Below are 115,343 nucleotides of genomic sequence, written 5' to 3'. Positions count from 1 at the left end.
CAGTCGTGCCAACCAAATCAACAAGGAGTGGATAGAAAAATACCTGAACGAAGCGCATTCGTTCGGACTGTCATCTATCCGTGCGCACTTCAACATTATGGCGTGGTCGGAAGACCCTGCGGAACTGAAGCAGCTAAAGAATGATTGCGGTAGTGCATTGGCACTGATGGAGTGCAAACCACGCCACAACACTACGGACGTTGCCACTTTGTATTGGGCGGGAATGCCGGGCAATGCGGGAGATTTTCCGAGTGAGGAAAGTTTTTACACTTTTATCGAGCCTGCCCTCTGCTTCTTTACCGAAGAAACCAACTACCACAATTCGCCCTCGCCGTTCGGTATCAAGATGGCTGACCGCCTGACCGGAAAGCCTATCCATTTGGACATATCGGATTTGCCGATGAAGCGTGGTATCATCACGAACCGGAACAAGTTCATCCTTGGTCCGTCAGGTTCGGGTAAATCGTTCTTCACAAACCATATGGTAAGGCAGTATTATGAGCAGGGCGCACATGTACTGCTTGTAGATACAGGTAACTCGTATCAGGGCTTATGCGAACTCATCAAAGGAAAGACCAAAGGCGAAGACGGTGTTTACTTCACTTATACCGAAGATAACCCGATTGCCTTTAATCCATTTTACACCGATGATGGTGTCTTCGACATTGAAAAGCGTGAGAGTATCAAGACTTTGATACTCACGCTTTGGAAACGTGACGATGAACCGCCTACAAGGTCAGAGGAAGTTGCTCTTTCCAATGCGGTTTCAGGTTATATCGACCGTATAAAAAACGAGAGCATTTTCCCATCGTTCAATGGCTTTTACGAATATGTAAAAGGAGATTACCGTAAGGTACTCGAAGAAAAACAGGTTCGTGAAAAAGACTTTGATATTGCCAATTTCCTCAACGTTTTGGAGCCGTATTACAAAGGTGGCGAGTATGATTATCTGCTGAACTCGGACAAGCAGTTAGACCTGTTGTCCAAACGCTTTATCGTGTTTGAAATTGATGCGATTAAAGACCACAAAATCCTCTTTCCGATAGTTACCATCATCATTATGGAGGTATTCATCAACAAGATGCGAAGACTGAAAGGTATTCGCAAACTAATACTGATTGAGGAGGCTTGGAAAGCAATCGCTAAGGAAGGAATGGCGGAATACATAAAGTACCTCTTTAAAACGGTTAGAAAGTTTTTCGGGGAAGCCATCGTAGTAACACAGGAGGTCGATGATATTATCCAATCTCCGATTGTGAAAGAGAGTATCATCAATAATTCCGATTGTAAAATCCTGCTCGACCAGCGTAAGTATATGAACAAGTTTGATGATATACAAGCAATGCTGGGGCTTACGGATAAAGAAAAAGCACAAGTACTTTCCATCAATATGAATAACGATGCCAGTCGCTTGTACAAGGAAGTTTGGATTGGATTGGGCGGAACACACTCGGCAGTGTACGCAACGGAAGTAAGCCTTGAGGAATATTTGGCTTACACGACAGAAGAAACCGAAAAAATGGAAGTGATGCAGCTCGCTTCCGAATTGGACGGTAATGTGGAACTCGCCATTAAGCATATCGCTATGCAAAGGCGTGACAACTTAAATCAATAGTAATTAACAATCAAAAATTTCAAGACAATGAAAAAAATATTTTTAATGATGCTTACGGCAATAATGTTTGCCGTAGCACCGTCCGCAAAAGCCCAATGGGTTGTAACTGACCCAGCAAATCTGGCTTCAGGTATTCTCAACTCTGCGAACGAAATCGTACAGACCTCATCCACTGTAAGCAATGTAGTAAAGAACTTCAAAGAGGTTGAAAAAGTGTACAAACAAGGCAAGGAATACTACGATAAACTGCAAGCTATCAATAACCTTGTGAAAGATGCTCGTAAGGTACAGCAAACAGTTTTATTAGTAGGCGATGTATCAGAAATGTATGTGACCAATTTCGGTAAGATGATGAACGATCCAAATTTCAAACCAAATGAATTAGTAGCTATTGGTAACGGGTATTCGGCACTACTGAATGAAAGTACTGAACTGTTAAAGGAATTGAAGCAGATCATCAGTGCATCAAGTCTTTCACTGAATGACAAGGAGCGTATGGATATTATTGACCGTGTGTACAAAGAAGTAAAAGAATACCACAGCCTTGTACGCTATTACACCAATAAGAACATATCGGTAAGCTACCTGAGAGCAAAGAAGAAAAACGATGCTAAAAGAGTGCTAGATCTGTACGGAACTTCTAACCAAAAATACTGGTAAATTATGGAATGGGATAATCTTCACGAACTTCTGCGTTCGCTTTACGATGATATGATGCCTCTTGCAGGCGATATGGCTGCGGTTGCGAAAGGTTTGGCAGGATTGGGAGCTTTGTTCTATGTAGCATTAAAGGTTTGGCAGGCTTTAAGCCGTGCCGAACCTATTGATGTGTTCCCCTTACTTCGCCCATTTGCATTAGGACTTTGCATTATGTTTTTCCCAACTATCGTGTTGGGAACCATTAATGCGGTATTAAGTCCTGTTGTAACCGGAACCCATCAAATACTCGAAGACCAGGTACTGGATCTGAACAAGCTACAACAGCAGAAAGACCAATTGGAATATGAAGCAATGGTTAGAAATCCCGAAACAGCCTATATGGTATCGGACGATGAGTTTGATAAAAAGCTGGAGGAACTGGGCTGGTCGCCATCGGATATTGGAACAATGGCCGGAATGTATATGGACAGGCAAGCCTACAAGATAGAAAAAGCCATCAAAGATTGGTTTCGTAACCTACTTGAAATACTATTCCAAGCTGCGGCTTTAGTCATTGATACTATCCGAACGTTCTTCCTGATTGTTTTAAGCATTCTCGGTCCAATTGCTTTTGCCATCTCCGTGTGGGACGGTTTTCAGTCAACACTCACACAATGGATTACCAGATATGTCAGTGTATATCTCTGGCTACCTGTTTCGGATCTGTTCAGTTCTATGTTGGCAAGAATACAATCTCTCATATTGGAAAGGGATATTGCTATGCTAGCAGACCCAACTTATATACCCGATACCAGCAATACGGTATACATCATTTTTATGATTATCGGCATTATCGGATACTTCACTATACCAACAGTAACAGGTTGGGTAATCCAAGCCGGAGGTGCTGGAAACTTTACCCGAAACGTAAACCAAGCGGCTATGAAAACTGGAAATATAGCAGGTGCTGGAGCAGGTTCGGCAGCAGGGAATATCGGTGGTAAACTAATGGGAAAATAAAATAATTAAATCAGTTAAAAATGGAATTTAAAACTTTAAGAAATATAGAAAACAGTTTTAGGCAGATACGTTTGTATGCCATAGTATTTGCAGTTCTCTGTATTGGTGTTGTAGGATATGCCGTATGGAAATCGTACAGTTTTGCTAATGAGCAACGCCAAAAAATCTACGTGCTGGATAACGGCAAATCCTTAATGCTTGCCTTGTCGCAAGATGCCAATATTAACCGACCTGTTGAAGCTCGGGAACACGTAAGGCGTTTTCATGAGCTGTTCTTTACGCTGGCTCCCGATAAGAATGCTATCGAGAGCAATATGAGCAGGGCTTTCAATCTTGCCGATAAATCAGCCTTTGATTACTACAAAGACCTTTCGGAAAAAGGTTATTACAGCCGTATCATTTCTGGTAATGTACAGCAACGTATAGAGGTAGATAGTGTGGTGTGCAGCTTTGACAATTATCCCTATGCGGTGCGTACCTACGCAAAGCAGTTCATCATCAGGTCAAGTAATGTAACACGTCGTAACCTGGTTACTTCCTGCTATCTAGTAAACTCCGTTCGTTCCGACAACAATCCCCAAGGGTTCAACATCGAAAAATTTGCGGTGATAGAGAACAAGGATATAGAGGTCATCGAACGCTAAAACAGGATATATGAAAAAATTCAGGGAAAATATGGACAGGTTTTTTGATAAGCTAGACGACCGTTGGAGGGCTTTACCATTGAGGAAGCAGCACCTATACACGTTGTACTTCTTTATTGGTTATCTGCTGCTGACCGTGGGAGTTGTTGCCAAAGTATGGTATGACACAAGCAAGTCAAAAAATGATATGCAGATAGAGCATATTGAAAACCCTGTCCTTAAAAAGAACGAAAGTCCTGCAAGGTTGCAAGACACATTATCAACAATTTTAAAAAATCAGATTTATGAAAGAAAATGAGAACAAAAAGTCGGTTGTTCGGGTGACGGAGGGGAATCCGAAAGAAACCGCTGATGTACTGCAAAACGGTACGGAGAATAAAATGGAAAAACTCAAGAAGCCTTTGATTTTTGGTTTGATGGGTATTGTTTTCTTGGGATGCATGTATTTAATTTTCAAACCGTCGGAAGACAAAAAGGAAATCGAAAACATCGGGCTGAACGATGCCGTTCCACAAGCTACCGGAGCAGGAATGCCTAGCGATAAAGGCAAGGCGTATGAACTTGAAATGCTGGAACGCAAAGAACAAGAGAAACGTAATGCTTTGGCAACGCTTTCAGATTATTGGAACACCGATGAAAAGAAAGAACCTGCCAGTGAATTTACCGAAGAAGATGAAAGCCCTGGTTACGGAGGTGGTAATAGAAGCTCCGGACGTTATGGAGGTAATTCGGGATTTAATAGTTACCGCAATATGCAAAGTACATTAGGTAATTTTTACCAAGATGACAATTCGGAAACAATGGAACTTCGCAAGCAATTGGACGAGTTGAAAGAACAACTAGCCGATAGAGATCTGCCAAAGCCTACAACCGTAGATGACCAGATTGCATTGATGGAAAAATCCTATCAGATGGCGGCAAAATATCTGCCGACCAGTACGAATACCAGCACCGCAGAACAACCTGTACCTGCAACAAATAGTACCACTTCAGTGGCTTCGGGTGCGAATAAAAAAGAGCATTTTGTATCATTTACTGCGGCAAGGAAAAATACCGTATCTGCTTTATATCGGGAGCCCACAGATAGTGAGTTTTTGGAAAATTGGAGCGAAACCCGAAACAGAGGATTTTATACCGCAGGTACTACTGAACAAGTAGTACACCCCAAAAACAGTATCAAAGCCTGTGTACACGACGCACAGACAGTGGTTGGCGAAACAGGTGTTCGGTTACGATTATTAGAACCTGCAAAAACAACAAGCCGTACTATACCGCAGGGAACGATTGTAACGGCTAATGCCAAGTTTCAGGGTGGACGTTTACAGCTTAAAATTACCTCGGTTGAATTGGAGGGCAATATCATTCCGGTTGATATAACCATCTATGATCTGGACGGACAGCAAGGACTGTATGTTCCTTATTCTCCTGAAATGAATGCTCTTACCGAAATGGCGGGTAATATGAGCCAACAATCAGGAACAAGCCTGATGCTTACCCAGAATGCAGGACAACAGGTGGCTGCCGATTTAAGCCGTGGCGTGGTGCAGGGAATTTCGGGCTATTTCGCCAAGAAAGTACGTACTCCAAAAGTTTCGCTAAAAGCAGGACATCAGGTCTTTCTTGTATCAAAACAATAATGTTAAACTCAAATATTAAAAAAATGAAAAATATTTTTAAAACCTTTTGGGTAGTTGCCCTGACCATTGGCTCTGCCGTAACCTCCTTTGCACAGGATAGTGTACCTGTAAAAACACCCCTTGAATTGGGTAGAATTGAGCCATATCGTATGGAAGTAACCTACGATAAAACCTCGCACCTGATTTTCCCGACTGCCATTCGTTATGTGGATTTGGGAAGCGAATACCTGATTGCCGGAAAAGCAGAAGACGCAGAAAACGTTTTGCGTGTAAAAGCATCGGTTAGGAATTTTGAAGCCGAAACCAACTTTTCCGTCATTACCAATGATGGTCGTTTTTACTCTTTCAATGTGTATTACAGTTCTTATCCCGAAGCGTTGAGTTATGATCTGCTGACTATGCAAAAAGCAGTAGATAAAGCCAACGGTAACGATGTACTGTTTGAAGAATTAGGAAACAATTCTCCGTCTTTGGCAGGTTTGTTATTGGAAACCATTTACAAGAAAGACAAGCGTATTGTAAAGCATATCGGGGCAAAGAGCTTCGGTATTCAGTTTATTCTGAAAGGTATCTATATACACAATGGCAAATACTATTTCCATACGGAAATACGAAACAAAAGTAACGTACCGTTTAACATTGATTTTATCAATTTCAAAGTAGTAGATAAAAAGGTAGCCAAACGTACCGTAGTACAAGAACGACCAATGATACCGCTTCGTACTTACAAGCCATTGGAGGACGGCATAAACGGGCAATCTTCCGAGCAAAATGTTTTTCTGTTAGACCAGTTTACCATTGCGGATGACAAGGTACTGCTGATCGAAATATTTGAGAAAAACGGAGGACGACACCAAACACTTCAGGTAGAAAATTCGGACTTAATCAAAGCCCGTGTAATCAATGATATGCACCTGAAATTTTAATAACCTTTTAAAGTAATTACAATGAAAAAATATATCTACACCGTGATGTTGCTCTTTATGGCCATCACGGTAACACAGGCACAAAGAATGTTACCCAAACAAAAAGGTTTGGAGATAAGTACAGGTATTTTATCTGATGATAAAATCGGTAACGATTATTACATCAGTCTGGGTATGACCGTGAACGGTAAAAACGGAAATTATCAGATATGGGCTTTGGAATACACACACCAATACCACGATTATAAATCGCTCCAAATACCGCAGGAAACTTATACAGCTGAAGGAGGTTACAGTTTCTTTTTATTAGGTGATGCCCGTAAGAATATCACGCTGAATGCTGGGATAACAGGTGTTGTTGGTTACGAAAACATCAACCGTGGCGAAACGATGCTGTATGATGGTGCAAAAATAATGAATGAGGATAATTTCATTTACGGTGCCGGTGGTCGGCTAACCTTTGAAACGTACCTCTCCGACAAATTTGTTTTGATTCTGCAAGGGCGTACAAAAGTGTTGTGGGGTACAGATTTGCGACAGTTCCGACCGTCCGCAGGTGTGGGATTAAGATTTAACTTTTAAAATGTGAAATTATGATAGCAATATTTAATAAATTCAGAATAGGATTACTGCCTATATATGTAATTATAGCGATCCTGACAGCTTCGGTCACTTTGGTATCTTGTAGCAAAGATGATGAAATCGAAATACAGAATGATTTTCCTTTTGAGGTCAATGTAATGCCAGTGCCTAAAGACGTTGCAAATGGGCAGACGGTAGAAATAAGGATAACAATACAACGAAGTGGTAACTACCAAAATACGCAATACTATCTCCGCTACTTCCAATTTGACGGACTAGGCTCTTTGAGGTATTACGATGAACCGCCTTATCTTCCGAATGATTTGTATCCTTTGGCATCGGAACAATTTCGTTTGTACTATACTTCAACTTCAGCGGTCTCACAATCCTTTGACATTTGGATTTCGGACAGTTTTGGTAACGAAAAGCAGGTGAGTTTTCAGTTTAACAGTAGTAATTAGATTTAGCATCTGTGTTCAGAGAAAACGGCTTATCGGGAGGTAAGCCGTTTTAAATTTACAGCGTATTTATATAGTTCTTACTTTAAGAGGTCGTCAATATTTTTTAAATTTATACTTAGTAAAATTAAATGTTATGGTTGCATCATTAGTAATAGGGATAATATTTTTGGTTGCAGGCTTGGGACTTCGTTACTGGATTAATAGAAGGAAGTTTTACAGGCGCAGCCCTATGGGAGCTGAGTCTTTTTCCTCTTATGAAAGTTCAGTTTTTATTAAATTTATTGAGAGGATAGGTAAATGGCTAGCCTATGCATTAATTATTTTTGGACTGTTGTCGTTGTGGGTTTATTCTCGTGAGAAAAAAGATAAAGAAAAAACAGAGCAATCAAATCAAAAATAATTTCTAATTATATTTTTAGGAGAATCGGATATCTAAAAGGTAATCCGATTTTTTGTTTTTTAAAAGAGATAATGATTGATAAAGGATTACAATTATAGAGAGTATGGTAATCAATTAAAACGACTTTAGTATATTTGCTTAGTAAAATATAGAAAATCTTAAAGTGTTTTTGCTTTAAGTCTTGGTACTGAAAACTGGTAATTTTTAAGACAACAAGACGATAAGGAAGAACGCTCACGCTATAGGCGTGGGCGCTCGCTTATTCGTTGTCGGGTATACCAGTGCCTCAGTATCGGTAAGTTGTAGTTGCCTACGCTTCTTTTTTGTGCAGGCAATCCATTAATTTGATACGAGAATAAATATGGAAACTGGTACATCACAACAAAAAATCACCTTCGCTTTTATCGATGGCAAAAGCCCAATTTTGGATCTGATTTACAACGAACTCATAGCTTCAGGAATTGAAGTGTTGTTTAAGTCGGAAAATATCGAAGATGGATTAAAAAACTTATCTAATTTAAAGGTACTTCCGAAAACTTGCATTATTGACCTTGATTTTTATGACAAGAATATACTGGAACAATTACAGAAATTGAGTTCAGAATATCCTTCGATTAAGCTAATTGCTCACAGTGATATTGATGACGATAAAGTATATAAGGTACTTTTAGATATTGGTTTTTTAAGTTGTTTACTTGTTGGTAGTGATGTCGATGATTTTAAAAGAGCCATTGACAGCATTGACAACGGCTAGGGTGTTTTATTTTACGGATACAAAATGGAGGAACAGAATGCTGCAGATTTTAAAACAAAATCATTATATAATGGCTAAACACATTAATTTATTATCTCTGTAAAAGTAAGTTTAACAAAAGATTCAATAGTAGTCTCATCTGAAATCCAAACTTCGGAGTTAATATTAAACCTTATATTCTGATCCTCTATATTTACCGAAATCCCATCTTTTCCACTATTGAGATTACCTTTTTTTATTTCGACTTCATTATAGTCAGGATAAATGTTGTTTATTCGATATCCAATATTACTTATAACCTTAGCGTTCTGTTTTAAGTATTCAATATCGGGAGCAGTCCCATCAAGAGGTACTACGACTAAAGCATAGTTATCTTTTTCCTCTGTGGCTTTTTTTGCTTGCAAAGGTGTCATGGCCGCATATTCTTTTCCTGTGGCTTTTAGTTCTACTAACCAATTATTGATTTTGAAACCTTCACGTTGTCTATTTTCATTCACAAAGTCAGATGATTCCGCCATAAGTATATAATCACTACCAAAAGGTCTTCGGTCTATATTTACTGGAATACCTTTTGCCCGTAAATCATCTATATATTCTCGGAAAAGTATTTCGATTAATTTACCTATAGACTGGTTTCTGCCAATGAGTTTTCTTTCATTCAACCTTCTTTCATATTCTTTCTTTATTCCAGGATCACTAAAAATCTCTTGAACCAATTCAGGATCCGCATCACTTGTAATCATATTGGTTATGGCCTTATCCCAACTTAATCGAAGTTCATCTGAAGGAAGGGTATTTCGTATTAAATCAGATACTCCGACACCCAATTTGTTTAAAAAGTTTTGCTGCCTAGAACCACGTATAGTTTTTATTAATCCGTCATCAAGTTTTAAGAGTTCGGAGAGATTTTTTGAAGAAGGTGTTTCACTAACGAATTTTGCTTCATTGCCTTCACTTTGAGTCTTTACATTAATCCAGTTTAGGCCTCGGGCTCTGTAAACCCAAAGGCTTTTTCTTAAATAGATAGGTTTCTCTATACCTTCTATTAGAATTTCCTGATTATCATCATCAAAAAAAGCATCTTTATCCACGGCTTCTGTTAGCATAAATTTAAGTCGTTCCAGACTTGACTTCTGTGTAGTGTTACGAGCATATATGTATCCATCAGAGGTAGTTAGGTAAGCAAAATCTGAAAAGGAAACTTCAAACTTGTATTTAAGTTGACCGTCTGAGTCTCTCAATAAATTTAGATCATTTTCATGGATTAAAAGATGTTCTAACAACTTAACTGTTGCATTCTCAGTCTTTATTACTATTGGAGATAAATGTAGATAGCCGTTATTATTTAGATAAGTATAATGCTCTTTTTCTAAAAAATTATTGTATATATCATTAAGACAGTCTTTGTCCCTTACAAGGTTGGCATACAACGGAAACTCGAGCTCAAAGTAAGCTTTTGGTGTCAACAAAAGATGCTCTGTCTTTGGAAAATGTTCATATTCAAAACTTTCATCATTTTTTATTCCTTTCAAGACTTTCAGGTCTTTGATAATATCTTTATGTCCTTTTACGATAAGCCATCTCAGAAATCTTGCATTAGCTTCTTGATTTTTTACATTTGCTAATTCTGTTTCCACTAAATCATTTAATCGTGATTTCAGTTCAGATACTGCATTCTGCACTAAAAACCTTTCCACACCACTAATATTAAATTCAGTGATTTGTCTTGAAAAGAGATGCTCACCAAAATTCAATTCAATTAAATCAGATATTTCAACAAGCTCATCATCTTTTGAAATATCCCAACTCATACCTTCCGCTTTTCTAAAAAGATTCTTTTGATTGAGTGATATCTTGTCTCCCAATGGAAACGATCCTCTAATTTTAATAATTAAAGAATAAAAACTGTTTAACCATACGTGACCATCAATGTTTAATGAATCGTCTAGCTCGGAAAGATCCTTTTTTTCTTCAATTTTTTCAATCAGTTCATTAATTCCCAAAACAAAATCAAGATGATAAATATTCTCTACACCTTTCTTGATAGTTGTAATTTTTTCAGCTATTCTGATCCAATCAGAAAGTTCAGTATGTAATGGAATACGAAAATCTTTAATCTCTGAAAGACGATTCCATAATTCTAAAATGTATTCCTTTTTATCAGAAAATGGTATTTTCAGGTCATTTAAACTGCTATATTTTTCATCTGCGCCATTATAGAGTATTAATTCTTCAGAAGCTAAAATCTCTACAGCACTGTTCTTGACATCTGTGAACCATTCGTGATCCACCCATTTAAGATCCTTTGAGCGATCAAAATCAAACAATTCATAAAGACCTCTTATTTTTTTTCTTTTGAAGATATTAGCAAAGGATAGCATGCTTTCATTTAATACTTTATAAATGATTTCCTTGTTGAAAGAATCACTTCCATCTTCAGCTGTTTTTTTTAAGTATATACCATCTCTTTCAACACGCGGGTCGAAATTTGTTGAATTAATAATGAGTGGTATCCCTATTTCTTCAGTTCCAATTAATGGGAACGTATAGTATAATCTTGGATAATTGAGAGTTAGCGGGAAAATAAATTCTTTTTTTTCCTGTAATTGTGTAATGATACAGGCTTCAAATTTATCTTCTTTTTTAATATATGCCTTTAGACTAGCAGACTGTATACCATCAACGACTGTACTAATTTGCCATTCTGCAATACCTTCCTCCTTATGCGTGTCGAGTAAAACTTTTGAAAAAGTTTTTGTTGTCCCGTTTTCAATTACAGTAACAGATTCTATTTGTTCATTAAATAACTGTGTAATTGGAATGAGTTCATCAAGACATAAAAGACCTATTCTTGCAGTTTCCTTGCCTTTGGAATCTAATTCATAGCTGAATAATGTTTGAAATTCATCTGCGTTGAGATAGCTTTCTTCCTGAATCGAATCGTCAAACTGCTTATTAGATTCTATTTGCAGGTTATAGAAATGATCGTTATCTGTAGCATCACGATTTAATAGAAAACTAAAACAACCCTGATTTTCGGTAAGTTTTCCAGTGATATGAACCTTCTTTGAAAGAAGATAGGTAGTCATAAAACCTGTTCCAAACCTACCAGTCTTACCTTCTTTATTATTTTTGGATGATCCTTGTATTATTAGACTTAGGATATCGTCAAGTTCGAATGGATTTCCTGTATGAGAAAAAGAAATATTATTATCAGTTATCTCGATTTTGACCTTAATATTTTGATTTTCATCAATAGAGTCTTTTGCATTTTGGAGTAATTCCCAGAACCAGCGTTTTTCATACTCTTCTCTTTCTTCTTCTCGTGCTTGAATATCTCTATAGACACTATCCGCATGTCTAATTTCTGCTATTTCTTTACGTCTTTGTTGTACAAATTCTTTTTCAATCATTTTTAATATATGTTAATTTTGATCGGTTATCAAATTTAATAAAATAAAGCCTTGCTTTAACAGATATAAAAACGGTCATCAACCAAGTGGCGTTCTTTTGCTTCTCCTATGTTTGTATAATATAATCTAAGTGAGGAAAAGTGAGATAGATTTTGCTTTAAAGAGCTTAATAGTATTTTCAAGCGAAGAAACTGCCTCTTCTTCTTTTACCTCCTATGTTTGTATAATATAATCTAAGTGAGGAAGAGTGAGAGCAGATTTTGCTTTAAATAGCTTAATAGTATATTCAAGAAAAGAAACTGCCTCCTCTTCTTTTACCTTTTAGAATCTGAACAGAATGTAAGGAATTCACCCATAAACATTGGGTTGTATAGCCAGTATATCCATTCAGGAGAAAAGATGTAGAAAGGTTATCACTTACCTAAACCAGATAAGATGAAGGTATTATTAAAACAGACAGTAGGAATTGATGTCGCACAAAATGAATTAGTTGTATCGCTTGGTCGAATGGATCAACAGATAAGCATAGAAGTTTATGCCTATAAAGTATTTCCCAACACACAAAAAGGATTTTCCAGTCTTGTATCATGGGTAAATAAGCAAACATTAACTAATGTAGAGGTACGGTATGTGATGGAAGCTACCGGAGTTTACCATGAATCCTTAGCTTATTACCTTTGCACTAATCAAAAACAAGTTAGTATCGTTTTACCAAACAAAATCAGTAATTATGTAAGGACACTTGACATAAAAACTATTACCGACAAGAGTGCTTCACAAGCCATTGCAAGATTTGGCTTGGAAAGGCAATTAGAAGTATGGCAACCTCCATTAAAAATATTCAATGATTTGAGACAGCTTTGTCGAGAACGAGAACAACTGGTACAGGAACGGACTATGTTAAAAAATCAGCTACATGCTGAGCGTACTTCTGCAACATCTAGCGAAAAATCAATAAAACGTACCGAGAAAAGAATTGCCATGATTGATAAGCAGGAAAAGGAAATAATGGAGGAAATTGCTGCACTTATCAAAGGAGATGAAGCTATAGCTAAAAAGATGAAAGTAATAACTTCTATACCAGGAATAGGAAATCTGACTGCTGTCACCATTATCGCTGAAACCAACGGATTTGAATTAATAAAAAATAAAAGACAGTTGGTAAGCTATGCTGGATTGGATGTAAGGGAAAAAACATCTGGAACTTCTGTGAAATCTAAACCCCGAATATCCAAGCGGGGTAATCGGAATTTAAGGAAAGTAATGCACTTCCCCGCATTGGCTGCAATCAGAACCGATGAAAACTTCAAATGTATTTTCTTAAGATTGGCTTCAAGGCATGGCATTAAAATGAAAGCAATTGTTGCCATTCAAAGAAAGCTTCTGGAGCTAACGTATATCCTATGGAAATCAAATACGTCTTATTGCCCAAATTATCACAATCAGAGTACTACAACAGAAACAATAACCATGTAATAAAATGAAAAAAGGGTAGCTGTTTTATATGCTACCCAATAATAAATATGCAAAACAAGATGAATTCTCAGTAAGAAATTCATCCGCAGTGTTATGCTTTCTCACGAACAATTCTGTTAACCTTCATTATTATTTTGCAAGTTTTAGAATGCGATACGCACCTTTTGCCACAATTAGGAATACAAGCGCTCCAATAATAAGATCGGGATAACTTGAATTGAGCCAATTAACTAAAAGACCAGCAACAATAACTCCCGAATTGATAATGACATCATTTGATGTGAATATCATCGAAGCCTGCATATGCGCTTCTTTACTTTTGTTCTTTTGTAAGAGATAAAGGCAAAATACGTTTGCAATCAATGCTAAAACTGAAACGACAATCATTGTTTTGAAATCGGGCATAGCTTCAATTCCCATAAAACGTCTGATCACTTCAACGAAACCTACAATAGCAAGTAAGACTTGGAAGTATCCTGCAAATCTGGCGATGTTGTTTTTTAGGGCGATTGTTCCACCAACAGCGATTAATGCCAATGCGTAAACGACACTGTCTGCAAGCATATCCAAGCTATCGGCTATCAATCCCATTGAACCTGAAAAAATACCGAACAACATTTCCAGTCCAAAAAACAGGAAATTGATAATCAACACGATCCAAAGTAATTTCCGTTGCTTGTTGCTTGTATCTGTTTCAACAACAAAATTGCTTTTTTCAGTTGAAACCAATGTCGTATTTAGGTTCAGTGTTCCCAAAGCCAAAAAAATTGGCTCTGGGTTTCCATTGTGATAAACGTCCAATTTTCTATTGGCTATATCAAATTCCAATCCTTTTACCGTATCAAAGTCTTGCAGTTTCATACGGATTAATTGCTCCTCGCTTGGGCAATCCATTTTAGTTATATTGAATATGGTTTTTTCCATTTGTTTTAAAGCTTGAATTTTATTCCTCCGTTAATCACAAATCCGTCCAAAGGTGCATAAATGTCTTTAAAAACCGGATTGGTTATTGTTCCTGTATAAATGCTACCAAAGCGTGTTTGTCGGGTGTCAAGGAAGTTTTCAAAGTTGATGTACAGAGAAAATCTTTCCCAAATCTTTTCAGCCATAAACCCGGTAATAAAGTAACCTTTGCCCGTAGTTCCATTATTCAGTTTTTGAGGACTGAAATAATAGGCTTCCAGACCAACTTTCCATTTGTCTTCTATTTCATACATCAGGATGGAATTAATGCGGTGCTTTGGCGTTAACGGGCTTTCTACAGTCATTCCATTTTGGTTTAATCGAGCATCTGTATAAGTGTATCCCAAAAATAATTTCAGGTCATCGTAACCAATTTTAATATTGGTTTCTGTTCCTTTAGTATGAATATAACCTGGGGAATTAACGAACTGATACAGATTTGCAGAGGGGTTTTCAAGTAACAAGGGATTATCCAGATAGGTGTAAAAGAACAATTGGTTTATGCTAAATGACCAATCTTCCCCAATGTAGGTGCGGTAATTGATGTCTGCATTTGCTCCATAACTTTTTTCCAATTTATTGATTTTGTTGTCAATAGGCATTACATTTTGATATTGTAGGCGTTCGCTTTCTTCTGTAAAAATGGTTGGTGTTTTATACCCAAATCCACCTCCAATACGTGAAGTCAATCCGTTTGCAATCTTAAACAATGCAGATACTCTTGGCAAAAATACAGCTCCGTAATCTATCACGTAATCCGTTCTTAAACCCGCTTCTAATTGAAGCCAATCAGTAGCCTTAAAAGAATTTTGAACGAAAGCTCCGAATGTGTTTTGGCTGTAATCCCTCAACGGAAATGCAGTAATCTGCTTTTCTTTAAAATTGTCTGTCCAAATATTGACCCCTGCTACCCATTCCGATTTTTCTGTACTGTTGGTATAATTTGCTTCTGTAAAAGTTGCGGTTTGTGTTCCCTCAAACTGATAGTTGGGAATTGTTGTATTTCGGTTAAAATAACTCACGCTATTTTTAATTTGAAAAGAACTTTTTTCATCAATTAAGTGGTCGAAAACAAATTGTGTGGAATAGCGTTGTGTTTTATTTTTCTCGAAATATTGATGTGTGTTATCTCCTTTACCTTTGATGTAAAGCATATCACCTCCCAAACGGTTTTCGATAGTTGTATTGACACCGAAATTCATTTTTGTTTTATCATTGAAATAAACAAACAATTTAGGGTTCAGTACAAAACGTTCAAATTTTGGAATGGCAGAAAAACCAATTTTTGCAGGGTCGTAAGCTCCGTTTCTATTATGCGAAGCAAATATGGTTGTTCCGATTTTCTTATACTTCTGTCCGTAAAAACCGTTGATGTCTAAACCTCCACCTGATGTTCCGTTTAAATGAAAACGCAAATCCCTTTCTTCCGTTGGTGTCTTGGAAATCAGGTTTACCAAACCTGCTATTGCTCCACCACCATACAGCGTAGATGTAGAACCTTTGATAACTTCAACCTGCTTAAGTCAAGCGGTGGAATTTGCAACAAACCTAATCCGCTTGAAGCACCCGAAAAAATAGGAAAGCCGTCTTTCAAGATTTGCGTATATCTTCCGTCAAGTCCTTGAATACGGATACTTGCATTGGCACTTGTGGGCGAAGTGGTTTGTACGTGAATACCTGTACTTTCCGCCAAGAGCATACGAATATCCCCAGGTTTCATATTGCCTTTTTCGCCCAATTCTTCACTTCCGATAAATTCAATGCGGGTAGGAATATTTTGTATGCTCCTTGTACTTCTTGTAGAAGATATAACCACTTCCTCTAACTCCTCTGAACTTTCTTTGAGTAAGATTTCAATAACGCTGGTGTCCTTTAATGGAAATTCCAATGTATCAATACGTTCATTAAAGCCTACGTAACTAAAATGTATTTCCTGTACACCGTCAGGAACATTTACTATTATGATTTGACCATTTTCGTTGGATGTCGCTGCAAGCGAGGTTCCTTTTATAGATGCCGTCACACCAATCAAAGGATCTTTGTTTTCACTGTTTCTAATAACAGCATTTAAATTGTTTTGTGCAAATACACAGAGATTTAGTGTCATAAAAAATGACATAAAGAGTATTTTTTTCATTATATGAAAAATTATTAATGTTTGAAAAATAAGAATTGACGGTTTGTAGCACCGCAATTTGTTATTGTGCCGAAGACACTAAAAACATTAATTAATCTTAGGCGGTTGCCAAATGGAAGAGAAGAAGTCTGAAACAGCTGACGCAGTTATTACACCTAATTTCTTTTTAGGTTGTTGGACATAATTGGATGTTAAAGCATAAAAAGAAGTAATTACAAATCCAGTACAGGTATTGCATTTAGAAAAAGGCGAGCAACATTCCATACCGCAACCGTCGCTATCTTCTTCCTGACTATTTGTTGTTTGATGTATGACGTCAAAGCATTTATCTTCCATAAAGCCTGGCAAGATCGATAAGACCAAGACCATTAATGCTAATATGAATGATAAATTTTTCATTTGGCAAATGTATAAATTTATGCTCAATTTCACACAGTAATAAAGAATTAGAACATCAACTGTTATTTTTAAATAATATATAGCGAGAATTAGAGAAGAGATAGTATTAAATTTCTATCATTTTTAAAAAATATATTTGGTTTATAACACAGAATCTTTTCTTTGGTCGCAGATGTGGAAAGAAAAGAAGTTTCCAAAAACAACGAAAGGGATACTGAATATCCCTGCAAAACAGATCGCAACCTGTTTGATGAAATGTGAAGTGAGGACGGTGCGTAGCCTTACATTTTGGCAAAGTGGTTGTACCGCTTAAATGCAAAAAGACAGCCCCGACCATCGGGAGGGTGTGTCTTTTTGCCGCCCGATTTTAGCTATGGGGCGACTGGAATAGGTTGTGAACGAAAATCTTTCAGATTGATAAAAAAGCCTCTGTATTCGGTCAATCCATTACGAAATAGACCCCATAACAAAGAACTTCCCATTTGTGCGAGTGACGAATTGATATATAAATCCTGTTTTTCCAATGCTTCAGCTAAACTGCAACTTGGTGTATCGGACTGCTGTTCGGACTGCTTCAGCAAATCCCCAAATTCATCTGTAACCATTGGCAGATTAGCTACTGTTTCGTACTTATCGGAATTAGGCTGTTTTATCTCTCCAATGGTTGACAACAATACTTGTCCTGTATATTGGCTGTTTCCATAATCCAACCAATATTTTGGCTTATGATGGTAATATTTGCCGTTGTCCAATGCTTTCAATATTTCAGCAATACCAAATCTTGCTTTTACACTATCTACACAGGTAATAAAAATCGTAGCCTGTGCATTTTCGGGAGTTTTACCCAAACTATCTTTTTCAAACTTCTGCGTTTCGGCTTTCCAGTTTGTACCCGAAAAGCGGTTTGCTCGATTAATAAGAGCAATGGATTTATACAGTCCTACCTCACATTCAGCGAAACGCTGTCTGCCTAAATTTGCTTCGGTAATAACATCATCATCCCAAAGACGAACGGACAATCCTGCGTGTCCTAACGCAATTAAACTGTGGTTCATTTCCATTAAGGCGGTCAAAACCTTTGAGCCTGTGCCACCTGCACCGATAAGGTTTATGGATATGGGATTGGTAGCGTTTATCAGACTATTATCCGTAAAATGGACTGTTGTTTTTTCGTTGTTCATCGCAATATGTCTTTTAAGGTTAGATTATTTTTTTTCAATACTTCCATTGGAAAGGCTTCGCCTGTGGCAATTAAATTTTCCCAAAGGCTTACACAATTTCCATTTATCGGGTTATGACCGTGCATTAAATGACTAAAATAGCTGTTAAAGAAAAAACCTTCCCATTTGTTTATAAATTCTTCCAATGAAGCGGTTTTCTTTATGCGTACATCAACTGTACCCATACATACATTACCGTCCTCATACACGTTAAAAAAGGGAGCATTGTACAGTTTTGTTTTTATTGTAGGTCTTCTGCTATTCGGTAAGGCGAAAACAGCTAAACCGTTTCGGTTCGCTACCCACAGCATAGGCGGTACATTAGCTTTGCCTTTAGGTATGCCCAAACTTTCCACAAAATATAGTTCCCTTTGTGTGGCTTTAGTAAACCAAACCACTTTGTTTCCATTAGGCTCAAAGTATAAAACCTGATTGCTCAATACTCCCTGCGGTTTCAATAGCGGTTCTTTTTGCTCTTTGGCGGTCTTCAAAGCCTTAGCCAGTTGGTTCGCTTCTTTTACGGTCAAAGGGTGAGCATTAATGGGCGTACCGTTTTTATCCATATCAAAATGCTCTACATAAGTATCGTTACCCTTTCCAGTAGTCTGATAAAATACCAATGCTGATTTTGGGTAGTATAGCGTTCCGAAATCCTGTGTTATATCGTTCATAGCTTTGTTTTAAAAATTATTCAAAATGTAGGTCAATTCGTTTATCATCGGTAACAAACGGTTTTCAAACTCCAAAGTGTTGGCGGTGATGTCGCTTCCGTCAAACCGTTTGATAATAATGGGTTCTTCCATCTGTCCGTATTCCTGCAATTGGTTATTTACGGATTCTACTATATTATCCATTAGCCAACCTGTACCATCTGCACAGAAGGAAACATACTTCTCCATTGAAATGATATTTTCCATGTCTTCTTCGTTGGCTTCGCCATTGGGCCGGGCGTTGTGGAAGATGGTTGCATTGGGGTACTGCTCATAAATGGCATAGGCTTCCTGTGCTACTTTATAGCAATCAGCATCAATCTTATCTTTCGATTTAAAACGGTTTAAACGTTCGTTAAAGAGCCTTAAATTAGCTTCGTTGTATATCTTCTGTTCCATACGGTCACCAATCCATTCCGCTTGTGCAAATTCACTAAGATAGGTTTCTGTTTCTTCTTCGTAATCGTCCTCCGTTACCCAATCTTTGTGCATTTCATACATCCAGTACAGGTAACTGCTTTGTTGTCTGTAATATGGTATATCAGCAATATGGTACAGATAACTACAAACCGACAAAAGCAGTTGAGCCGTATGTTTCCGTTTCGGGTCTTTCAACCAACGAAATAAGGGTATTACAGGAATGTAATACAGGGTTGCACCAGTATTATATCTTTCCTCACTTGTAAAAAACACTTTCCTGCTATCCTGTATCAGTCTGATTTCTTCCCAATCCGTTATTTTAAGTTTTAGCTGTTCTTCGGTGTCTTTTAAAGCCAATGCGATATTGTACGGATACCCTAAAGACTGCGTTGGTTTCGGAATGATACCGTAATGCTCTGCCAATTGAGAAAGGGAACTATAAAAATCCCTTTCCATATTAGCATTATCCCTGCAAGCCTGTACGGTTTCTGTTTCGTTCAGTCTTGGGAGAAACGAAGTCCTTAAAAAACCATTGGCAACATGGCTACTGGTACGGACTGCTGTTTGTCCTTTTGGATTTCGTTTGCGTCTTTCGGTCGTTGCATCCAGTTTGCGAACTCGCTCAACTGACGGTGCAATTGCTTTTGCTTGGGTTCTTGGGGCATTTGGAATGTTCCCGATACGGTATGTCGTTGCATAAGTCATTGTTTTACTGTTTTAGTTTAACCTTTTGTTCCCATTGCACTTTCAAAACGGTACTGTACGGTATCGTCCTTGATTTGTGGTGCTGATACTTTTGCGGTAGTCAGAATGGGGTATGTATTGGAATAAAAATTCATTACTGCCTGTACACTCCATTGCGGTTCGGGGTCGTTGAGTTTGATTTCCTGCCCCTTATCATTCAATATAAAAACTCGTTGTAATTGCGTTGCTAATAACATAACATTTGATTTTAGGGTTAACACTTCTATTCTTTTTCTCCTGCTTCATCAATGGGGTAATCGTCTGTAACTTCTGCCGATTGTATCGGTTCGGGTGTTGCTTCTTCTGTTGCACCGAAAAGGCTCGGTGTGGCAAACTTGTCCGATAGTGAAGTTTTGCGTTTGCGGATGGCTTCTGCATAGTCGGGAAAATCGGCAGGGTTCGGCACTTTCATCCACGCTTCACGGAATTTGCCCTCTTTTTCTAGTTCGTCAGCCTTTGTCATTACTTCTTTATACTTCTTGTCCCTGGCTTCCTTTTCTTTCTTCTCCTTATCGGCTCTTTCCTTTTCCATTGCCGATTGTTTTTTGACTTCTTCCATTTGCTTTAAGAACTTTTCCATGTCCACCATCAAACCCGAAACGGTTTGTACTGGTGCGGTTATCTGCTCAAAAAATCCCTCGTCAAATTCCTGTGCAGTAGCGTTGAATGTAAGGGGCGGAATAAGGTTTTTGGCATTATCTCCGCATTGTTCGTTATTGAGCATAACCGATACGATTAACTTGGTTTCTGTTCCCTTTGAAATGTTCAGTTGCAATACTCCTGTAAAGTCCAACTGCTGTATCTGATTGAAAAAATTTATGTTCATCGTTCTAATTTTTTTTGTTTGTCCTCTAATCGTTTTTTCTTAGCTGTCAGTTTATTGTACATATCTGTCCAATAAGCGTTCTGTCTTTTGTTGAACTCGGAGAAACTTTCGTCCTCGTGCCTGTAACCAGTGTACAGTTTGCTAATCTTTATGGCTTCATCAAGGTCAGTGACTTCGATAGAGCATCCGTTCAAATCCGTTACTTTCATAGCAATGATAGTTTACGTTCCAAAAGCGTTTCCAGTATTTCCCAATCGCTGTCATAGGTTTTCCCCTCAAAATGGTAAGTGTCTGTATCTTCATCAAAATCATACGCTTCTATGTCTTCATCGCTCAAACATACATCGTCCAGTATGCCGTTTTGATAGGTTGCCCTGCCATATATCCCGTTTCCCGTTTCCTCATAATCCTGTACAAAATCAACTTGGTATCGGTCTGCTATGCTCCGCAGTATCTCGGAGTTTGGCGACCATTTTGTTTCATACTGAAAATTTCCTTCATCGCCCTCATTCCAGTAGATATTGAAGAAATACCCACCGTTTGTACTGTCTGAAAAGTCGGGCAATTGCCCTTCTTCGGCTTGTTCTTCCTTTTCCTTTAGGGTTTGGAAAAGTTGTTGTATCTGTGTGATTGCTTCGGGTTTTCCCTCGAACACAACCGTATTACTGCACCAATTCGCCATAATATTTAGTTTTTAAGGCTACCACCGTTTGTAAGGCAGTAGCCTGTTTTTTAATCAATTGAGTTGAAAAACGTCTGCACCGACTTTCTGAAAAGAGGTACATAATTCAAATGCTTTCTGTGATTTGAGTTGAGCTGTACCGCCCATTACAATACTCTGTAATTTGGCTTCGTCGTCTTTGTAATTTCTTACGTTCTGATAGTAGCCTGTCACCGCATTGTATGCTCCGAACAATGTACCTTTGGTGGTGTCCATCTGTTGGGTATCGCTTACCATTGCATATGCAAAAGCATCTTCAACCACGTTTTTGAATACTGTGGAAACTTCATCTTCCGCACCTTTTTTTAGCAGTTCCAATGTTTCCTTATTTGGGCAAAGTGCCAGTTGGATTAGCTTTTTAACTTCTTGGTCTGAAACTTTTACTTTCGTCCACTCATTGAAAATCCCTTCTAATTGGTGACTGAACTGGTTAGCAATTCCCATAACTTTATGTGCGTTGTCCAAACGTTGTTTTGCTCCTGCGGTGTGCTTAATGCGTACAACATTGCTCATATTACGCAAAGAAGCATTTAAGGTATTTTGGCAAACGATACGGATAGGTGTAAAAGCGGCTGTAATACTACCGCTACCGTCATGCGAAGTCGTAAGGAAGATGTATTTTTCTGTCACATCATCGCCATTGCCCACACGGATATAACTCGGTAATTTGGCGGTAATAAAAATGCGTTCCCCATTACCCAAAGCTCCTGCGGTTTCGTATAAAATGCCGTCCGTACCGCCTACAATACTGTCAAAGAATGAAAAAGCATCCCTGTTTTGTACGATATGATAGTCTTTACCGACCACACCCAAAACTGCATTGTTATCGGTGCGTATGTTGGCGAAATAACTAGGTACTTCCAGTTCGCTATTTCCAATCTCGATACCGTTAGCAGTTTCTATAATGCCTGAGCTTTTTGTAAAGAGTGGAGATTTTACCACTTCATAATCTAACCCTGCGTGTCTGATTGCTTGTTCGCTTGTTGGGTAATCCTGTACGATTTGCCCCAAACCGTGCCACGCTTTTTCCTTTACACTAAAAAATGAGTAACGTCCTGTTCTGCTGTTGAAATTGATATTATGTGCCATGTTGTTGAAATTTTAAAAGTTTGAAAAATGAATATTTGATAGCTGTTAAAATGGTAGGTCATCTTCGGTTTGCTCCGCTTTAGCCTTGCCTTTGTTGTTATTGTCAGTAGCCTGCGCGGTTTCTGTTTTCCTGCTACCTCCGTGCAGTTTGATTTGCGAGGTATGAAAATTCAGTCCTGCTTTTGGCTCTCCGTCATTTCCTGTCCACGCTCTTGTACTTACCCTGCCTGTCAGTTCTACCAATGTGCCTTTTGTGAGTAGTCTGGCTACGTTGGGAGTTATCCAGTACGAGCAGTCGAAATAGGTTGTTTGTTCTATGCGTTCGCCCTGCTTGTTTTTGTAGCTGTCGTTTGTTGCTACTGAAAAGTTTACTACTTGTTTGTCCTGTGACGTTGTGCGTACTTCCGCATCTCTTGTCAGTCTTCCTGTGATGTTCATGATTTTAGATTTTTACGTTGTTAAATTCCTGTTTGATTTATTTTGATTTGATTTATTCGGCAATGAGAGGAGGTGCTTGTTTTCGTTTCACTTTTTCCATTACTAATGCTGATAATTTTCAATTCTGACATTTTTTTTATTCGTGTAAAGAGCCGGAGTATGCTTTGTATCGTTTCACGAGCATAAAAGGTTAGTGTTTAGCAACAGCAAGGTTTTGCAAAAAAATACTACCCTTGGGTGGAGATTATTTTGCAAACCCGGAGGGCATGACCTTGCTGTTGCGTTAAGAACACTGAAATACCTTTGCTCTTGAAATGGAACAAAAACAGCATACCGGTTCTTGGATAAAAAACTATGTGGAAGGCGGTGAAAATGGCATTGGGTAATGGCCTGATGTGGTTACAAAACATGTAGCCATCTAGACTGAATTTTAAATACTTTTTAATAATACGACTATGCAACCTAGTCTGTAGCTAAAATAATTGTGGTTGCATTTAGTCAAATACTGCCTCTAGGCGACAAACAGAACATTGTTAAACCTTCATCTTACAAACATTGATAATTTCAGATTCCATTAATGTTCTAAATGGATTTGATATGAAAGAAAATTTGCAGAAAACTAGAATGACAGCAGAGAAATTGAGAAAAATTATGAAAGGTGATAAAACTGAAATGTCAAACGAAGATGCCTCCAAAATGCTTGACTTTTTAAAAAAGCTGGCACGCATCACTGTAAAAAAATATCTGGAAAAATGAAAGCAGGAAGAGACCCCATTGCAGATCTATATGTACGTGTAAGCACAGATGAGCAAGCTGATAAAGGTTATTCGCAGCGCAATCAGGAAGAAATGTTACGCAAATATTGTGAGAATTATTCTATATCAATTCGTAATGTTATATACGAAGATCATTCTGCAAAGACCTTCAATAGGCCAGAATGGAAAAAGTTAATCACGAACCTCAAAAAGAAAAAGAACAGCGTTGATTTTATCCTTTTCACAAAATGGGACCGTTTTAGCCGAAATGCCGGTGATGCTTACCAAATGATAAATCAACTCCGAGATCTAAATGTAGAACCACAGGCAATTGAGCAACCATTGGATCTATCAATACCAGAAAACAAAATGATGCTGGCATTTTACCTTGCAGCTCCAGAAGTTGAAAATGACAGGCGGGCATTAAACGTATTTTATGGTATGCGACGGGCGAAGAAAGAAGGAAGGTATATGGGGTTGGCTCCGGTTGGTTATAAGAACAAGATTGATGAGGCCGGAAATAAATACATTACACCAAAGGAACCAGATGCTTCCACCTTGCGGTGGTCGTTTGAGCAATTAGCAAAAGGAACATACAACACCGAGCAAATTTGGAAGAAAGCAAAGGAAAAAGGTCTGAAATGCAGCAAGAACGCTTTTTGGCAAGTAATAAGAAATCCACTTTATTGCGGAAAAATATTTATACCGACATTTAAAGATGAAGAGAGCTATTTTGTACAAGGGCAACATGAAGCGATATTAAGTGAAGAGCTATTTGAACAAGTGCAAGACGTTTTGGATGGCAGAGGCAGAAAATACCGCTTAAAGATTGAAACTCGTGATGAATTTCCACTACGAGGATTTCTGATCTGTCCAGAATGTGGAAAATTATTAACAGCAAGTCGTTCCAAAGGAAGAAACAAATATTACAATTATTATCATTGCTATAAAGGATGTTCTTTGCGAATCGGTGCAGAACAGTTAACTGAATTATTTAAAAATGAGCTAAGACGCTATGCACCTTCAAAAGAAGTAATCGAAGTCTATAAAGATATTTTATTAGAGAGCTATTTAGAACAGACCAAGGATATTCAAACTTCAAAAAAACAGATTTCTGTACAACTTAAGGATTTAGAAAACAAGATATCGCATATTAGGGATTTGTTGGCCACTGACAAGATAGACGCTTCGGAATATCATGAGATAAAGAACCAATACAGTACGTCAATTGACCAGCTAAATAAAAAGTTTCAGGAAGTTTGTGGGCGAATACCAGATATAGACGAACTATTGAAAAATGACATCGCAGAATTTCTCAAGCTCGATAAGGTTTTGCAACAAAGCAACAGTGAAGACTTCAGGGGATTTTTAAACCTGATCTTTCCAGAAAAGTTGCTATTCGATGGGATATCGTTTTCAAAATCAAAATTCTGCACCGCTGTTAAACTAGGTTATAGTTATATCTGATTATCCCAACTATAAAAATTACTGTAGAAAAAACACTTATCAAAAATGCCCAAATTGGACATTTTTTTGGCTTATTCCGTACAGGATTGCAGGAGATTTATCGCTGACAATCCTGAAAATCATTTTTAAATAAAACGACTATTTTACACCAATATTCCTGAAAAATAAGGGATTAGATGCTATTGATTTAGTAAATTAGTGCCAATAAAAGCCAAAGAGTGCTACTATATACGAAAGATACTGTTTAATGCTTTGCAACGCAGTTTTTTATCGGGTAACTCCTAGGTCATATTTTGTGTAATTTTATATTTAAAGAAATGGGTTATATAGCAGACATATACATACGAGTTAGTACAGACGAACAGGCTGATAAAGGTTATTCCCAAAGAAATCAGGAAGAGATGCTACGTAAATATTGTCTTAATCAGTCAATTGAGATAAGGGATGTTATTTATGAAGATCACTCAGCAAAAACATTCAACAGACCGCAATGGAAAAGCCTTATCACAACATTGAAAAAGAAAAAGAATAATGTAAACCTTATCCTTTTCACGAAATGGGACCGTTTCAGCAGAAATGCTGGTGATGCCTATCAAATGATTAACATTCTTCGTGGGTTGGGCGTAGAACCGCAGGCGATAGAGCAACCACTTGACCTGTCTATCCCTGAAAATAAAATGATGCTGGCATTTTATCTTGCGGCTCCAGAAGTAGAAAATGACCGTCGTGCATTGAATGTATTTTACGGCATGCGCCGAGCGAAGAAAGAGGGTCGCTATATGGGATTAGCCCCCGTAGCATATGAAAATAAAACTTCCGAAAATGGAAAGAAATTTATTGCACCGAAAGAGCCTGACGCTTCCGTTTTAAGGTACGCATTTAAAGAAATTGCGAAAGGTATTTTCAATACTGAGCAGGTGTTTAAGCAAGCGAAAGAAAAGGGATTGAAATGTAGCAAGAATGCTTTTTGGCAGGTTATACGAAATCCGTTGTATTGTGGTAAAATATTCGTTCCCCAGTTCAAAGACGAAGAAAGCCGTTTCGTTGATGGGCAACACGAGGGAATCATATCTGAATCGCTCTACTATGAAGTACAGGACGTATTAGATGGACGCGGACGAAACTATCGCCCCAAGATAAAAACCATTGACGAGTTTCCGGTTAGAGGATATTTGGTTTGCCCTGAATGCAGTAAGTTATTGACTGGAAGTAAATCAAAAGGTAGAAGCCGTTACTATGCATATTACCATTGTATCGCAGGATGTACGCATCGTGTGAATGCTGAAAAAGTCAACGCGGCTATTGTAGAAGACTTAATTGAATTTCTTCCTAAAATCCAAAATGTATCTTTCTATGAAGAAACCATTTCGAAAGACTACCTAGGTGGAACACTAGAAGTAAAATCAGAAAAAAAGGAGATTTTGGCAGAAATTAAAGATTATGAAGATCGATTATCTCACACGCGAGACCTGCTTGCTACTCGTCAGATTGAAGCTGAAGACTATAGAGAAATGAAATCAGTCTATAGTTCAAAGATTTCTGCTCTGGAAGTAAAGCTAAATAGAGTTAATTATGATTCAGATAACATTCAAGGCCTTATAAAACAAGGAATTAACAAGATAATTGAGATAGAGAAAAATGTAATAAAAGGAGAACTTGCAGAGATATCAAAAGATATTGGTTCAATTTACCCTGAAAAAATCATTTTTTCAGAAAGCCAAGTTCGAACCGCTCGGCGCAACGATTTTATACAACATATCAACTTGATAAACAAAAAGTTATATGCAAAAAAAAACGGGACAAAAGTAGATTTTTCTACTTTGTCCCGTGAAGTCGGGGCGGCAGGATTCGAACCTGCGACCTCCTGGTCCCAAACCAGGCGCGATGACCGGACTACGCTACGCCCCGATTGAGGTCATCTTTTAACAAGAATTACCTTGTTTTTTGTGGGTGCAAAGATAGCAGATTTTTTTATAAAACAAAATAAAATTCAAAATAATTTTTTGTGAATATTTATTGATTGGTTCTCTGCAATTTTTACTGTATTAATAATCATTGGATTATCCGGAGCTAGCATGAGAAAAGAATTTTTATATTTTTAAAATTGAAACTTGATAATCTTCAATTTTAAAGATATCCATTTATTCTAAAAATCTAAAGGAACCTAATTTTTCAATTTTAAGGTTAACAAAAATGACGTAGAATATTATAGGCAGAAAGCTATATTGTAATGATAAACAAAAAACCTCACAACGAAAGTTATGAGGTTTCAGTGAGCGCGAAAGGATTCGAACCTTTGACCGTCCCGATTAAAAATCGGGATGTTCTATCCGTGTGAGCTCCCGATTAGCTTTAATATTTTAGACTTGCTTTTCCAGGCTTTTATTTCAAGCTCTCTTTTGTATGCATCAGATTTGAAATCATACTTTTCAGAATATACGATAATCCAATCTTTGGCTTTAGCAGTAAAGTCTGTATGGTTTGAAAGATGCTTTCTTAGTCTTTCCTGTAAATCTTCACAGGAGTGCCCAATATAATATTTGTCTAAAGATTTTGAATAAAGAATATAGCAATAACACATATAAGCTAGTAAAACAAAAAACCTCACAACGAAAGTTATGAGGTTTCAGTGAGCGCGAAAGGATTCGAATCTTTGACCGTCCCGATTAAAAATCGGGATGCTCTATCCGTGTGAGCTCCCGATTAGCTTTAATATTTTAGACTTGCTTTTCCAGGCTTTTATTTCAAGCTCTCTTTTGTATGCATCAGATTTGAAATCATAGTTTTCAGAATATACGATAATCCAATCTTTGGCTTTAGCAGTAAAACCTGTATGGTTTGAAAGATGCTTTCTTAGTCTTTCCTGTAAATCTTCACAAGAATGTCCAATATAGTATTTGTCTAAAGATTTTGAATAAAGAATATAGCAATAACACATATAAGCTAGTATAACAAAAAACCTCACAACGAAAGTTATGAGGTTTCAGTGAGCGCGAAAGGATTCGAACCTTTGACCGTCTGCTTAGAAGGCAGATGCTCTATCCAGCTGAGCTACGCACCCATTTTGCAATTTTTAAGAAATTACTGAAAACTTTTTAAGTGGTAGTATCTGAATTTGACCGTTCCGAGAATCGGAATGCTCTATCCAGCTGAGCTACGCACCCATTTTGCAATTTTTAAGAAATTACTGAAAACTTTTTAAGTGGTAGTATCTAAATTTCACCGTTCCGAGAATCGGAATGCTCTATCCAGGTGAGCTACGCACCCATTTGTAATTTTGAGAAAATTACCGAAAACTGTCGGGGCGGCAGGATTCGAACCTGCGACCTCCTGGTCCCAAACCAGGCGCGATGACCGGACTACGCTACGCCCCGAAAGAAATAAATGCGGAGGGTAAGGGATTCGAACCCTTGCGACACTTTCGCGTCGACAGTTTAGCAAACTGCTCCGTTAACCACTCCGGCAACCCTCCTTTTTATTTATATTTTAAAGATCTTTGTTCTGTTATTGCGAGTGCAAATATAGAATAGATTTCTTTATTTACCAAATAAAATTCAAGAAAAAATTACGTATTTTTACGCTAATAAACGATTAAAAAAGTAAACTAATGCGTAAGACATTATATATCATCGGCTTAAGCACGTTGGTTTTTTCGTGTACCTCACAAAAAAATATTAAAAAAACTACGTACCGACCTAAAACAGTGACTTCACAGCCAAAATCTGTAACAAAAACCGACTCTGTAGAAAAACCTAAACCTAAAATTACAAATGAGCACGGCGTAGAATTTTTCACAACAAATATTGCTGATGCTACAAAGAATGACAATACGATTAGCTACGGTTCAATTGTATCAGCAAAACCAGCAGGTTACAAAGTAGTGAAAACGCATTTTCCTGCGATTGCTCAAAATTTTAGACAGAAATATCTGATCTTACATTATACCGTTTTACCTGATGATAAATCTGTTGAAGTTCTTACGCAGCAATCGGTAAGCGCACATTATCTTGTAAATAATCTTGGAGATAACGAAATCTATCAATTGGTGGATGAAAACAAACGATCTTATCATGCAGGAGTAAGTGCATGGCGTTCAGACAAAAATCTTAACGACACTTCCATAGGAATTGAAATTGTAAATATGGGATACACTGCAGATGCAACTGGTGCGAAAATTTTCCAGCCTTTCAGTGATGAGCAGGTCAAAAAGGTGGCAGCTTTAGCAAAAGATATTGTTACAAGATACCAAATTCCTGCAACGAATGTTTTGGCGCATTCGGATATTGCCCCGACAAGAAAACAGGATCCAGGCCCGCTTTTTCCATGGAAAAAATTATATGATGAATATCAAATAGGAATGTGGTATGATGAAGCAGCAAAACAAATTCTTCTTACCACTGCACAAACCGATATTTCTACAAGATATAATGAGCCGGCATTTATATTTTTAGCTCAGACTGCTTTGCAGAAGTTTGGTTATGACATTCAGCCGAGTGGAAAATGGGATGATGTTACCAAAAAAACTATTGAAGCACTGCAGTATCATTTCCGACCACAAAATTATGACGGGATTATGGATGCCGAAACTTGGGCAATTCTTCAGGCTTTAAATCAAAAATATTCTAAGTAAGGTTAATATTGAGGGTGAAAATTTAAATATTGTACGTAATTTTCAATCTCAATCTTAGCCTAATACTCAACCTCATTTTATGGAAAATTTCAGAAAAGAAAGTGATCTTCTCGGAGAATTAAACGTTCCGATCAATGCTTATTACGGAGTTCAGACGCAAAGAGCGATTGATAATTTCAAAATTTCAGGACAGCTTTTGTCGTCATATCCGGAATTTATCAAAGGTTTGGCTTTCGTGAAAAAAGCGGCGGCAAAAACGAATTATGAGCTGGGACTTTTAGATGAAGATTTATATTTTAAAATTGCAGAAGCCTGCGATGAAATATTATTAGGAAAACTGCACGAACAGTTTCCTGTAGATATGATTCAGGGAGGGGCAGGAACTTCTATTAACATGAATGCCAATGAAGTGATTGCCAACCGTGTTTTAGAAAAATTAGGAAAAAATAAAGGTGAATATGAATTTTGTTCACCAAATGATCATATCAATCTTTCACAGTCTACCAATGACGCTTATCCAACAGCAATAAAGATGGGGCTGTTGCAAATGAACGCTACTCTTGTTCAAAAGCTTGAAAGTATTGTTGCCGCTTTTCGTGAGAAAGGAAAACAGTTTCATGATGTAATCAAAATGGGGCGAACTCAGCTTCAGGATGCAGTTCCGATGACAATGGGACAGGAGTTTGAGGCATTTGCCGCAACCTTAGAAGAAGATATTTCAAAATTAAATAATAACGCCAATCTTTTTGTCGAGGTTAATATGGGTGCAACGGCGATCGGAACAGGAATTAATGCTCCGGTTGGTTATGCAACGCTTTGTGCTAAAAATTTAGCCGAAATTACCGGTTATCCTGTTGTATCCGCACCGGATTTGGTCGAGGCAACGCCAGATACGGGGTCTTATGTGATTTATTCATCAGCAATGAAACGTCTTGCCGTGAAACTTTCAAAAATCTGTAACGATTTAAGATTGCTTTCTTCAGGTCCAAGAGCGGGATTGTCTGAAATCAATCTTCCGCCAATGCAGCCGGGTTCTTCGATAATGCCTGGAAAAGTAAATCCTGTAATTCCGGAAGTTGTAAATCAGGTTTGTTTTAAAGTAATCGGAAATGATCTTACCGTAACTTTCGCCGCAGAAGCAGGCCAATTGCAGCTGAATGTAATGGAACCTGTGCTTTCTCATGCCATTATGGAAAACATTCATTTCCTTTGCAATGCATTAGATACCCTTCGTGACAAATGTGTTGTAGGAATTACCGCCAATAAAGAGGTTTGTCTGAATATGGTAAAACACAGCATCGGAATTGTAACCGCTCTGAACCCTTACATCGGATATAAGCAGTCTACAAAAATTGCGAAAGAGGCTTTAGAGACGGGGAAAAGTGTTTATAATTTAGTTCTTGAACAAAGTTTGCTTTCACAGGAAAAATTAGACGAAATTTTAGATCCTGTAAACATGCTTAAACCGCATAATAAATAATATTAATGGATATTCATAAGCGATAATTGACGTACTTTTGCAGTTGTCAATTATCGCTATATATTTTTAAACTGATTCAGCTTGAAATTTCTCATCATTATTCCTGCGCACAACGAAGAAAATAATCTTCCATTTACTTTAGATTCTTTACAGCAGCAAAGTTTTAAGGATTTTAAAGTTATCGTTGTAAACGATGGCTCGACTGATGGAACTTCTGAAGTGATCAAAAAATATACTGAAAGCGATTCCAGATTTGAAACTATTAATTTGCAAAAATCAGCTCATCAACCGGGCTCAAAAGTTGTTGCAGCATTCAAAAAAGGATTACAAACGCAGGATATTAATGAGTTTGATATTATCTGTAAATTCGATTCGGATATTATTTTAAATGAAAACTATCTTCAGATCGTTGCGAATGCTTTTGTAGAAAATCCGGATTACGGTTTGGTTGGCGGACTTCTATATGTTGAAAAAAATGGCGAATGGGTCTATGAAGGGAATTCCAATAAACATCATGTTCGCGGCCCGATGAAAGCATACAGAAAAGAATGTTTTTTACAAATGGGCGGTTTGCGTGAAACTTTGGGTTGGGATAATATCGATGCAATTTTACTGCAAAATTTAGGCTGGAACGAAGTAGTTCTGCCAGAACTTCATGTAAAATTAATTAAAGTAAAAGGGGTAGATTATACGATAAAACCAGCAGATTATTACGGAAGATATTTTTATTTTTTAGGTTTAAACCGATTCTTAACCTATGTTGCATCTGCAAAAGAAGCCATGAAAATAAAATCGCCTTCATTTCTGTTTCAGATTATCAGTTCGTATGAAAAATGCAAATCTCAAAATCTTGAGCTGAAAATTTCAAAAGACGAACAAAAAGTAATTAATCAGCAACGTTGGAATCAGTTTAAAAAGAAGTGGTTTAAAATGTGATTCTTTTGATTCAATAGAAATGGGCTTTAGCCTATTTACAAAAACAAGAATTTTCCATTGGCTTTAGCCAAAATATAAGATCTAAAATTTCAATGAAAAAAATAGCCTACATAGAAATCGATACGCATGCGGAAATTGCTGCAGATTTTTTGGATTTAATGAAAGATTCAAAAGCGTTTTCTGTAGATTATTATTTTTCTGAAAAGATTAAAAAACAAATTCAAGGGAGTTCTGAAAACATTTTTTTGTCAGATAGCTCAATGATTTTGGATCAGTTGCAGGCAAAGAACTATGATTTAATCATTATCGGAACCGTACATCGTTATTTCAATACTTTTCTGAATGTCACTCAGAAATACAAAACGGCGGTGATTGTTCATAATCTTAATTTTTCGAAAGCTTCGCGATTAGACTTAATTAAAAATATTTTCAAGGAAGATATTATTTATCGACTGAAATTGTGGTGGAAAGAAGGATTGTTTAATGCTTCAAAAGTTTATAAAAAAGCTAATCAATTATTGGTTTTGGATCAAACTTTTTCATCTTCAGAATATCAGTTTTTACCACTTTTTTATACTAAAGATTTTTACCAGAATAAAAATGAATTTTTAACGATAGTCATTCCGGGTGGAGTTTCTCAAAAAAGACGTGATTATCAACATGTTTTAAATGTTATTCAGAATTCCGAAAAATCAAAAGAAATAGAATTTGTACTTCTTGGAAAAGCAAAAGGAGAGGAGCTTGAAAGCATAGAAAAAGTTGCAGAGAAATTTAATGTTACATATTTTACTGAGAGAGTTTCTCAGAAAGATTTTGAAATCTGGATGAAAAAAGCTGATGTTCTTTGGTGTCCGATTCAGCAGAAAACACGGTTTTTCAGTCAGGAAGAAATCTATGGTAAAACAAAAATGACAGGAAATATCGGTGATGCCATTAAGTTTGGTAAAATGGCTGTTTTTCCGAAAAATTATTCTTCAAATCTTGGCTTTATTATTCAGGAAAAAGAAAATATCATTCAGCAATTTGATGAATTAAAAAACTTGAAATATGATTTTCAGCAGGATTATAATAAAGAAATTGTTCTCAGAAATTTAGAAAATCTTCTGTTTAGACTTATTTAAATTTTAGGATGCTTTTGATAAAATTTCTATTGATATACTGCTCAATCGGGAATATTTTGGTGAAATGATTTCCAATAAAAATCAATAATAAAACAACTGCTGGTTTGTAAACCAAATTGATGAAATTATTCTCGAAAACCGGCAGCACAATCGCAACCGTAATCGCCAAAGTACAGATGATCGATACAAAAATCATTTCGATCGAAAAAGGTGAAACTTTAAACATAAAATAATTGAAGATCACTTTTATCAAATTATAAGTTGTCACAGAAATTGCCGTTGATAAGGCAATTCCAATCAATGAAAGGTCGGTATAATGAATGAAATACCAGTTTAGCCCAATCGTTAATCCTGCCAACAAAAGCATCACAATAATATTGAATCGGTAGTATTTTGAAAGTGAAATAATGTTTCCGTTAAATCCTGTAGCCAGATCCATCAAAACTGCAGAACCCCAAATCCAGATGACTGGTTCATACATTCTCAGCATATCACCTTTATTAGGCATAAAATGAGTTAAGTATGGGAATCCTACCATGATACAGCCAAACAAGACAGCACCAAGAAAATAAATGGTTAATGACGTTTTTTTATGAAATCTGTCGAGTTCCAGCATGTCTCCGTCGGCTAAATTTTTTCTGATGATCGGTGCGGAAATATTAAATAAACCCAGTTGCGGAATAGAAATCAAAGAAATAAGAGCCAATAAAATACTGTAAATCGCAATCTCCTCCTCACCAATAAATTCACCGATCATATAGTTGTTGATCGCCATGTGATTTCCAAAAGTTCCCAGAAATCCGAAGAAGCTGTAAGCTGCAAATTCTTTATAAAAATCATCTTTTTTAAAATAATCTCTACTAAAATCAAAGCTTATTTTTTCAAGTTTGTTGGTATAATAAATATATCCAGAAAGCATCAAGGCAAACATTCCAAAGAAAAAAGCGAGTGCAATCTGTTCCGAAAGCTGAAAGTAAAAGAAAAGGCAAAACGAACCTAAATTAGCCAGTTTCGGTAAAAGGTTATCAAAAATATTAGAAACAACAATTCTTTTGTAATTTGAAATGTATTTATTGAAAATGGCACACAATGAAAGTGTGAGAACAAGAGGGAGAATATATTTTTTGCTCTCCCAGATTTTCATTTTTGTAAAGTCGGGAAAGAAAGTAGGAATTAGAAAAAAAATGAGCAGGAAAACAATAAAATTAAAAAAAACCAAAGCTAACGAAAGCGACAGCATATTCTGATGTTTGTCCTCGTCATGGGCTCTCCCAAAAAACTTCACGTTGGAATAAGAAATTCCTAAAACAACGAAAGGAACCAGCATTTCTGCAGCAGACATAATGTATCGCAGTGTTCCGTAAAAAAATAGATCATTTGTAAAAATGAAAATGGAGAACATCCCGATCAGGGTTGCCGTATAACCAATAAGCGAATACTTAAAACCCTGCCTTGCAACTACACTCATACTTAGATTTTAGAAATTTTTAGGAATGAAAATAATATTGTTGATGTAGTCGGTTTTGTTTTTTTCGTCGCTGATATTTCTGACTAATATTTCTTCAGTAAGTTTTTCAAGTATAAATGTTTTCCGGTTTAAATAGTGGGCTTCAAAACCCCAGTTTTCCACTTCGGAAATTTCGTTCCAGATGGGTTGTTCGTGGTGTCTTTGTTCCATTTCAACCATCAAAGTCGGTCTGAACTGCTGTATTGTGCTTTTTCCACCAAAAAGGGTTTTCATTTCGTTTCCTTCCACGTCAATTTTAATGAAATCAATTTTTTGGATGTTTTTTGATTTCGTCCAATCATCCAGTTTTACGACTTCTACAGTCTCGGTGTAACTTCTTTCTTCTCCTTTTTCTTTATATTCCGTATTTAGTGTTCCTCTTGAAGCAACCATTTTTCCTTTGATGATCGGAACTTTAAATTGTGCCGTTGTATTTTCGTCGGAAAGTGCCACAGAAGAAATGTTCATCAACGGAAAAAGTCTTTTCAGTCTGATGTTTAATTTTTTATTAGGCTCAAAAGCATAAATGTTCTTGTGATTCAGCTTGTTTTCAAACTGATACAGGAAAGTTCCTACATTGGCGCCAATATCGAAAATGACAGCGTCATTTTGTAAATATTCTTTAATCCAAACCAGCTCCGGTTCAACATTTCGTCCTGAAAAGTTTTCTTTTGTAAGGTTTTTTAAATTTTTAAAATACCTCTGTTTATAAAAACCCGGACTAATGTACTGTAGTTTTTCGGCTAATTGCTGGTATAAAGACATGGTGTGAATATTTGAAGGCCAACAAAGGTAGTGAAAAATGTTAAATTGATGTTAAAAAATATAAATTGTAATGATTTGATTTTCAGTTAATATTTGTCTATTGTCTAATTTTGAGTATTTAAAATTGGGGTATCCAGAAAATCATTTAAAGGTTTTGCTGCTTCAAAGATTTTTGCAACATTTTTTACTGCATTTTTATCAGAAAGTTCTTTATTGGTGATGTTATGAACACCAATGTAACTTTTCAGCTTTAAATATTCTGCCATCGGATCTTCTTTTTCAAAACCTTGCGGAACATTTTTTAGTTTATTCTCGTCGTCGAGTTCTCCGTAATATTTTTTGAAATCTTTATCTTCAATGGTCTTCAGGAAATCATCTTTAAATAAAGAAATTTCTTTTCTGATTTGTTTTAAAATAGGGGAGTCGGGTAAATAAATTCCGCTTGCTAAAAAAGATTTTCCGGATTCAACGTGTAAGTAAAATCCTGATTTTGAATTCATTTTGCCCATTCCCAAAGAAGCCCCGAAATAGGTTTTGTAAGGTGTTTTGTCTTTTGAAAATCGGGTGTCACGGTAAATTCTGAGTAATGATTTTTTGGCATCCAGTTTTAATAGATCATCATCAAATTTTCCCATTTCGGAAATAAGTTCTTCTATAAAATCCTGAAAATCTGTCTGTGCTTCAGTGAAAATATTTTTGTTTTCATTAAACCATTCACGGTTGTTGTTTTTTTCAATAAGATTAAGAAAATCAAAAACTTTTGCAGAAAGATGAGATGCCATAATTTATATTTTTATCAAATGTAAATAATTATATTGAAAAGAAAATAGTAGAAATTTTTCAATGATCCATAATGATAAGTATTAAAATTATATAATTCTATAATGACAATTATTGTTGAAAAATTTTTAAATTAAAAATAAAAAAGATGTAGTTTTTTTGATTAAATATAAAAATGATTAGGGTTTTCTAAAATAAAATTATCAATTCGTTAATATTATATAATTTAATATTCAAATAAAAATTGTATCTTTGCAAAAATTTTATAATATTTAATGAATTTATTTACGGAAACCAATTTAAGTCCTGACATTCTTAAGGCAATTGGCGAACTGGGTTACGAAAGCCCGACAGAAATCCAAAAACAGACTATCCCTTTTATTCTTTCAGATATTCGCGATCTAATCGCACTTGCGCAGACAGGGACAGGCAAAACAGCAGCGTTTTCGCTTCCGATTTTGGATATGATTGACGATACGAGTCGCAAAATCCAACTTTTGGTGCTTTGTCCGACACGAGAATTATGTCTTCAGATTACAAAAGACATCAAAAATTATTCAAAATACATGCAGAACATTAAGACTACAGCAGTTTATGGTGGAAGCAGTATTATGGATCAGATGCGTTCTTTAAAGGAAAAACCGCAGATTATTGTAGGAACTCCGGGAAGAGTGATCGATTTGATCAACAGAAAAGCATTAGACTTTTCAGCAATTCACTGGTTGGTTTTAGACGAAGCAGATGAAATGCTTTCAATGGGTTTCAAAGACGAGTTGGAAACAATTATGAGTACTACTCCTGAAACCAAGCAAACTTTCCTTTTCTCTGCTACAATGAGCAAAGAAGTAGAAAGAATTTCTAAAAATTATCTTACAAAACCTCACCGTATTTCTGTTGGTTCTATTAACGAAGTTAAAAAGAACATCAAACATGAATATTATGTGGCAGGTTACCGTCAGAAAAAAGAGGCTTTGAAGAGATTGATCGATTCGAATCCTAATCAATATTCAATTATTTTCTGCCGTACAAGAATGGAAACTCAGGAAGTTGCTGATTTCCTGATGCAGAATGGTTATGCAGCAGATGCACTTCATGGTGATCTTTCTCAGGCGCAGAGAGATACGGTAATGAAGAAGTTCAGACTGAAAAACATCGATATTTTGGTGGCAACAGACGTTGCGGCGAGAGGTTTGGATGTAAATTCACTGACTCACGTTGTACATTATTCTTTACCGGATGATCCTGAAGTATTCGTTCACAGAAGTGGTAGAACAGGTAGAGCTGGAAAAGATGGTATTTCTATTTCTTTGATTAAACCTGAAGAAAGCAGAAAGCTGAAGCAGATAAAATCGACAACTAAAATTGAGATTAATGAAGCTAGAATTCCTACCGGAGAAGATATTATTAAAGCTCAGGTTGGAGGTGTTTTCGAAAGTCTTTTTGAAGTTCATGAAGATTTCTTTGAATTTGATGATTCTTTGATTCCTGATTTATCAGAATTTACCAAAGAAGAATTGGTGCACAAATTACTTCAGTTCCAATTGAAGGATCTTGCTTTGTATTATAAAGACAGACATGATCTTCTGGAGCAGAAAATGAGCAGCAGAGATGATGACAGAGGAGGAAGAGGAGACAGAAGAGATCGAGACAGAGGTAGAGACCGTGACCGTGACAGAGGGCCAAGAGGCGATCGTGACGGTAGAGGCGAGAGAGGCAGAAGCGATCGTGGTGGTAAGCCAAGACAAAGAGATGAAAATATGACGAGATTCTTCTTTAATCTTGGTAAAAAAGACCAATTGAAGAAACTTGACGTTTTAGAAATCATCAACAAAGCAACTTCTAGCAAAGGAAACAAGAGAGCGGAAATCGGTAACATTGAAATCCTTGAAAAATTCTCATTCTTTGAGGTTGAAAAATCGTACAAAAACGAACTTTTAGGAAATATTTCTTCAATGAAATTCAAAGGAAAAGATATGAGAGCTGAAGAAGCTAACTAATCTTCTCTTTATATCATACAACGAGCCGGCAATAATGTCGGCTTTTTTGTTTAAATGTGAACAAAAATTCCTTCAATGTGAACAAAAATTAACGCGGGAAGCTTTTTGATAAGATGCTTTTTTAGGAAATTTGCACACGAATTTATAAATACTATAAAATGGGAATTGGTAATATTTTCCACGCTTTTCAACCGAAAGATAAAATCTTCTTTGTACTTTTCGAAAAAGTTACAGATAATCTGGTTGCTATGTCTAACGATTTTAACCACGGAATCAAGGATTTTGATCTGAATGACGATTCTATGTTGAAACTGATGAGCGACTATGAGCATAAAAATGATGAACTTACTCACGAGATTTTCGTTGAATTGGGGAAAAACTTCATTACTCCTTTTGATCGTGAAGATATTCACACTTTAGCAACAGGTTTAGATGACATCGCAGATTACATCTATGCTTCTGCAAAATATATTTTCCTTTATAAGTCTCCTTTGATGAGAGCTTATGCAGATTTTTCTCTATTGATTCACAAAGCTTGTCTTGAGATTCAGAATGCGATGAAAAATCTTAAAGGGTTTAAAAACATGGAACAGGTGAAAGAAGCTTGTATCAAAGTGAATTCTATCGAAAACATTGCAGATGACCTTCTTTCAAATTCTATGGTAGAATTGTTTGAAACCAATGATGCAATCAATATCATCAAAGTTTCATCCGTATTAAATTATCTTGAAGTAGTAACCGATAAAGCAGAAGATGTTGCCAACACGATTGAGAACATCATGATTAAATACGCATAAAACAATATAACAGAAATGGAATTTCCTATTTTACTTACGGTTATTATTGCTTTAGCTTTAATCTTCGATTACATCAACGGTTTTCATGATGCGGCAAACTCTATTGCAACAATTGTTTCGACTAAAGTTCTTACGCCATTTCAGGCCGTACTTTGGGCAGCATTGTGGAATTTTGCAGCATTCTTTATCGCCGTTTATATTATCGGGGAATTCAAAATCGGTAATACGATTGCCAAAACCGTAAACGAAAACTTTATTACGCTCGAAGTAATATTTTCAGGTCTTATTGCAGCGATTGCATGGAACCTTTTGACTTGGTGGTTTGGTATTCCTTCATCATCATCTCACACTTTGATCGGGGGATTTTTAGGAGCAGCTTTAATGCATGCATTTATGATGGATTATCACGAAGTTGTTGCAGCACAACCTGATCTCGGAAGGTTTGCAACCATAAAGGAAGCTATCATGAAAGTGACTACGCAAAGCGTTGTGAAATTTGATAAAGTAATCCCTATTTTCTTATTCATTTTCCTTGCTCCGATTATTGGGATGATCATTTCGATCATTATTACTCTTATTATTGTTCATCTTTATAAAAAATCAAACCCACACAAGGCAGATAAAGCGTTTAAGAGACTTCAGTTGGCTTCTTCAGCTTTATTCAGTTTAGGTCACGGTTTAAATGATGCACAGAAAGTTATGGGTATTATTGGTGCGGCTTTAATTTACTATCACGTGAATATGCTTGCAGATCCTCAGTATCTGAATATTCCTACAGCAGAACGTTTTAATTATTTTTCTGAACATTATATCTGGGTTCCTTTGGTTTCGTTTATCGCAATTGCATTAGGAACAATGAGTGGTGGTTGGAAGATTATTAAAACGATGGGGACAAAGATTACAAAAGTAACACCACTGGAAGGAGTAAGTGCAGAGACTGCGGGAGCAATCACGCTTTTCATTACCGATCACTTTGGTATTCCGGTTTCTACAACCCATACAATTACCGGTTCGATTATCGGGGTAGGTCTTACAAAAAGGATCTCAGCAGTACGTTGGGGTATTACAGTAAGCTTGCTTTGGGCTTGGGTCTTAACGATTCCAATCTCAGCAATTGTTGCGGGAATTACTTATTTAGTGGTAACGTTTTTAACTTAAACTGAATTTTTCTTAACAATATAAAACTTTGTCTATCCGGGCAAAGTTTTTTGTTTATTCTTATTTATTGACCAATTGTAATATTAAATTGTTTTGTATTTCTACCAAATGATTGATCTGCTCTTGGTTTTTAAAAATGTTTTTCAGAATAGTATCAAATTCAAGATTGTTTTCGGGGATACCGTCATTTTTTTTACCGTAAAAATAAAGAACGTTCTTATTGAAGAAAGTAGAAATTTTTTGAATTAACTTGAAATCTATTTTTTCGACAAAGCCGTTCTCTATTTTACTGAGGTAACTCTGTGAAATTTCTAAGTGGTGAGCCATTTCTGCCTGAGAAATATTTTCAGCTTCTCTTAATTTTTTTATCTTAAAGCCAGTGTCTTTATTCATTATTTGGTGATGTATTGCAAATATATATGTTTTGATGAATTATTCCAAATAAAATGAATTATATTCTTTTTGGAATTGTATAAGGAAAATTTCTTGCTCATCTTTGATAAAAGTATTCGCGAAAAACTTTTAAAAATATTAATTTAAAATTTCAAATTATTATGAAAAAAATGATCTTAATTTTAGCTCTTGGAATGGCGGGAGTAATGAGTGCAAAAGATGTGGTAAAAGAAACCTCTGTTCAAAAATCAGAATCTGAGAACGTTGAAAAAGTACAAAATACTGAAAGTGCAGAAAACCTGACATCGAATAAATCAAAAAAATTATTTAGCAATATTCCTGTAAGAACTTCATGCGGATTGGTTACTTATATAACCTGGGATAGTGATTGGGGACAAGAATGCCTTATAAGTGATATGGAAGCAGCAGATTATATAATGTGTGCCCCTTAATCAGACTAAATGCCCATCATTGATTGATGGGTAATTTATTTATACCAAAATTATGAAAAGACAGATCTTATTATTATTCATTTTTATAGCTAATTTTTCCAATGCACAGAAAATTAGTTTTAATACAGCCTACTTCTACGAATATACTTATCACAATGATTCTACAGATGTAAACAAAGTTAATACAGAAACAACAGTTTTATTGTCAAACCAGAAAGAATCATTCTTTTGCAGCTATGTGAAAATGAAAAATGATTCAATATTGCTGAGCAATGTAAAGAAAGGCAATATGGCCGATTTTAGTACTTTACCAAAGAGCAGGGTCAATCAAAAAGTTTATTCGGACAAATCTCAAAACACTATTTTAATTTATGATAAAGTAGTGAATGCTACTTTTGCTTATACTGAAAATCCTGTAAAATGGAGTTTAGGAAATAGCAGGAAAAAGATTGGAGACTTCGAATGCCAGAATGCATATTGCATAATAAATAACAGAAAATTTGAAGCATGGTTTACAATCTCAATACCGGTAAATGACGGGCCGTACCGATTCAAGGGACTTCCTGGGCTTGTAGTAGAGGTTTATGATGAAAAAAAACTGTTCCATTTTGTTTTAAGTGAAATTAAGAAAGAAGAAATTTCCACAGAATTGCCTAAAAATACGATCTCTACCACTTCTGCTGATTTTAAAAATAAAAGACAGGAGTTTTTTAATAACCCTGCGGAAGTCTCTAAGGTTTATCTTGGAGATCGTGTAAAATTTGATTCAAAAACAGTAAATAGCAATTTTAAAAATTTCAACGTTTTTTTAGATTGATTTATTGCAGAATCGGTGATCATTTTTCCTTTAAAGAAAGCTCAGAAAATTGTATTTTTGTTCAAACTATTAAATTTTATGGAATTTTTAGACAGATACCAAGATATTGTTGCTGATGCGATTAGCAAATATACTTTCAAAGACAAGCCTACGGAACTTTATGAACCAATGAATTATATCATTTCGCATGGTGGAAAACGACTTCGTCCCATCATGGTTTTAATGGCTTGCGATCTGTTTGGAGGCGATCAGAAAATGGCGATAAAGCCGGCTTTGGCAATAGAATTTTTCCATAATTTTACTTTGATCCATGATGATATTATGGATGAAGCACCGTTGAGACGAAACAAACCGACTATTCATACCATTCACGGGATCAATACCGGGATTCTTTCCGGAGACGGATTAATGCTGAAAGCGTACAAATTTTTCGAAGATCTTGAACCTGAAATTTTTAAAGCATGTGTAAGAATCTTCACTCACACAGGTTTGCTTTTATGTGAAGGTCAGCAATATGATATCAATTTTGAAACCCAGGAAAATGTAACGTTCGATGATTATATCAGAATGATTACGTATAAAACAGGAGTTTTGAGTGCTTCTTCATTTGAGATCGGAGCAATGATTGCTAAAGCTCAGTTTAAAGACGCAAAAGCGATTTTCAATTTCGGAAAACATATTGGTATCGCTTTCCAGATTATGGATGATTATCTGGATGTTTTCGGAGATCAGGCTCAGTTTGGTAAGAAACATGCGGGCGATATTTACGAGAATAAAAAAACAGTTCTTTATCTTTTGGCAAGAGAGCACGGAACGGAGGAAGAGCGTAAAGAATTAGATTACTGGTATTCTAAAAAAACCGATAATATTGATAAAGTTTACGGTGTAGAAAAGATTTTCAGAAGAACAAGAGTGGATGAAAAAGCACTTCGTTTAATCGAAAAGCATAATGAAATCGGCCAAAGTTACTTATCAAAAATTAATGTTCCGGAGGAAAAGAAAAAACCGTTCACAGAATTAGCAAATTACCTTTTGAGAAGAGAATCCTAATTTTCAAATTGGCCCATTCTCAAATTTTCAAATTATATTAATGAAATTCCGTACCGAAGTTGACATAAAACCATCGCCGAAGAAGATTGAAATTGAAGATAAAATATTTTCAATAGGCTCTTGCTTTGCTTCGGAAATGTCGGATTTGTTCGACAAAGGACAACTTCAGACGGTTAATAATCCTTTCGGGACGATTTTTAATCCGTTTTCGATTAATAATTCGGTTAAAAGGCTTCACGATTCAGCATTTTATAATGAAGATGAACTTATTGCATATCACGATGAGTTTATTTCTTTGGATCATCATACGAGTTTTGATACGAGATATATTCATCAGACTTTAGATAAAATCAATGCTAAAATAGAAGAAGGAAACCGTTTTTTACAGGAAACAAACTGGGTGATTATCACTTACGGAACCTCATTTATCTATGAATTTGAACCTAAGAAAAAGCTTGTGGCCAATTGTCATAAAATTCCACAAAAATTCTTCGAGAAAAGACTTTTGACGAATCAGGAATTGACAGATTCTATATATGATACCATTATTAATCTGGAAGATATTTGTAAAGATGATGTACAGATTCTTTTCACCGTTTCACCAGTTCGTCATACGAAAGACGGTATGACTGAAAATCAATTAAGTAAATCTAAATTGATAACAACGGTTCATGAAGTAATTTCACAGTTTGAAAATTGCCATTATCTTCCGATTTATGAAATTTTAATGGATGATTTACGGGATTACAGATTTTATAAAGAAGATTTAATTCATCCCAATTCTCAGGCAGTTAATTATATCTTTGAAAAATTTGGAGAAGCTTATTTTTCAGATGAAGCTAAAGATTTTATTAAAGAGAATTTTAAAATCAATAAAGCTTTAGAACATCGAACGGATGATGAAAAAGATCCGAAATTTATTGAGTTTAAAGAAAAATTAAACCAAAGAATTGAAGTTCAAAAACAGAAGGTGAAGCATTCGATATTCAAGGTATAAGGTTCAAAGATTAATGTTATTAAAATGATTGATTTTACAAAGCTTAATTATCTGAAAATCGGAAATGAAAAGCAGAGAATAATTTATGAGGTTCTTACAAAATATAAAATCTTTGATATATTAAAAAAATATTCTCCAATCTTAGCAGGAACTATTCCGATCGAAATTGATATTGAAGAAAGTGATTTGGATATTATTTGCGAGGTCAAGGATAAAGTTGAGTTTGAGAAATTTTTAATTCAAGCATTTAAGGATTTTGATTTAAAGATTGAAATTTTAAAAATTAATAATGAAAAATCATTAGTTTGTAATTTTAAATTAGAAGAATTTCCTATCGAAATTTTCGGACAAAACAAACCGACAACACAGCAGAATGCTTATCTCCACATGATTGCCGAATACAAAATTTTACAGGAAAAAGGAGAGGAGTTTAAACAAAAAATAATAGATCTTAAGAAACAAGGAATGAAAACCGAACACGCTTTCGGAATGCTTTTACATTTAGAAAATCCTTACGAAGATCTTTTGAAATTTTAAAATAATGATTGATACGCATACCCATTTATATTCTGAAGAATTTGATGAAGACAGAAAAGAAGCAATTCAAAGAGCTTTAGATAAAGGAATTACAAAGTTTTATCTTCCGGCAATCGATTCTGAATCGCATGAAAAAATGCTTCAACTGGAAAGTGAATATCCGAATCAGATTTTCTCAATGATGGGATTACATCCTTGTTATGTAAAGCCAGAATCCTGGGAAAAAGAACTGGAAATCGTAAAAAATTACCTCGACCAAAGACATTTTCCGGCAATCGGAGAAATCGGAATAGATCTGTATTGGGATAAATCGACTTTAGATATTCAGGTAAAAGCTTTTGAACAACAAATCGACTGGGCAATTGAAAAAGATTTGCCAATTGTAATTCATACCCGAGAAAGCTTTGATGAAACTTTTGAGGTTTTAGAAAGGAAAAAACATCCGAAACTTCGCGGGATTTTTCACTGTTTTTCAGGGAATTTGGAGCAGGCAAAACATGCTTTAGATCTGAATTTTATTTTAGGAATCGGTGGAGTAGTAACCTTTAAAAATGGTAAAATAGATCAGTTTTTACATGAAATTCCTTTAGATAAAATCGTTCTGGAAACAGATTCCCCATATTTGGCTCCTGTTCCGCATCGTGGAAAAAGAAATGAAAGCTCATATCTTGATCTCATTGTCGGAAAACTGGTGAACATTTACAATAAAGATTTTGCTGAGATTGGGAGAATTACGAGTGAGAATGCAGAAATGATGTTTAAAAGAATTATGTAATGGAAAATATTTTTTCTAAAAAAAACGATTGGAAATTGTCAGTTTTATATTGGCTTTATGTATTAATTAATTTAATGTTTTTAGTCAAATACGGAATTAGACAATCTGTCATTTCCATCTATATTTTAGTATTTATTTTTATATTATTTCATGTTTTTATTTATAAATGGGGAATTATACTGATATCGAAGATTGCAGATAAACCTTATGTTTTAACTGTACTGATTGTCTTTTTTACAATAATTTACATAATATCATGTAATCTCATTAAAAATCCGTATGAGCTAAATATAGATCGATGGCAGACAATAGAATTTGTAATGGATTATTGGCTAAAAGGGAAATATATTTATGATACCCGAAACTTTATGGGGAATTTTCCGTCTTATCTTCCTGGCCAGCTTTTAATAATTTTACCTTTTTACCTAATTGGAAATGTAGGATATATTCAGGTAGCCGCATTTTTAGCTTTTTGTGTAGCTGTAATTAGAAATTTTGAAAATAATACCTATAAATTTTTAGTAATTCTGCTTTTTGGTATCTCTTTGTCTTATATTTATGAAGCAGTATGCAAAAGTGATTTAATCTCATCATTTATTATTGTTTCTGTATTTATACTTTTTTGGCACAGAAATTTTAAAGAAGATTATTTTCAAAAATCATTTTTTTTAGGAATATTATTAGGAATAATTTGTTTGACAAGAAGTGTTGTTATAATACCATTGATTCTTTTTTTATTTAAGCCTTTTATTGAAACAAGTTCGAATAAAAAAATTAAAACAATATTAGGATTTATAATTTCTTTTTCAGTTTTAATGACAACTGTACTTCTTTCTGCTCCCAATTTTGACTATGTACTAAAGTACAATCCACTGGCATTGCAAGGCCAAACTAATAAATACATTACACTTTTTTTTATAGTGCTGATCTTTATATTATCTTTCTTTTATGTAAAAAATTTAAAGCAGGTTTTTTTCTTATCAGCACTGATAACTTTTGCGGTAACAACAACTTTTGTATTTGAACAAATAAGTTGGGGATATGATTTAAGATATTTAGGATTTTCGTACAGTGCTATAGCATTACCATTTTGCTTAATAGGGTATTGTTTACAATTGGAAGAATTAGATAATTCAAAATAGCAAGCCTTCCAATCGGAAGGCTTGCTATTTATTATTTCTTTCTCGAAAAATTACTCTTATTCTTCGGTTTTTTAAAACCAATGTCTTTTCTCTGTTGAGACGGATCTTTTGGTTTAGGTCTCGGAGTAAAGGGTTTATTATTAGAATCTCTTTTTTCAACAACCAAATTGTCTGTGTGAAATGGGTGATCTTTTACCACAGGAATTTTCATTCCGATCAGTTTTTCGGTGTCTTTCAGATTCAATAAATCTAAACCGTCCACAAATGAGATTGAGCTCCCTTCAGAACCTGCTCTTCCGGTTCTCCCGATTCTGTGAACATACGTTTCTGCAACATCGGAAAGTTCGAAATTCACAACATATTTCAGTTCATCGATATCAATTCCTCTTGCAGCAATGTCTGTGGCGATCAAAACACGCGTTTTTCCGGATTTAAAATTGTTCAGCGCATTTTGTCTTGCATTCTGAGACTTATTTCCGTGAATCGCTTCTGTGGTGATATGGCTTTGCTGAAGTTTTTTTGAAATTTTATCGGCACCGTGTTTTGTTCGTGCAAAAACCAACACTGAACCAGAGATATCATTTTTTAAAATATGGGTTAAAAGAGCAATTTTATCATCTTTTTCAACAAAATAGATAGATTGCTTAATCGTTTCTGCTGTAGAGGAAATTGGGGTCACAGAAACTTTTATCGGAGTATTCAGAATAGAATCTGCCAGTTTCTGAATTTCCGTCGGCATTGTTGCAGAGAAAAATAAAGTTTGTCTTTTTTGAGGTATAAGCTTGATGATTCTTTTCACATCGTGTACAAAACCCATATCCAGCATTCTGTCGGCTTCGTCCAGAACAAATATTTCAAGATTCTTAAGTGAAATAATTCCCTGTGCAACAAAATCCAGCAATCTTCCCGGAGTTGCTACCAAAATATCTACACCTTTTCTCAAGGCTGCTTCCTGGTTTCCCTGTTTTACACCACCAAAAATTACCAATTTTCTGAGGGGTAAGTTTTTACCATAAGCATTAAAGCTTTCTTCAATCTGAATGGCCAATTCTCTTGTAGGAGTAAGAATCAAAGCTTTTATATGATTATTTTTCGGTGCTTTTCTTTCGGTAAGATTTTGTAAAATAGGAATGGCGAAAGCGGCAGTTTTTCCTGTTCCTGTTTGTGCTGTTCCTAAAACATCTCTGTGTTCTAATATGGAAGGAATTGCCTGTTCCTGAATAGGAGTAGGCTTTTCGTAGCCTTCATTTTGAAGCGCATCAAGAATGGGCTTAATTAATTTTAAGTCTGTGAATAACAAAATATATATTGTGTATTAAAATAATGCGGTTGAAGCAGTATACTTCATCATTTTTAGCAGATCTGCTAAATGTATTTTAACAGAATTTTTAAGTAAAATCATTTACTATTTGGCTGAGAATGCCGCGAAATATACTGCAAAGATACTCTAAATTAATTTAAGAATATTACTGAACCTTTTCCCACTGCTGATTATGCTTTAAATCTTCGAAAAATTTGTAAACAGTCATTAGTTTTTCCGTTCCTTTTTTTCCGTAGTCTTCAATGTTTTTTTCTGAACCGTCAGCAAATTTAATTCTTAGAAAAGAAGTAGATAAATCGGTAATATTACGTTTTCCGTATTTGTCATTTAAGCTTTTAGCGTTCAAATCGTCAAGAAGAGTTGTGAGTTTTTTGTAATCAGCTTCTTTAATGATTGTTTTAAATGTACCTTCTCTGGGTTTATCGAATTCACCTTTAGAAAACCCTTTAGAAAAATTGAAATGTTCTGCTTCTAAAACTGCTGTTCTGTCTCCATTAATCGTCATTTTGTAGATCGGACAAGAACCGAAGCAAGGTCCTGCTTCATATTCTATCGTTGAATATTTTGAGGTTATTTTTTGTGAATTGCAAGAAAATACAAATGCAAATGCCAAAAGGCTGAATAAATACTTCATTTTTGTTTTTTTAATTTAAAAACCTCTGTCAATAATTGTTCCAAATTTTTATTTTATGAGCTTCCAATCTTGATTAAATCGTAGATCGAATAGCTTTTTATAAAGAAGTTTTAAACCATAAGTTCCTGATAAGCCATAATCTTCAATGGTTTTTACTTTACCATTATCATAAAAGATTTTTAGCTTTGAAGATTGATCATCTGTCCAGTGAACCGCATAATTATCAAGAAGATTCTGAAAATCAATATAGTTTAAAATATTTTCAAGTTCTCTGAAATTATTTTGTTTTACTACAACTTCAAATGTTTTTCTATCCGGATCCGAAATCTCTTTTACGAACTCTGCATTTTTAAAATCAATGAAATTATAGGAATCTGCATAAAATGTGGAAGTTCCGTTTTTATTTATTTCTAATTTGAAAATCGGACAATATCCATAACACATTTCAGTTTCATATACGATTTTGTCTACAGATAATTTTCCCGGCTGAGGATTGTATTCAATGATATTTCCAAATTTATACTCTACAATTCTGGATTCAATATGATGATTGAAGATAAGTTCTTTGGCATTAATATCTTCAACAGCGACATCATAGAAAACTTTCAAAAAGTCTTGACTATTAATTTGAATAACTAGAGGAATAACAAATGTATGGAAATTTGGGCCTAAATTTTTTATTTCATAAGAACCATCGATATCTAAAATTATGATCACAACAGAGCTGCAGGAAGTGTTTTTTTTCGTTTCAGAGTCATATCCACCACATGTCTTATCATCACCAATTATAAGCAAATCTGTTTTGCCATTATGATCAAAATCTCCTTTGTAGAAGCTTTTTGTAATTCCTAATTTTTTTGCAGTATTTCGCAATAATTCAGTTACAGAATGATAATTTTCGCCAAAACTCTCAATTGTTTTTAATTCAAATTCAGATAAGTGGTCTTTTTCACTTTTAGAACATGATCTTACAAAAGACTCAACCTCGAGTTCTGTCTCGAGGCTGTCTATTTTTGATAAAACCTTACTTTGTGAAAAGTAAAATTGATTGATTAAGATAATTAAAAAAAATACTATTTTTCTATCCATGAAGTTTTTTCCAGATTGCATCTTTCAGTTCCATCAAACCTTCTCCGGTTACTCCTGAGAAAAATAAAGGTTTTCTGTTCTCAGGGAATTCTGCTAAAACTTCTTTTTTTAGTTCATCATCCAAAAGATCTGCTTTTGAAACGGAAATAATGAAATCTTTATCTAATAATTCAGGATTGTATTCTTTCAACTCATTTTCCAAAATTTTAAATTCCTGAAAATGATCTTCAGAATCGGCAGGAATTAAAAATAATAAGATTGAATTTCGTTCAATATGTCTTAAAAATCGGTGTCCTAATCCTTTTCCTTCCGCTGCACCTTCAATAATTCCGGGAATATCTGCCATTACAAAAGATTTGTAATTTCTGTAATCAACAATTCCTAAATTGGGTGTCAAAGTAGTAAATGCATAATTGGCGATCTTCGGTTTTGCTGCAGAAACAGACGATAATAAAGTAGATTTTCCTGCGTTAGGGAAACCAACTAAACCTACATCTGCTAAAATTTTAAGCTCGAAAACAACGTAACCTTCCTGACCATCCATTCCCGGTTGTGCAAATCTAGGAGTCTGGTTGGTAGAAGATTTGAAGTGTTCGTTTCCTTTTCCTCCCATTCCGCCTTCCATCAGGATGATTTCCTGACCATCTTCCATAATTTCACCGATGATTTCGCCTTCTTCGTTTTTAGCGATAGTCCCAATCGGAACTTCGATGTAAACGTCTGCTCCGTAAGCCCCGGTCAGCTGGTTTTTTCCTCCGTTTTCACCACGTTCCGCTTTTACGTGACGGGTGTAACGAAGGGGTAGTAAAGTCCATTCATTGGCATTTCCTTTCATAATGATGTGTCCACCGCGACCTCCATCACCTCCATCGGGACCACCTTTCGGGATATATTTTTCGCGACGAAGATGGGCAGAACCTGCGCCACCATGACCGCTTTTACAATGAATCTTTACGTAATCTACAAAATTTGACATAATTTTAATTCAAGGTTTTATATTTAAAATTCAAAGTTCCAAACCTTGAATTTTGAACTTTGAATATTGAATCAAAAATTTATGAAAATTTTTGAACTTCAGCGAAAAGTTTTTCAGAGATTTCGTTGATGTCTCCGACACCGTTGATCTCTACATATTTGCCTTGTTGTTTGTACAACTCGGCAACTTCTGCTGTTTTTGTGTAGTATTCTTTTATTCTGTTTTCGATGATCTCAACATTGCTGTCGTCTGATCTTCCGCTGATTTCTCCTCTTTTCAAAAGTCTTTCAACCAAAATAGAATCTTCAACGACCAAAGAAAGGCAAACGTCGATCTCATCATTTAATTCTTCTTTTACTATTTTTTCCAAAGCTTCTGTCTGAACGGCGGTTCTTGGATATCCGTCGAAAATAAATCCTGCAGCATCACTTGGTTTTCTGATCTCATCAATCAGCATATCTGTCGTTACCTGATCCGGAACCAATTCTCCTTTATCGATGTAAGATTTAGCCAGTTTCCCAAGTTCGGTATCGTTTTTCATGTTGAACCTGAAAAGGTCACCTGTTGAGATTTGTTTTAAATTGAATTTTTCGATTAGGTTTTGCGCTTGAGTTCCTTTTCCACTTCCTGGAGGACCGAACAGAACAATGTTTATCATAATGTGGTTTCGCTATTGGCAATTGGCGAATGGCTTCTTGCTCTTAGCATTTTTAAATTAATAATTACTTTTTACTTAGATATAATTTTTAAAAGCTAATAGCCAAAAGCTAGAAGCTGATCGCATTTTAGTGATTGATTTGTCCGTCTTCCAACTGATATAAATTCGGTAGGTTTCTCCCTAACTCATCATAATCCAGTCCGTAACCCAATACAAATTTGTTTGGAATTTCTTTTCCAATATAATCAAGTTTAAAATCTTTTTTATAAACTTCAGGTTTCAATAGGAATGAAGCAATTTTTACAGATTTCGGACGTTGGGTTTCATTAAAATATTTGAAAAGACTTTCAACAGTATTTCCGGTATCTACGATATCTTCTACAAGAATAATGTGACGGTCTTTTACGTCTTTCGTTAATTCCATTTTCTGATAAACAATTCCTGTAGATTCTGTCCCGGCATAAGAACTCATCTGGATAAAAGCGATTTCGCAAGAGCCCGGATAATGTTTAAGAAGGTCTGAAAAAAACATGATAACACCATTTAAAACACCAATAAAAACAGGAACTTCATTTTTATAGTCTTCGTGAATTTTTAGAGCAGTTGCTTTTACAATTTCCTGAATTTCGGCATCCTTTAAATAGGGAACAAAAGTTTTGTCGTGAACTTGAATACTTTCCATAAAATTTTTCGTAGGCGGCAAAGTTACGGATTTTTGATTGAAATATTTTTAGGAAGGGTAGGGTTATTTGCATAAATGTTTTTGAAGTGATCTAACTTTAAATTTGTATCACTGTTGTTTATTATTTTTGCAGATAATTAAGTCTGTGAAATTGATATGATAAATGATATATTTTCTGAAAATAATCAGGTTGAAGTGGTTTCTTCTTTTTCTGAATTGGTAAATACCAAGTTTCAAGGGGAAGTAAATGCTCTGTGTTGGGAAAGAAGTTTAACCGGAGATTTTGAAGAAATTGTTTCGAAGCTTGAGTTAAAAGAAAATATTACAGAAATTTCTATTGAGGAGCTTTTGGTTTTAAACTTATCTGAAAAGGGGAGTGTTGCAAGAGAAATTATGCTAAGTGATTTGCAATTATTATCAGATTTCGGAGCTTCTCCTTCTCTTAATTTACTTAAAAATTATGATCGTGATGATGAGCTTGATTTTATTTCAACCGATGTATATTCTTATCATGTAGACCGCTCACCAATTGGAACAGATACCTTTTTGTGTACTTATTATGGTGCAGCAAGTGATATAATTCCAAATAATCAAGTTGTACAAAAAATATTGATTCCTGAAGTTCGTGAAAAACTTAGTCAATTATATGACGGTTCAGAAGGTGATTTTGAATCTTTTCTTAAAGAAAATTTCTTCGATTTGCATTACGAACCAAAGCCCGATGCACAACCCACCAATTTGGGAAATGGTCATCTTTGGCGATTGGCGGTAGATCATCCTGAGCAAAACGTTTTACCCTGTGTTCATCGAGCTCCTGTGGAAAATAAGGGAGAGTGCCGACTTTTGCTGATCTGTTAATTGTCTGAAAAACAGTGTGCTTTATTTTACAATACAAAGAGACTCGGCAGAGTTTTTTTGATTTTTAATTTCCTGTTATCTTATCAAAATACATTCTTATTCGAATGATTATACTTTTTGGATAAGATTACTCTTTTGAAGAATAATTTTCAATAATTAATGATAAATGTCATAAATGATGATTCAGACGCTGTTTGGAGGTGTTGTTTTGATGTGTAAACTGTTGATTATTAATAAATAATGATGATGAATTCCCAATAAGGTATAAAAAATATTTTACAAAATGTAAACGATTATGTTACGAATTATTCAATCCATATTAAAATATGGTTAAAAAATCAGGTAGGGATGTGCTATTTAAATGATTTTGTGTATTTTTGCTGCTCAAACTGAAACTGAATGAAAATGTTTAACACCTTCTTTCAGCACCTTGTTCAACAGGTGTTGATTTTCCCTTGTGATTTTTCCCCACACGCAACATCTTTTGAATTTGCTTCCATGGCAAATTTCTTGTCAGTCAAGAGGCATATTCAATTCTTATCAATCCGAGAAATAAGGCTCTAAACCCTTAATTTTCTTCAAAATATAAACATTTTGCTCAGAGATTATTTCTTTGGGTTAAAATCATATTATCAAAACTCATGATACCCTCATCCATGAAAAAAATATATCAACTAAAAACAAATGTCAGTTTAAAATTATTTTTGACATTATTTATCACTCTTTTGTGCAACAGCTTTTTATTTGCTGATGGTTCAAAAGATTTATACCCGAACGGAAAAGCAGGATACCGTGCTTACCTTAGATCCAGCTTAACGCCGGATACAGAACGATGGCCGTTTCCTACAAACGGAACGCATTATGTGTATGCAAAAGAAGGAGAGAGAATTACTTTAGCATCCAGTGCGCAACTTGCCGGTAATGCAAAAATCATGATGTACAATCCATCAGGTACCCTTATTGTAGATAATAATAACGCCGGTCAAATCGCAAGTAGAGATCAGGAAAAAAACGGCCCTAAGCTTTTTAATGAAAGTTCAAGTACTAAATATACACCTATATATTATCTGGTTCCAAGCGGAGGGACAGGTATCTATCGGGTAGAATTTCTTGCAAGAGGTACTACAATTCCTAGCACCACTATTCTTGCAAACTCAAACTGGACGCAGGATAACACGGCCGGTATTTATGCATGGGATATTTCCGTTATCAACACAGCAAACACCGGATTTATCAATGGTCGTGTTTATGCAAATTTGCTTAATATGAGTAACGGAAACCAAAATTCGAGCTCCAACGGATTCTATGGAATTGTATACGGATTGACGGACGATGGTTTTATTTATAGAATTAATAATAATGGTAATAATGGGTTGTACTTCTCGTTTTTTATCAACAACAACGGTTTTACAAATGCCAGTGGAGTATCGGTTTATAAGAGTTTAAATATTACAAACCTATCTAGTACTGATGTACAAAATCCTACGTCTGCAGATATTTCAAACTCAACAACACAGCAGATTACCCACAAAATCTTCTACACCCTGCCTTCTTCAGATCTGCCTGAAACCAGCGTTGGTGCAGTACCGGGAAACAGTACCTGGTTGAGAAAAACTCCTATTGTACCTGTTGTAACTTCATTGAATACACAGGGAGTTGAAGGTACAAATGGGCAGGTAAGCTCGAAGGGAGGATATATTAAATTTAATTCCAACAGACCCGCAAAGTATACGATCATCATTAAGAGCAGCGCCACTCCTGCTACTTTTACGGAAAGAGTTTTGCTGGGTTTTGCCAATGCCAATGCCAACAGCATATTATGGGATGGAAAAGATGGAGCAGGTCAGCCTCTTCCAGTGGGAATTCATCAGGCGGATGTTTCAGTTCAGCTTCAGGGAACAGAGGTGCACTTTCCGTATATTGATATGGAATACAACAGGTTCGGAACGATCATTGAGTTGCTGAACAAAGATGATCTTTCTCAGGTTGCGTCAAGTACAGTTTACTGGAACGATACTGATATTCCAAATGTTAATAACGGTAGTAATTCTTCACCTAAAAACAATTCTCATTTACCGCCTGTAAATAGCGCAGGATTAAATAGTAATATAAATGGACATATTTGGGGAGTAAACGGTACAGGAACGGGTGGTCAGTTTGGTGATGTAAAGTCAATGGATACCTGGGCATTTGTGAAAGGTCCTGTTGAAACACAGCCTGTACCTATTGTTACTCAAATTGCGGATCTTAAGATTTCTCAGGCAGTTGCAGATAAAACAGCTGTTATTCCCGGAGATGTTGTTACTTTTTATGTAAAAGCTAAAAATGATGGACCAAGTGCAGTTACAGGATCTAAATTTACGTTTACAATTCCTGTTGGATTTAGTCCTCAATCGGTTGTATTTGATGGTAAAGGGTGTGGTACCGAGTCACTTGCCATAACTTATAATGCTGCAACAAGAACCTATTCATCTTCTATTGATCTTCCGAACGGTTGTGAAATCGGTTATACCATAAAATTAAATGTAACCACAGGTGTGAATTCAGGAAATCAAAATTTTAAAGCAGGTATTTTACGTCCTAATGACGTTACCGACCCTGATGCAACGAATCCTGATCCGACAGTACAGCCTACAGACGCACAGGCAGAATGTACTAATAATGGTATTGGAGGAAGCTGTAACAATATCAAAAATTTATCGCTTTCTTATACAGCGGCAGCAATATGTACGGAACAAGTCGGAGGAGAAGACTTTACTACTTCATTTGGAACACCAAAAACATTTGTTCAGCCTGCAACGAATTACGGATTTGTGTTTGACATTTATTCTATAGACAATTCCTTTAACATGACTGTAAATGGTGTGAAAATAGCATCTTCTGAAATTGAATTCCAGTCTGGTGCAGTACCCGGAATTAATATTCGTTTTGCTGATGGTGATCAATATGAAGTGAATACTCCTTTGATATACAATTATTCAGGATCTGCTGCTGCACCACTTATCAGAGTAGTAATCAGTCCTACAGGTGTAGTTTCTATGTACGGAAGTAAAACTGCAGGTGGAGCACTTTTCCCGCTTGAACTTTTCAACGGAAATTCATTTAACACAATACCTTGGAACACTTCTTCCGGTAATACAATAACAATTACTCAAGCTGTTGTAGGAGCAACAATTATTACCGGTAGAGGATACGGACTGAATATCGTTCAGTGTGCATGCTACAATCTTCCGAATACGACAACTACGGGTATTGCTGCTCAACATGGTATTACGCTTCTTAAAAGAGCAGGAGCTGCAGAAGGAAACTGGCCAATGATCAGAACCGGAGCACATACTGTTTTAGAATCAAATACTAAAGGCTTTGTAATTACGAGAGTTCCTACGACAGGTCTTTCGGCTATTACTCAACCTGTAGATGGTATGATGGTTTATGATACAACGGCTAAATGTCTTAAAATTTATACAGTAGATACAGCAGTTCCTGCCAATACAGGATGGTTTTGTTTTTCTACACCTGCTTGTCCGTAAAAATAGTTTACAGAATTCAGGATAATCATTTAAAGTATTTAAAATAAAAATTAAGGAAGAAATGAAAAAAATATATATAGCTGCATTTACAATAGTCGTTGCTATGATCAATGCTCAGGTTATTATTGGTGATGCGGTTGGTACTGCGCCGGCAAACCAGAAGGGTTCAGTACTTTTAGAGTTTGCTGCAGGGCAAAATAAAGGAATGGTTTTACCTTATGTAAGAACAATGCCGTCAACACCTACAGAAGGAACAATTGCATTGGATGCCACTTCCGGAACAGCAGCAAGAGTGAAATATTTCAACGGCTCATGGATTGATCTTAGCGGACAGGATGGAAACATTACTTCTGCTTTAGCTTCTCAACCTACGTCAGCACAAGTTACGGAAGTTGCAGGAGCGAAAACAATCGTTGGTAGTGCTACTACAAGCGCTGATGGAGTTTTGGTTCTTGAATCAGCATCCAAAGCGATGATTTTGCCAACGGTTGAGGATGTACAAAACGTTGTGAATCCTGCACCTGGTATGATGGTTTATGTAAATAAAGCAGGTTCTAAAAGACTGGCTGTGTTTAACGGAACCAGATGGAGTTTTTGGAAAGCAACAACAAATTAGATTTTATTATATAAGAAATCATATTGATAAAAAAACCGCTTTTTAGCGGTTTTTTGTTTTTCATAGAATTATAAATGAAATATTTACAGATTAAGTTCTGAATTCATTTCTTCAAAAGAAACTTCCCGACTGTTTATTGATCTTATCATGGTAGAGAGATATGACTTTTGCTCGTAATTTAGTTTTGATAAACCTTCGGTAGGAATAATCAAACCTGATCCATCAATATCAATAGCATATTCCCGGGACAGATTAATTTCAGAATTAAATTGTTGATTCATTTTGTGTTGCAGCCAATCAGACACGAGTTTTACATTTTCAGATTTATTTTTGAATATATTTTCCATATTTATATTATTTGAACCGGTAACCGATTTAGTTGGTTATTCTGAATATTCTTTTGTAAATATTATAAATATCGAGAAGATAAGTTATGATTCAAATCACTAAAGTGTGTATATTGAATAATATTTTAAAATAAAAAGAATTTATTTTATCAGGTCTAAATAGCATTACAAATACTTCCTTGAATACATTTCCTATTTCAATATTAATAATAAAGTTTTTATGATATTAAAATTGAATATCAATAAACAAACCATTTTAATGTTAGACTATATTTTAAAGGAAAATGAATAAATGCAAGTTGTTGTAAATCCGGAGAAATAAAGGATTAAATAATAATTACTTTCCGATACAGTACCTAAAGATTCCTTTATTTATGGTACTTTAAAGATATAAAGATGTACAAAAGTGGTACACGATTAAGATGCTGCAACATCTTTTTTTTCTACTTTTCCGCACGAATCTCGTCACAATAAACACTTGCAAACCAATATCTTACAATATTTTGCGATAAATTTAAATATACATTTGTACTACTTCTGTACACCTTCAATCTTATAAATCCTTGTAAATTAAACAATTAACAATTCCCGACTGCAACGGTGATAATTGATACATTTCGCCAGTACACCTCAATTTTCATCTATTTAGGATAAAATAATTTTAGAATTCTACAGTGTATAGATCAAATTTTATATTAAAATATTTAATTAATTTACTTATTAATTCTCTGTTGGATTTACTAACTCTAAATTTTTTGAGAGGTTTGACCATTTACTAGGGGCAAAACTTGTTATTACCTATCACTCCTCTATCGTTTACTTTGGTTAATTGATTACCTTATTCAAATGGAACTCCTTCAGGTTCACCAATGTTAGTCTCAAAAAATTCTTTGTTCATAATATTTGTCATAAATTCCTTAGCTGTATTGTCAATATTTATCAGTTGATTTTCACTTTTTAGATTGAGGCGTTGCATAATAAAATCTTTTCCTTTTTTTTCGTCTCCGCCAAATAGTGGTGCAACATTTATTATTCTAAGTTCACTACGTGAATTTAGTGCTTGCGCTAAAATGATATTTACATAATCATCCGCATAAGAATATCCAATAACAACAATAATTTTAGCTTCATCCAGACAAGAATTTCTTAAAACTGAAGAATAATAAAAATATGGGTCAACAGAGTTCATTTTGTGTTGAATACCAAATATTAATTCAGGTTCCGATTCTATCTTTTGGCTTTTATGCAGCTTTTCTTCTGATAAATACCAATCAATTGAACCGTGAAGTTTATAAAGATTATAATGCTTGCCTTCGTTATTTTCAAAGTTTGATTGATGCCATTCATTCGTTTCTTTTGTAAATCCTAATTCTATCGTTTTATCTTTACCTACAATGTTTTCAAAACACATATCATAATTAAGCGTAAAAACTTTCATCAGGTTTCCTACATCAGTTGAAAGGGATGAAAATGATTGAAAATAATTAGCATCATCATAGCTTCTCAGCCCAACCCATTCAGTAAGTTGTTTTCTGATTAGTTTATGAAACTTCTTTATATTTTCGAAATTGTTTCCTGCTAAATCAAGTAAACGAATGTTCCAAGTCCCAATAAAAGGATACATAATATTACTCTCACGTTTTTCAATTTCCGTAATAACAATAAGCAATCTTTCGACATTAAAAAGCTCATTGAACTTTCCTAAAATTCCGTCAGAATAGTTGATGCTGCTTTTTAAATAGAAATATAAATCTTTGTAAGATTTCCAATCTTCGTGTTTAACAATTAAGTCTTCTATTTTATTGACCATTTGATTTGAAATAGGAATACCCGCATCAACGCTTGCTCCTGCTCCAAGTAAAAACAATAAATGTTCACCTTTTATTTCCATTTTATTACTTTTTTATAAAAACCAAGGATTATCATTTGAGATAGAATTTTCTTCATACCCATCAATTATTTCAAACGCTTCGGTATATTTTGCAATTATTTGAGAATAGTATATTGAAATTGGAATAGACTTAGCATTAAATCCTCTCCAATTTGCTCCCGATAGGTTTAGTACATCTTGCAAATATTTCCTTTCATCAAATCCCTTAGAAGTTCCCAGATTTAAAAACTGAATATGAACAGGGTTAGAAAGTCTTTTGTCTACAACTTCTTTTCCATAAAGCAATCCTTCAAACCAAACCAAATATTCGCTTCGTGATAGTTTTACAAAACTGCTTTCATATGGGACAAGTGTATTATGAAAACTATATCCAAAATATTTATTCTCAAGGTTCACTTTTATTGCTACAAAATCAATATCATTTATTTGTTGTATTGCTTCTGATATTGCCGAAATTTCTTTTTGTTTAATCTTAAATGGCAGATGTAAAACACAAGTTTTATAGTTAGTCATTCTTCCATCACTAAGTATTTTTACTAAATTGTTTTTAAGCGTTTCTAAATAATTTGCTTCAGTTGTTTCGTCTGCTAATACTTCAAGCGTTTTGTATAGACCACTTGAATCTAAGCATACTGTGTAAGCAAAGTATTTGGTTATAAATCCTGTTTCATCATCTCTTTTGTGAGAACTGCCAACTCCAAGGATTAAACAATTATTGTTACTAGGTTTAACTACCCAGGGAATACCGCCCATTTTAGCAAACATTGCTAATGCTAGATTGGAAGTTGACCACTTCAAAGAATTTCGTTCGCCTAATTTTCGATAGTTCACCACTTGTAAGGCAAGATTGTTTTTTATAAAATTATATTTTAAAAAATAGTAATGATTTGAAGTTGAAATATCCTCAAAATCAATTGCATAATCTTCAATATATACACCTATAACTTTTTTATCCGATTCAGAATCTTGTAATATCTTTACTGTATCAACTATTTTGAGCAACTCTGTATTAGAAAAGCCTTCAATCGGAATTTTTTTTACATTGCTGGTATTTAGCCTCACACCAAACATTTGTTCAAATCCTGGAAAAGTCCCTGGATTTGATTTTCCAGTTAAACTTAAAAACAATTCGTTTGCAAATGATTTAAATCGTTCTTCAAAGATAAATGCGAAAATAACCTCTTTCTCTATTTTATGAAGTGGTCCATAATTCCTAATACCTTGAAATTGAGAATTGGCAGAACTTTTATTACTAAAAATGTATTCTTTCTTATTTAGTTGAAATACGGGTGTTTCAACTAAATCTCTTTCGATATGAATTAGATTGCCATCTTCTTGGTTTATGACTTGAATTTCATTATAAACTTTCTCCAAAAAGCTATTGATTAGTTTGAATTTATCTGAATAGTAATTTTTGTTACTTCGTCCTTGTTTATCCAAACTTAAACTGAAAACCTGAACCTCTCTACTGAATGGCAAATCTTTGTTTTTTGAAAATCTAAAATCAATAATAAACCCAAATCGCTTCTGTTCCTCTAAATAAAAAGGTGATAACGAAATTATCTGTTTCCCTTCTTGGAATTTGTTTAAGGTAAATTCGATTTGTTCTTCTGCAAATCGTCTTTTAACTTCAAAAGAAAGTGAACAGGCATTTGCTGTTAATGTATCAAATAATTTTTTCAGTAAAAAACGTTTAGTTAATCCTATTGCATAATTTGCATAAACGATAAACTCGTCAAAACCCTCTTTAGATTCAAAAGACACCAAAAAAGACTTACGTTCTTTCAAATCTTCTGCAATCGGAAGATGATATTGATATACTTTTTCTTCTTTTATGTCATTTTCCTTCTTCAGTTTTCTGAATACTTTAAAGGAAAAGTTAGTTTCAGAAACAGGCAATATATTTAATCTGATGTTCGCCATATATTATAATTTTTCTCCTCTATTTAACCTCTATTTCGACAACTTACCCCAAATATTTTGAGCCAAATCAATTTCCTTATTTGTCAATCCGTAATATAATTTAAGATTACTTCGTTGGTAATTTTAATATTTCTTGGATGTCGGTTTGTTACGAATATTTGTTCAATACCTCTGCTATATTCTGATACGCCGTTTAATATTCAATTTTAACTATCTTTCAATTTATTATCCTTTTCTTCAAAACTTTCCAACTCTTTACTCAATTCTTCCAAAAGTTGTTGTTCTGATGGCAGATACAATTCATATTGGCTTGCAAAAATTTGCTTTTGTCTTTCTGGAAGTGTGAATTTCACTACTGCATCATTTTTATTGGCACAAAGCAAAATACCAATAGTTGGGTTTTCGTGTGGCAGTTTTTCTATTCGGTCGTAATAATTGACATACATCTGCAACTGTCCAATATCCTGATGGGTAAGTTTTGTTGTTTTCATTTCGATGATTACAAAGCATTGTAAAATACGGTTGTAGAAAACTAAGTCTACAAAGAATTCATCACCTTCAATATGTATTCTTTTCTGTCTTGCCACAAATGAAAAACCGTTACCTAATTCTAACAAAAAATCTTGTAAATGCGTTATAATGGCATTTTCCAAATCTCTCTCGTAGTAAGATGCTTCTCTTTTCAAACCAAGAAACTCCAAAAACATTGGGTCTTTGATTATTTCTTTTGCATCAGAAGGCTGCTTCTCATTCCTTGCTATTGCCAAAACACTTTCTTTATCATTACTCAACAGAAGCCGTTCGTATAGACTACTGTAGATTTGGCGCTCCAATTGGCGAACAGTCCAATTATTTTTTACCGTTTCGGCAATATAAAAAGCTCTTTTATCCTGACTGTCAACACTTAATAATAGTTTATATTGGCTCCAGCTCAATTGTGCATACAGTGTATGCACATTCTCAAATGTTCTGTAAAACTGGCGATAAAGATTGATTTGTCTTGTAGAAAAACCACTTCCAAACTCAGGTTGTAGTTGTTCTGAAAGATATTTAATAAGAAACTTACCATAATCTGCTCGGTGTTTGCCTTCTTGTTCTTCTTCAAAAATTCGTTTACCTATATGCCAATACATAAGTGTCCGCTGATGATCTACGGCACGTGTAGCATTGTCTTTCGAACGGACAATGATTGTTTTTATATCGCTTATTACAGATTTATTTACTAACATTTCTTAGGTATGGAATTTAACTTGAGATATTATAAAATTATGAAAAGAAAGCCATATAATATCATTTTAGACTCCGAAAATCAAATATTAAAAAAAGATTTCCAAAAATTATATTAGTTCCCTAAAATCATTATTCTCAATAGTAATAATCATCACATAATTGTTTTTATCTTTTGCTCGAAATTCTATTTCATCTAGATAATTTTCTTCCAATTTTTTCTTCAACCAAATAATTCCTTCTAAAAATAGGTGGATAGAGGTTTTTATTTTCGATCAAATCTAGTCCCCCGCTACAAGTATCTAAAGAACTTTTTATTAATGGTGGCCTTAAAAAGTTCATAATAAGTCTTATAAGTTATGTGTATTTTTTCTTAAAGTTATCGTTTTTTTGAGGCGTATTTAAATTTCAGTCTGATATTAGTATTGAAGAAAATTTATAGCAAAAACACAGGATAATTTTAAAGTATTAATTCTGATGATTAGAATTTACTGACTTATTTGGATAATTTTGTAATTTAACTTTCTAAATCCTGTTGGTATATGGCGAGACTTTCAGACGAACAACTTTCTAAATACGTAGATCAGCTTATGCAGTTGGTTGCTAAGTTACCTTTGAAACATGAAGGCAAGGATTATTTACAAGCCCAAATAATTATTGATGTCTATGACGTATGGCAATTTGATGATGAAAGTAACACCTTCTCTTTGGATGACTATCTTGCAGACCCAAAGAATCCCCAGTACAATAATGTTAAAGCTACTTATGGTATTGAAAATATATCACAATGGAAAAGATATGCAACTACCTTTGTTAATAATATCAAAAAGGTAAGAACTGCTTATCTTAAAAAATATCTCGATTCTTTAGAAAGTCCTTCACCTCAAGAGAAGTCTGTAGCTATTTCTAAACAGCTTGAAAAATTCAACAAAGCTGACCTATTCCATAAATATGGCATAACTGAAATAAAAGATCCGGAGTGGAATGAGCAAGTCAAAGATATCTTATCAAACAAAATGAAGTTTGCTAAGGAACAGGCTTTCTACATAACGAGTACTGAAATTCCCGTTCGAGAGCCGGACCAGAATGATGACACAGTATACATTGTCGAAGAATTAGAAGATTGGATGGCGTGGGAAGGAGTGAGATATGTAAAGAAAACAGAACACTTCGGGAGTGAAAATCGTTTTGATCCGGGATACTTTGGAAGATTCATTGCAACAGATTTAGCAAAAAGAATGCAAGAATTTATAATGAGTAAAATTCGACCATTAAATCAATTTGAAATCAATAAATATTTAGCATTATCTGCTAAACAGTTTGAAACATTTACTCCTCCTAAAAGACATAAAGCTTTCCAATTGAAATTTCATGATGCTTATTGGTATCCCAATCCTATGCCCTATAAAGAAAATGAAACATGGCAAAAAAGATATTCAAACCATTTTTGGAAACATTATACCCGCAATTTTGAATTTTTGAAAGAATCATTTATGTCATTGTACAGAACGTTTTATTCAAATTTTTCACAATTAAATTCTAATGGAGGTTATAATACAGCAAATATACAATTACCCAAATTTCTAAAATTAATTGAGAATGAGAATCCTACAAAGGAACCACCACTGAAATCTTATTATGAATGGGAAAACTCATTGCAAGAACTGAAGATAGAAATATTGGATAATTTAAGTTTGTTGAGATCGGAGAATAAACAAGATTATTTAGAAAAAGTTAGCCTTTCATTACAAAATTTTTTAAATAGAAATTATGTAAAAAAACAACTTTATTTAGGATTGCTAATAGATTACGATTTAAACATAATGGATGTTCTCACCTCTGACAACATTGATAACGAATTAATAAATGCGATAAGATCTAAAGTTATAATCTTTGACGATAGCATGCCATCTAATTATTACGAGACTATAAACAATTTGCAATATACTTTTTATAACTATCACCTAGGAAGGTTCGTGAGTCAAGCTGCAACTTTTACTCAGAATAAAATTCAAGGCTTATCAGATATAGTTTCAAATAATGGTAAAAATACTGAAACGAAACCTGACGATATTGAAGTAGCATATATAAAGGAAATGTATGGTGATGGTTTTATGCCAAAATCTTTAAATATCTCAACTGATGCTCTATATCGAGCTTTGTCAACACTGCCTATTAAACTTCATAAAAGTAAAACACCGGCGGACAATTATTTCAGATGGCAAAATCTCAAAAAGGAGCTAGACTGGGAGGTCTCTAGTAATCTTTTAAAATTAGACGGTGTATTTGACAAAAATATTTATTTATCAAAATTAATAGCTGAGTTTACGGATTGGACTTTCTACAAAGAGTACGACAAAGAACTGATTGAAGATTGGGAACTGGAATATGGGCAAAACTTTATCAATGCTATCAGGTCTTCCGAAAGGGATAATGATTTTGTAAAACAAATGCGTAGACCATTTTCTGATCTTGATACCGGAGGATTAGAATGGATTGAATTAAAAAAAATAAAAGACATCAGAGAGCATGTAAACAATTATATGTTTTTAAGTTTCGTAAACCATTGCCTCGGCTTTTTAAAAAAATATAAGTCGGATTTGGAAAAGGTTAATGCTACTAACCCCCCACATGCTAAAACAGAAAGTATTGTAACTTTCGAAAAAACAATATTACCTGCTAAACAGAAATATATACTACAAATGTTGGAAGATCTAAGTCTAACAAATAACGGAAAATCAATAATTTCCGAAAGAAAAAAAAGTGCATTACGTGGAATTGCAGAGGCTTTAATTGAAGTAAATATTCTATCTCTAAGTCTGGAAAAATCCTATCGTATGATTGCTGAGAAAATAAATGTGGAAATTAGGTCTAAAATAGATATATCATATACTTCTGATATTTACAAGGAGAAAGCACTTAAATACATCTACGATTATCCATATGTCTAATGTTTATACTCTTTATCAGGTTTTATCCCCCCGACCTGATAAGTCCCTATAAATAATAGAACATTTGCACCATAATTTAAATTACATTTTTTATGGAAGCAAAAAACAAATTCGACCTACTCTCCGTACCTGCATTCAATATCCCGAGAGAAAATAATTTTAAAATCCTTAAGGTAAATACCGGAGTGAAGGATTATGGCTTAACGTTTCATTTGGTTGCAGATTACGATAGCAAAATACTTCGAGATAAACTAGATCCTCCATCAGAGACTCTTCACCCTTATATTCTATGTCCAATGATCCTGATGCTTATTACAATAATGATGAAGAGATATTTCAGGTTGGACTTGAGCAGGCAATTAAAAAAGAAAAAGTTCCGGTTGCTTATGATAATGAAATTTTCAATTAACTTGTCAAATTTACAGACTAAAAAGAAATGAACATCAACGTAAACCGGAATAATTATATTCATCTGTTAGCTGCATATTTTGGGAGGTTTATTGCTATTGCAAAAGCTTCTAACCCCTGCAAATTGGTCAGGTAAACCGTCCAATACGGATTCATTTGTAATTGTCTTTTATGAATATTGTTGACCACTTATGCGTTTTATATTTAGGAATAAATAATACAATAGTAGTATTTAAAACGATTATTTAGAAGTAAATAACATTATTGCATTATAAATGTGCACTATATTAAAGGATAGATATTGATAGAAAATTATAAATAAATAATCTGAAATTAAGTCAATTAAAATAAACAGACTAATAACTTAAATCATTCTAATAAGCATATCCTCTTCCCACCTGCGCCAACTCGTAAAAATGTTGAAATGCAACATCTACTTTTTGTGAAAAAACCAATCTGTCATACGAAGTTTCTGGTAATAATCTTCCGAGAACCAACTGAATTTCTCTCTTAACTTTTTCCTGACTTGCTTTTTCCTTATGCCACTCTTGAATGAGAATTTTATTTTTAGAATTGAATAATTTTTCCAATAAAGTTTTTGCTGCTAGTTTTACCGACTTTTCCTCCTCTTTAGTTAGTTTTTCTTTTTTTAATAAATCAAATAACTCTTGTTCGTCTTCTGTCATTTCGTTTTTAGCAGCTCGTTGTTGCTCCTGATTGAGGTTTTCTGCTTGTCGTACCAATTCTTCATAGGCTTCTTCAATAGAAATACTACCTGAATTATAGTCATCAATAATTTTTTGAAAATTGACTAAAAACGAACCTCTTGTTTTATTTTGAGCCATCATCTGAGTTAATTTTATTTCCATTAATTCTCGCAGGTCTGCAAAAGCTATATTTTTATGTTTAATGTCTGGAAATTCATTTCTTAGTGATTCAAAATTAAGTTTACTTAGGTCGATTTGTTTAGATTGACCCATCAAATATTGTACATCAGGCTCTCTCAAATCTCCTTTACCAATCACGCTAGAATCTAGTAAATTTTCAATTTTTTTCTTAGCTCTTTCAATAGCTTCATCCTGATCTATATTTCTATCAACAACCTTTCTCAAATATTGCAAAATATCTCTGTTTTTCTTTACGTGCGGAAAAGCATACACTTCTGGCTGTGCCGAATCGTAGAGTGAAACAATGGTATTTACAAATAATCCCAACTGTTTACGATGTTCGTCTTTTGCTAAAATAAGGTCAGCAAATTCCTGAAAAAGTTCTATTTCTTTAAAGCCTTTTTCATTCATTTCTAGAATTAAACCTACATCTGCTCCTACACTTTTACAAAACACTTTTGCTTCTACAATCGCCTGATCTAATAATGACAGCAATTCTTCAAATTCTTTGGCTGGATATTTATCTTCGCCCTCATTTTGTTTGCCTTTTGTCCCTTCTGCGTAAGCTGCTAAAGCTTTTTTAAGATTTCTGAAGACCCCGAAATAATCAATCACCAAACCGTTTTTCTTTCCTTCTATTACACGATTTGCTCTGGCAATCGTTTGCATCAAAGTATGGTTTTGCAATGGTTTATCCAAGTAAAGTGTAGAAACGGAAGGTGCATCAAAACCGGTCATCCACATGGCTGTTACAAACACAATGCGATAGGTATTGTTGGGGTCTTTAAAATAATCTTCAATATTTCTGCCGTCTTCATCTGGGTGATCCATCAATCTGCGGTGCGGTTCAATATTCAAGCCTTCTTTTTCAAATTTTTCCCGCTCTTCTTTGTCGCTTCCTTCTTGGCTTATCACCACAGCCATTTTGGTTTCATTGATGAACTTGATGGCTTTTTCGTACCGGCTGCGGATTTCCGGATCGCTTGCTGTACTAATCTTTTTCCGAAGTTCCTTTACTTCTTCTTTGAGATGATATTGTACTTTATAGTACATTTTTAAAGCCGTAAATTTATCAATGCTAATGACCATTGCTTTCATTGGTCGCCTGTTGCCATCGTCGTCTTCTACATCTAGCCTGTAGGGAAAATGTTGTACAATGTGTTTAGCTATTTCTTCTAAACGGTCATCTCTTCTAACCACATTCATCAAGGTAGAAAATTCTTTATCCAGTTTTTCTTTTTGCTCGTCGCTTAGGTTTTCATCTTCTAAAATTTCTGCAGCTTCGCCTACCAAATCCGGATTAATTTGCTCAACCCTTGGTACAGATTTTTTGTAAAAAATAGGAACAGTGGCTCCATCTTCTATACTTTGAGCAAAATTATATTCCGAAATATAAGACCCAAACCAATCTTTGGTCAATTCCGTTTTTAAAAGTGGCGTTCCGGTAAATGCAATGTATTGGGCATTGGGCAATGCGATACGCATATTCTCTGCTAAACTTTTGTATTGCGTTCTGTGGGCTTCATCTACGATTACAATCCAATCTTGTCGGTCGGTTAACTGGCTATAAGTTTTGCCGCTTTCTATGCCGAATTTAAAAATTAAACTAAAAACATACTCCCGATTCGATTGCAAATATTCACGTAATTTCGTTTTATCTTTTGGGCGAAAATAGTTTTCTTTCTGATCCTTGGTTTCTACGATGGTTTCGGTTTCCAGAAAATTTCTGTAAATCTGCAGGTCTAAATCTTTACGGTCGGTGATGATGAGAAACGACCAATTGCCTTCCACTTTCCGTTTTATTTTTTTGGAAAAGAAAATCATCGAATACGATTTTCCCGAACCCTGGGTATGCCAGAAAATACCAAGTTTTCCTTTGTTGGTTTCTTTTTCTGCTAAAGCCAAAATAGCATTATTCACCCCTAAAAACTGGTGATTTTTTGCAATAATTTTTACTTTGTTTTTGTGATAGATAACAAAATTTTCAAAATAATCGATGATATTTTCTTTGCTGCAAAGTCCTTCGCCAAAAATCTTTAAACTTAGATGTTCGCCGGTTCTTTTGCTCTCGTCTTCAATCTCGTCTTTGCTGGGTTGCTCGTGGGTAATCGCAGTATCTTTTAATTTTAGCCACGTAAAAAAATGATCCCAAGGTGCATTGAAACTTCCAACTCTTGTTTGTATGCCGTTTGAAACACACACGAATAAATTGTACCAAAACAATTGAGGAATGTCTCGTTTGTAATCTTGCAAATTTTTATCGTAACCAACTTTTACTTTTTCGGTTGCATTTTTTAATTCTATCATCACCAATGGCAAACCATTGATGTAGAGCAACAAATCTGGTCGGCGTGTTATGTTTTGTATTTCCTGATATTCTATGCTCAATTGCGAAACTACCAGAAAATCGTTATTGGTTTTGGTGGTAAAATCCAGCACCCGCACATAATCATTTTCTTCTCTGCCTAACTGATTTTGGTAACTTACGGGAACGCCATTTTTCACCAATTCATACACTTCTTTATTGGCAATAACAGACGTTAACGTAGCTCTGCTTTTGGTAAGTTCGTAGATGGCGTGGCGAATACAATCTTGCGGCAAATACGGATTGAGTTTTTCTAAACTGCTTCGTAAACGGTCGAGCAGCACCACATCTTTCAGCGTGGCTCTGCCGATGAGTTTTTTCTCCCAGGCATCAATATGTGTATAACCCAAACCATCGGTAAATAGTTGAATATCGGCTGTTTCTATGTGAGATTCGTTGATGTGAGCCATATTATCTTATATAATAGTGATGATTTGAATATTGTTTGTGCTTATCTTCCGTCTCAACTGTGTCTTCAACAATTAAATTTATTAAACAATCAATTTTAGCTGGATTTATTCCATTACTTTCATCTGTGGTAATAATTTGTTCCCAAATTCCAGCTTCTTGATATGTTTTCTTTTTTAAATTTTGCCAAGTCCATTCATATTTACCTTGACCTAATAATCCCAAATGTTCCCAATACCATATTTTGTTCTCAGTATAAATAGTAAAATCAGTTTTAATATTTATTTCTTTACCGTTAATGAATGGCTTAGATTCATAGGCAAAATTAAAATGATCAATACCAAATTCTTCTCTCTTTTTCATCAATAAATGATAGATTAATAATTCAACTCTTGATTCCACATATACATTTGGTTCTGGTTCTAGATCATAAAACCTAAATGGTTTATCTAAAAGCAAACTAGTCCGTCGAGATGCAGAATTAGATCTACTTTGGGCAATTTCTAGAACTGTATTTAATTTCTCATCATTAGTTTGAAGAAATATTGTAATTGTTTTTTTAGTTCTAGTTAAGGCAGTGTAAACCAGCTCCTTGTTTAACAAACCATAACGAGCTGGCAAAACCAAAAACAAATGATTAAAACCGCTACCTTGAGATTTGTGTATAGATATTGCATACGCCAACTCAAATGCTTCTTTCTCATTTGCGCGAATATCATAAAATGGAATATTATCTATACCATCTTTGTTTTCATAATAAAATGATTCATTTCTACTGTTATCAATAAATCCCATTGTCCCGTTTGAGAGCAATAAAGCTTTGTTATTGTAATAATTTTGAGTTCTAATTAATTTATCTGCTTTTTTATACTGTCCTTTTCTAAATTCTAACTTCAAATCTTTTCTAAAAATCCGCTGTATATAATCATTAATTTTACTTGTCCCAGAAAATTGACCATTGTATGGACTTAATATTTGAAAATTTTCTAAATTTAATTTTTCGCCTTTTATTTCACCGTTTTCATCAAAACCTAGTAAACAATTTAAGAGCTCCGTATTTGTACCTGTCAATTTTTCTTTATTAGAAAGACGTTGAAACTCTTCTTCGATTTGATCATACAGCTCTTCTTTTGTAGTCCAGTACCTGGCATTAAATCCTTCAGAAATAAAAGTTTCTTTGTTTTTAAATTTAGCTAATAATTGGGGATCAAATTCTCCTTTTTGTTTAAAGGCATCTGCTAATTTTAGAATGTCGTTATCTTTTAATTCAGATCTACAATTAGATTCTAATTGAATAAAATTGTTTTTATAATCGCCGTGAGTTCGCAAGAAACTAATGCAATCTTCTAAAATTCTACCATAACCAATTGCTGGTAATTGATTTGGATCACCTATTAATATTAAACGCTTAAAAGAGGGTTCTTTAAAATTAAAAATATTTAGAAGTTTTTCAAATTTCAGCAAATCTACCATTGATGTTTCATCAATAATCAGATTTTTAATTTCTTTTAATTCTGAAACTCTTATTTTCTTATTTCTTACATCACTTATAAATTTATCTATTGTAGAAGCAATAACATTTTCTTTGCTCAATCTTAATGCTGCCTTACCTGTTGGAGCGAGTAATAAATATTTTTGATTTTCATGCTCTTCTAGATGTTTTATAACATTTAAAATTTCGTGAGATTTTCCACTTCCTGCATTTCCCGCAATTATAAAAAATCTTTTTCTAAAGACATTTCGGTATAAGTTCTGCCGTTCATCTTTAAAAATTTCTACTTCAAAATTATCGCCTATACTTTTCTGCAAGTTGGTAATAGAATTGTCTATATACATATTAATAGCATCAAACTTTTCGTTGTGATCACTTGCACGAAGTAAACTCATAATTTTTTCTTCTACATTTTTTTCAGCATTATATACTTTTGCTAAATAAAAATAAGTAGTATCGTTTTCTTCGACCAAAATTATTTTTTTTGGTTCTTCTTGAAAATGGTTTGAAAAATCAGAACTTATTGGATGGAAAAAACCTTCAGGTAAACTATATTCCTTATTTAATTCATAATACAAAGGATAAGATCTCATTGCCTTTTCAAGATGCGTTGCATCTGTAAAACAATCCCCTTTATTTTCTAATGTATTTAAATATCTTAATACAAGAGCTCGAATTCTTCTTTTATCTACAAATTCCATTGTTTTTTGAAGATCGATTCTCTGTTTGTATTTTGAGTGCGGAAAAAAGGCAATATCTATTTTAAATAAGTCAATTGGAGAGTCTAATTCTTCACCATATACATCATCGTGAGAATCTTGCCAGTAATCGTAATCTTCGTACAACAAATAGGGATTTTCTATAATCTCTTTTACTTTATGAGAACTTTTTACATCATCATCAAAATTTCTAATCCAATTATCAGACAGTTTTAATTTTCCAGAAAGTATCCTTGAAAACTGAAAAGGTTTTAAATTGAGCATCGATAGGGTTAGAAATTCTTTTGTACTAAAATTTCTTTGTTTTAATCTCTCTTGCAGCTCAACTATATGTTTTGAATATCGCTTAGAAATTTCAAAGGAAGATGGGTTTTGAATTATGTTTTCTAGCTCTGTGTCTGGATTTTCTGATTCTTCTTTAAAATCACTATAAAAAGTATTTAACTCAAATTCAGGTTCTTCTTCTTGATTGAGAAATACCCTTGCTAAACTTGTGAATCCAGGAAAGTAAGATCGAGAGTCCCAAGCAAATTTTAATAATTCATCAACTTTAGCAATTTTTTCCAACATTTCATCTCGTGCGACTATACCATCATCTTTACAAACCAATAACGCTTTTCGCATTTTGGTTAAAATATAAATTGCTTCATCATCACCTATATCCATTGCAACATATTTAAAACACCATTCTAATTCCGATTCTGTAATCGCAACTTTTATATTATCCAGAAAATTATCCTTCGCATCGGAGGCTAATTTTTCTGCTTCATCTAAATATTCGTGGTATGGCATTCTGATAGAAGTGTAATCATCAAATGAAAAACGCATCGCCCAGTTCATACTTGGGAAGTTTCTATATTTGAAATTACTTTGTGGTCTTTTCCTTATTTGTTCTATCACTTCTTCAGGACCAAAATGTTTTATTTCCGAAGCCTTTTCCTTACTGTCAATTATTCCTGCACCTACAACCAAATACTGTTGTTCTTCTTCAGTAATTGGATTACTGAATTTTGCATACATAAAAGCAATACTTTTGCCTTCATGCATTTTTGCATTAAATCTTGGGATCCTTACTTCTTCTAAATTTTTCGGATAAGCTCCACTTTCAGCAACTTCTTTTGCTGTTCTGCCAAATGACACTGAAAATGGCCAGCTAAGCATTGAATGCTTTGGTAAATCATCTTCTAGCAATTCAAGATTTGGAGCTGCGGGATTATCGTGTTTTACTTTTATAGATTCATTGCCGAATAAATTAATCGACCAGAAGCAAGGTGGTAGATAATCTATTTCGTTTAGTTTTTTCCCTTTATGCGCAATTTCTTCTACCATATTTTCTTCCTTCCTTTTTCGTATCCTTTCAGAAAGTAAAGAATGGAAACCGTTGCAGTAGGTGTTGGTTTCTGGATTATTGCAAATGCTGCCATTCCATTTATTGTCATGCCATGCCACGCGAAAAGTGGCATGAGAAACTGCCATATTAAACGTATCGTTCTCGAAAAGTTCTGTCGCTTTTTCGCTTTTATTATCGTCTTCCAGCATTTCGTCAATTTTCTCCATTAATGATAAAATGACAACCAATTGCTTTGGACTTAATTTTCTTGAGCCACGGGTATTTTTTTTTGCATTCATAAGAATTGCAATTTTATCGAAACCTAGTTTTTTTTCTTTAGCAATTTCAATATAGCTTTCCCAATCCTCAGAATTAAAATCATCAAAGTTCATTTTCATGATATCAATATCATAAGGATCATTTATATCGTAATTAGCCATATTTTAAATATTTGAATTAGGATTCCAGTATTCAGTAGCAAAAGAAATTAGTTCACTATGTCTATTTTTAATTTCAACTTCCGACCAATTTTCTTTAAATGCTTCTAACTTTTGACGTTGAAGTAAAACAGATTGTGTTTCACGTTCAGTAGGTAAATTATTGCTATCACTTGAATTTCTGCCTCTTGTTGATAAAACTAAATTACCAATATTATTTAAAAATTTATCCTTGAATTCTTGAGTGTATTCAAAACCTTCTGGTTTTTGTGGTGTCCAATGGTCTAATGTGTTTTCAAGATTTCTTTTACCGTATGAATTTACAAAATCACTATAACTCATATTTGGTTCTTTATTTTCAAATCTCAATTTATTCTCATATTTCCATAACAAATATCTTGTTGGTTTAAAATAGTGTGAATTTGAATTTAATTTACTTATAAAATCTCCAGTGAAATTCCAATAATCTTTAAAACCATAATTAGCATGGTAAATTAGACTTGTCTCCAATTCAACTAAATCACCATTATAGTTAAGCGCAATATTATGCAATCGATTAGTTCTGTAATTTCCAATTGTGTACAGCATTTTAAACAAAATTATTTCGGTTAGTCGAAGAATTTTTTGTAATTCATGACTTTGATGAAAATGAAATAATTTTAATACTAATGGAAAAGAATTGTATGTATCTAAATACAAAACATCTCCTAATGAACTTTCATAAATATATATTTTTTGTATCTCTACTACACTTTGAAAACTCTTTTTTAAAGCAACACTAAATTGCTTTATCCAATTTGACTTATTCTCTTCTTTTTTTAATATTTTTTTGACACGCTCCAAGGAAGTATCATCAGTTGAAAGAAACGCAATAGTATGAAAGTTTAAAACCTGATCTTCATCAGCTATTGAAATTAATTCTAAAGATTGATAGATAATTTCAAATTCCTTTTCAACATATGAAATGTCATTATTAGGATTTTTTTCAGTTTTTGCACAATCAAGATAAAGGTGAAACATTAGGAATGACTTTAACTTTTCTAATTCTGTCAAGTCTTTTCCCCTATCATTTTGAAAAGTAAAAAGTTGTGTTGCTTCTGCTTTGTCTGAAACAGAGTCGGTGGTTATTTTAGCATTTTCAATTAAATCCTTCCATCGTACAATATCATCTATACATACTTCTTCTTTGGAAAATTCAGCGGAAAAGAATTCAAAAGATTCTAAAATTCGTTTTCTAGATTTAGTATCTGCCTTATCTTGAACATTATTTATTAGTAAATTTTGAAAATAATTATTATCATAACCAACTGTTGACAATTTTTGTTGATGATCAGAATTCAGAAGATAATCATTGAAAAGATTAGTAGCTGTTGATTTTAATTCAGGAATATCTTTTAATTTATTTTGAATACAGCATAAGAAAATTACAACAGTTGTTAATCTCTGTTGGCCATCAATTATCCAAAATTTATTCTTATCATATTCATCAGTTTCAAACAAAAAATGTCCTAAATGATATTGCTCCACAGATTTAGGATGTTCTTGTAAGTCAATTAAAAACTGCTTAAGATGTTTATCCTTTTCCCATGAATAAGCACGTTGATAATTAGGCACAGCAAAGAGATTCTTGCGAGGGCTAAAAATATCACTGATAGTTGATTTATAATCCATTTTTTTCTAAATTTTACATTCTAAAAATAATACCTGTGGAAATTGCTTTTTTTTGGTTTCCAAATAGGTTGTATTCCTATTATCCAATGCGCAAGAATTAAACGCAATAATTCCAAGTTTTCCATCACAAAACTTTTTTAACTCACTTCGCATCTTGACTTGAAAATAAGAGCAAGCTGTATTGAATGCTTCTCCTACAATTTCAATATTATCTTTATCTATTACCGTTAAATCTCTTCCTGAATGATTGCTCATTTTCAGTTTGACATTTTTTATTTGATGTTCTACGAATAATATGTTTGCTGCTTCTAGCAAAACCAAATCAGAATAAATACGATTGCTCATTTCGAAAAAAGTAAGATTTTCATACGGTCCAAAATTCAATTTTACCCTTTTTGCCCAAAGCATATGAGATAAAGTATTCATTGTCGGAATCTCTAAAACAACAGATTCAAAATATTGATGATAGGCAGACTTTAGTTCTTCTAGTTTTTGTAAAGATGTTATTTCCTTTTCAAATAGTTCTGATAATAGAAATGTTTTGCTTTTGGATTTTGCCACTATTTAAACTTTGTTATACGTTGCTCTCTCCTCTGCCACCATCCCCAATTCTTCTTGTACCAAATGCTCCACACTTAGCTTACCGCTTATTAAGCGGGGCAATAACAAATCTCGTGTTTCTTGTAGTAGTTGGTTTTTGTTTTCTAAAAGATCTATTTCTTCTAAAAATGGTATTATTAATTGTTCAAATTTTGTAGCTAATTCAAAATTAGGCAAGATTGCTTTTTCTAAATTTATTAAACTTGGTGTTAAATGAAGAACATTTGCACCATTAGCAAATTCAGCTAGTTTAAGACCAATGCCAGAATATCTAAAAAAAGAATATAAAAATATTTGTGGCAAACTAACTGGAACAATTTTTACTAAATCCATCGAAAAGATAAATTTTGGAATATTCATTTCAGGAACTCTTGCAACTCTTCCAACTAATTCTCGGTTCTGCGTCATATCAGTAACTGCAAGAATGATATCACCAGTGTTTGCTACATTATTTTCTGAGAATTTACCTTCAAAATATTTTAATCCGTCTCTTCGAAAACCACCACCTCGATTAATGTTTTTTAGATTTAACATTGGTAAACCGCCATCATCCCTTAATTCTTCAGATGAATAAGATTTACCTCTGAAAATTGAGATGTGATTTTTAAGTTGTGCCTTCTCCCAACCTTCCGGCAAACCATCCACTATTGTCGCCTTTTCATAACCTGGAAAACGCAAACGCACAAACCATTCTTTATAAATTTCTTCTGCCATTTCTTCTAATAGCTTGATCCGTTGTTTGTTGTTTTCTATCAATTCATCGTAAGAAGAAAGAATGGATGCTATTTTTTGTTGGATGGCAAGTGGGGGAAGTGTTAAAGGCAATCTTTTTATCATTTGCAAACTTAAAAAACCTTGTGCAGAACCACTTTTTATATTTTCAACCCATTTTTGCAAATAGGAAGATTTGAAATAATATAACAAATATGATGAACTGACTTCATAATTATCAGGTCTTATTATTGCAACACTACTTGAAAGTCCAAAATTATCAGTTGAACTATATAAGTGTGCTCCTCCAATAGAACCGATAATAGAAAAAATTAAATCTCCATCTTTAGGTTTTGTTAGTGCTTTAGAATTTTCTCGGAAGTGTTTTTCGTAATCTTTTTCAGTGATGTATTCAACTTGTTTAAGATTGATTCCATCTTTATTAAAATTTTTTGAAGTTAAATAAGGAATTCCATTTGCAACTCTTTGAATCCTGGCGTGAGCACCGTCTCCAATAATACAAACATCACCAATTGAGGTTTTTTTAAAATTCATTTACCAATATTTTTTTAGTTGATAAAATTATTTTCTCAATTTCGTTTGCTTTAATACACAATTTTTCAAATTCATTTATTTTACTTTCAAATTTAGATTTAAAATCATCGTTAGAGATGCTTTCTCCCTCAACATCCACCCCAACATATCTTCCTGCATTCAAAGAATAATCCTGCTCATTGGCATATTCTGTTTTGTGGGCTACTTTGCACAAACCTACCACATCGGTGTATTTCGCTTCCGGGAAACGGCTTTGCAACCAGTGGATATTGGTTTGGTAATGGGCTAACTGGTCGGTGCAGTTTTTATAGTTTTGTTGCAGTTCTTCTATTTGTTTGCTGGCATTGAGTGCTAAAGCAGTCCAGTCTTTATCGTTTTTTATTTTAAGCTGTTTGTCGGCAATGGTTAGCAATTCCAGAAAATTGTCTTTGCTGGTTTTTAAATTGGTTTCAATGGTTTTTAATGCAGTTATGTATTTTTCAATATGGGTTGAAAAGGCGAGTTGTTCCTTATTTGATGAGATTGCTTCGTACCTCGCAATGACGGGAAGAAGAATATTTGGTACGGTTAAATTATTTATTTTATCCAGCAAACCGCTTTCGGCAATGGTTTTATAAACATCGGGTTTGTGTTTGGTTTTGCTGTCTGTAGCATATTGTTTTAAATTGGTAATTGTGGTTTTTAATAGCGTACAATACGCATTAAAAGCAGCGGGAACTTCGGCTATTGCTTCGTTGGCTTGGTTAATGTAATGCTCCACTAATTCCAAATAACGCTCATTTTCGCCCCTGTACAAGCGCACAATGGCTGTGAGGTTTTGAATGTGTTCTTCTCTCCATTCGCGGTGTGCACGATCTATTTGATGGTATGTATTTCGGGCATCTAGAAATAAAATTTGATCTTTTCGCTCATTGTTTGCTTTCTGTTTGTCGAAAAACCAAAGTGTTGCAGGTAAAGTAACCGTGAGAAACATATTAGAAGGCATAGAAACCATACAATCTACAATACCGCTATCGACCACTTTTTTACGAATTTCATATTCCGAATTTCCGGCATCAGAAGCCGAGTTAGGCATTACAAAACCTGCTCTTCCTTTCTCGTTGAGCGAGGTGGCAAATAAAGAAATCCAAAGATAATTGGCATCGGTAATACTGTCATTGGTATTTTTTCCCTTATTTTTTGGCAAGCCGTATTTGTAGAAACGTTCATCGTTTTTCACTGTGCTTTCCTTCACCGATTTAACATTAAACGGCGGATTTGCCATCACAAAATCAAACTTTCCTAAACCATTGTAAGGGTCATTTTCGTAGGAATTTGTTTCGGTAATTTCGCCCCGAATATTGTTGACCATTAAGTTCATCTTAGCAAGCCGTGCGGTTTCACCCATATATTCCTGTCCGTAAACGTAAATATCATTTAGGTCATGGTTGGCTTCTTTCACAAAAGTGGCACTTTGCACGAACATTCCGCCTGAACCACATGCAGGATCATAAATTTTTCCGGCATAAGGTTCTATCACTTCCACAATAAAACGCACCACCGAAGTTGGGGTAAAAAACTCGCCGCCTTTTTGTCCTTCGCTCATCGCAAATTCTCCTAAAAAGAATTCGTAAATTTTACCAAAAATATCTCCGCTTGCATCTTTAGGAATATCAGAAAATGTTTTCAGCAATTGCGGTAAGATGTCGGCTTTCTTTTTTTCAATATCAAAGTAGGCTTCTTTGGGTAATACATCTTTGAATTTATCGTCTTGGTATTGCTCAATACCTTCCATCGCTTCCCTTAGTTTTTTTGCTAAACTTTGGTCTTGCGGCAATTCCAGCAAATAATCGTATCTGGCAAAATCAGGAAGATAAAAACCGCATTTTGATAAGGCGATTGCTTCTATTGTTCTTTCTAATCGAGTTCCTTTTTCGGCATTATATTCTTTAAGAATTTCTGGTTCGAAATGGCTGTATTTATTATCTGCAAAACGAAGGAAAATTAATCCTAAAACGGGGACGGCATAATCAGAAGCTTTTAATCCGCCATACGCACGAAGCGAGTTTGCAGAATCCCAAAGGTCTTTTTCCAATTTTTTGAGTTGTTCAGTTGTCATTTTTTACTTAAATATTATCTAGAGATTCCAAGCAAGATTTTGCAATCTACTATTTACAATGTTTCGATCAATCTTTTTAGGATCGGGATAAACATAAATCTATCTTTAATTCATTAGCATTTTAGTCACAGGAGCTCATTATTTTGATAAATTCCTCCCATTGGCCTTGATAATTGTTATTTATTATTTCGATTTCTACAATGACTACATCAAGTGATTTTAAAGTTTCTCTTTTTCTTTGCTCAAGTTCAATCTCTCTTGTCACTTGAATTAAAGGTTTTGTGTAATAATAAATTTTATTCTCTAAGTTTGAAATTGATTTCAAACGTGCTCGCTTAGTTAAGATCCACCATAAGTCTATCTCACTAAAATCTAAGCCGAAACCGGCTATGTGCACATTACTTGAAAAAAATAATTCGACCCAAGAATAATTATCAAATTCTTTTGTTTCTAGCTTTTTCTCAATTGTTAAAATTGGCGAGTGTGGTTCTTTATGGTTAAAATCGTAAGTTCCTTTGAGATATCTGTCAATTTTTCCAACAGATCCACAATAGTGATTCATCCCTAACATGATACTTTTAGGAAAGTCTAATTCTCCATGTACATTCCATAATTTACCAATAGTTTTTTTACTTCTATTTAATAAAGAAGTATTTCTTCTTAAACTATAGAGATGCTCTGTACCATTATGTGTTATTGAATTTTTTGAATCCAATGCTAAATGAGAATTTAACATAGCATAATCATAATTTGTAGTAATGTAATTTTCAAAATTAATTTCTAATATCTTTTTATAAAAGTCATTTGTAGGCTGATTTTGAAGACGTTCTGCAATTATATTTTTAAGCTCACCATTCTCAGAATTCCAATTTAGTCGTATTCTCTCATAGGTCAGTAAATTGGGTAAAAATTTCATTTCAAATTCTTCTCCTCGCATAAGTTCAACAAGAAGTTCTTCCCAACCCAATGCGGATTTACTTAGATAATTTAATCCATTTCCGAAAAAAAAAGTTTTATTCATTTTAGGTATTTTTATGCATACAATCGAACTTTTTACTAATTTATTAAATTTGAGGCAAAATTATTTAATTAAATAAATAATTTGATATATAGCTACATTAACTGCTATACCCTTAATCACTTTCAGTGCTAATTTATAAGTTTAGGTGAGTTATATTTATTAATTTGCAATTTTTTTTTTTAGAAATTTCAAGTAGTATATCTCACCTCTAAATTTCAATATCTTTATAAAGTTCTTGTACTTTTTCGTTGTGTTCTAAAATCTGGCTTTAACCGCCATCGAGAATCAAAGTGAACTTAATATACCAAGCTAAGATGAAATTTCTTTGTAAAAATAGAAAATCAATTAACTGAAAACTTTAAAATGAAGACTCGAGATTATAGCTGCCGTATTTTTTACTATAAATCATCAAAGCTCCTAATGTTTTTTCCAGTTCCTAAAAAAGGATAATCTTTACTTCTATTGTGATTGATGAAATTGAATTCTTTTTCTTTTATTTTTTCATTCAAATGATCATCACTAAATGAATAACCAGAAACAAATAAATTATCTGAATTTGCAATTGTATTTTCAAAATTCTTAAATAATTTATTATATAAGATATCATTCTTAATTGTGTCAGTTTTCCTAGTTCCTGTTATAAATTTGGGAACAATATCGAAATTATAATCTTGCAACAACTCATTAGTTTCTGGATTTATTAACTGAGAATTATGCTTGACATAAAAATTTGTTGCCATGTAATAATCAACTTTTTCCGTTGGTTTTGAAAATATTCCTTCTTTATTGTAATGCCTAAATTGATAAAAGTCTAAACTCCCGTGCAGTTTATGAATTCTAATTTTTTCTTTAAATTCATTATTAAAATAAGGAACAGGTTTATTATTATGCATAATCGGTGAATTTTCAGTGTTAAACCCCTTTGAATAATTTATTTTATTGATTTCTAATAAATGTTCTAGTAATATATCGTGGTTTAGCGTAAAAATATCTACTTCGTCGAAAGATCTAATATAGTTTGTAAATCCTTGATATATGTTAATCAGTTCATCGTCTTGTCTCGGAATTATTGAGAGTATGTCGCCAATTAGATAATTTAGAATTGCACTGACTTTTGAAAACTGCTTGTGGTCGAATGCAAACACATAACTTTTATAATATTCTTTATTTTTTTCTTCAAGGAGAAAAGGCCTATCAGTCAAAAAAGACTTCTTTGCAGTTTCAAATAGATTTTCAACCCAATCAGAATTTTTAAAATTATCAATTATATATTGATAAAAATCTTCATAATAGATAAAAGTACCCATGTCTAAAACATACTTTTTCACAAGCTCATCAAAAACATAAGAATAAGCTAAATAGTCAAAATTTAATTTTCCATTGTGTATAAAATTTTCATCTTTATCATCAATCCAAAACCATTCGCTTGAAGAAGCCGAAAGAATTTTTTCTTTTAAGTCTCGATTAAACCTTTTTGCGATTTCACTTGCTGTCGGCATTCCTGCGTTTGCTGAAAATCCAGCTCCTAAAATTACAGTTAAATGTTTTTCCATATTATTGTTTTGATGCTTAAATATTGATCTCAATTGACAGCTAATTGTTTTTATCTACTATAATTGCTGCAAAAAAAGTAAAAATAAGAACAACTTTAGAACAAAACTCAGTATTTTCACCGATTTTTCAAGGAGTTTGTATTGTCTCCTCCTCTAAAACAAAAAATACCAACTTTCGTCAGTATTTTTTAATGTTTTTTTCTTTTAAAGTCCAACCATTTCAAAGAATTTAGATAACTTGATATTCTTAGCTTCACAAATTCGCATTATGGTAATTAAACTAATTTGATAATTTACGTCTTCTCTAATTCTTCTTACAGTTTTCTCGTCAATATTATTTTCGGTTGCAAATTGACTATTATTATTCATTGGAATAACCCATTTATCCCTTATAAATTCAACAACTTTTCTATTTGCAATTTTCATAAAAGCAAATAAAAGTGATATTGCATGAAATAATTCGGACTTAAATCCGAATTGTCAATATTTTTCATATATTTGTAAAATAAGTTACTGCTTTGTAACTTTGCGATAGTTCAAAGAAATATAGAAGCTATTGCTTAGATTCTCGACTAGAAAACTGGCACTTTTCAAAAAGCGACGAGTTGATAAGTAAATGTGCCCACGACTTCGGCGTGGGCTCACTTATCGTTGCTTGGTATGCCAGTACCACTAGTCGGTAAGTTGAGTTCCACGCCTTTTCTTTTGTGCAAGATTTAATGAACAGGGGATACAATTAAGAGTAGAATTCGCCTTATTGACCTAAGCAGTTCCTTCCAGCAATAATTTAGCTAAAAACGCTGCTTATGAAAAGAACAGAATTTTTGCCCCGGAAGTTGAGCAATCTTCAGTTGTACGAACTGTTGAAAAAAGGCAATCCTGCCTCTCTCGAACACATTCATCTACGCTACAAAAGACTTCTTTTCTGGGTTGGAAAGCAAGTGCTTGAGGATGATTTTGTAGTGGACACCATCGTTCAGGATACATTCCTCAAATTGTGGCTACACCGCGACACCATTGAAACTCCGAATCATATTCTTGGCTTTTTACGGTTTGTTATGAAAAGAGATTGCATATCTTATGTCACTAATCCAAGAAATAAATTCAACCGATTGATGGCTTCTCTTGAAAGTTTTGAGAATTATCAGGATTATCTAGCAGGTTATGACCCGCTAAAAGATAAAGAGTATCTTCTCAGTCACGAATCCGATCAGAAAAATTTCGATGAAGTCAAAAAGATTTTACCCGTTCTGGATCCCAAAAGGAAACACCTGATTGAACTTTGCCTGGAATATGGCTTTCAGCACAAACCAATCGCAGAAGCAATGGGAAGTAGCGTGAAAGACATCAGCAATGAGGTGAGCAGAGCCATAGATGACCTTCGGAAAATTCTTAAAGTAAGTTCTTTTGAACAGCCACAGGAAAAAGCTTTCGATAACAAGGAGCAGTCAGAAAAACTCAGTAGTCAACAACTCGATATTTTGAAGAGAAGGTTTGAGCAGAAATCTTCATTTACCGTGATTGCACAAGAACTCAAATTACCTGAAAAGGAAGTACATCGGGAATTTCTGTATGCATATCAACATTTACAAAATCAAAACACTTCTGAAATACCTCGTTGAAATGGAAAAAGACACGATGACATTGACACGAAGAATTCAGCTGCTGATCGATCTTCCTGCAAATGAACAAAAAGAAATGTGGGAAAAACTGTACCGGTATCAGAACCGCTGTTTCCGGGCAGCTAATTTAATTGTTTCTCATCTGTATGTTCAGGAAATGATCAAAGATTTCTTTTACCTCACAGAAGATGTCCAATACAAACTAGCGGATGTAAACAAAGATAAAATGGGAATATTTACACGATCGAAAACACACACAACTGCACGTATGGTTTTTGATCGCTTCAAAGGAGAAATTCCTACCGATATTCTGGGAAGCCTGAACAATACGATTCAATCAACCTTCTCTAAAAACAAAGCCGACTATTGGCACGGAACAAAATCACTGAGAAATTTTAAAAAAGAGATCCCAATTCCGCTTCCAGTTAAATGCATCAGCAAAATGAAATATGATGAAGAAAATAAAGCGTTTTGCTTCAATATGTTTGCTATTCCGGTTAAAACCTATTTAGGGAAAGACTTTTCTGACAAGCGTTTGATAATGGAACGCCTCTTAAAAGAAGAAATAAAGCTATGCACATCGCAGATTCAGCTAAAAGCAGGGAAAATATTTTGGCTTGCCGTCTTTGAATTTGAAAAAGAAGAACACCTTTTAAAACCTGAAATTATTGCGGAAGCTTCCCTGTCCCTGGAACATCCTATTGTAGTAAAAGCTAACAAGCTGCGCCTCAATATTGGTTCAAAGGAGGAGTTTTTGTACCGGAGGCTTGCGATCCAAGCAAGTCAAAAAAGGATTCAAGACGGAGTCGCCTATGCCCGTTCCGGAAATGGAACCAAACGGAAACAAAAGGCATTGTATAAAACAGAAAATTTGGAAAGCAGATATGTAAGTCATCGGCTTCACTTGTACAGCCGGAAGCTTATTGATTTCTGTATCCAACAACAAGCGGGAACGCTTATTCTCAAAAATCAGGAAGACAAGATAGGCATTGCAAAAGAACAGGAATTTGTGCTTCGCAACTGGAGTTATTATGAATTGCAGACCAAAATAAAATACAAAGCAGAAAAAGCTGGCATCGAATTGATCATTGGATAGCTTAAAAAAAATAATGAGGGTGCTTGTACACCCGCAGGGTGAGGTCGTGAACACTCACTAAATACTCAAGAGTATATACAACGGCGTGGGCTCCTTTTTTTTGCCAAAAAGCTGAATGCAAAGAACTGACAAATAGCTGATAGAGAACAGAAAAGAATTATGTAACAAATTTCTAATTCATTGAACGAAAGCTTACGGATTTTTATAAAGCAATAGTTTTATTAATGTTTGTTAATTCAATTTTATATTTTTTTGTACGAATCTATTTTTTTTCTACTCAAATTATGAAAAAGGAAATACGGAGGACAATAAAAAGGAGAAACGTACATTTCTCCTTTATCCCGCCGGTCGTAGAATACGATGTTAGCAATAGTATTATTTAAGCGTATACTATTTTTTGTTTTTGTTCCTCAATTTTTTCTTCTAGTAAAAACTGTTCTTTACTTTGTACAAAAAACCATCCATCAGTAATTTCTGTACTTAGCTGATTTTTACAGACACTGCATAACACCTTATGTTGTTTTTTATCTTCTGAAAAAAATAATTTATTCTCAATAATTACATTTTCCGTTTCGCATTTTCGACATTTGATTTCTTTTCTCATACCAAATATTTTTATAAAAATAGTCTTTTTAAATCATCTGAACTCCGCTGATGCAAATAATTTGAGGTACACCAACAATTATTGCAGGTTCTTAGAGTAAATTTACCTTTAAGTTGATGATCTTCTGTTATAATATCATTAATTTTTTCTCGTGCTTTATTAAAAAGAATAGTTTGCGTATTATCACTTTCAGTAATAACCACTCTAGGATCATCTACAATTATTCTTCTAACATAATCAAATAAAATCGGATGATTATTATTTCTAATTGTTATCATCTTTCGTTGCCTTTCAATTGAATCCCATTGCTGCCTTAATTCTTCGACTGACATAAAATATCTTTCTTCATTAGTTGAATCAACAGGCCAATAAATTGGGTTATTTTTAGTTATCCAAATTTCAAAATCATTATTTCTAACTAATTCTCTATCTAATTCAAACAAAATAGGTCCATAATGATTTTCTCGTCTAAAATAAGTATGTAAATCACTCGTATCGATAAAAATATCATCCCATACATTCAAAACTTTATCAGCAGCATCTGAAGATTGGGAGGTTTGAATTAAATCATTTTCTTCAACTAGACCACGAGACATTAAGCCTCCATTTTCAAAATATGTTATAGATGTGCGTACCGTATTTGCGTGATATAAGGCTAAAATTTCCTTTTCAACTAAAAATTGATATAATTCTTCATTGTTTAAACGCATAACTATATTATTTATGTCAACTTCTAAATTTACGCATCGCGTCAATTTGACTTATATATTTTTTGTAAAGATTTTTCTAACGCTAATATAAAGTTTATTTTCATAATTGATTGTTAACTGCTTACAATTATTTTCATTTAATTTTCGCCATATTTTTTCTCTTTTCACCAGCAATTTTTTTTATATATCCACCCAAAATTCATAGAACCTTACTCTTAAAAAAATGATTTCCAAAACAAAAAAAACGAGTTCCGAAGTTTTTTTCACCCTTTTCTCAGAAAAGGCAAGAAAGTCTAGGTAGTATAAAATGTAAATTTTGTACGTACAAAGACACATCTTGCTATATAGCTGTCATCATTTAGAAATTTTATTTAGTCTAGTATATTTTAGACTAGCAGGTATAGATGATTTTAGTCTAGTTTCGGTCTCTTAATAATTGGAAGATTAGATAGCGAAGAACTTTTGTAAGAGTCTGAAAACTCAAGTGTATTCATATTTTTTTCGAGAGTAGACTGCCAATTCAAAATAGGTCTTCCCAATGAATTTTTCCAATCTGCTTCCTCCCATTTCTGAAATTTCTGAATCAATAAATTATCTAATTTTTCTGAGTAGTCTTTTAAAGTTTTTGCAAAATCCATAAACTGTTTCAGGCTAGGATATTTGGAATGTGAATTATTCACAATAATTTCCGGTTCCAGAATCTGATCTAATTCTTTAATAAAATCTTCCTTTATTTCACTTTTTGCTATTACTTTTGAAGAGTCATTTCCTTTTAAAATGAAACGATTCGGAAAACCACGATTTCTATTGTAATCTAAAAGCCCTAAAAGTTTGAGCTTATTTTTCGCCGTGATGATCGTTTGTCTGGAGAGACCAAGTTCTCTTGCCATTTCATAGTCTGATAATTCAAGTTCTTTTTGCATATCCTCATATTTGTAAAGGATAAATGTAAAAACGGCTATGGTATTTGCACCAATTTTATTCTTTGAATTTAACTCAAAAATTTTTTCAAATAAGTTTACTTCAAAAGTTTTAGAATTTTTCATCGCTTAAATCTCGGTTTAGACTGGTTTTCAACTTCACTGGTTTTTTGATTAAGATATTCATTCAAATCTTTAAAATCTGAATATAAAACCCTACAATCTTTCGCATTTTGTATTTCACTACAAATGATTTCAACAGCACGGTTTCCAGCTACATCATTGTCAAAATAAAGCTCCACTTTTTCATATTTTCCGAGTGAATTTTTAATATTATGAAGCATCGAAACAGAATTCAAAATGAGATAATCAGAAGGTTCTTTTTCTAATTCATTTTCTAAATTTTTAAATGAAAGAAAATCGAAAAAACCTTCGAAAATCCTAACTGAATTTGAATTGTTCTTAATTGTAGAAATATCTTTTTTGCCCAAGCAAATTTTGGAGTATTTATTACGAATTTCGTAACCACCAGAATCGTTTTTGAAACCAATTCCGAAATAGTTTTTATCGTTCATTCGGTAATGAATTTCTTTTAAAAATTCGGTCTGCTTCTCAACTTTTCTTTCTTTTAAATATTCCAAAAGTGCAGGATGTTGAATTTCTTTTACATTAATCATCTCATAGTTCTTTGAAAGGTTTTCCAGTTTACTATTGGAAATATTTTGCTGATGAAAAGAAGAGAAATTCTGATTTTCTGCCCAAATTAAAACTTCACTTACAGATGCATTCAAATATCTTTTCATAAAATCGATATTTTTTCCACCGATTCCTTCAGAGTGCAAATACCAGTAGTTTAGATTTTTATTAATTTTAAAAGAGGCGTGGTTCTCTTTGGCAAATGGATTGAGAAACCACGCTTCTTTTTCCGATTGTCTCGTGGGAAGGTGTCCGAGAGAAAGGAGGAGTTCTTCCAACGGGATTGTATTAAATTGCTTGCAGTTCATTCGTATATTTTCTATGTTTTTTTTTAAAAGACTTACCTAATTACCAAAACCTTGATAATTAAAATATTAAACTCAATTCCCCATCTTACCATAAAATACCTACTTACCAAAATTTTATTTTATAGGTAATTTCAGGTAGTTTTAAATAATTGGATATACCTAAATAATAAATTGGTTGTCAAACACTTAAAAGATTTAGGTAAGTAGGTAAATGATTATGTAGTATTAAAATTAATTTGCGATTTTCGACCGAATGAGGTAACCGTAAATTTGTCTTTGCGGATTTTTAACTCTGGGAAATTTGAAAGAGGATAAAGCCCTTCCAATTTTCAAATGATTGAGACGAATTCCGTGAGCATTTAGATCAATCATTACTTCTGTTGCGGTTTTAAATTCCTCTAGATTGTCAGATGCTTCATAGAATTTACTCACCATTTCCTGTTCTAAAGTCATTTGTGTGAATCGCTCATTTCGTTTTTCGTTTTCGGAAATATCTGCTAAAGTGAGTTCAGGATTGTAATTTTGTCGTTTGTAAGCGTTGAAATAAGCTTGAGCCCAAACTTTATCAATATCAATTTCAGATGAATAATTGAAGTTGATCTTCTCGATGACCTCAAAAATAATCCATCTAACGCTTCCGGATTCGTCTGTTAGAAAGTCCGTTTTGTTGGTAGAACCCACGAAACTGCAAATTCTTTCCAGATATTCGGCTTTCCTTGCATAAGGCAATCTTTCGTTGATATGCGTTTTTGAGATCATCGCTTTCAAAGAATTGATGTCAGCCTTTGCCAAAACCGAAAGTTCATCTAAATTGATAATCAAATTTTTGCACAATTTAATTCTGCTATCTTTATCCAAACCAATATCTTCCGAGAGGTAATTCGTTAGTTTTTTAGGAATAAAAAATCTTAAGAATGTTGATTTTCCACTATTCTGAATGGTATTTGCCAAAACCAAACAATGCTTATTGATTTTCTCTTTTTCTAAAGCACAAAAGACTGCTCTGGTAAACCATTTTTCAACGTGGTACAAAAATTTTTCATCATCATTAGTCTTCACATAACTGCATAATTTTGCAATATGATCTTCGCCATCCCAATCCTCCAAACTTTCAATATATTCTGAAATAGGATTATACTGTTCTATCAAATGGCTTCTGACCAAGATTTCCAATTTATTAATCGGTATATTAATTCCAGATTGAATGAGCTCTATATATAATGAGTTTAAATTTAGATCTGCCCATTTTTTATTTTGTATCAGTTTGATTTCAAACTCCAGAGATATGGTATTGAATCTTAATGAATACTTCGAATTGAGATAATTTAGAGTGCGATCAAAAATGGTTTTACCTTCTGTACCATTTTGATACAGAGTATTTTTCTCTTCCATAAAAACATCTGGGTATTGTGGAAACGGAAACAAATAATTATTATATTTGTACCTTACTTCCAAGTAAAACAAAGATTTTAAGCCTAACTACTGCTGTAGTTAGGCTTTATTTTTTGCGTAAAGAAAATTCTATTGCTTCTTGCTGAATTTCATCATTTGATTTATGGCTGTTTTTCAACAACCATTCGTCAATTTTTTTGCGTTCAAAAAAGAGAACTTTCCCGTTAGGTTTAGAAAAAGGAATACTGTGCGAATGAACTAATTTATAGATGTAGGATTTTTTAAATCCGGTGTAATCTGAAAGTTCTTCGACATTCAGAATTTCCTTTAAACCGAAAATATGTTTTTCAATTCGGTTGAGTTTGTGCAGAATGATTTCGTTATTTTCCATTGCTTTCGTTTAACAAATTTAATGAAGCAAAAGTCATCATAGAAAATCATAAAAACAATAGAGTCAAACAATTAAAGGCAAAATAAGAATGATATGGATTAATCTGGAATGTCAAAAGTCTAAAAAAGAATAATCTGGATTAAAATAGACTCAGTACAATTTTACTAACTAAAATATTACTCTACCTAAAAGTATATATTTTACAGTTCGATATTTAGTTCCGGGATAATCTCAGCAGCTTCTTTCATTTTGCTATCCACTATTTTTGCATAAATCTGTGTAGTTCTCAATTCTCTATGTCCTAATCTTTTGGAAACTGTATAAATATCTGCACCATTTTCCAGAAGTAAGACAGCATTCGTATGTCGAGCTGAATGAAAAGTAATATGTTTGGGAACCGCAGCACGATTGCACCAACGGATAATTTCAGTATTGTAGGTCATTCCATATTTCAAACCTTTGAAAACTCGTTCTTGGGGATCCTGTCTTTCGCCCAACAGTTCTCTGGCTTGTTTTGAAATATAAAGGTATTCTACACCCTCTGTTTTTTCTTGTCGGAAATTGACTCTGGAAATATCACCTTCATCACGGACTTCTTTCCAAATCAAAGTATTTATATCCGACCAACGTAATCCGGATAAACACGAAAAAAGAAAAGCTTTTTTCAAAACCGGATATTTACATTCCGCTTTTGCTAATCGTTGTAGTTCATCAAAAATCAGATATTCTCTTTGGCTTTCAGCCTGCTCAAATGATTTAATTTTTGCGGCGTAATTTATCGTCAAATATCCATTATCAAAAGCATTTCGAAGTGCGGCTTTAAACTTATTGAAATAAGAATACTTTGAGTTTTGAGAAAGAGGCAAATCACTCTTACTAATTGCATCCTTTTCAAAGTATTTCCGAACTTTTTTAATGAAATATTCATCAATTTCCTCAAAAGTTAAATTCTTTGGAACTACTTTTTTTAAATGTTGGTAAGTAGAGTACCAATTACCATAATTATTTGAAGAATCGAGGGTTCGTTTTTCTTCGGCAAGATCAGCGAAGAAATTTAAAAATACACGTTTAGCTTTCGCAGTATTTTTCAACTCAAATCTTCCTTGAGCATATTCAGCTTTTCGAATTGCAATCACATTTTCTGCAAATTCCAAAGCTTCTTTATTTTCCTTTTTTTCTTTGGCAGTCTTTGGATCTATAATTAGATAGGTGTCTAAATTCTCAAAATTTCTCAGATGCTTTCTTTTTCCGTCATCAGTAATTTCAGAACCACGGTAAAACTCGATTGACAGACTAATCCTTCCGTCCTTTAATTTTCTTTGACTAAGTGATATTTTCATAAATTCTGTTTTGTACTACTTTGTACTACTTTTCACTATTTTCGAGGTATGAAGTAGTACAAAAGTGGTACAAATATACAAATATAGTCTAATAAGAGAAAATAAAATTTATATAACTATCTGATAGTCAAACAAAAGAAAGAAAAAGAAATCAAAGAAAAGCTAATTTATTTCCCGATACAAAACTTAGAAAAAATATTTCCTAAAACTTCATCATTCGTCACTTCACCTGAAATTTCGCCAAGATGTTCCAAAGCATTTCTCAGTTCATAAGCCAAAAGCTCGGTTGAAATCTGAAAATTAATAGCTTCTTTCACTTTATTCACGGCATCCAAAGACTTTTGTAGTGCCTGAAAGTGTCGTTGATTGGTAATGATGACGTTATTTTCGGAAGTTTTCAATTGCTCTACATAAGAAGACAATTCGTTCTTCAAATCCTGAATGTTTTGATTTTCAACGGCGGATATTTTTATAAAATCAAACTCATGGACAATTTCATTTCTAAAAATTTCTTCAGCTTTTTCGTGTAGAGTAGGAATAACTTCATCAATTTTTGTTGCACAGATAATAAGTTTCAGATCATCTCTCAGTAAAGATTTTATCATCTCAATATCTTCAGAAAAATCTTCTGTTGCTGCATCGGCTAAGTACACCAAAATATCTGCATTTTCTACTTTTTCTTTGGCCTTTTTCACTCCGATGGCTTCAATTTCATCAACTGTTTCACGCAAACCTGCAGTGTCGATTAAGCGGAAAGCATGACCTTTAATGTGAAGAATTTCCTCAATCGTATCTCTCGTTGTTCCTGCAATATTGCTCACAATCGCTCTTTCTTCCTTTAGCAAAGCATTCAGAAGGGTAGATTTTCCGGCATTCGGTTTTCCGATGATGGCAACGGCAGTTCCGTTTTTAATGGCGTTTCCGTACTGGAAACTTTCAATTAGGGAATTTAATTTTAATTCAATTTTATCTAAAAGCTGATTCAATGCAGAACGGTCTGCAAATTCCACATCTTCTTCCGCAAAATCAAGTTCCAATTCAATTAAAGAGACAAAATTTAGCAGATCGGTTCTCAAAAACGAAATTTCATTCGTAATTCCACCTTTAAGCTGATTGATTGCCACTTTTCTTGAAGCCTCATTTTCGGAAGCAATCACATCGGCAATTGCTTCAGCCTGAGAAAGATCAATTCTTCCATTGATGAAAGCACGGAGTGTAAACTCTCCCGCCTTTGCCATTCTGGCTCCGTTTTTAATAAGTGTTTCCAGAATACGTTTACCAATATGCGGCGAACCATGGAAGGTTATTTCCACAGAATTTTCCGTCGTGAAAGTTCTCGGAGCCAAAAAAATCGAAAGCATCACTTCATCAATCGCCTCTTCCTCATCCATAAAATAACCGTAGTGAATGGTGTGAGATTTTTGTTTTTCAAGATTTTTTGAAGGAAAACATTTCTGAACCACAGTTAATGCTTCATCTCCTGAAACTCTGATGATTCCTAGAGCTCCTATTCCGTTGGCGGTTGCAAGCGCGCAAATGGTATCGTTATTCATGCTGCAAAATTACGGAAATTTAAATGGCAAAACATTCAAAATTTCATGTTGAAAATTCAGTTATTTAAATACTCTAATTACTTAAGATTCTCAACTCTCAAAATCCTCAAACTCTTCTACACTCCAACTTTTTTAGGAGCCGGGAACCTGCTTTCACTACTCGCTTTTCCGGGATTTTTGGCGGTGGCTTTGCCGCCGCCAAAAATCCCGGAAAGAGCTCAAACATGCCGTTCAATCAGGGCTAAAAAGTAGTGTGTAACTTAAAAATTTCTCCAAAGTATGAAAAATCATCAATTTTTTGTAGATTTAGATAAAGCAAATGCAATTTCAAAATGCAGATTATATTTTCATTCAATTTTAAAACAAATACATAAAAAGACTTAGAAAATGGGTATTGCAGCATTATTTTTAATTGTCATTTTAGTCTTGATATTCTTTATTCTAAGAATTCCAAAACTGACTATTGCAAAGAAGATTCTCATTGTTATTTCTGTTTTGTTATTGTGCATAATTATCATGGCTTTTATTTTCATAACAGGTTTTGAACGTGGGCGAATGCCCAAAAGGGAAGAAATAGAATCTGTTCAGGAGAATTTTGATACGATAAAAAAAACCGACACCAAAGCGATCTCTGAAGACACCAATAATGTAGAAACGAATTATGAAACCCCAAAAACAATATTCAGTATTGAAGGTAATTATGAATTTAAAAAAGGAAATTCAACCTGCAAAATGAATGTGACATTATATTATCAAAAAAATCAGTTGAAATATAAGTTAAAAACAGATTCCCATGAATTTTCAGATCATGCCAAAATTGAATTGAATGAGAAAAAAGACGGTTATTATATTACGTTCAAAAATATTGAATGGAGCGAATATTTGGGCGGACTGGATAATGAAGGCGAACCCCTCGAGAAAGATTTACCACTTCCTCGAAACGTGTCGGGAACATTGTATAAAGAAGAAATTATTATTCAAAATTATGGCAACTCGATGAATTATTATGTCGTATTTGAAGAATGTGGGGAAAAATATATTGAATTAGTAAAAAGTAAAAATCATCCCATATTCAGAGATGATTTTTCAAAGAAATAAACTTTCTTATATATAAAGTGGTCGGTTGATGCAAAGCTAAAGTAGTGCTGTGAAATATTTCTCAGGATTTCCACTGAAAATAAAACCGTGAAAATACGGTTGCAAAAACAAATTGTCCTGCAAAGTTATTTACAGGACAATTTTTATATGTTTAATCAATCTTAATAATCTAAACTTCTTAATTTGATCTCAATGGTTTAAATTTACAATTGGCCATTCGCAATTCACTGTTAAATCGGGCTTACCAATTCTAAAAACCATTCCTTCACTTCACCTTCCAAATGTGGGGCAAGCTTTTCTTCACAGGTTTTATGATAAGCATTCAGCCAGTTGATTTCTTCTTCAGAAAGAATTTCTTTTACAATATCATTTTTAAAGAACGGGCAGAACGTCAATGTTTCAAACTCATAGAAAGTTCCATGCAAACTAGTTTCAGATTCTTTCACGGCAATCAGATTCTCATGACGGATTCCGTAGTCGCCTTCCAGATAATAACCGGGCTCATTAGAAACAACCATTCCCACCAAAAGTTCCTGCGGATTCATATCTTTTCTGATATTTTGCGGTCCTTCATGAACGTTCATAAAACTCCCCACACCGTGACCTGTTCCATGGTTATAATCTTTTGCTTTCATCCATAAAGGAAGTCTTGCAATGGCATCAAGCTGAACACCTCTCGTTCCTTTCGGAAACTTCACCATCGATAAACGGATCATTCCCTGCAAAACCAATGTCGAATTGATTTTAAATTCTTCCGAAACTGCTCCTAAAGCCAAAGTTCTCGTAATATCGGTTGTGCCTTCAAGATATTGACCTCCTGAATCTACCAAAATACTGGCGTCATTCGTCACGTCTTTACTTCCTTCAGATTTTGCAGAATAATGCATCATTGCTCCATTTTCTTTAAAACCAACAATGCTTCCGAAACTTTCACCCACAAAATTTTCTCCTGCAGTACGGAATTCTCTCAGTTTTTGTCCGATCGAATATTCATTCATTGCTTCTTTTCCTGCATTGTGAGTCAGCCAGTAAAGGAATTTTACCATCGCAACGCCGTCTCTTACCATCACTTTTCTGAAACCTTCGAGCTCGGTTTCGTTTTTCTGAGCTTTCATCAGATTTCCCGGAACAGCGGCTTTTACAAAGGTATTTTCAATTTTTAAAGCTTCAAAAATCGATTGGTTGCTGTTGGGTGATACTAAAATATTTTCGTTTTTAATGGTTCTCAGATGATTGTAGAATTCTTCGTAAGGCATCATTTTTACCCAAGCTTCATCCATTTGTTTTCTTGCTTCAACTTCCATTTTTTCAAGGTCGGTGAAGAGAATTGCATCATTTTTAGTAATTAAAATATATCCTAAAAATACAGGATTGCTTTCTACATCGCTTCCTCTTAGGTTCAAAGTCCATGCAACGTCATCAAGACTTGAGATGACATGAACACCAACTTCCTGCTCTTCCATTTTCTGTCGGATCGCAGAAATTTTATCAGTCACAGATTTCCCTGCTCTTTCTATTGGATGAGTATAAATAGGATTTTTTGAAGGAGTTCCTCTTTCTTTCCAGACTTCTTTCAATAAAGGAAGATCAGCTAAAGTTATGTTTTTTGCATTCAGTTTTTGATACAGAAGCTCCCAGTTAGAATGTGATGTTGCTAAAGCATTGACAGCCACTTTTCCGTTTGCAGGAATTTCAGAAATAATCCAGTCGATATAATTAGGTGTTCCTTCCATTCCGTCTTTAAAAAGATCAATTCCTGACCCTGCCAATTCAATCGGAGCCTGAGTGAAATATCTTCCGTCTGTCCAAAGTCCGGCTTTATCTTTTGTAATTACCACGAAACCTGCAGAACCAAGAAAACCTGAAAGCCAGGCTCTTTCCTGCCATTCTTCAGGCAAGTATTCGCTCATGTGAGGGTCTGCCGAGTATACTATAAATGCATCAACATTGTTTTTCTGCATTTCTTCACGAAGTGCAGCTACTTTTTCCTTTGAAGTCATTATTTTAATAATTTTAAAGACGTGAAGTTACGCATTTTTAAGGCTCAAAGATCAATCGGAAAGTTAAAATATCTAGAAAGTTTTGTAAGGTGAAGATAGATGCTGGAAGCTGGACGAGGGAAGTTTAATTAGGATATAGTATTAATTTTTTTTCATTTTTTTAGAAAATTTCTTGTAAAAAATACATCACAAATTTGCAGACCAAAAATTACTTCCAGCTTCCGACACCCAGCTTTCAGCACAAATAAATACCACAAATAAATAAGTCAAAACATTTTGGAAAGGTTCTTGCTACTATACCTCTATGGAAACACAGAATTACACCAATCACAGGAAATATTATCCACCCCATCACTTTATTTTTCTTCCATTGTTATTCTTTTTAGAAATATGTGGAATTTATAAAGTTTTTAAAGATTCAGAACATGAGCTTTTATGGATTCTTTTCTCGGTTATTCTTTTCCTGATTCTGTATCTCGCCATTATGGTTCGTCAACATTATGCACTCGGACTTCAGAACCGTTTGGTGAGACTTGAGTTTAAGCAAAGATATTATGAACTGTTCAGCAAAAGGTCAGATGAAGTAGAAGAGAAGCTGAATTTCAGTCAGATTGCAGCACTGCGTTTTGCTTATGATGATGAATTTAAAGAGCTTTTATATAAAGCTTTGCATGAAAATATTTCAGGAGATGAAATTAAGAAATCTATCAAAAAATGGAGAGCAGACCGGAATAGGATTTAAGATTTGAAGTTTGAGATTCGAAATTTTGGTTAATTAAGCAAATATCAAATATCAAATATCAAATATCAAATATATTGATTATACATCCCTCATCCAACAAATAATATTAAACCTAAAAATAAATTATTATGAAAAAAATAACTTTATACAGCATGACTATTATTAGTCTGATGCTTTTGACAAGTTGTGAAGCGGTAGAAATAATCTTCAAAGCTGGAATGTGGTGGGGAATAATTCTGGTTGTCGGCGTAGTAGGCATTTTATTATGGCTATTTTCTCGGGGTAAAAACTCTTAACCAACTTTTATGGATCAATCAGATTTAGATATTATTTCTCATCTTAAGCCATCGAAGATTGTCAAAATTATGAAGGATCCGGTAGCTTCTGCAAAGGCGGTAAATCTTATTTATACCACTGATGCTGAAGCTTCCGGTATTATTCGCCGAAAAAGAGGTAAAAAGTTTCAGTATTTTAAAGGTGATGAAAGAATTAAGGATAAAGAAGAAATTAAAAGAATAAATAGCTTAGTTATTCCGCCGGCCTGGGAAAATGTATGGATCTGTGCTTTAGACAACGGTCATCTTCAGGCAACAGGTTTTGATGTGAAAAACAGAAAGCAATACCGTTATCATCCGTTGTGGAGTGCACTGAGAAATCATACTAAATTTTACAGAATGCTTCAGTTTGGGTATGCCTTGCCTGAAATTCGTTTGCAGCTTGAAAAAGATTTGGCCTTAAGAAATTTCGAAAAAAGAAAAATTTTGGCATTAATTGTCAGCTTGATGCAGCGAACCAATATCCGTATCGGAAATAATATTTACGAAAAATTGTATGGTTCTTTCGGTTTAACAACTTTGAAAGAAAAACACGTGAAAATCGAGGGACAAAAAATAAAATTCTCATTCAAAGGAAAAAAAGGAATTATGCATAATGTCAGTCTGAAAAGCAAAAGATTGGCTAAGTTAATTATGAAATGCAAAGAAATTCCGGGAAAAGAATTGTTTCAGTATTTTGATGATGAAGGAAAAAGACATTCTGTGGATTCAGGCATGGTGAATGATTATATTAAAGAATTAAGCGGTGAAGATTTTACAGCTAAAGATTTTAGAACATGGAGTGGAACAGTAAATGCCCTAATTGCTTTTAAAGAAATCGGTTATGCCGAAAACAATTCTCAGTACAAAAAGAAAGTAAAAGCCGCTTTAGATATTGTTGCTGAACATTTGGGAAATACAAGTACGGTTTGCCGAAAATATTATGTACACCCTTTAGTCATCAACCTTTACGAAAATAATACGATTAAAAAATATCTTGACGAATTGGAAATCATTGAAGAAAATGATGGAAAAGCCGGATTAACTCACGAAGAAAAATTAGTGTTAAAAATTCTTGAAACGGAGAAGATGTGAAAAAGTGAATTGAACGGTCAATTCGCTTCGCTTGTCAATTTTTTGGATTGCGAATTTCATATTATAAATATCTTTTAACGCTAAGTCCGTAAAGAAATTTTCACTAAAAAACTTTTTGTTTCCGTCCGAAAAGGCGTTTCACTCAGCTATGGTGCATATTTCATTTGCTGAACGAAGTGCCTTTGCGAACGGAAAATATTTTCAATTCTAAAAAATCTCAGCGCTCATTGCGTTAATATTTTTTTCTAATATTTCCACTCACACAAAAATTGACTATTTGCATTTCCTAGAAGTAAATTTTAAATGTTGTAAATTTGTAAAAAGCAAAAACAAACAATACAACTATATGTCAAAAGCAATTTCGCAAGTACCATTTGCAGTAAATGAGCCGGTAACTTCTTACGAACCGGGATCAGCAGAAGTAAAATCTCTACTTGCAACGTACAAAAAAATGTGGGCAGAAAAGACAGAAATCCCAATGATTATCAACGGTAAAGAAGTGAAAACGGGCGATACTGTTCAGCTTCAGTCTCCACAGGATCATTCACACGATTTCGGTTTTTATCATAAAGGAACAATGCAGCATGTAGATGATGCAATCAACTCGGCTTTAGCAGCAAAAAAGCAATGGAATGAGCTTGGATGGGAACACCGTGCAGCCATTTTCTTAAAAGCAGCTGATCTTTTGGCTGGACCATACAGAGATGTAATCAATGCAGCAACCATGATCGGGCAGTCTAAAAATGTTCATCAGACTGAAATTGATGCAGCTTGCGAATTTATCGATTTCCTGAGATTCAATGTAGAATTCATGACAGAAATGTATTCTGAGCAGCCGGTTTCTGATGCAGGAATCTGGAACAGAGTAGAGTACAGACCATTGGAAGGATTTTGTTTTGCGGTAACTCCATTCAACTTTACAGCAATTTCAGGAAACTTGCCAACATGTATGGCAATGCTTGGAAACGTTGTGGTTTGGAAGCCTTCAGACAAACAAATCTATTCTGCAAAAGTAATCATGGATGTTTTGATCGAAGCTGGTCTTCCTGCAGGCGTTATCAACATGATTTTTACGGATGGAAAAGAAACGGCTGAGAAAGTTTTGGCACACAGAGATTTTGCAGGACTTCATTTTACAGGTTCTACAAAAGTTTTCCAGGGAATGTGGAAGATGATTGGTGACAATATTCACAATTACAGAACATATCCGAGAATTGTTGGAGAAACTGGTGGAAAAGATTTTGTAATTGCACATTCTTCTGCAAATGTAGAAGCTGTGGCAACGGCTTTGGTAAGAGGTGCTTTCGAATATCAGGGTCAGAAATGTTCTGCGGCTTCAAGAGCGTATATTCCTCAGTCTCTTTGGGCTGATGTGAAAAAAGTGATGGAAACTCAGATCGCTTCAATTAAAGTCGGTTCTCCTGAAGATCCTTCAAATTTTGTAAATGCCGTAATCGATAAAAATTCTTTCGAAAAATGTAAAGGATACATCGACAGAGCAAATGCTTCAAACGAAGCAAATGTTGTGATTGGTGGAAAAGTAGATGATTCTAAAGGATGGTTTGTAAATCCGACAGTTATCGAAACCACTAATCCTCAGTACGAAAGTATGGTGGAAGAAATTTTCGGTCCAATCTTGTCGATTTATGTTTACGAAGACGCAAAATGGGCAGAAACTTTACAATTGGTGGATTCTTCTTCTCCATATTCATTAACAGGTTCTGTTTTCGCACAAGATCGTTACGCTGTAAATGAGGCTTTCAAAGCGTTAGAAAATGCTTCAGGAAACTTCTATATCAATGATAAACCAACCGGTGCAGTTGTTGGTCAGCAACCTTTCGGTGGAGGTAGAGCTTCAGGTACAAACGATAAAGCAGGTTCTAAAATGAACTTACTGAGATGGACGTCTGTAAGATCGATTAAAGAAACTTTCGTTTCTCCTAAAGATTACAAATACCCATATCTTGGTTAATGAGTAATAAATAATAGGTAATGAGTAATTTTTGCCTGTATAAATATAGCCTCGGAATTTTATTTCGGGGCTTTTGTTTTTATATTTTAAGCTAAGACATTTTTATTATTTGAGAGCCCTGAAAGGGCGACCTCATAAAGCATCGGGTAAAGCCCGATGAAATAATTAATAAAAACAAAAAAAGTGACTCAACGAATCACTTTTAATTTTGAATAATATGTAAAACAAATTTACCAGTCTCTTTTCTTTAAAATCAAATAAGATCCCAAAATAAATAAACCACACCAAACCAAGCAAGCAATTAAGCTTTCTGTAGGATAGGTAAATTCATACTTTAAACCGAGTGCTTTTGCCATATTTAATCTTAACATTGGGTTAGGTATTAAATTAGACATGCTTTCCAGTGGGAAAAGTTTGCTGAAGAAAAAATCATTTTGTAGAATTTCGTTTCTTTGAGCCGCCTGTGTTCCTGCAACTTTTGTGTAAGTTTCAATTCCTCCAAGAATAGATTCTCCTACCCAAAGTACAAAAAATGCAAGGAATACAAAAACTGATTTTCTTAACAGAATTGATAAAAACATTAATAAACAGAAGAATGCAAAAAGTTTCAGGAAATAATTTCCAATAAAAAATATTTCTTTATAAACCAACGACGACTCTGTTGAGGTTGAATATCGGTATCCTAAAAACATCGTAATTCCAAACACAAGAACAGTTGAAATGAATGTGAAAATAATAATGGTTAAAAGTTTTGAACCAATAAATTCTTCTCTGCTTAAACCATCAATGGTATTTTGTTTAAACATTCTGTTACTGAATTCCTGACAGATTGAAAATACAATAATCAACCCTAAAAATATCTTCAGTAAAGCGACGGTCCAGGTTGTAAAATTCCAGATTTCCGGGAAATTGTACATTCCTTGTTCTTTTAGGTTGATGGTATCTCCGAAGAGCTTTAAATCAATCAATCCGATACAAAGGAAAATAATCAATATCGCAAAATATAAAATCGTGAAAACCTTAAACGGTGTATAATTCAGATTTTTATAATATTCTAATTTTAATAATTTCATCATGATTAATTAGTGTTTTTTACAAGTTCAAGGAATTGATTTTCAAGCGATTGTTTTTTCTTGGCTAAATGCGACAAGAAAATACCTTTTTCGGCAAGTTTCTGGTTTAGTGTTGATGCAGAAATCGACGCGTCATCGCGAACCTGTGCTTTTACGAGTTCGCCTTCTGCAAAAACTGAAGTAAACCACTGAAGTTCTTCCAAAGCACTCAAAAGAGCGGAATTATTATCTGCTTTTAATTCAAAAAAGCCTTGGTTGCTGGTAATTTCATCTACTCTTCCCGAATAAATGGCATTTCCTTCTTTTAAAACAATTACATGACTGCAGATTTTTTCGATTTCATCCAAAAGGTGACTCGCAATAATGATCGTAATACCCTGTTTTGCAATAGTACCAATGATTTCTCTGATCTGGATAATTCCTTCAGGATCTAAACCGTTTGTAGGCTCATCCAAAATCAAAACTTCAGGATTGTTGAGTAAAGCCGAAGCAATAGCCAGACGTTGCTTCATTCCTAAAGAATACGTTTTGAACGTGTCTTTTTTTCTTTCTAAAAGTTTCACGGTATTCAGAACTTCGTCAATTCTTGAATAAGGAGTTCCTTTGATCTGGGCAACAATTCTTAAGTTGGTTTCTGCGCTTAAATAAGGGTAGAAATTGGGTTGTTCAATAATCGCCCCTATTTTTTTCAGTGTTTCGGGATCAGTTCCCTTTTTACCAAACCAAAACCAGTCGCCACTCGTAGGATTGATGGTTGAAAGGAGCATCCCGAAAGTAGTAGATTTTCCACTTCCGTTAGGACCGAGAAGTCCGTAAACATTACCTCTTTCCACATCGAAAGAAATATTGTTAACAACGACTCTCTTGAATTTTTTTGTCAGATTCTTTACTGATAAAATTTTTTCCATGTAGTTCAGTTATATATTTTGATAAGTTTCTCTTTTTTGTGAAATGTTACAATTTTTTTTAAGAAAAAAGTAAAAAGTAGGAAGAACCAAGTAAAAGGAATCAAGTAAAAGTGCTAAACATCTATATCCCGAATCCCGAATCTCGAATTTCAAATCCCAAATCTCAAAAATTTTTCATTATATTTGAGTTAAAGATGTTTGTATGAAGTTAATCCAGCTTGCAAAAGAATTAAATGTTTCCGCTGAAGCCATTAAGCAGTTTATTCAGGATTTTGATCTCGATTTGATCGACTGTATCACCACCAATTTCGAAGTGAAAGAAGATTTTGAAAAATTTGCCCGTGAAAATGTAGATTTTTTAAAATTATATGAAAAAGATCTGGATGAGAACAAAACCGTAGAGCAGATCGCAAAAACCATCAATCAGCCCAAAGAAAAGGTAGAAAAAGCGATTAAGGAAACCGATGCAAATATTTTTGATAACGGATTATTCCGTTCATCTATTTCAAGTTATGGAATTGATCAGAAATTGGGCGGAAATTATAAGTTTGTTTATAATTATTTCGGAACTAAAACCAGTTTACAGCAACGTGATTTCATCGGTTACAGGGATCTTTATTTTCATATTTCGGGAATTTTGGAACCTTTTCTAAATCCACAGCAGATAAAAGACTGGGGAATAAACAAACCCGCAGGAATTGTTTTGTATGGCCCTCCCGGAAGCGGGAAAATTTTTTGGGCAAATAAAATTGCAGAAATCATCAATTATAAATTTAAAGAAGTCAAAAAATATTATCTCGGAACTTCTTTTGTAGATGGAAATCAGACTAATTTCAACGATTATCTTGTGGCAATGATGAAACAAGACAAAGTTTTACTTTTTCTTGAAGACTTTGATGATATTATGATGGAAAGAAGAGCAGAAAACAATGTCGCTTCCTGTAATCTTGAAACTCAGGAAATTATTCTCCATTATATTTCTAAATTTGAGAGTGAGGATGTTTTAATGGTGGGCTCTGCAAATACAGTTGTAGATATTGATGAGGAAATTTTGGCTCCCGGAAGATTTGATGTTTTGATTCCCGTTTTTCCGCCAAATGCTGCCGAAAGATCAGAAATTATCCTGTATTCGATGACCAAAAATCTGGATAAAGATTCATTACTATTTAAAATTCTTAAAAATAATAAAGCTGATAAAATTCCTTTCTGGAACAATATTGCATCCAAAATGAAGGTTTTCAGCAACACCATGCTGATTGATTTTACCCAAAGTCTGAAAAAACGAATTAAAAACCGCTATCAGAGAGTCAAAAACGAGAAAATGGTTATTGATGAGGTTCTTCTGAATGGTGCTTTGCGAGATGCAGCTGCAAAACTTACCGAAGAATACCTTAATCAGATTGCTCAGTTTTTAAATGATGTTATTATCAATAATCTCGATGATTTCCAAATGAGAATTCATGCCCTGAAATCTGAACTCGAAACTTATCAGGCTGTGGAAACACCGAGAAGAGAAATTGGTTTTCAGCATAATGATGCGGAAGAGAAAGATCAATAAACTATTCTCAAGAAATTATATTTTTCCATCACTTTTATTAGTGGTGGATTTTTTTTAATAAATATTTGATGACTTTATTTGTTGTAAATTTTTTATAGTATTTTGTTGATTGGTAATAATTGTTTCTTTTATTATTGTTTTTATTGTTAAATATTATCTAATTTATTTGAAATGTTGTTTTTAAAGCAATTCAAAGATGGGTGAGTATGTGTTGAGTAGGTAATTCTGCGCTTAGAGTAGCTTTTTTTGTGGTTCGTCTTCTATATTTGTTGAGGTTTTTGATTCTGAAAAAACTCATCTTTTTCTTAAAACTAATCAACAATAATATAATCTATGAAAAGAAAACTCCTTTCTCTTGGTGCCGTTTTAGCTTTAACTCAATTAAATGCACAGACTTATCAGCCTTTAACCGTTACAGGATTTAATGCAGATGTTATTGCAAACGGAGTCGGACCTTCTTTGAATTCTACAACCATGAGTTTAGACAAAGACACCGACAATTTTGCGTATATGTCGAAAGATTTTAAAGTAAATTCTTCCGCAACAGCATTAACTTACGGATTGCCCGAAAACGGACTCATTACTTCTGCAGTAACGGCAACAAGTGGTTTAACCTATCAGTTGGCTTCTTACTCAGGAAATAACTCTCTGAGACTTCCCAATGCAAATGACACAGGAACGCTTACTTTAGTAACACCAACTTCAACAAATAATTTATATGTTCTTGCCGTAAGTGGAAGTGGTCCTTCTACCGGAGATATTACGGTTAATTTTTCAGACGGGTCATTTCAGGTTTTTACGAATATCAATTTTCAGGATTGGTATGGCGGAACAAGTGCAGCTATTCAGGGAATCGGAAGAATCAATAGAGCTACAAATGCTTTGGATGCAGCAGGAGGTACAAATCCAAGAATTTATCAGATCCCTTTAGCAATAAGCCCGGTAAGTTATAACAGATTAATTACTTCAGTGAATATTAAAAAAACATCTACAGCGACAACAGTAATAAATGTCTTTGCAGTTTCTGCTCAAGTCACTAATCTCTCTGTTTCTGACGCGAAAAAATCAAAGGAAATCGCAATTTACCCTAATCCGTTTGCAAGTGAATTGAATTTGAAGAACGCTTCAGAGATTGCTTCAATTGAAGTTTTAGATTTTGCTGGAAAAACGATTAAAGCTAATATTCAACCCGAATCAAAACTGAATCTTTCATTATTGGATAAAGGAAATTACATCCTTGTTCTGAAAAACAAAAATGGAACTTTAACTTCTCAAAAAGTAGTTAAAAAATAATATGAAGTATTTTTTCTTTTATTATTATATAAAATAGAGACAATCATTGTGCAATAAGCCGGTTTTAATTAACCGGCTTATTTTTTAGATTTTGATGAATATTTGGTTAAATTTAACGTGTAATTATGATCGAAATTTATTTTACATCATAACTTTACCAATAATTTTTACTCATGAATAACAGCATTTGGGAGCTTGAAACATTTTACAGAAAACGTGATGTAATTATAATCGGAGCTGGTTTTACAGGATTGTGGACTGCAATTTCCATCAAAGAAAAATATCCTGAAAAATCAGTTGTAATTATTGAACGAAATTCTATTCCGTTGGGAGCATCTACTAGAAATGCAGGTTTTGCATGCTTTGGAAGTTTAACCGAAGTTATTGCCGATTCTGAGAAAATGGGATGGGAAAAGACATTGGATTTGGTAAAAATGAGGTTTAATGGTTTACGAAAAATTCAGTCTTATTTTAAAAGTACAGAAATTGATTTTGAATTAAACGGTGGTTTCGAAATTCTAAATGATAATGAACCATTGCAAAAAATTGATGAGGTTAATGAAAAGCTTAAATCAATTACAGGATCAGAAAAAACTTACTTTCTTAATCAGAAAAAAATCAAAGAATCCGGACTTGGAAAATCTGAATATTTAATTGAGAACACATTTGAAGGCAGTCTTCATTCCGGAAAATTACTGCAAAGATTATTAGAAAAATGTTATCAGCTCAAAATTGAATTTCTCTTTGGAACTGAGGTTAAGAATATTGTAGAAAATACAGATGATGTTGAAGTTCAGCTTTCGCAAAGTCTTTCCATAACATCCAGCCAAATTATTCATTGTACCAATGCATTTGCCTCAAAATTTTTAGAAAAAGAAGAAATTATTCCGTCTCGCGGACAAATTATTTTAACCGAACCTATTGAAAATTTAAAAATAAAAGGAACCTTCCATTACGATGAGGGATTTTATTATTTCAGAAATCTCGGAAATCGCGTGCTATTGGGTGGCGGAAGAAATAAAGATTTTGAAACAGAACAAACAACTGATTTCGAGACGACAGAATTTCTTCAAAATCATCTGGAATTTTTTTTGAAAGAAGTCATTTTGCCCAATCAAGACTTTAAAATTTCCATACGCTGGTCAGGAATTATGGCAATGGGCTCAGAAAAAACGCCAATTGTAAAACAAGTTTCTGAAAGACAATTCTGTGCAGTGAGACTTTCAGGAATGGGAGTTGCGCTGGCTCCGAAAATAGGGGAGATTATGGCTGAAATGATTTAATGTATATGAGGAAGTATAAATATACAAACCTCTTTGGAATATTAACATTACCGTTAATTTTTCTGTGCATTTTTATGGCAGGTGGCGGTCATGGAACTTATGTTCCTATTGCTGCTGTTTTTCCATTAGGCTTTATCGGGATATTCTTACACAATGAAAAAGTATCAACACTGTTTTATATTTTTGCAGTTCTTCAGTTTCCTATTTTTGGATATTTTATGGATAAATTTAAAGCGAAAAAGACATTACCATATATTATTCTAATACATGGCTTATTGGTTTTGATTGCATTTTCCCTAAACGCTGTTTTTTAATTTTTCTATCGAATACAATTTTTCACACTCTTAATTTTATCCGTATTTTTGCAAAAAGAAAAAATTCGTGATCAACAACGACCAGATAAAAGAAGTTCAGTCAAGAATTGAAGATTTACACCGATATCTTCAGATCGACAAAAAAAAGATAGAAATTTCCAACGATGATGAAAAAACTGCTGCCCCGGAATTTTGGGACAATCCTAAAACAGCAGAAGTATTTCTGAAGCAGCTTCGTTCCAAAAAAAAATGGGTAGAAGATTATGAAGAGATCAATACTCAGTTTGAAGATTTACAGGTTCTCATAGAATTTGCCAAAGAAGACCCTGATTCTGAAAAAGAATTGGATGAAACCTTTCCTCAGCTTTTAGAAAAAATCGAAGATCTTGAGTTTAAAAACATGCTTTCCAACGAGGGTGATGAGCTTTCGGCTGTTCTTCAGATTACAGCAGGAGCAGGAGGAACAGAAAGTTGTGACTGGGCATCGATGCTGATGAGAATGTACACGATGTGGGCGGAAAAACAAGGCTACAAAATCAGAGAACTGAATTTTCAGGAAGGAGATGTTGCCGGTGTGAAAACGGTGACTTTAGAAATCGACGGCGAATATGCTTTTGGTTATCTGAAAGGTGAAAACGGAGTGCACAGATTGGTAAGAATTTCTCCTTTTGATTCCAATGCGAAACGTCATACAAGTTTTGTATCGGTATACGTTTATCCTTTGGTGGATGATACTATTGAAATCAACATCAATCCTGCCGATATTTCATTTGAAACTATGCGAAGCTCAGGAGCAGGTGGCCAAAACGTAAACAAAGTGGAAACAGCAGTTCGTCTTCGTCACGCTCCGACAGGAATTATCATCGAAAACTCAGAATCCCGCTCTCAGCTTCAGAATAAAGAGAAAGCAATGCAGTTGCTTCGTTCAAGACTCTATGAAATGGAGTTGGAGGAACGTATGAAAGCTCGAAATGAGATTGAAGCCGGAAAAATGAAAATCGAGTGGGGAAGTCAGATCCGTAATTATGTGATGCATCCTTATAAACTGATAAAAGATGTTCGTTCTGCTCACGAAACTTCAGATGTTGATGGGGTGATGAACGGAAACCTTACCCCTTTCCTGAAAGCCTATCTGATGGCAGACGGAACAGCCGTTTCGGATGACGATTTAGACCTATAAAAAATCATGTTTGAATTTTCGTTAAAATATGCTAATAAATTTCCTTGTATAGGGGATTAAGCTTATTTTTGTGAGATAGCATTATATATGGAAGATTTCAATAGTTGGAAAGATTTATTAAACCCAGAATTTTATATAAAAATGGGTGGGTTTTGGCTGATTTTGTTTATCGTTTTCGCCGAAACTGGTTTGTTCGTAGGGTTTTTCCTTCCGGGAGATTCATTACTTTTCGTATCGGGGATTTATGCGGTAGAAATTATCAAGGAAACTTTTGGATCTACAGGAAGTGACCTTTTAGATACAACTATTTTGGCAACTGCGGTTGCTCTTGCTGCGATTGTTGGTAATCAGGTAGGGTATTGGTTCGGAAGAAAAACAGGTCCGGCTTTATACAACAAAAAAGATACAATGCTTTTCAAGAAAAAATATTTGTATCAGGCGCATGATTTTTTTGAAAAAAACGGTGCCTTGGCAATTATCATGGCGAGATTTTTACCGGTGGTAAGAACGTTTATGCCGATCGTTGCGGGTATTGTGAAAATGGATAGAAAAGAGTTTGTACGAGACAACATCATTGGTGGTGTTCTTTGGTCTTTTATCTTGATTTTTGCAGGGCATTATCTTAATGAATTATTCATGGCTCAATTTGGTATTAACCTTAAAGAAAAGCTTGAATTTATTATCATTGTAATTGTTTTGATCACTACCGTTCCAGTAATTCTTAAATTTATGTTCGGCGCTCCTAAAGGTGACCCAAAAACGGAAGATGAAGTTTTGGATGATTTAATTGACAAAGAAAAATAATCAATTTTTAAATTATATAAATGACCTGCTTTTTAGCGGGTTATTTTTTGTTAAAGTAAAAATCTATAATTAATAAGTCAGTTTTGAAGCATGTTTGTCATTCCGTAGGAATCTAAATTACTTTATTTAGCATAGTGAGATTCCTACGGAATGACAAATTAACTGCTGAATTATAGCATTATTATTAAGCAAATATTATTTAAATCAAATTACGATTCAATAAATCAAGCTCAGTAATTCTTTATCCACTCCAAAATATTTGGATAAATTATACTGTCTCTTTTTTTCTTATTGAAAAATCTTGGTGCATGACCGGTTTTATCCATAAAAATCAATTTATGTGGCACATTCATCTTCGTTAAAACAGAATCCAGCGCTAAACCCTGTTTCTGATTCACCAGAAAATCCTGATTTCCCTGAAACAAAAGGGTCGGAACATTCGTCACATTTGCAACCGGACTTGCTTTTTGGAAATCTTTAGACAAACTTTTGCGGTTAAACTTAGTTCCCACCATTTTTTGAATCGTTCCCGAAGTATATTTCGAGTAAAACGATTTTAAATATTGTTCAGAATAAAAATCTGTCGGGCCACTCAGAGAAATAATTTTTTTTATTTTATCGGGATTTTGATAGCCGTACAATAAAGCTAAATGCCCACCTGCACTTTCACCAAGCAGAATATAATTGTTAGGAAGAAGTTCGGCGTTACCTGAAAGCGAATTGAACTTTTCAATCACAGCATTGATATCCTCCAGCTGTTCTTTGTAAGTAAGATGCTTAGAGACCAATCTGTAATTCATATTAATGCTCGGAATATTATTATTAAAAAGCAATTTCTGAATCTGGATCATGTGTTCTTTTCTGCCATATTTCCATGCTCCACCATGAACGATCAAAACAACGGGAGAATCTTGCGGATAATCTGCAGGAAGAAAAACATCCATTTTCTGACGTTTGTGTTCGCCATATTTCAGATTGTAGATTTTCTGGCTGTCTTTTCCCACCCAAACCCTGAATTTTGTATTACATGAATTTAGAATGCAGCTCATTAAGCCCAAAACAAAAAAATGGCAATTGAGAATCAGCTTCTTCATAGAGTAAAGGTAAGGAGAAAATGAAATTTAGTCTATTCTTTTGAAATGATTTTTGTGGTCTAAAAGATATTTTTTTGGAAAATATATCCATCCCGACATATATTCACAATCCAAATTTACTAAAGTCTGTTTTATCGATTTATTATCTTCTTTTAGGGCAATTAAATATCCATAACCGCACGATTTTATATCGGACTTATATTTAAAAACCCATTGTCTTTTCATTTTATTTAAAGTCAGTGGATCATCAATATAAAAATTTCTAAAATCATCAATAAGTTCTCCTTCAACCTGGTGAATTTCCAGTTTATATCTTCCGGAACTAACATCATAATTTTCGAAAAATGAAACAGGCTCTTCCAGTTTTTCTCTGCAGTTGGTAAATAATAAAAAAATTACCATCTGAATAAAAATACTTGCAAATGATTTCATTAAAATTGTTTAAACGTATTATAAAATTACTGTTTTAATCCGATAATTGAATTTCAAAATATCTTTAAATCCCAAATTAAATCTATATTTTTGTAAGACTTAACATTTATTAAAAAAATATTAAAATACTATGGCTTCTGGTTTTTTTGCGATTTTGGATGACATCGCTGCTTTGATGGATGATGTGGCAGTAACAAGTAAAATTGCGACTCAGAAAACAGCTGGGATTTTAGGGGATGATCTTGCCGTAAATGCTGAAAAAGCGACCGGTTTCCTTTCTTCAAGAGAAATTCCTGTTTTGATGAAAATTATGAAAGGTTCATTTATCAATAAATTGATTATTGTTCCTATCGTTTTTCTTCTGGAATGGCTTTATTCACCGGCTATAAAAATTATTCTGATTATTGGCGGATTTTACCTTGCCTATGAAGGTGTTGAAAAAATTGTGGAATTTTTATTTCACAGAGAGAAAAAAGGGCATGAAGTTATTGAAGAATCTGATGATATTGTCGAAGATGGTGAAATTGCAGAAAAGGCTAAAGTAAAATCTGCCGTTACTACAGATTTTATCTTATCTCTTGAGATTGTAATTATTGCATTGGCAGCTGCAAAAGATGGTTATGAAGCATTAAAATCACAGTTTGATCCGTTTCTTGTAGAAGTTGTTACCGTTTCTGTTGTTTCCATTATTGCGACAGTAGGAGTTTACGGGATTGTTGCATTAATTGTAAGAATGGATGATGCCGGTTTTAAATTAATTAAAAAAAGCAACGATAAAGGTTTCTTCGGAAAGTTAGGGCATTTGCTGGTAAAGGCACTTCCTTTTGTAATAAAGGCTTTGGGAGTAATAGGAACAATTGCACTTATACTTGTTGCCGGAGGAATTTTTGATCATAATATTGATCAGCTTCATGACGCATTACCGACTTGGCATGAGACTTTAAAACAGGTAATTTTCGGCATTGTAGGAGGATTGATCGCTCTGTTTTTAATCAGTGGTGGTAAAAAAGTGTATGCATTAGCAACGAAAAAATAATTGTTAGATCCTTATAAAAAATCCTGCTTTAATATTTTGGAGCAGGATTTTCTTTTTTATACGAAATGAATGACTAATATTTCATAAGCTTTACAGGAAATATTTATTTTTGCACCATAAAAGGGATACCATCATGTTTCTCTTGGTTTATTTATGGGTAGAAATTTAAGCATTGATATTTTAAAAATAATTCTGGCATTATTTGTCGTATTTCTGCACATGAATTTTCTTAAAGAAACCCATCCAATGCTTAGTTTTTTATTGGTTAATGGTATTTTCAGAATGGCGGTTCCTGTTTTTTTGGTGATTACGGGATTTTATTTTTTTCATATTGATACAGGTAAAAAGCTTAAGAAATGGTTGTTCAGAACATTTTTACTCTATGCAATCTGGATGCTTATTTATATTTCGTATTGGAAAGATAACGATCAGGTTTGGCTTACCGTAATTTTCGGCTACCATCATTTATGGTATTTGATCGGAACTTTTTTTTCGGGAATTATTTTATTTCTTTTGAGAAATCAAAAAGCTGTTTTACTTTTTGCTTTTGCTTTTCTGTTGTTTGGAATCGGCTATATTGTCCAGATTTTAGGAAATGCACATTATTTTAAAGGAGAACAGGATTCGTTTTTAAATGATTATCTTATCTACCGGAATTTTCTTTTTGTATGCTTTCCTTTCCTGACGATTGGCTTTTTAATAAATAAAATGAAAATCAGTTTCGAAAAATACAGATATTCTTATTTACTGATTGTTTTTTCAGTATTAATGATCGTTGCGGAAGCTTACTTCAATTATATAATGGTCAGCTCGGAAAGTACAGACATATTGTTTTCCTTGTTTTTTGTAAGTCCGATTCTCTTTTTATATTGTCAGAAAATCTATGTTAAAACGCAATCGAAAGTTTTGGCAAGCCTGTCAACGGCAATTTATGTAGTACATCCTTTCATTATGAAATCGGATTTTTATAAGGATATGACTTCGGAATATAAAATTCTAATTTTCTTATTAATTCTAATTCCTGTAAGTTTATTATTGGTTTTATTAAATAGAAAACTGAAGTACTTGCTGTAATTAATCCTGTCCGTTCATTGTTTGAATCAAACCATTTTCATCATATTTCAATTCTCTGATTTTTAAACTTCTCAGATAACTTTTTCCGCCTGATTTTTTGCTGTCGTGATAAAATAAATACCACTTTTTATTGACTTCAACGATGCTGTGATGAGTTGTCCACCCCACAACCGGAGTCAGAATTTCTCCTTTAAAGGTAAATGGTCCGTAAGGATTGTCTCCAATTGCATAGACGAGCTTATGAGTTTCTCCGGTAGAGTAGGAAAGATAATATTTGTTGTTGTATTGATGAACCCAGATTCCTTCAAAAAAACGACGATGCTGATCGCCGGATTTTAGCTGATTTCCGTTTTGGTCTAAAATCAGAACATCTTTTGGCGCTTCAGCAAGCTCTTTCATATTATCTTTCAGCCTTGCTATTTTTGGAAGCAAAGCGTTCTCATCTTTCTGAAGTTCAGGATAATTTTCTGAGTATTGATTGTTTCTGTAATTCTGAAGTTGCCCACCTTTCAAGCCTCCAAAATAAATGTAATATTTACCTTGATCATCTAAAACAGTCGGATCAATACTATATGTTCCTGTAATCGGATTTTTTTCGGATTTAAAAGGACCTGTAGGACTTTTGCTTACAGCAACACCGATTTTAAATAAATCGTCTTTATCTTTTGCCGGAAAATACAGATAATATTTGTTTCCTTTTTTTACGGCATCGGGAGCCCAAAGCTGCTGTTTTGCCCAAGGAATATCTTCGAGTTTTAAAGCAACTCCGTTATCTTTTGCTTTTTCATTGATATTATCCAACGTAAGAACATGATAATCTTTCATATTAAAATGTGCTCCGTTGGCTGCATCTTTTACATCTGTCTGAATGTCGTGAGAAGGATAAATGTATATTTTATCATCAAATATTCGGGTAGAAGGATCTGCAAAATACAAATCATCAAAAAGATACTTCGGATTTTCTTGTGCGTAACCGATTGCATACATGAATGAAAGAACAAATGCTTTTCCCATAAAATATATTTTCGCAGTTAGAATACTACGAAAATAGAGAAAATTTTTAGTTTAATTCATAATTCATAATCACCATTCTCAGGAAGAAATGAACGAAATCCTGTTCTGCATCTCTTCTGCTGATCAAACGGTTTTTATAATCGTAAGATTTAAATACTTTCAGTAATCTTTGATAGGTTTCAAGCTCTTCATCTTTGATGCGGATCTTTACATGACCATCTCTTCTTTTGATGATCTGATCATCCAGAGTTCTTACTCTGAACAATACATCACATAACAATGGTTTTACACCACAATATCTTTCTACAATGTTTACTTTGAAAGAATCAAACGTTATTGCATGAAAGATCAATTTTGGTTGAGAATCGGGTGTACGCAGTTCAAGCTTATAATTCATGAGATGTTTTTTACTATATCCTTTAGGAAATATGTCAAATTAAAAATTGATGTAAATTTAAAAATAAAAGAGACTTTTTACAAGCCTCTTTTTTAGTATTTTTAATTAAATAAATCTTTTACTTTATCAAAGAAGGTCTTTTCTTTTCCGGAGGGCTCTGCAACCATTTCTCCGCTGCTCATTTGTTTTTCGAAGAATTCCTTCTGGTCTTTGGTGAGTTTTTGCGGCGTCCATACATTGATGTGAATAAACATATCGCCTTTTCCGTAGCTGTCGATGCTTGGTAAACCTTTTCCTGCCAATCTTAAGATTTTTCCGGATTGTGTACCTGCATCAACGGTGATTTTTACTTTTCCGCCAACGGTAGGAATTTCTTTTTTCGTTCCTAATGCGGCTTCAGCAAACGAAACATAAAGTTCCTGATGAAGATTGTCGCCTTCTCTTTTGATGGTCTTATCTACTTCTTCCTCCACAATCACCAAAAGATCTCCCGGAATACCTCCAAACGGAGCGTCATTACCTTTTCCTCTTACATTAAGCTGGATTCCGTCTCTTGCTCCTGCCGGAATATTGATCGTAATTTCTTCTTCGTCTTTTATTAAACCTTGAGCATTGGCTCCTGCCGGAATTTTGTCAGCAACTTTACCGATTCCCTGACAAGTTCCACACGTGGTTTGGGTTTGCATTTGTCCGAACATCGTATTCATCACCTTCATCTGCACTCCGGCGCCGTTACACGTAGGACAAGTTTTAGAAGTGGCGCCTTCTGCCATCTTCATTTTTTTTACTTTAAGAGTTTTTTGGGTTCCGTTCACCATTTCTTCAAGATTCAGCTTGATTCTGATTCTCAAATTAGATCCTTTAGCTTGTTGACGACCACCGCCGCCACCGCCAAAACCTCCAAAACCACCACCGAAAATATCTCCAAACTGGCTGAAAATATCTTCCATGTTCATACCGCCGCCGAAACCGCCTCCTCCGAAGCCTCCGTTTCCGCCCATTCCTGCATGACCGAATTGATCATAGCGGGCTTTCTTGTTATCGTCACTCAGGACTTCGTAAGCTTCTGCAGCTTCTTTAAATTTTTCTTCGGCTTCTTTATCTCCCGGATTTTTATCTGGGTGATATTTTATCGCCATTTTACGGTATGCTTTCTTTATTTCGTCGGCACTTGCAGATTTGCTGATCTCAAGAACTTCGTAATAATCTCTTTTTGACATCTTTTTATATGAGTAATTGGTAATAAGTAATTGGTAATCTGCAATTGCTCATTACCCATTACTCATTACTTATATTGTTAGTTTCCTGTTACAACTTTTGCAAAACGAATCACTTTATCACCTAAAGTATATCCTGTTTCGATAACATCTACGATTTTACCTTTCAGCTCTTCAGAAGGAGCAGGGATCTGGGTAATTGCCTCGTGGAAATCTACATCAAAGTTATCTCCGGCTTTTACTTCCATCGTTTTCAGTCCTTTTTCGGTCAGTTTGTTTTTGAATTTGTTGTAAATCAGTTCAACACCCTGAAGGTCTGCTTCGTTACCGTTTTTAGCAATTTCTTTCAAAGCTCTTTCAAAATCATCCAAAACACCCAACATAGAAATCATCATATCCTGATTCGCATACTGGAAGAATTCCATCTTTTCTTTTGAAGTTCTTTTTTTATAGTTTTCAAACTCTGCATACAATCTGATGTAACGGTCTTTTTCTACTGCCAAAAGTTCTTCCGGAGTAGGCTTTTCTGTCACATTTTCCTGAGCTGTTGCTTCAGTTTGGGTATTGTTTTCTTCTTGTTTATTGATGTTTTCTTCGTTGATATCCTGATTTTCCATATTTCAATAACTTTTTACAAGGTTGTTTCACAAACATTCTGCCAAATAAAAAAGCGTGACATTTAGGCAGGAAAAAAGTCAAGGTAAAAGTAAAAAGAATCAAGTAAAAAGATTCACATGAAAATTAAGTAAAGGTTCTTAATATATTTTTAGGAGCTTAATCCGGCTATCCACTGTATCTTTTTTATGGCCGTCTCCTCCCGAAACTTCGGGATCCGTCTGCCACAAAAAAGGATGTCGTTTCTATCCGGGCTATTTACAAACAGTGAAATTGAGATTTTAAGGATAAAATTGTAAGAAAGAACAAATATCTTAGCCCCGATGTTAATCTGCAAATTGTTTATGTTAAAATTTTACAGTTTTTCAGATAGTCTTGTTGATAAGCTATTTTGTTTTTTACCACACCAAAACAAATTCTTAAAAGCTTGTTACAAACAGCTATCAATGC

Annotated in this window: 101 protein-coding genes, 6 tRNA genes and 2 pseudogenes (1 of these 109 running past the window's edge); 48 read left to right on the top strand and 61 right to left on the bottom strand. The window is 34.2% G+C overall.

The genetic code is table 11. From position 1 onward, the window contains the following. The 11 genes from BA768_RS06485 to BA768_RS06435 all read left to right on the top strand — a co-directional run. Positions 1-1,615 carry the 3' portion of a TraG family conjugative transposon ATPase gene (locus BA768_RS06485; RefSeq protein WP_065720151.1) on the top strand. The gene continues 890 nt to the left of window position 1, outside the view, so only the last 1,615 of its 2,505 coding nucleotides appear in the window; its start codon lies beyond the left edge, outside the window; its stop codon occupies positions 1,613-1,615. Between the two features lie 27 nt (positions 1,616-1,642). After that, positions 1,643-2,275, top strand: a complete 633-nt coding sequence (locus tag BA768_RS06480; RefSeq protein ID WP_065720150.1) for a DUF4141 domain-containing protein — start codon at positions 1,643-1,645, stop codon at positions 2,273-2,275. Between the two features lie 3 nt (positions 2,276-2,278). Beyond that, on the top strand, positions 2,279-3,274 hold the full coding sequence (gene traJ / locus BA768_RS06475) for a conjugative transposon protein TraJ (protein ID WP_065720149.1): 996 nt from the start codon (positions 2,279-2,281) through the stop codon (positions 3,272-3,274). A gap of 20 nt (positions 3,275-3,294) precedes the next feature. Continuing rightward, on the top strand, positions 3,295-3,918 hold the full coding sequence (gene traK, locus BA768_RS06470; RefSeq protein WP_065720148.1) for a conjugative transposon protein TraK: 624 nt from the start codon (positions 3,295-3,297) through the stop codon (positions 3,916-3,918). 10 nt (positions 3,919-3,928) lie between these two features. Beyond that, positions 3,929-4,216, top strand: coding sequence for a nitrogen regulatory IIA protein (locus BA768_RS06465; RefSeq protein WP_065720147.1), 288 nt, complete (start codon positions 3,929-3,931; stop codon positions 4,214-4,216). Next, positions 4,203-5,555 carry a conjugative transposon protein TraM gene (gene traM, locus BA768_RS06460; RefSeq protein WP_065720146.1) on the top strand — a complete coding sequence of 451 codons (1,353 nt, stop codon included), beginning with the start codon at positions 4,203-4,205 and terminating at the stop codon, positions 5,553-5,555. The genes BA768_RS06465 and traM overlap by 14 nt, the downstream gene beginning before the upstream one ends. Positions 5,556-5,578: 23 nt before the next feature. Further along, on the top strand, positions 5,579-6,481 hold the full coding sequence (gene traN, locus BA768_RS06455; RefSeq protein WP_065720168.1) for a conjugative transposon protein TraN: 903 nt from the start codon (positions 5,579-5,581) through the stop codon (positions 6,479-6,481). Between the two features lie 21 nt (positions 6,482-6,502). Beyond that, positions 6,503-7,063, top strand: a complete 561-nt coding sequence (locus BA768_RS06450; protein ID WP_065720145.1) for a conjugal transfer protein TraO — start codon at positions 6,503-6,505, stop codon at positions 7,061-7,063. Between the two features lie 11 nt (positions 7,064-7,074). Further along, positions 7,075-7,524 carry a DUF3872 domain-containing protein gene (locus tag BA768_RS06445; protein WP_065720144.1) on the top strand — a complete coding sequence of 150 codons (450 nt, stop codon included), beginning with the start codon at positions 7,075-7,077 and terminating at the stop codon, positions 7,522-7,524. 133 nt (positions 7,525-7,657) lie between these two features. Further along, a complete protein-coding gene (locus BA768_RS06440) occupies positions 7,658-7,924 on the top strand; it encodes a molybdenum ABC transporter permease (RefSeq protein ID WP_065720143.1) in 267 nt (88 codons plus the stop codon). 361 nt (positions 7,925-8,285) lie between these two features. Beyond that, on the top strand, positions 8,286-8,678 hold the full coding sequence (locus tag BA768_RS06435; RefSeq protein WP_065720142.1) for a response regulator transcription factor: 393 nt from the start codon (positions 8,286-8,288) through the stop codon (positions 8,676-8,678). 83 nt (positions 8,679-8,761) lie between these two features. On the opposite strand, the gene BA768_RS06430 is transcribed toward BA768_RS06435, so the two are convergent. Next, positions 8,762-12,091, bottom strand: coding sequence for an ATP-binding protein (locus BA768_RS06430; RefSeq protein WP_065720141.1), 3,330 nt, complete (start codon positions 12,089-12,091; stop codon positions 8,762-8,764). A gap of 435 nt (positions 12,092-12,526) precedes the next feature. On the opposite strand from BA768_RS06430, the gene BA768_RS06425 reads away from it, so the two are divergent. Then, positions 12,527-13,567, top strand: a complete 1,041-nt coding sequence (locus BA768_RS06425; protein ID WP_065720140.1) for an IS110 family transposase — start codon at positions 12,527-12,529, stop codon at positions 13,565-13,567. A 129-nt stretch (positions 13,568-13,696) separates the two neighbouring features. On the opposite strand, the gene BA768_RS06420 is transcribed toward BA768_RS06425, so the two are convergent. From BA768_RS06420 to BA768_RS06365, 12 genes and pseudogenes are all read right to left on the bottom strand, one after another. Continuing rightward, on the bottom strand, positions 13,697-14,491 hold the full coding sequence (locus tag BA768_RS06420; RefSeq protein ID WP_045752356.1) for a cation transporter: 795 nt from the start codon (positions 14,489-14,491) through the stop codon (positions 13,697-13,699). Between the two features lie 5 nt (positions 14,492-14,496). Beyond that, a pseudogene (locus tag BA768_RS06415) lies at positions 14,497-16,667 on the bottom strand (TonB-dependent receptor domain-containing protein). 87 nt (positions 16,668-16,754) lie between these two features. Next, positions 16,755-17,066 carry a hypothetical protein gene (locus BA768_RS06410; RefSeq protein ID WP_045752358.1) on the bottom strand — a complete coding sequence of 104 codons (312 nt, stop codon included), beginning with the start codon at positions 17,064-17,066 and terminating at the stop codon, positions 16,755-16,757. A 371-nt stretch (positions 17,067-17,437) separates the two neighbouring features. After that, on the bottom strand, positions 17,438-18,247 hold the full coding sequence (locus tag BA768_RS06405; RefSeq protein WP_065720139.1) for a PRTRC system ThiF family protein: 810 nt from the start codon (positions 18,245-18,247) through the stop codon (positions 17,438-17,440). After that, positions 18,244-18,957 carry a PRTRC system protein B gene (locus tag BA768_RS06400; protein WP_065720138.1) on the bottom strand — a complete coding sequence of 238 codons (714 nt, stop codon included), beginning with the start codon at positions 18,955-18,957 and terminating at the stop codon, positions 18,244-18,246. Before BA768_RS06400 ends, BA768_RS06405 begins: the two co-directional genes overlap by 4 nt. A 9-nt stretch (positions 18,958-18,966) precedes the next feature. Beyond that, positions 18,967-20,121: a hypothetical protein gene (locus BA768_RS06395; protein ID WP_065720137.1), complete on the bottom strand. Its 1,155-nt coding sequence runs from the start codon at positions 20,119-20,121 to the stop codon at positions 18,967-18,969. A 17-nt stretch (positions 20,122-20,138) separates the two neighbouring features. Beyond that, positions 20,139-20,357 (bottom strand): PRTRC system protein C, encoded by a 219-nt coding sequence (locus BA768_RS06390; protein WP_038330829.1) that lies wholly within the window; start codon positions 20,355-20,357, stop codon positions 20,139-20,141. A 26-nt stretch (positions 20,358-20,383) separates the two neighbouring features. Beyond that, complete coding sequence (locus tag BA768_RS06385; RefSeq protein ID WP_065720136.1) at positions 20,384-20,986, bottom strand: PRTRC system protein E; 603 nt, start codon at positions 20,984-20,986, stop codon at positions 20,384-20,386. Then, the gene (locus BA768_RS06380; RefSeq protein ID WP_065720135.1) at positions 20,983-21,195 is read right to left on the bottom strand and encodes a hypothetical protein; all 213 of its coding nucleotides are present in this window, start codon (positions 21,193-21,195) and stop codon (positions 20,983-20,985) included. Before BA768_RS06380 ends, BA768_RS06385 begins: the two co-directional genes overlap by 4 nt. After that, positions 21,192-21,668, bottom strand: coding sequence for a hypothetical protein (locus tag BA768_RS06375; protein ID WP_065720134.1), 477 nt, complete (start codon positions 21,666-21,668; stop codon positions 21,192-21,194). Before BA768_RS06375 ends, BA768_RS06380 begins: the two co-directional genes overlap by 4 nt. Positions 21,669-21,722: 54 nt before the next feature. Next, on the bottom strand, positions 21,723-22,796 hold the full coding sequence (locus BA768_RS06370) for a DUF932 domain-containing protein (RefSeq protein ID WP_065720133.1): 1,074 nt from the start codon (positions 22,794-22,796) through the stop codon (positions 21,723-21,725). Between the two features lie 45 nt (positions 22,797-22,841). Continuing rightward, positions 22,842-23,234 carry a single-stranded DNA-binding protein gene (locus BA768_RS06365; RefSeq protein WP_065720132.1) on the bottom strand — a complete coding sequence of 131 codons (393 nt, stop codon included), beginning with the start codon at positions 23,232-23,234 and terminating at the stop codon, positions 22,842-22,844. Positions 23,235-23,831: 597 nt separating this feature from the next. On the opposite strand from BA768_RS06365, the gene BA768_RS21245 reads away from it, so the two are divergent. From BA768_RS21245 to BA768_RS20860, 3 genes and pseudogenes are all read left to right on the top strand, one after another. Then, a complete protein-coding gene (locus BA768_RS21245) occupies positions 23,832-23,990 on the top strand; it encodes a hypothetical protein (RefSeq protein WP_165601776.1) in 159 nt (52 codons plus the stop codon). Continuing rightward, on the top strand, positions 23,987-25,456 hold the full coding sequence (locus tag BA768_RS06360; protein WP_065720131.1) for a recombinase family protein: 1,470 nt from the start codon (positions 23,987-23,989) through the stop codon (positions 25,454-25,456). Before BA768_RS21245 ends, BA768_RS06360 begins: the two co-directional genes overlap by 4 nt. A gap of 317 nt (positions 25,457-25,773) precedes the next feature. After that, a pseudogene (locus tag BA768_RS20860) lies at positions 25,774-26,559 on the top strand (recombinase family protein); the annotation flags it as partial. Positions 26,560-27,289: 730 nt separating this feature from the next. Here BA768_RS20860 and BA768_RS06355 read toward each other — a convergent pair. The 8 genes from BA768_RS06355 to BA768_RS06320 all read right to left on the bottom strand — a co-directional run bounded on the left by BA768_RS06355 (position 27,290) and on the right by BA768_RS06320 (position 28,928). Next, positions 27,290-27,364 (bottom strand) — tRNA-Pro (locus tag BA768_RS06355). 365 nt (positions 27,365-27,729) lie between these two features. Next, positions 27,730-27,800: transfer RNA gene (locus BA768_RS06350), tRNA-Lys, on the bottom strand. After that, positions 27,783-28,037, bottom strand: coding sequence for a GIY-YIG nuclease family protein (locus BA768_RS06345; RefSeq protein ID WP_083206594.1), 255 nt, complete (start codon positions 28,035-28,037; stop codon positions 27,783-27,785). The genes BA768_RS06350 and BA768_RS06345 overlap by 18 nt, the downstream gene beginning before the upstream one ends. Before the next feature lie 49 nt (positions 28,038-28,086). Then, positions 28,087-28,157: transfer RNA gene (locus tag BA768_RS06340), tRNA-Lys, on the bottom strand. After that, positions 28,140-28,394, bottom strand: a complete 255-nt coding sequence (locus BA768_RS06335) for a GIY-YIG nuclease family protein (protein WP_083206593.1) — start codon at positions 28,392-28,394, stop codon at positions 28,140-28,142. The genes BA768_RS06340 and BA768_RS06335 overlap by 18 nt, the downstream gene beginning before the upstream one ends. Before the next feature lie 49 nt (positions 28,395-28,443). Further along, positions 28,444-28,517 (bottom strand) — tRNA-Arg (locus tag BA768_RS06330). Positions 28,518-28,755: 238 nt separating this feature from the next. Further along, positions 28,756-28,830: transfer RNA gene (locus BA768_RS06325), tRNA-Pro, on the bottom strand. A gap of 13 nt (positions 28,831-28,843) precedes the next feature. Further along, positions 28,844-28,928, bottom strand: a tRNA-Ser gene (locus BA768_RS06320). A 135-nt stretch (positions 28,929-29,063) separates the two neighbouring features. Here BA768_RS06320 and BA768_RS06315 point away from each other — a divergent pair. The 4 genes from BA768_RS06315 (at position 29,064) to BA768_RS06300 (ending at position 33,623) form a co-directional block, all read left to right on the top strand. Further along, on the top strand, positions 29,064-30,086 hold the full coding sequence (locus BA768_RS06315; RefSeq protein WP_065720130.1) for an N-acetylmuramoyl-L-alanine amidase: 1,023 nt from the start codon (positions 29,064-29,066) through the stop codon (positions 30,084-30,086). A gap of 79 nt (positions 30,087-30,165) precedes the next feature. After that, positions 30,166-31,566 carry an aspartate ammonia-lyase gene (gene aspA / locus BA768_RS06310; protein WP_065720129.1) on the top strand — a complete coding sequence of 467 codons (1,401 nt, stop codon included), beginning with the start codon at positions 30,166-30,168 and terminating at the stop codon, positions 31,564-31,566. An 81-nt stretch (positions 31,567-31,647) separates the two neighbouring features. Further along, positions 31,648-32,502, top strand: coding sequence for a glycosyltransferase family 2 protein (locus tag BA768_RS06305; RefSeq protein ID WP_065720128.1), 855 nt, complete (start codon positions 31,648-31,650; stop codon positions 32,500-32,502). Positions 32,503-32,594: 92 nt separating this feature from the next. Further along, a complete protein-coding gene (locus BA768_RS06300; RefSeq protein WP_065720127.1) occupies positions 32,595-33,623 on the top strand; it encodes a hypothetical protein in 1,029 nt (342 codons plus the stop codon). Here the strand turns inward: BA768_RS06300 and BA768_RS06295 are convergent. From BA768_RS06295 to BA768_RS06285, 3 genes are all read right to left on the bottom strand, one after another. Further along, complete coding sequence (locus BA768_RS06295) at positions 33,616-35,091, bottom strand: lipopolysaccharide biosynthesis protein (RefSeq protein WP_065720126.1); 1,476 nt, start codon at positions 35,089-35,091, stop codon at positions 33,616-33,618. The genes BA768_RS06300 and BA768_RS06295 overlap by 8 nt on opposite strands. 9 nt (positions 35,092-35,100) lie before the next feature. Continuing rightward, on the bottom strand, positions 35,101-35,895 hold the full coding sequence (locus tag BA768_RS06290; RefSeq protein ID WP_065720125.1) for an FkbM family methyltransferase: 795 nt from the start codon (positions 35,893-35,895) through the stop codon (positions 35,101-35,103). A gap of 104 nt (positions 35,896-35,999) precedes the next feature. Then, on the bottom strand, positions 36,000-36,677 hold the full coding sequence (locus BA768_RS06285) for a DUF2461 domain-containing protein (RefSeq protein WP_065720124.1): 678 nt from the start codon (positions 36,675-36,677) through the stop codon (positions 36,000-36,002). Positions 36,678-36,950: 273 nt separating this feature from the next. Between BA768_RS06285 and BA768_RS06280 the strand changes: the two genes are divergently transcribed. From BA768_RS06280 to BA768_RS06270, 3 genes are all read left to right on the top strand, one after another. Further along, positions 36,951-38,672, top strand: coding sequence for a DEAD/DEAH box helicase (locus tag BA768_RS06280; RefSeq protein WP_034679424.1), 1,722 nt, complete (start codon positions 36,951-36,953; stop codon positions 38,670-38,672). Positions 38,673-38,830: 158 nt separating this feature from the next. Beyond that, a complete protein-coding gene (locus BA768_RS06275) occupies positions 38,831-39,469 on the top strand; it encodes a DUF47 domain-containing protein (RefSeq protein WP_034679426.1) in 639 nt (212 codons plus the stop codon). 15 nt (positions 39,470-39,484) lie between these two features. Continuing rightward, positions 39,485-40,627 carry an inorganic phosphate transporter gene (locus tag BA768_RS06270; protein WP_065720123.1) on the top strand — a complete coding sequence of 381 codons (1,143 nt, stop codon included), beginning with the start codon at positions 39,485-39,487 and terminating at the stop codon, positions 40,625-40,627. Between the two features lie 60 nt (positions 40,628-40,687). On the opposite strand, the gene BA768_RS06265 is transcribed toward BA768_RS06270, so the two are convergent. Beyond that, entirely contained in the window at positions 40,688-41,020 is a 333-nt protein-coding gene (locus BA768_RS06265; protein WP_065720122.1) for a helix-turn-helix domain-containing protein, read from the bottom strand. A 170-nt stretch (positions 41,021-41,190) separates the two neighbouring features. Here BA768_RS06265 and BA768_RS06260 point away from each other — a divergent pair, with 170 nt between their 5' ends. The 7 genes from BA768_RS06260 (at position 41,191) to BA768_RS06230 (ending at position 46,790) form a co-directional block, all read left to right on the top strand. After that, positions 41,191-41,472 (top strand): hypothetical protein, encoded by a 282-nt coding sequence (locus tag BA768_RS06260; RefSeq protein ID WP_123947073.1) that lies wholly within the window; start codon positions 41,191-41,193, stop codon positions 41,470-41,472. Between the two features lie 52 nt (positions 41,473-41,524). Further along, positions 41,525-42,289: a GLPGLI family protein gene (locus tag BA768_RS06255; RefSeq protein ID WP_034679432.1), complete on the top strand. Its 765-nt coding sequence runs from the start codon at positions 41,525-41,527 to the stop codon at positions 42,287-42,289. Positions 42,290-42,367: 78 nt separating this feature from the next. Next, positions 42,368-43,339 (top strand): polyprenyl synthetase family protein, encoded by a 972-nt coding sequence (locus tag BA768_RS06250; protein ID WP_034679598.1) that lies wholly within the window; start codon positions 42,368-42,370, stop codon positions 43,337-43,339. 40 nt (positions 43,340-43,379) lie between these two features. Next, the gene (locus tag BA768_RS06245) at positions 43,380-44,336 is read left to right on the top strand and encodes a GSCFA domain-containing protein (RefSeq protein ID WP_065720121.1); all 957 of its coding nucleotides are present in this window, start codon (positions 43,380-43,382) and stop codon (positions 44,334-44,336) included. Positions 44,337-44,360: 24 nt separating this feature from the next. Continuing rightward, positions 44,361-44,873: a DUF4269 domain-containing protein gene (locus tag BA768_RS06240; RefSeq protein ID WP_065720120.1), complete on the top strand. Its 513-nt coding sequence runs from the start codon at positions 44,361-44,363 to the stop codon at positions 44,871-44,873. A 4-nt stretch (positions 44,874-44,877) separates the two neighbouring features. Beyond that, positions 44,878-45,648: a TatD family hydrolase gene (locus BA768_RS06235; protein WP_065720119.1), complete on the top strand. Its 771-nt coding sequence runs from the start codon at positions 44,878-44,880 to the stop codon at positions 45,646-45,648. Further along, entirely contained in the window at positions 45,648-46,790 is a 1,143-nt protein-coding gene (locus BA768_RS06230) for a hypothetical protein (RefSeq protein WP_065720118.1), read from the top strand. The genes BA768_RS06235 and BA768_RS06230 overlap by 1 nt, the downstream gene beginning before the upstream one ends. A 31-nt stretch (positions 46,791-46,821) precedes the next feature. Here the strand turns inward: BA768_RS06230 and BA768_RS06225 are convergent, their stop codons facing one another. From BA768_RS06225 to hpt, 6 genes are all read right to left on the bottom strand, one after another. Next, complete coding sequence (locus tag BA768_RS06225; RefSeq protein WP_034679440.1) at positions 46,822-48,090, bottom strand: DEAD/DEAH box helicase; 1,269 nt, start codon at positions 48,088-48,090, stop codon at positions 46,822-46,824. Positions 48,091-48,256: 166 nt separating this feature from the next. Then, positions 48,257-48,745, bottom strand: a complete 489-nt coding sequence (locus BA768_RS06220; RefSeq protein ID WP_065720117.1) for a DUF6438 domain-containing protein — start codon at positions 48,743-48,745, stop codon at positions 48,257-48,259. A 48-nt stretch (positions 48,746-48,793) separates the two neighbouring features. Next, positions 48,794-49,834 carry a DUF6438 domain-containing protein gene (locus tag BA768_RS06215; protein WP_123947072.1) on the bottom strand — a complete coding sequence of 347 codons (1,041 nt, stop codon included), beginning with the start codon at positions 49,832-49,834 and terminating at the stop codon, positions 48,794-48,796. Continuing rightward, entirely contained in the window at positions 49,827-50,810 is a 984-nt protein-coding gene (gene obgE / locus BA768_RS06210) for a GTPase ObgE (protein ID WP_065720115.1), read from the bottom strand. The genes BA768_RS06215 and obgE overlap by 8 nt, the downstream gene beginning before the upstream one ends. A 79-nt stretch (positions 50,811-50,889) precedes the next feature. Continuing rightward, the gene (locus tag BA768_RS06205) at positions 50,890-51,468 is read right to left on the bottom strand and encodes an adenylate kinase (RefSeq protein WP_034679449.1); all 579 of its coding nucleotides are present in this window, start codon (positions 51,466-51,468) and stop codon (positions 50,890-50,892) included. Positions 51,469-51,595: 127 nt separating this feature from the next. Beyond that, positions 51,596-52,150, bottom strand: coding sequence for a hypoxanthine phosphoribosyltransferase (gene hpt, locus BA768_RS06200; RefSeq protein ID WP_065720114.1), 555 nt, complete (start codon positions 52,148-52,150; stop codon positions 51,596-51,598). A gap of 156 nt (positions 52,151-52,306) precedes the next feature. Between hpt and BA768_RS06195 the strand changes: the two genes are divergently transcribed. The 3 genes from BA768_RS06195 to BA768_RS06185 all read left to right on the top strand — a co-directional run bounded on the left by BA768_RS06195 (position 52,307) and on the right by BA768_RS06185 (position 57,154). Beyond that, on the top strand, positions 52,307-53,008 hold the full coding sequence (locus BA768_RS06195; RefSeq protein ID WP_123947071.1) for a DUF1826 domain-containing protein: 702 nt from the start codon (positions 52,307-52,309) through the stop codon (positions 53,006-53,008). A gap of 704 nt (positions 53,009-53,712) precedes the next feature. Further along, complete coding sequence (locus BA768_RS06190) at positions 53,713-56,538, top strand: DUF11 domain-containing protein (RefSeq protein ID WP_165601775.1); 2,826 nt, start codon at positions 53,713-53,715, stop codon at positions 56,536-56,538. 61 nt (positions 56,539-56,599) lie between these two features. Continuing rightward, positions 56,600-57,154, top strand: a complete 555-nt coding sequence (locus BA768_RS06185; RefSeq protein WP_034679454.1) for a hypothetical protein — start codon at positions 56,600-56,602, stop codon at positions 57,152-57,154. A gap of 83 nt (positions 57,155-57,237) precedes the next feature. Here the strand turns inward: BA768_RS06185 and BA768_RS06180 are convergent, their stop codons facing one another. The 4 genes from BA768_RS06180 to BA768_RS06165 all read right to left on the bottom strand — a co-directional run bounded on the left by BA768_RS06180 (position 57,238) and on the right by BA768_RS06165 (position 62,544). Beyond that, positions 57,238-57,501, bottom strand: a complete 264-nt coding sequence (locus tag BA768_RS06180; RefSeq protein WP_065720112.1) for a hypothetical protein — start codon at positions 57,499-57,501, stop codon at positions 57,238-57,240. An 838-nt stretch (positions 57,502-58,339) separates the two neighbouring features. Next, positions 58,340-59,392, bottom strand: coding sequence for an SIR2 family protein (locus BA768_RS06175; RefSeq protein ID WP_065720111.1), 1,053 nt, complete (start codon positions 59,390-59,392; stop codon positions 58,340-58,342). 12 nt (positions 59,393-59,404) lie between these two features. After that, the gene (locus BA768_RS06170; protein WP_065720110.1) at positions 59,405-61,315 is read right to left on the bottom strand and encodes a Piwi domain-containing protein; all 1,911 of its coding nucleotides are present in this window, start codon (positions 61,313-61,315) and stop codon (positions 59,405-59,407) included. A gap of 206 nt (positions 61,316-61,521) precedes the next feature. After that, the gene (locus BA768_RS06165; RefSeq protein ID WP_065720109.1) at positions 61,522-62,544 is read right to left on the bottom strand and encodes a YhcG family protein; all 1,023 of its coding nucleotides are present in this window, start codon (positions 62,542-62,544) and stop codon (positions 61,522-61,524) included. Between the two features lie 540 nt (positions 62,545-63,084). Here BA768_RS06165 and BA768_RS06160 point away from each other — a divergent pair. Beyond that, positions 63,085-65,493 (top strand): hypothetical protein, encoded by a 2,409-nt coding sequence (locus tag BA768_RS06160; RefSeq protein WP_065720108.1) that lies wholly within the window; start codon positions 63,085-63,087, stop codon positions 65,491-65,493. A gap of 782 nt (positions 65,494-66,275) precedes the next feature. Here BA768_RS06160 and BA768_RS06155 read toward each other — a convergent pair. The 9 genes from BA768_RS06155 to BA768_RS06115 all read right to left on the bottom strand — a co-directional run bounded on the left by BA768_RS06155 (position 66,276) and on the right by BA768_RS06115 (position 82,174). Continuing rightward, positions 66,276-69,563, bottom strand: coding sequence for a type I restriction endonuclease subunit R (locus BA768_RS06155; protein ID WP_065720107.1), 3,288 nt, complete (start codon positions 69,561-69,563; stop codon positions 66,276-66,278). 1 nt (position 69,564) lies between these two features. After that, positions 69,565-73,542, bottom strand: a complete 3,978-nt coding sequence (locus BA768_RS06150; protein ID WP_065720106.1) for an ATP-dependent RecD-like DNA helicase — start codon at positions 73,540-73,542, stop codon at positions 69,565-69,567. Between the two features lie 3 nt (positions 73,543-73,545). Continuing rightward, a complete protein-coding gene (locus tag BA768_RS06145) occupies positions 73,546-75,210 on the bottom strand; it encodes a DUF262 domain-containing protein (RefSeq protein WP_065720105.1) in 1,665 nt (554 codons plus the stop codon). Between the two features lie 6 nt (positions 75,211-75,216). Then, entirely contained in the window at positions 75,217-75,771 is a 555-nt protein-coding gene (locus tag BA768_RS06140) for a hypothetical protein (RefSeq protein ID WP_065720104.1), read from the bottom strand. 3 nt (positions 75,772-75,774) lie between these two features. Beyond that, on the bottom strand, positions 75,775-77,076 hold the full coding sequence (locus BA768_RS06135; protein WP_065720103.1) for a restriction endonuclease subunit S: 1,302 nt from the start codon (positions 77,074-77,076) through the stop codon (positions 75,775-75,777). Continuing rightward, complete coding sequence (locus BA768_RS06130) at positions 77,066-79,174, bottom strand: type I restriction-modification system subunit M (protein ID WP_065720102.1); 2,109 nt, start codon at positions 79,172-79,174, stop codon at positions 77,066-77,068. Before BA768_RS06130 ends, BA768_RS06135 begins: the two co-directional genes overlap by 11 nt. A 121-nt stretch (positions 79,175-79,295) precedes the next feature. Beyond that, on the bottom strand, positions 79,296-80,195 hold the full coding sequence (locus BA768_RS06125; RefSeq protein WP_065720101.1) for a hypothetical protein: 900 nt from the start codon (positions 80,193-80,195) through the stop codon (positions 79,296-79,298). A gap of 398 nt (positions 80,196-80,593) precedes the next feature. After that, on the bottom strand, positions 80,594-81,748 hold the full coding sequence (locus tag BA768_RS06120; RefSeq protein WP_065720100.1) for an SIR2 family protein: 1,155 nt from the start codon (positions 81,746-81,748) through the stop codon (positions 80,594-80,596). A gap of 204 nt (positions 81,749-81,952) precedes the next feature. Then, positions 81,953-82,174 carry a hypothetical protein gene (locus BA768_RS06115; protein WP_065720099.1) on the bottom strand — a complete coding sequence of 74 codons (222 nt, stop codon included), beginning with the start codon at positions 82,172-82,174 and terminating at the stop codon, positions 81,953-81,955. Between the two features lie 380 nt (positions 82,175-82,554). On the opposite strand from BA768_RS06115, the gene BA768_RS06110 reads away from it, so the two are divergent. Both BA768_RS06110 and BA768_RS06105 read left to right on the top strand, forming a co-directional pair. Next, the gene (locus BA768_RS06110; RefSeq protein WP_065720098.1) at positions 82,555-83,370 is read left to right on the top strand and encodes an RNA polymerase sigma factor; all 816 of its coding nucleotides are present in this window, start codon (positions 82,555-82,557) and stop codon (positions 83,368-83,370) included. Between the two features lies 1 nt (position 83,371). Then, positions 83,372-84,466, top strand: coding sequence for a hypothetical protein (locus tag BA768_RS06105; RefSeq protein ID WP_065720097.1), 1,095 nt, complete (start codon positions 83,372-83,374; stop codon positions 84,464-84,466). A gap of 379 nt (positions 84,467-84,845) precedes the next feature. Here BA768_RS06105 and BA768_RS06100 read toward each other — a convergent pair whose 3' ends face one another. The 8 genes from BA768_RS06100 to mnmE all read right to left on the bottom strand — a co-directional run bounded on the left by BA768_RS06100 (position 84,846) and on the right by mnmE (position 92,380). Continuing rightward, positions 84,846-85,070, bottom strand: a complete 225-nt coding sequence (locus BA768_RS06100) for a hypothetical protein (protein WP_065720096.1) — start codon at positions 85,068-85,070, stop codon at positions 84,846-84,848. Positions 85,071-85,081: 11 nt separating this feature from the next. Next, positions 85,082-85,780, bottom strand: coding sequence for a hypothetical protein (locus BA768_RS06095; protein ID WP_123947070.1), 699 nt, complete (start codon positions 85,778-85,780; stop codon positions 85,082-85,084). Positions 85,781-86,190: 410 nt separating this feature from the next. Further along, positions 86,191-86,826: a hypothetical protein gene (locus BA768_RS06090; RefSeq protein WP_065720094.1), complete on the bottom strand. Its 636-nt coding sequence runs from the start codon at positions 86,824-86,826 to the stop codon at positions 86,191-86,193. After that, positions 86,823-87,704, bottom strand: coding sequence for a toprim domain-containing protein (locus tag BA768_RS06085; RefSeq protein WP_065720093.1), 882 nt, complete (start codon positions 87,702-87,704; stop codon positions 86,823-86,825). The genes BA768_RS06090 and BA768_RS06085 overlap by 4 nt, the downstream gene beginning before the upstream one ends. Before the next feature lie 231 nt (positions 87,705-87,935). Further along, complete coding sequence (locus tag BA768_RS06080; protein ID WP_228388326.1) at positions 87,936-89,159, bottom strand: virulence-associated E family protein; 1,224 nt, start codon at positions 89,157-89,159, stop codon at positions 87,936-87,938. 43 nt (positions 89,160-89,202) lie between these two features. Next, entirely contained in the window at positions 89,203-89,487 is a 285-nt protein-coding gene (locus tag BA768_RS06075; protein ID WP_065720091.1) for a helix-turn-helix domain-containing protein, read from the bottom strand. Between the two features lie 200 nt (positions 89,488-89,687). Further along, a complete protein-coding gene (locus BA768_RS06070) occupies positions 89,688-90,827 on the bottom strand; it encodes a site-specific integrase (protein ID WP_065720090.1) in 1,140 nt (379 codons plus the stop codon). Positions 90,828-90,994: 167 nt separating this feature from the next. Then, on the bottom strand, positions 90,995-92,380 hold the full coding sequence (gene mnmE / locus BA768_RS06065) for a tRNA uridine-5-carboxymethylaminomethyl(34) synthesis GTPase MnmE (protein WP_065720089.1): 1,386 nt from the start codon (positions 92,378-92,380) through the stop codon (positions 90,995-90,997). A 387-nt stretch (positions 92,381-92,767) separates the two neighbouring features. Here mnmE and BA768_RS06055 point away from each other — a divergent pair, with 387 nt between their 5' ends. Next, positions 92,768-93,478, top strand: a complete 711-nt coding sequence (locus BA768_RS06055; RefSeq protein WP_123947068.1) for a hypothetical protein — start codon at positions 92,768-92,770, stop codon at positions 93,476-93,478. A 230-nt stretch (positions 93,479-93,708) separates the two neighbouring features. Here the strand turns inward: BA768_RS06055 and BA768_RS06050 are convergent, their stop codons facing one another. Then, positions 93,709-95,478, bottom strand: a complete 1,770-nt coding sequence (locus BA768_RS06050; RefSeq protein WP_065720086.1) for an aminopeptidase P family protein — start codon at positions 95,476-95,478, stop codon at positions 93,709-93,711. Positions 95,479-95,782: 304 nt separating this feature from the next. On the opposite strand from BA768_RS06050, the gene BA768_RS06045 reads away from it, so the two are divergent. From BA768_RS06045 to pruA, 4 genes are all read left to right on the top strand, one after another. Continuing rightward, the gene (locus BA768_RS06045) at positions 95,783-96,220 is read left to right on the top strand and encodes a DUF6526 family protein (RefSeq protein WP_065720085.1); all 438 of its coding nucleotides are present in this window, start codon (positions 95,783-95,785) and stop codon (positions 96,218-96,220) included. A 128-nt stretch (positions 96,221-96,348) separates the two neighbouring features. Further along, on the top strand, positions 96,349-96,516 hold the full coding sequence (locus tag BA768_RS06040; RefSeq protein WP_065720084.1) for a phosphatidate cytidylyltransferase: 168 nt from the start codon (positions 96,349-96,351) through the stop codon (positions 96,514-96,516). Positions 96,517-96,525: 9 nt separating this feature from the next. Further along, positions 96,526-97,629 carry a DNA topoisomerase IB gene (locus BA768_RS06035; RefSeq protein ID WP_034678804.1) on the top strand — a complete coding sequence of 368 codons (1,104 nt, stop codon included), beginning with the start codon at positions 96,526-96,528 and terminating at the stop codon, positions 97,627-97,629. A gap of 346 nt (positions 97,630-97,975) precedes the next feature. Continuing rightward, a complete protein-coding gene (gene pruA / locus BA768_RS06030; protein WP_065720083.1) occupies positions 97,976-99,601 on the top strand; it encodes an L-glutamate gamma-semialdehyde dehydrogenase in 1,626 nt (541 codons plus the stop codon). Between the two features lie 230 nt (positions 99,602-99,831). Here pruA and BA768_RS06025 read toward each other — a convergent pair whose 3' ends face one another. Both BA768_RS06025 and BA768_RS06020 read right to left on the bottom strand, forming a co-directional pair. After that, positions 99,832-100,677, bottom strand: coding sequence for an ABC transporter permease (locus BA768_RS06025; RefSeq protein WP_065720082.1), 846 nt, complete (start codon positions 100,675-100,677; stop codon positions 99,832-99,834). Between the two features lie 2 nt (positions 100,678-100,679). Then, the gene (locus tag BA768_RS06020; RefSeq protein ID WP_034678800.1) at positions 100,680-101,582 is read right to left on the bottom strand and encodes an ABC transporter ATP-binding protein; all 903 of its coding nucleotides are present in this window, start codon (positions 101,580-101,582) and stop codon (positions 100,680-100,682) included. 202 nt (positions 101,583-101,784) lie between these two features. Here BA768_RS06020 and BA768_RS06015 point away from each other — a divergent pair, with 202 nt between their 5' ends. From BA768_RS06015 to BA768_RS05990, 6 genes are all read left to right on the top strand, one after another. Beyond that, a complete protein-coding gene (locus tag BA768_RS06015) occupies positions 101,785-103,140 on the top strand; it encodes an AAA family ATPase (RefSeq protein ID WP_065720081.1) in 1,356 nt (451 codons plus the stop codon). 333 nt (positions 103,141-103,473) lie between these two features. Beyond that, positions 103,474-104,433, top strand: coding sequence for a T9SS type A sorting domain-containing protein (locus BA768_RS06010; protein ID WP_065720080.1), 960 nt, complete (start codon positions 103,474-103,476; stop codon positions 104,431-104,433). 173 nt (positions 104,434-104,606) lie between these two features. Beyond that, positions 104,607-105,716, top strand: coding sequence for an NAD(P)/FAD-dependent oxidoreductase (locus tag BA768_RS06005; protein ID WP_065720079.1), 1,110 nt, complete (start codon positions 104,607-104,609; stop codon positions 105,714-105,716). 5 nt (positions 105,717-105,721) lie between these two features. Continuing rightward, positions 105,722-106,030 (top strand): hypothetical protein, encoded by a 309-nt coding sequence (locus BA768_RS06000; RefSeq protein ID WP_123947067.1) that lies wholly within the window; start codon positions 105,722-105,724, stop codon positions 106,028-106,030. A gap of 67 nt (positions 106,031-106,097) precedes the next feature. Then, positions 106,098-107,210, top strand: coding sequence for a peptide chain release factor 2 (gene prfB / locus BA768_RS05995; protein WP_047477973.1), 1,113 nt, complete (start codon positions 106,098-106,100; stop codon positions 107,208-107,210). A gap of 87 nt (positions 107,211-107,297) precedes the next feature. Then, complete coding sequence (locus BA768_RS05990; protein WP_034678793.1) at positions 107,298-108,014, top strand: DedA family protein; 717 nt, start codon at positions 107,298-107,300, stop codon at positions 108,012-108,014. A 230-nt stretch (positions 108,015-108,244) separates the two neighbouring features. On the opposite strand, the gene BA768_RS05985 is transcribed toward BA768_RS05990, so the two are convergent. After that, positions 108,245-109,063, bottom strand: a complete 819-nt coding sequence (locus BA768_RS05985) for an alpha/beta hydrolase (RefSeq protein ID WP_228388324.1) — start codon at positions 109,061-109,063, stop codon at positions 108,245-108,247. A 72-nt stretch (positions 109,064-109,135) separates the two neighbouring features. After that, positions 109,136-109,540, bottom strand: coding sequence for a hypothetical protein (locus BA768_RS05980; protein ID WP_034678790.1), 405 nt, complete (start codon positions 109,538-109,540; stop codon positions 109,136-109,138). 130 nt (positions 109,541-109,670) lie between these two features. Between BA768_RS05980 and BA768_RS05975 the strand changes: the two genes are divergently transcribed. Then, on the top strand, positions 109,671-110,576 hold the full coding sequence (locus tag BA768_RS05975; RefSeq protein ID WP_065720076.1) for a DUF808 family protein: 906 nt from the start codon (positions 109,671-109,673) through the stop codon (positions 110,574-110,576). Positions 110,577-110,729: 153 nt separating this feature from the next. Then, positions 110,730-111,650, top strand: coding sequence for an acyltransferase family protein (locus BA768_RS05970; RefSeq protein WP_065720075.1), 921 nt, complete (start codon positions 110,730-110,732; stop codon positions 111,648-111,650). Here BA768_RS05970 and BA768_RS05965 read toward each other — a convergent pair whose 3' ends face one another. The 4 genes from BA768_RS05965 to BA768_RS05950 all read right to left on the bottom strand — a co-directional run bounded on the left by BA768_RS05965 (position 111,651) and on the right by BA768_RS05950 (position 114,895). Next, positions 111,651-112,664, bottom strand: a complete 1,014-nt coding sequence (locus BA768_RS05965) for a glycoside hydrolase family 43 protein (RefSeq protein ID WP_228388317.1) — start codon at positions 112,662-112,664, stop codon at positions 111,651-111,653. 46 nt (positions 112,665-112,710) lie between these two features. Further along, positions 112,711-113,061 (bottom strand): hypothetical protein, encoded by a 351-nt coding sequence (locus tag BA768_RS05960; RefSeq protein WP_034678787.1) that lies wholly within the window; start codon positions 113,059-113,061, stop codon positions 112,711-112,713. Positions 113,062-113,162: 101 nt separating this feature from the next. After that, entirely contained in the window at positions 113,163-114,281 is a 1,119-nt protein-coding gene (gene dnaJ, locus BA768_RS05955) for a molecular chaperone DnaJ (protein ID WP_065720074.1), read from the bottom strand. Between the two features lie 77 nt (positions 114,282-114,358). Continuing rightward, entirely contained in the window at positions 114,359-114,895 is a 537-nt protein-coding gene (locus BA768_RS05950; protein ID WP_065720073.1) for a nucleotide exchange factor GrpE, read from the bottom strand. Positions 114,896-115,343 lie beyond the last annotated feature (448 nt).

This window comes from Chryseobacterium sp. CBo1 (assembly GCF_001693475.1).
Lineage (GTDB): Bacteria > Bacteroidota > Bacteroidia > Flavobacteriales > Weeksellaceae > Chryseobacterium > Chryseobacterium formosense.
This window is presented reverse-complemented; position numbering and strand designations above follow the sequence as displayed.

Bases quoted from the DNA above. Each gene is read 5' to 3' on its own strand.
- BA768_RS06480 (WP_065720150.1), top strand. From the start codon at position 1,643: ATGAAAAAAATATTTTTAATGATGCTTACGGCAATAATGTTTGCCGTA.
- traJ (WP_065720149.1), top strand. From the start codon at position 2,279: ATGGAATGGGATAATCTTCACGAACTTCTGCGTTCGCTTTACGATGAT.
- traK (WP_065720148.1), top strand. From the start codon at position 3,295: ATGGAATTTAAAACTTTAAGAAATATAGAAAACAGTTTTAGGCAGATA.
- BA768_RS06465 (WP_065720147.1), top strand. From the start codon at position 3,929: ATGAAAAAATTCAGGGAAAATATGGACAGGTTTTTTGATAAGCTAGAC.
- traM (WP_065720146.1), top strand. From the start codon at position 4,203: ATGAAAGAAAATGAGAACAAAAAGTCGGTTGTTCGGGTGACGGAGGGG.
- traN (WP_065720168.1), top strand. From the start codon at position 5,579: ATGAAAAATATTTTTAAAACCTTTTGGGTAGTTGCCCTGACCATTGGC.
- BA768_RS06450 (WP_065720145.1), top strand. From the start codon at position 6,503: ATGAAAAAATATATCTACACCGTGATGTTGCTCTTTATGGCCATCACG.
- BA768_RS06445 (WP_065720144.1), top strand. From the start codon at position 7,075: ATGATAGCAATATTTAATAAATTCAGAATAGGATTACTGCCTATATAT.
- BA768_RS06440 (WP_065720143.1), top strand. From the start codon at position 7,658: ATGGTTGCATCATTAGTAATAGGGATAATATTTTTGGTTGCAGGCTTG.
- BA768_RS06435 (WP_065720142.1), top strand. From the start codon at position 8,286: ATGGAAACTGGTACATCACAACAAAAAATCACCTTCGCTTTTATCGAT.
- BA768_RS06430 (WP_065720141.1), bottom strand. From the start codon at position 12,091: ATGATTGAAAAAGAATTTGTACAACAAAGACGTAAAGAAATAGCAGAA.
- BA768_RS06425 (WP_065720140.1), top strand. From the start codon at position 12,527: ATGAAGGTATTATTAAAACAGACAGTAGGAATTGATGTCGCACAAAAT.
- BA768_RS06420 (WP_045752356.1), bottom strand. From the start codon at position 14,491: ATGGAAAAAACCATATTCAATATAACTAAAATGGATTGCCCAAGCGAG.
- BA768_RS06410 (WP_045752358.1), bottom strand. From the start codon at position 17,066: ATGAAAAATTTATCATTCATATTAGCATTAATGGTCTTGGTCTTATCG.
- BA768_RS06405 (WP_065720139.1), bottom strand. From the start codon at position 18,247: ATGAACAACGAAAAAACAACAGTCCATTTTACGGATAATAGTCTGATA.
- BA768_RS06400 (WP_065720138.1), bottom strand. From the start codon at position 18,957: ATGAACGATATAACACAGGATTTCGGAACGCTATACTACCCAAAATCA.
- BA768_RS06395 (WP_065720137.1), bottom strand. From the start codon at position 20,121: ATGACTTATGCAACGACATACCGTATCGGGAACATTCCAAATGCCCCA.
- BA768_RS06390 (WP_038330829.1), bottom strand. From the start codon at position 20,357: ATGTTATTAGCAACGCAATTACAACGAGTTTTTATATTGAATGATAAG.
- BA768_RS06385 (WP_065720136.1), bottom strand. From the start codon at position 20,986: ATGAACATAAATTTTTTCAATCAGATACAGCAGTTGGACTTTACAGGA.
- BA768_RS06380 (WP_065720135.1), bottom strand. From the start codon at position 21,195: ATGAAAGTAACGGATTTGAACGGATGCTCTATCGAAGTCACTGACCTT.
- BA768_RS06375 (WP_065720134.1), bottom strand. From the start codon at position 21,668: ATGGCGAATTGGTGCAGTAATACGGTTGTGTTCGAGGGAAAACCCGAA.
- BA768_RS06370 (WP_065720133.1), bottom strand. From the start codon at position 22,796: ATGGCACATAATATCAATTTCAACAGCAGAACAGGACGTTACTCATTT.
- BA768_RS06365 (WP_065720132.1), bottom strand. From the start codon at position 23,234: ATGAACATCACAGGAAGACTGACAAGAGATGCGGAAGTACGCACAACG.
- BA768_RS21245 (WP_165601776.1), top strand. From the start codon at position 23,832: ATGAAAGAAAATTTGCAGAAAACTAGAATGACAGCAGAGAAATTGAGA.
- BA768_RS06360 (WP_065720131.1), top strand. From the start codon at position 23,987: ATGAAAGCAGGAAGAGACCCCATTGCAGATCTATATGTACGTGTAAGC.
- BA768_RS06345 (WP_083206594.1), bottom strand. From the start codon at position 28,037: ATGTGTTATTGCTATATTCTTTATTCAAAATCTTTAGACAAATATTAT.
- BA768_RS06335 (WP_083206593.1), bottom strand. From the start codon at position 28,394: ATGTGTTATTGCTATATTCTTTATTCAAAATCTTTAGACAAATACTAT.
- BA768_RS06315 (WP_065720130.1), top strand. From the start codon at position 29,064: ATGCGTAAGACATTATATATCATCGGCTTAAGCACGTTGGTTTTTTCG.
- aspA (WP_065720129.1), top strand. From the start codon at position 30,166: ATGGAAAATTTCAGAAAAGAAAGTGATCTTCTCGGAGAATTAAACGTT.
- BA768_RS06300 (WP_065720127.1), top strand. From the start codon at position 32,595: ATGAAAAAAATAGCCTACATAGAAATCGATACGCATGCGGAAATTGCT.
- BA768_RS06295 (WP_065720126.1), bottom strand. From the start codon at position 35,091: ATGAGTGTAGTTGCAAGGCAGGGTTTTAAGTATTCGCTTATTGGTTAT.
- BA768_RS06290 (WP_065720125.1), bottom strand. From the start codon at position 35,895: ATGTCTTTATACCAGCAATTAGCCGAAAAACTACAGTACATTAGTCCG.
- BA768_RS06285 (WP_065720124.1), bottom strand. From the start codon at position 36,677: ATGGCATCTCATCTTTCTGCAAAAGTTTTTGATTTTCTTAATCTTATT.
- BA768_RS06280 (WP_034679424.1), top strand. From the start codon at position 36,951: ATGAATTTATTTACGGAAACCAATTTAAGTCCTGACATTCTTAAGGCA.
- BA768_RS06275 (WP_034679426.1), top strand. From the start codon at position 38,831: ATGGGAATTGGTAATATTTTCCACGCTTTTCAACCGAAAGATAAAATC.
- BA768_RS06270 (WP_065720123.1), top strand. From the start codon at position 39,485: ATGGAATTTCCTATTTTACTTACGGTTATTATTGCTTTAGCTTTAATC.
- BA768_RS06265 (WP_065720122.1), bottom strand. From the start codon at position 41,020: ATGAATAAAGACACTGGCTTTAAGATAAAAAAATTAAGAGAAGCTGAA.
- BA768_RS06260 (WP_123947073.1), top strand. From the start codon at position 41,191: ATGATCTTAATTTTAGCTCTTGGAATGGCGGGAGTAATGAGTGCAAAA.
- BA768_RS06255 (WP_034679432.1), top strand. From the start codon at position 41,525: ATGAAAAGACAGATCTTATTATTATTCATTTTTATAGCTAATTTTTCC.
- BA768_RS06250 (WP_034679598.1), top strand. From the start codon at position 42,368: ATGGAATTTTTAGACAGATACCAAGATATTGTTGCTGATGCGATTAGC.
- BA768_RS06245 (WP_065720121.1), top strand. From the start codon at position 43,380: ATGAAATTCCGTACCGAAGTTGACATAAAACCATCGCCGAAGAAGATT.
- BA768_RS06240 (WP_065720120.1), top strand. From the start codon at position 44,361: ATGATTGATTTTACAAAGCTTAATTATCTGAAAATCGGAAATGAAAAG.
- BA768_RS06235 (WP_065720119.1), top strand. From the start codon at position 44,878: ATGATTGATACGCATACCCATTTATATTCTGAAGAATTTGATGAAGAC.
- BA768_RS06230 (WP_065720118.1), top strand. From the start codon at position 45,648: ATGGAAAATATTTTTTCTAAAAAAAACGATTGGAAATTGTCAGTTTTA.
- BA768_RS06220 (WP_065720117.1), bottom strand. From the start codon at position 48,745: ATGAAGTATTTATTCAGCCTTTTGGCATTTGCATTTGTATTTTCTTGC.
- BA768_RS06215 (WP_123947072.1), bottom strand. From the start codon at position 49,834: ATGGATAGAAAAATAGTATTTTTTTTAATTATCTTAATCAATCAATTT.
- obgE (WP_065720115.1), bottom strand. From the start codon at position 50,810: ATGTCAAATTTTGTAGATTACGTAAAGATTCATTGTAAAAGCGGTCAT.
- BA768_RS06205 (WP_034679449.1), bottom strand. From the start codon at position 51,468: ATGATAAACATTGTTCTGTTCGGTCCTCCAGGAAGTGGAAAAGGAACT.
- hpt (WP_065720114.1), bottom strand. From the start codon at position 52,150: ATGGAAAGTATTCAAGTTCACGACAAAACTTTTGTTCCCTATTTAAAG.
- BA768_RS06195 (WP_123947071.1), top strand. From the start codon at position 52,307: ATGATAAATGATATATTTTCTGAAAATAATCAGGTTGAAGTGGTTTCT.
- BA768_RS06185 (WP_034679454.1), top strand. From the start codon at position 56,600: ATGAAAAAAATATATATAGCTGCATTTACAATAGTCGTTGCTATGATC.
- BA768_RS06180 (WP_065720112.1), bottom strand. From the start codon at position 57,501: ATGGAAAATATATTCAAAAATAAATCTGAAAATGTAAAACTCGTGTCT.
- BA768_RS06175 (WP_065720111.1), bottom strand. From the start codon at position 59,392: ATGGAAATAAAAGGTGAACATTTATTGTTTTTACTTGGAGCAGGAGCA.
- BA768_RS06170 (WP_065720110.1), bottom strand. From the start codon at position 61,315: ATGGCGAACATCAGATTAAATATATTGCCTGTTTCTGAAACTAACTTT.
- BA768_RS06165 (WP_065720109.1), bottom strand. From the start codon at position 62,544: ATGTTAGTAAATAAATCTGTAATAAGCGATATAAAAACAATCATTGTC.
- BA768_RS06160 (WP_065720108.1), top strand. From the start codon at position 63,085: ATGGCGAGACTTTCAGACGAACAACTTTCTAAATACGTAGATCAGCTT.
- BA768_RS06155 (WP_065720107.1), bottom strand. From the start codon at position 69,563: ATGGCTCACATCAACGAATCTCACATAGAAACAGCCGATATTCAACTA.
- BA768_RS06150 (WP_065720106.1), bottom strand. From the start codon at position 73,542: ATGGCTAATTACGATATAAATGATCCTTATGATATTGATATCATGAAA.
- BA768_RS06145 (WP_065720105.1), bottom strand. From the start codon at position 75,210: ATGGATTATAAATCAACTATCAGTGATATTTTTAGCCCTCGCAAGAAT.
- BA768_RS06135 (WP_065720103.1), bottom strand. From the start codon at position 77,076: ATGAATTTTAAAAAAACCTCAATTGGTGATGTTTGTATTATTGGAGAC.
- BA768_RS06130 (WP_065720102.1), bottom strand. From the start codon at position 79,174: ATGACAACTGAACAACTCAAAAAATTGGAAAAAGACCTTTGGGATTCT.
- BA768_RS06125 (WP_065720101.1), bottom strand. From the start codon at position 80,195: ATGAATAAAACTTTTTTTTTCGGAAATGGATTAAATTATCTAAGTAAA.
- BA768_RS06120 (WP_065720100.1), bottom strand. From the start codon at position 81,748: ATGGAAAAACATTTAACTGTAATTTTAGGAGCTGGATTTTCAGCAAAC.
- BA768_RS06115 (WP_065720099.1), bottom strand. From the start codon at position 82,174: ATGAAAATTGCAAATAGAAAAGTTGTTGAATTTATAAGGGATAAATGG.
- BA768_RS06110 (WP_065720098.1), top strand. From the start codon at position 82,555: ATGAAAAGAACAGAATTTTTGCCCCGGAAGTTGAGCAATCTTCAGTTG.
- BA768_RS06105 (WP_065720097.1), top strand. From the start codon at position 83,372: ATGGAAAAAGACACGATGACATTGACACGAAGAATTCAGCTGCTGATC.
- BA768_RS06100 (WP_065720096.1), bottom strand. From the start codon at position 85,070: ATGAGAAAAGAAATCAAATGTCGAAAATGCGAAACGGAAAATGTAATT.
- BA768_RS06095 (WP_123947070.1), bottom strand. From the start codon at position 85,780: ATGCGTTTAAACAATGAAGAATTATATCAATTTTTAGTTGAAAAGGAA.
- BA768_RS06090 (WP_065720094.1), bottom strand. From the start codon at position 86,826: ATGAAAAATTCTAAAACTTTTGAAGTAAACTTATTTGAAAAAATTTTT.
- BA768_RS06085 (WP_065720093.1), bottom strand. From the start codon at position 87,704: ATGAACTGCAAGCAATTTAATACAATCCCGTTGGAAGAACTCCTCCTT.
- BA768_RS06075 (WP_065720091.1), bottom strand. From the start codon at position 89,487: ATGGAAAATAACGAAATCATTCTGCACAAACTCAACCGAATTGAAAAA.
- BA768_RS06070 (WP_065720090.1), bottom strand. From the start codon at position 90,827: ATGAAAATATCACTTAGTCAAAGAAAATTAAAGGACGGAAGGATTAGT.
- mnmE (WP_065720089.1), bottom strand. From the start codon at position 92,380: ATGAATAACGATACCATTTGCGCGCTTGCAACCGCCAACGGAATAGGA.
- BA768_RS06055 (WP_123947068.1), top strand. From the start codon at position 92,768: ATGGGTATTGCAGCATTATTTTTAATTGTCATTTTAGTCTTGATATTC.
- BA768_RS06050 (WP_065720086.1), bottom strand. From the start codon at position 95,478: ATGACTTCAAAGGAAAAAGTAGCTGCACTTCGTGAAGAAATGCAGAAA.
- BA768_RS06045 (WP_065720085.1), top strand. From the start codon at position 95,783: ATGGAAACACAGAATTACACCAATCACAGGAAATATTATCCACCCCAT.
- BA768_RS06040 (WP_065720084.1), top strand. From the start codon at position 96,349: ATGAAAAAAATAACTTTATACAGCATGACTATTATTAGTCTGATGCTT.
- BA768_RS06035 (WP_034678804.1), top strand. From the start codon at position 96,526: ATGGATCAATCAGATTTAGATATTATTTCTCATCTTAAGCCATCGAAG.
- pruA (WP_065720083.1), top strand. From the start codon at position 97,976: ATGTCAAAAGCAATTTCGCAAGTACCATTTGCAGTAAATGAGCCGGTA.
- BA768_RS06025 (WP_065720082.1), bottom strand. From the start codon at position 100,677: ATGATGAAATTATTAAAATTAGAATATTATAAAAATCTGAATTATACA.
- BA768_RS06020 (WP_034678800.1), bottom strand. From the start codon at position 101,582: ATGGAAAAAATTTTATCAGTAAAGAATCTGACAAAAAAATTCAAGAGA.
- BA768_RS06015 (WP_065720081.1), top strand. From the start codon at position 101,785: ATGAAGTTAATCCAGCTTGCAAAAGAATTAAATGTTTCCGCTGAAGCC.
- BA768_RS06010 (WP_065720080.1), top strand. From the start codon at position 103,474: ATGAAAAGAAAACTCCTTTCTCTTGGTGCCGTTTTAGCTTTAACTCAA.
- BA768_RS06005 (WP_065720079.1), top strand. From the start codon at position 104,607: ATGAATAACAGCATTTGGGAGCTTGAAACATTTTACAGAAAACGTGAT.
- BA768_RS06000 (WP_123947067.1), top strand. From the start codon at position 105,722: ATGAGGAAGTATAAATATACAAACCTCTTTGGAATATTAACATTACCG.
- BA768_RS05990 (WP_034678793.1), top strand. From the start codon at position 107,298: ATGGAAGATTTCAATAGTTGGAAAGATTTATTAAACCCAGAATTTTAT.
- BA768_RS05985 (WP_228388324.1), bottom strand. From the start codon at position 109,063: ATGAGCTGCATTCTAAATTCATGTAATACAAAATTCAGGGTTTGGGTG.
- BA768_RS05980 (WP_034678790.1), bottom strand. From the start codon at position 109,540: ATGAAATCATTTGCAAGTATTTTTATTCAGATGGTAATTTTTTTATTA.
- BA768_RS05975 (WP_065720076.1), top strand. From the start codon at position 109,671: ATGGCTTCTGGTTTTTTTGCGATTTTGGATGACATCGCTGCTTTGATG.
- BA768_RS05970 (WP_065720075.1), top strand. From the start codon at position 110,730: ATGGGTAGAAATTTAAGCATTGATATTTTAAAAATAATTCTGGCATTA.
- BA768_RS05965 (WP_228388317.1), bottom strand. From the start codon at position 112,664: ATGGGAAAAGCATTTGTTCTTTCATTCATGTATGCAATCGGTTACGCA.
- BA768_RS05960 (WP_034678787.1), bottom strand. From the start codon at position 113,061: ATGAATTATAAGCTTGAACTGCGTACACCCGATTCTCAACCAAAATTG.
- dnaJ (WP_065720074.1), bottom strand. From the start codon at position 114,281: ATGTCAAAAAGAGATTATTACGAAGTTCTTGAGATCAGCAAATCTGCA.
- BA768_RS05950 (WP_065720073.1), bottom strand. From the start codon at position 114,895: ATGGAAAATCAGGATATCAACGAAGAAAACATCAATAAACAAGAAGAA.